Annotated in this window: 103 protein-coding genes and 1 pseudogene (1 of these 104 running past the window's edge); 53 read left to right on the top strand and 51 right to left on the bottom strand. The window is 61.6% G+C overall.

What is annotated here, in order from left to right; translation table 11 throughout:
- The first annotated feature begins 12 nt into the window (after positions 1 to 12).
- Complete coding sequence (locus IEX16_RS06660) at positions 13 to 9177, top strand: beta strand repeat-containing protein (RefSeq protein ID WP_229676226.1); 9165 nt, start codon at positions 13 to 15, stop codon at positions 9175 to 9177.
- Positions 9178 to 9413: 236 nt separating this feature from the next.
- Here IEX16_RS06660 and IEX16_RS06665 read toward each other — a convergent pair whose 3' ends face one another.
- Together IEX16_RS06665 and IEX16_RS06670 are read right to left on the bottom strand one after the other, a co-directional pair.
- On the bottom strand, positions 9414 to 11303 hold the full coding sequence (locus IEX16_RS06665; protein WP_229676227.1) for a bifunctional diguanylate cyclase/phosphodiesterase: 1890 nt from the start codon (positions 11301 to 11303) through the stop codon (positions 9414 to 9416).
- 65 nt (positions 11304 to 11368) lie between these two features.
- The gene (locus IEX16_RS06670; protein ID WP_229676228.1) at positions 11369 to 12064 is read right to left on the bottom strand and encodes a transglutaminase-like cysteine peptidase; all 696 of its coding nucleotides are present in this window, start codon (positions 12062 to 12064) and stop codon (positions 11369 to 11371) included.
- A gap of 286 nt (positions 12065 to 12350) precedes the next feature.
- Here IEX16_RS06670 and IEX16_RS06675 point away from each other — a divergent pair, with 286 nt between their 5' ends.
- Positions 12351 to 14477, top strand: coding sequence for a TolC family outer membrane protein (locus IEX16_RS06675; RefSeq protein ID WP_188707583.1), 2127 nt, complete (start codon positions 12351 to 12353; stop codon positions 14475 to 14477).
- An 84-nt stretch (positions 14478 to 14561) separates the two neighbouring features.
- Here the strand turns inward: IEX16_RS06675 and IEX16_RS06680 are convergent, their stop codons facing one another.
- The 9 genes from IEX16_RS06680 to IEX16_RS06720 all read right to left on the bottom strand — a co-directional run bounded on the left by IEX16_RS06680 (position 14562) and on the right by IEX16_RS06720 (position 24112).
- Positions 14562 to 15521, bottom strand: coding sequence for a response regulator (locus IEX16_RS06680; protein WP_188707584.1), 960 nt, complete (start codon positions 15519 to 15521; stop codon positions 14562 to 14564).
- A 254-nt stretch (positions 15522 to 15775) separates the two neighbouring features.
- Positions 15776 to 16171: a RidA family protein gene (locus tag IEX16_RS06685; protein ID WP_188707585.1), complete on the bottom strand. Its 396-nt coding sequence runs from the start codon at positions 16169 to 16171 to the stop codon at positions 15776 to 15778.
- The gene (locus tag IEX16_RS06690) at positions 16168 to 16611 is read right to left on the bottom strand and encodes an acyl-CoA thioesterase (protein ID WP_188707586.1); all 444 of its coding nucleotides are present in this window, start codon (positions 16609 to 16611) and stop codon (positions 16168 to 16170) included. The genes IEX16_RS06685 and IEX16_RS06690 overlap by 4 nt, the downstream gene beginning before the upstream one ends.
- Entirely contained in the window at positions 16608 to 18230 is a 1623-nt protein-coding gene (locus IEX16_RS06695; RefSeq protein WP_188707587.1) for an AMP-binding protein, read from the bottom strand. The genes IEX16_RS06690 and IEX16_RS06695 overlap by 4 nt, the downstream gene beginning before the upstream one ends.
- A complete protein-coding gene (locus IEX16_RS06700) occupies positions 18227 to 19396 on the bottom strand; it encodes an acyl-CoA dehydrogenase family protein (protein WP_188707588.1) in 1170 nt (389 codons plus the stop codon). The genes IEX16_RS06695 and IEX16_RS06700 overlap by 4 nt, the downstream gene beginning before the upstream one ends.
- Position 19397: 1 nt before the next feature.
- The gene (locus tag IEX16_RS06705) at positions 19398 to 20252 is read right to left on the bottom strand and encodes an enoyl-CoA hydratase family protein (RefSeq protein WP_188707589.1); all 855 of its coding nucleotides are present in this window, start codon (positions 20250 to 20252) and stop codon (positions 19398 to 19400) included.
- Positions 20249 to 20731: a MarR family winged helix-turn-helix transcriptional regulator gene (locus IEX16_RS06710; RefSeq protein ID WP_188707590.1), complete on the bottom strand. Its 483-nt coding sequence runs from the start codon at positions 20729 to 20731 to the stop codon at positions 20249 to 20251. Before IEX16_RS06710 ends, IEX16_RS06705 begins: the two co-directional genes overlap by 4 nt.
- Before the next feature lie 56 nt (positions 20732 to 20787).
- Positions 20788 to 23088 (bottom strand): bifunctional salicylyl-CoA 5-hydroxylase/oxidoreductase, encoded by a 2301-nt coding sequence (locus tag IEX16_RS06715; RefSeq protein ID WP_188707591.1) that lies wholly within the window; start codon positions 23086 to 23088, stop codon positions 20788 to 20790.
- Between the two features lie 283 nt (positions 23089 to 23371).
- Entirely contained in the window at positions 23372 to 24112 is a 741-nt protein-coding gene (locus IEX16_RS06720; protein ID WP_188707592.1) for a 2OG-Fe dioxygenase family protein, read from the bottom strand.
- Positions 24113 to 24231: 119 nt separating this feature from the next.
- On the opposite strand from IEX16_RS06720, the gene IEX16_RS06725 reads away from it, so the two are divergent.
- Positions 24232 to 24531, top strand: a complete 300-nt coding sequence (locus IEX16_RS06725; RefSeq protein ID WP_188707593.1) for a DUF1840 domain-containing protein — start codon at positions 24232 to 24234, stop codon at positions 24529 to 24531.
- Between the two features lie 132 nt (positions 24532 to 24663).
- Here IEX16_RS06725 and IEX16_RS06730 read toward each other — a convergent pair whose 3' ends face one another.
- The 9 genes from IEX16_RS06730 to IEX16_RS06770 all read right to left on the bottom strand — a co-directional run bounded on the left by IEX16_RS06730 (position 24664) and on the right by IEX16_RS06770 (position 35564).
- A complete protein-coding gene (locus IEX16_RS06730; RefSeq protein ID WP_188707594.1) occupies positions 24664 to 25674 on the bottom strand; it encodes a Bug family tripartite tricarboxylate transporter substrate binding protein in 1011 nt (336 codons plus the stop codon).
- 164 nt (positions 25675 to 25838) lie between these two features.
- Positions 25839 to 26825, bottom strand: a complete 987-nt coding sequence (locus IEX16_RS06735) for a tripartite tricarboxylate transporter substrate-binding protein (protein WP_188707595.1) — start codon at positions 26823 to 26825, stop codon at positions 25839 to 25841.
- 264 nt (positions 26826 to 27089) lie between these two features.
- A complete protein-coding gene (locus IEX16_RS06740; protein WP_188707596.1) occupies positions 27090 to 28337 on the bottom strand; it encodes a phenylacetate--CoA ligase family protein in 1248 nt (415 codons plus the stop codon).
- A gap of 9 nt (positions 28338 to 28346) precedes the next feature.
- Positions 28347 to 29168 (bottom strand): ABC transporter ATP-binding protein, encoded by an 822-nt coding sequence (locus IEX16_RS06745; RefSeq protein WP_188707597.1) that lies wholly within the window; start codon positions 29166 to 29168, stop codon positions 28347 to 28349.
- A gap of 123 nt (positions 29169 to 29291) precedes the next feature.
- A complete protein-coding gene (locus IEX16_RS06750) occupies positions 29292 to 30608 on the bottom strand; it encodes an ABC transporter substrate-binding protein (protein WP_188707598.1) in 1317 nt (438 codons plus the stop codon).
- 73 nt (positions 30609 to 30681) lie between these two features.
- Positions 30682 to 31758 (bottom strand): branched-chain amino acid ABC transporter permease, encoded by a 1077-nt coding sequence (locus tag IEX16_RS06755; protein ID WP_188707599.1) that lies wholly within the window; start codon positions 31756 to 31758, stop codon positions 30682 to 30684.
- A gap of 26 nt (positions 31759 to 31784) precedes the next feature.
- A complete protein-coding gene (locus IEX16_RS06760; RefSeq protein WP_188707600.1) occupies positions 31785 to 32714 on the bottom strand; it encodes a branched-chain amino acid ABC transporter permease in 930 nt (309 codons plus the stop codon).
- 4 nt (positions 32715 to 32718) lie between these two features.
- Entirely contained in the window at positions 32719 to 33504 is a 786-nt protein-coding gene (locus IEX16_RS06765; RefSeq protein WP_188707860.1) for an ABC transporter ATP-binding protein, read from the bottom strand.
- Between the two features lie 113 nt (positions 33505 to 33617).
- Entirely contained in the window at positions 33618 to 35564 is a 1947-nt protein-coding gene (locus IEX16_RS06770) for an AMP-dependent synthetase/ligase (protein ID WP_188707601.1), read from the bottom strand.
- A gap of 165 nt (positions 35565 to 35729) precedes the next feature.
- On the opposite strand from IEX16_RS06770, the gene IEX16_RS06775 reads away from it, so the two are divergent.
- The 8 genes from IEX16_RS06775 (at position 35730) to htpG (ending at position 43873) form a co-directional block, all read left to right on the top strand.
- Positions 35730 to 36455 (top strand): Crp/Fnr family transcriptional regulator, encoded by a 726-nt coding sequence (locus IEX16_RS06775; protein ID WP_188707602.1) that lies wholly within the window; start codon positions 35730 to 35732, stop codon positions 36453 to 36455.
- A 46-nt stretch (positions 36456 to 36501) separates the two neighbouring features.
- Positions 36502 to 37344 (top strand): pseudouridine synthase, encoded by an 843-nt coding sequence (locus IEX16_RS06780; RefSeq protein WP_188707603.1) that lies wholly within the window; start codon positions 36502 to 36504, stop codon positions 37342 to 37344.
- A 128-nt stretch (positions 37345 to 37472) separates the two neighbouring features.
- Complete coding sequence (locus IEX16_RS06785; RefSeq protein WP_188707604.1) at positions 37473 to 38786, top strand: PGAP1-like alpha/beta domain-containing protein; 1314 nt, start codon at positions 37473 to 37475, stop codon at positions 38784 to 38786.
- A 90-nt stretch (positions 38787 to 38876) separates the two neighbouring features.
- Entirely contained in the window at positions 38877 to 39257 is a 381-nt protein-coding gene (locus tag IEX16_RS06790) for a hypothetical protein (protein ID WP_188707605.1), read from the top strand.
- Complete coding sequence (locus tag IEX16_RS06795) at positions 39257 to 39958, top strand: response regulator (RefSeq protein ID WP_188707861.1); 702 nt, start codon at positions 39257 to 39259, stop codon at positions 39956 to 39958. Before IEX16_RS06790 ends, IEX16_RS06795 begins: the two co-directional genes overlap by 1 nt.
- Complete coding sequence (locus IEX16_RS06800) at positions 39955 to 41313, top strand: ATP-binding protein (protein WP_188707606.1); 1359 nt, start codon at positions 39955 to 39957, stop codon at positions 41311 to 41313. Before IEX16_RS06795 ends, IEX16_RS06800 begins: the two co-directional genes overlap by 4 nt.
- 169 nt (positions 41314 to 41482) lie before the next feature.
- On the top strand, positions 41483 to 41797 hold the full coding sequence (locus IEX16_RS06805; protein ID WP_188707607.1) for a hypothetical protein: 315 nt from the start codon (positions 41483 to 41485) through the stop codon (positions 41795 to 41797).
- Between the two features lie 195 nt (positions 41798 to 41992).
- Complete coding sequence (htpG, locus tag IEX16_RS06810) at positions 41993 to 43873, top strand: molecular chaperone HtpG (RefSeq protein ID WP_188707608.1); 1881 nt, start codon at positions 41993 to 41995, stop codon at positions 43871 to 43873.
- A 10-nt stretch (positions 43874 to 43883) separates the two neighbouring features.
- On the opposite strand, the gene IEX16_RS06815 is transcribed toward htpG, so the two are convergent.
- From IEX16_RS06815 to IEX16_RS06825, 3 genes are read right to left on the bottom strand one after another with little or no spacing between them, the layout of a single operon-like run.
- Positions 43884 to 44591: a molybdate ABC transporter substrate-binding protein gene (locus IEX16_RS06815; protein ID WP_188707609.1), complete on the bottom strand. Its 708-nt coding sequence runs from the start codon at positions 44589 to 44591 to the stop codon at positions 43884 to 43886.
- Positions 44592 to 44605: 14 nt separating this feature from the next.
- The gene (locus tag IEX16_RS06820; RefSeq protein WP_188707610.1) at positions 44606 to 45577 is read right to left on the bottom strand and encodes a tripartite tricarboxylate transporter substrate binding protein; all 972 of its coding nucleotides are present in this window, start codon (positions 45575 to 45577) and stop codon (positions 44606 to 44608) included.
- A 39-nt stretch (positions 45578 to 45616) separates the two neighbouring features.
- The gene (locus IEX16_RS06825; RefSeq protein WP_188707611.1) at positions 45617 to 46585 is read right to left on the bottom strand and encodes a tripartite tricarboxylate transporter substrate binding protein; all 969 of its coding nucleotides are present in this window, start codon (positions 46583 to 46585) and stop codon (positions 45617 to 45619) included.
- A 165-nt stretch (positions 46586 to 46750) separates the two neighbouring features.
- Here IEX16_RS06825 and IEX16_RS06830 point away from each other — a divergent pair, with 165 nt between their 5' ends.
- Positions 46751 to 47623 carry a fumarylacetoacetate hydrolase family protein gene (locus IEX16_RS06830; RefSeq protein WP_188707612.1) on the top strand — a complete coding sequence of 291 codons (873 nt, stop codon included), beginning with the start codon at positions 46751 to 46753 and terminating at the stop codon, positions 47621 to 47623.
- Positions 47624 to 47712: 89 nt separating this feature from the next.
- Here the strand turns inward: IEX16_RS06830 and IEX16_RS06835 are convergent, their stop codons facing one another.
- From IEX16_RS06835 to IEX16_RS06850, 4 genes are all read right to left on the bottom strand, one after another.
- Positions 47713 to 48777, bottom strand: a complete 1065-nt coding sequence (locus IEX16_RS06835) for a serine/threonine protein kinase (RefSeq protein ID WP_229676229.1) — start codon at positions 48775 to 48777, stop codon at positions 47713 to 47715.
- A 112-nt stretch (positions 48778 to 48889) separates the two neighbouring features.
- Positions 48890 to 49981, bottom strand: a complete 1092-nt coding sequence (locus IEX16_RS06840) for a DUF2855 family protein (RefSeq protein ID WP_188707613.1) — start codon at positions 49979 to 49981, stop codon at positions 48890 to 48892.
- A gap of 247 nt (positions 49982 to 50228) precedes the next feature.
- On the bottom strand, positions 50229 to 50648 hold the full coding sequence (locus tag IEX16_RS06845) for an organic hydroperoxide resistance protein (RefSeq protein ID WP_188707614.1): 420 nt from the start codon (positions 50646 to 50648) through the stop codon (positions 50229 to 50231).
- 61 nt (positions 50649 to 50709) lie between these two features.
- Entirely contained in the window at positions 50710 to 51150 is a 441-nt protein-coding gene (locus tag IEX16_RS06850; protein ID WP_188707615.1) for a MarR family winged helix-turn-helix transcriptional regulator, read from the bottom strand.
- Between the two features lie 94 nt (positions 51151 to 51244).
- Here IEX16_RS06850 and IEX16_RS06855 point away from each other — a divergent pair, with 94 nt between their 5' ends.
- The gene (locus tag IEX16_RS06855; protein WP_188707616.1) at positions 51245 to 52168 is read left to right on the top strand and encodes a class I SAM-dependent methyltransferase; all 924 of its coding nucleotides are present in this window, start codon (positions 51245 to 51247) and stop codon (positions 52166 to 52168) included.
- 296 nt (positions 52169 to 52464) lie between these two features.
- Here the strand turns inward: IEX16_RS06855 and ugpQ are convergent, their stop codons facing one another.
- The 5 genes from ugpQ to ugpB form a co-directional block, all read right to left on the bottom strand.
- A complete protein-coding gene (gene ugpQ / locus IEX16_RS06860; protein WP_188707617.1) occupies positions 52465 to 53205 on the bottom strand; it encodes a glycerophosphodiester phosphodiesterase in 741 nt (246 codons plus the stop codon).
- Positions 53206 to 53296: 91 nt separating this feature from the next.
- A complete protein-coding gene (locus IEX16_RS06865; protein ID WP_188707618.1) occupies positions 53297 to 54313 on the bottom strand; it encodes a sn-glycerol-3-phosphate import ATP-binding protein UgpC in 1017 nt (338 codons plus the stop codon).
- A 109-nt stretch (positions 54314 to 54422) separates the two neighbouring features.
- Positions 54423 to 55277, bottom strand: a complete 855-nt coding sequence (gene ugpE / locus IEX16_RS06870) for a sn-glycerol-3-phosphate ABC transporter permease UgpE (protein ID WP_188707619.1) — start codon at positions 55275 to 55277, stop codon at positions 54423 to 54425.
- A gap of 16 nt (positions 55278 to 55293) precedes the next feature.
- Positions 55294 to 56175, bottom strand: coding sequence for a sn-glycerol-3-phosphate ABC transporter permease UgpA (gene ugpA / locus IEX16_RS06875; RefSeq protein WP_188707620.1), 882 nt, complete (start codon positions 56173 to 56175; stop codon positions 55294 to 55296).
- Between the two features lie 64 nt (positions 56176 to 56239).
- Complete coding sequence (ugpB, locus tag IEX16_RS06880; protein WP_188707621.1) at positions 56240 to 57553, bottom strand: sn-glycerol-3-phosphate ABC transporter substrate-binding protein UgpB; 1314 nt, start codon at positions 57551 to 57553, stop codon at positions 56240 to 56242.
- A gap of 212 nt (positions 57554 to 57765) precedes the next feature.
- On the opposite strand from ugpB, the gene IEX16_RS06885 reads away from it, so the two are divergent.
- The 22 genes and pseudogenes from IEX16_RS06885 (at position 57766) to IEX16_RS06990 (ending at position 80573) form a co-directional block, all read left to right on the top strand.
- Entirely contained in the window at positions 57766 to 61710 is a 3945-nt protein-coding gene (locus IEX16_RS06885; protein ID WP_188707622.1) for a DUF3683 domain-containing protein, read from the top strand.
- 21 nt (positions 61711 to 61731) lie between these two features.
- Positions 61732 to 62145: a gamma-butyrobetaine hydroxylase family protein gene (locus IEX16_RS06890; protein WP_188707623.1), complete on the top strand. Its 414-nt coding sequence runs from the start codon at positions 61732 to 61734 to the stop codon at positions 62143 to 62145.
- A 156-nt stretch (positions 62146 to 62301) separates the two neighbouring features.
- The gene (ubiE, locus tag IEX16_RS06895) at positions 62302 to 63033 is read left to right on the top strand and encodes a bifunctional demethylmenaquinone methyltransferase/2-methoxy-6-polyprenyl-1,4-benzoquinol methylase UbiE (RefSeq protein WP_188707624.1); all 732 of its coding nucleotides are present in this window, start codon (positions 62302 to 62304) and stop codon (positions 63031 to 63033) included.
- Positions 63034 to 63057: 24 nt separating this feature from the next.
- On the top strand, positions 63058 to 63996 hold the full coding sequence (locus tag IEX16_RS06900) for a Tim44 domain-containing protein (protein ID WP_188707625.1): 939 nt from the start codon (positions 63058 to 63060) through the stop codon (positions 63994 to 63996).
- A 163-nt stretch (positions 63997 to 64159) separates the two neighbouring features.
- A complete protein-coding gene (locus IEX16_RS06905; RefSeq protein WP_229676230.1) occupies positions 64160 to 64744 on the top strand; it encodes a hypothetical protein in 585 nt (194 codons plus the stop codon).
- Entirely contained in the window at positions 64741 to 66294 is a 1554-nt protein-coding gene (gene ubiB / locus IEX16_RS06910) for a ubiquinone biosynthesis regulatory protein kinase UbiB (RefSeq protein WP_188707626.1), read from the top strand. Before IEX16_RS06905 ends, ubiB begins: the two co-directional genes overlap by 4 nt.
- An 84-nt stretch (positions 66295 to 66378) precedes the next feature.
- On the top strand, positions 66379 to 67824 hold the full coding sequence (locus tag IEX16_RS06915; protein WP_188707627.1) for a high affinity choline transporter 1: 1446 nt from the start codon (positions 66379 to 66381) through the stop codon (positions 67822 to 67824).
- Between the two features lie 135 nt (positions 67825 to 67959).
- On the top strand, positions 67960 to 68307 hold the full coding sequence (locus tag IEX16_RS06920) for an FmdB family zinc ribbon protein (RefSeq protein ID WP_188707628.1): 348 nt from the start codon (positions 67960 to 67962) through the stop codon (positions 68305 to 68307).
- Positions 68307 to 68927 (top strand): DUF502 domain-containing protein, encoded by a 621-nt coding sequence (locus tag IEX16_RS06925; protein ID WP_188707629.1) that lies wholly within the window; start codon positions 68307 to 68309, stop codon positions 68925 to 68927. Before IEX16_RS06920 ends, IEX16_RS06925 begins: the two co-directional genes overlap by 1 nt.
- A gap of 74 nt (positions 68928 to 69001) precedes the next feature.
- Complete coding sequence (gene aspS, locus IEX16_RS06930) at positions 69002 to 70789, top strand: aspartate--tRNA ligase (protein WP_229676231.1); 1788 nt, start codon at positions 69002 to 69004, stop codon at positions 70787 to 70789.
- Between the two features lie 152 nt (positions 70790 to 70941).
- Positions 70942 to 71388, top strand: coding sequence for a dihydroneopterin triphosphate diphosphatase (gene nudB / locus IEX16_RS06935; protein WP_188707631.1), 447 nt, complete (start codon positions 70942 to 70944; stop codon positions 71386 to 71388).
- A gap of 51 nt (positions 71389 to 71439) precedes the next feature.
- Positions 71440 to 72684, top strand: a complete 1245-nt coding sequence (gene clsB, locus IEX16_RS06940) for a cardiolipin synthase ClsB (RefSeq protein WP_188707632.1) — start codon at positions 71440 to 71442, stop codon at positions 72682 to 72684.
- Positions 72685 to 72711: 27 nt separating this feature from the next.
- Positions 72712 to 73866, top strand: a complete 1155-nt coding sequence (locus IEX16_RS06945) for a ligase-associated DNA damage response exonuclease (protein WP_188707633.1) — start codon at positions 72712 to 72714, stop codon at positions 73864 to 73866.
- Positions 73863 to 75584, top strand: coding sequence for an ATP-dependent DNA ligase (locus IEX16_RS06950; RefSeq protein ID WP_188707634.1), 1722 nt, complete (start codon positions 73863 to 73865; stop codon positions 75582 to 75584). The genes IEX16_RS06945 and IEX16_RS06950 overlap by 4 nt, the downstream gene beginning before the upstream one ends.
- A gap of 90 nt (positions 75585 to 75674) precedes the next feature.
- On the top strand, positions 75675 to 76409 hold the full coding sequence (gene folE, locus IEX16_RS06955) for a GTP cyclohydrolase I (RefSeq protein WP_188707635.1): 735 nt from the start codon (positions 75675 to 75677) through the stop codon (positions 76407 to 76409).
- Positions 76410 to 76421: 12 nt separating this feature from the next.
- Positions 76422 to 76847 (top strand): BLUF domain-containing protein, encoded by a 426-nt coding sequence (locus IEX16_RS06960; RefSeq protein WP_188707636.1) that lies wholly within the window; start codon positions 76422 to 76424, stop codon positions 76845 to 76847.
- A gap of 232 nt (positions 76848 to 77079) precedes the next feature.
- Positions 77080 to 77955 (top strand): annotated as a pseudogene (locus tag IEX16_RS06965) (DMT family transporter).
- Between the two features lie 14 nt (positions 77956 to 77969).
- Positions 77970 to 78791, top strand: coding sequence for a DUF429 domain-containing protein (locus IEX16_RS06970; protein ID WP_188707637.1), 822 nt, complete (start codon positions 77970 to 77972; stop codon positions 78789 to 78791).
- A 91-nt stretch (positions 78792 to 78882) separates the two neighbouring features.
- Complete coding sequence (locus tag IEX16_RS06975; protein ID WP_188707638.1) at positions 78883 to 79251, top strand: DUF2784 domain-containing protein; 369 nt, start codon at positions 78883 to 78885, stop codon at positions 79249 to 79251.
- Entirely contained in the window at positions 79248 to 79763 is a 516-nt protein-coding gene (locus IEX16_RS06980; protein ID WP_229676233.1) for a thermonuclease family protein, read from the top strand. Before IEX16_RS06975 ends, IEX16_RS06980 begins: the two co-directional genes overlap by 4 nt.
- A gap of 111 nt (positions 79764 to 79874) precedes the next feature.
- Positions 79875 to 80072 carry a CsbD family protein gene (locus tag IEX16_RS06985; RefSeq protein WP_188707639.1) on the top strand — a complete coding sequence of 66 codons (198 nt, stop codon included), beginning with the start codon at positions 79875 to 79877 and terminating at the stop codon, positions 80070 to 80072.
- 36 nt (positions 80073 to 80108) lie between these two features.
- Complete coding sequence (locus IEX16_RS06990) at positions 80109 to 80573, top strand: BON domain-containing protein (protein ID WP_188707640.1); 465 nt, start codon at positions 80109 to 80111, stop codon at positions 80571 to 80573.
- A 179-nt stretch (positions 80574 to 80752) separates the two neighbouring features.
- Here the strand turns inward: IEX16_RS06990 and IEX16_RS06995 are convergent, their stop codons facing one another.
- The 6 genes from IEX16_RS06995 to IEX16_RS07020 all read right to left on the bottom strand — a co-directional run bounded on the left by IEX16_RS06995 (position 80753) and on the right by IEX16_RS07020 (position 84322).
- A complete protein-coding gene (locus IEX16_RS06995) occupies positions 80753 to 81067 on the bottom strand; it encodes a BON domain-containing protein (RefSeq protein WP_188707641.1) in 315 nt (104 codons plus the stop codon).
- Positions 81068 to 81161: 94 nt separating this feature from the next.
- On the bottom strand, positions 81162 to 81611 hold the full coding sequence (locus tag IEX16_RS07000; RefSeq protein WP_188707642.1) for a hypothetical protein: 450 nt from the start codon (positions 81609 to 81611) through the stop codon (positions 81162 to 81164).
- 10 nt (positions 81612 to 81621) lie between these two features.
- Positions 81622 to 81987 carry a phage holin family protein gene (locus IEX16_RS07005; RefSeq protein ID WP_188707643.1) on the bottom strand — a complete coding sequence of 122 codons (366 nt, stop codon included), beginning with the start codon at positions 81985 to 81987 and terminating at the stop codon, positions 81622 to 81624.
- Between the two features lie 43 nt (positions 81988 to 82030).
- Complete coding sequence (locus IEX16_RS07010; RefSeq protein ID WP_188707644.1) at positions 82031 to 82432, bottom strand: hypothetical protein; 402 nt, start codon at positions 82430 to 82432, stop codon at positions 82031 to 82033.
- A 135-nt stretch (positions 82433 to 82567) separates the two neighbouring features.
- Positions 82568 to 82732 carry a DUF1328 domain-containing protein gene (locus IEX16_RS07015; RefSeq protein WP_188707645.1) on the bottom strand — a complete coding sequence of 55 codons (165 nt, stop codon included), beginning with the start codon at positions 82730 to 82732 and terminating at the stop codon, positions 82568 to 82570.
- A gap of 240 nt (positions 82733 to 82972) precedes the next feature.
- A complete protein-coding gene (locus IEX16_RS07020) occupies positions 82973 to 84322 on the bottom strand; it encodes a sensor histidine kinase (RefSeq protein ID WP_188707646.1) in 1350 nt (449 codons plus the stop codon).
- Positions 84323 to 84456: 134 nt separating this feature from the next.
- Between IEX16_RS07020 and IEX16_RS07025 the strand changes: the two genes are divergently transcribed.
- Entirely contained in the window at positions 84457 to 85089 is a 633-nt protein-coding gene (locus IEX16_RS07025) for a response regulator (protein WP_077593954.1), read from the top strand.
- Here the strand turns inward: IEX16_RS07025 and IEX16_RS07030 are convergent, their stop codons facing one another.
- Entirely contained in the window at positions 85090 to 85476 is a 387-nt protein-coding gene (locus IEX16_RS07030) for a response regulator transcription factor (protein ID WP_188707647.1), read from the bottom strand.
- Between the two features lie 282 nt (positions 85477 to 85758).
- Between IEX16_RS07030 and IEX16_RS07035 the strand changes: the two genes are divergently transcribed.
- The gene (locus IEX16_RS07035; RefSeq protein ID WP_188707648.1) at positions 85759 to 87801 is read left to right on the top strand and encodes an AsmA family protein; all 2043 of its coding nucleotides are present in this window, start codon (positions 85759 to 85761) and stop codon (positions 87799 to 87801) included.
- Between the two features lie 12 nt (positions 87802 to 87813).
- Here the strand turns inward: IEX16_RS07035 and IEX16_RS07040 are convergent, their stop codons facing one another.
- From IEX16_RS07040 to gpmA, 3 genes are all read right to left on the bottom strand, one after another.
- Complete coding sequence (locus IEX16_RS07040) at positions 87814 to 88569, bottom strand: HesA/MoeB/ThiF family protein (protein WP_188707649.1); 756 nt, start codon at positions 88567 to 88569, stop codon at positions 87814 to 87816.
- Positions 88570 to 88640: 71 nt separating this feature from the next.
- Complete coding sequence (locus tag IEX16_RS07045) at positions 88641 to 90077, bottom strand: S41 family peptidase (protein ID WP_188707650.1); 1437 nt, start codon at positions 90075 to 90077, stop codon at positions 88641 to 88643.
- Positions 90078 to 90244: 167 nt separating this feature from the next.
- Complete coding sequence (gpmA, locus tag IEX16_RS07050) at positions 90245 to 90988, bottom strand: 2,3-diphosphoglycerate-dependent phosphoglycerate mutase (protein WP_188707651.1); 744 nt, start codon at positions 90986 to 90988, stop codon at positions 90245 to 90247.
- 147 nt (positions 90989 to 91135) lie between these two features.
- Between gpmA and IEX16_RS07055 the strand changes: the two genes are divergently transcribed.
- The 5 genes from IEX16_RS07055 (at position 91136) to IEX16_RS07075 (ending at position 93798) form a co-directional block, all read left to right on the top strand.
- Positions 91136 to 91546 (top strand): rhodanese-like domain-containing protein, encoded by a 411-nt coding sequence (locus IEX16_RS07055; protein WP_188707652.1) that lies wholly within the window; start codon positions 91136 to 91138, stop codon positions 91544 to 91546.
- A 44-nt stretch (positions 91547 to 91590) separates the two neighbouring features.
- Positions 91591 to 91848 (top strand): glutaredoxin 3, encoded by a 258-nt coding sequence (grxC, locus tag IEX16_RS07060; RefSeq protein ID WP_188707653.1) that lies wholly within the window; start codon positions 91591 to 91593, stop codon positions 91846 to 91848.
- 134 nt (positions 91849 to 91982) lie between these two features.
- Positions 91983 to 92450 (top strand): protein-export chaperone SecB, encoded by a 468-nt coding sequence (gene secB, locus IEX16_RS07065; RefSeq protein ID WP_188707654.1) that lies wholly within the window; start codon positions 91983 to 91985, stop codon positions 92448 to 92450.
- 28 nt (positions 92451 to 92478) lie between these two features.
- Positions 92479 to 93534 carry an NAD(P)H-dependent glycerol-3-phosphate dehydrogenase gene (locus IEX16_RS07070; RefSeq protein ID WP_188707655.1) on the top strand — a complete coding sequence of 352 codons (1056 nt, stop codon included), beginning with the start codon at positions 92479 to 92481 and terminating at the stop codon, positions 93532 to 93534.
- 39 nt (positions 93535 to 93573) lie between these two features.
- Positions 93574 to 93798 carry a hypothetical protein gene (locus tag IEX16_RS07075; protein ID WP_188707656.1) on the top strand — a complete coding sequence of 75 codons (225 nt, stop codon included), beginning with the start codon at positions 93574 to 93576 and terminating at the stop codon, positions 93796 to 93798.
- A 424-nt stretch (positions 93799 to 94222) separates the two neighbouring features.
- Here the strand turns inward: IEX16_RS07075 and IEX16_RS07080 are convergent, their stop codons facing one another.
- A complete protein-coding gene (locus tag IEX16_RS07080; RefSeq protein WP_188707657.1) occupies positions 94223 to 95761 on the bottom strand; it encodes a wax ester/triacylglycerol synthase family O-acyltransferase in 1539 nt (512 codons plus the stop codon).
- A 319-nt stretch (positions 95762 to 96080) separates the two neighbouring features.
- Between IEX16_RS07080 and IEX16_RS07085 the strand changes: the two genes are divergently transcribed.
- On the top strand, positions 96081 to 96335 hold the full coding sequence (locus IEX16_RS07085; RefSeq protein WP_188707658.1) for an acyl-CoA-binding protein: 255 nt from the start codon (positions 96081 to 96083) through the stop codon (positions 96333 to 96335).
- Between the two features lie 500 nt (positions 96336 to 96835).
- On the opposite strand, the gene IEX16_RS07090 is transcribed toward IEX16_RS07085, so the two are convergent.
- From IEX16_RS07090 to IEX16_RS07105, 4 genes are read right to left on the bottom strand one after another with little or no spacing between them, the layout of a single operon-like run.
- Positions 96836 to 98041, bottom strand: coding sequence for a CaiB/BaiF CoA transferase family protein (locus tag IEX16_RS07090; RefSeq protein ID WP_188707659.1), 1206 nt, complete (start codon positions 98039 to 98041; stop codon positions 96836 to 96838).
- Positions 98038 to 98382 (bottom strand): polyhydroxyalkanoic acid system family protein, encoded by a 345-nt coding sequence (locus IEX16_RS07095; protein ID WP_188707660.1) that lies wholly within the window; start codon positions 98380 to 98382, stop codon positions 98038 to 98040. Before IEX16_RS07095 ends, IEX16_RS07090 begins: the two co-directional genes overlap by 4 nt.
- A 23-nt stretch (positions 98383 to 98405) precedes the next feature.
- Positions 98406 to 99485, bottom strand: a complete 1080-nt coding sequence (locus IEX16_RS07100; RefSeq protein ID WP_188707661.1) for an aminopeptidase — start codon at positions 99483 to 99485, stop codon at positions 98406 to 98408.
- A 5-nt stretch (positions 99486 to 99490) separates the two neighbouring features.
- A complete protein-coding gene (locus IEX16_RS07105; protein ID WP_188707662.1) occupies positions 99491 to 101593 on the bottom strand; it encodes a molybdopterin-containing oxidoreductase family protein in 2103 nt (700 codons plus the stop codon).
- Between the two features lie 63 nt (positions 101594 to 101656).
- Here IEX16_RS07105 and IEX16_RS20425 point away from each other — a divergent pair, with 63 nt between their 5' ends.
- The 9 genes from IEX16_RS20425 (at position 101657) to IEX16_RS07145 (ending at position 110622) form a co-directional block, all read left to right on the top strand.
- The gene (locus tag IEX16_RS20425; RefSeq protein ID WP_268236604.1) at positions 101657 to 102013 is read left to right on the top strand and encodes an ABC transporter substrate-binding protein; all 357 of its coding nucleotides are present in this window, start codon (positions 101657 to 101659) and stop codon (positions 102011 to 102013) included.
- Between the two features lie 14 nt (positions 102014 to 102027).
- Positions 102028 to 102756: an ABC transporter substrate-binding protein gene (locus tag IEX16_RS07110; RefSeq protein ID WP_268236605.1), complete on the top strand. Its 729-nt coding sequence runs from the start codon at positions 102028 to 102030 to the stop codon at positions 102754 to 102756.
- A 180-nt stretch (positions 102757 to 102936) separates the two neighbouring features.
- A complete protein-coding gene (locus IEX16_RS07115; RefSeq protein WP_188707663.1) occupies positions 102937 to 104070 on the top strand; it encodes an ABC transporter substrate-binding protein in 1134 nt (377 codons plus the stop codon).
- Between the two features lie 234 nt (positions 104071 to 104304).
- The gene (locus tag IEX16_RS07120) at positions 104305 to 105159 is read left to right on the top strand and encodes a decaprenyl-phosphate phosphoribosyltransferase (protein WP_188707664.1); all 855 of its coding nucleotides are present in this window, start codon (positions 104305 to 104307) and stop codon (positions 105157 to 105159) included.
- Between the two features lie 26 nt (positions 105160 to 105185).
- The gene (locus IEX16_RS07125; RefSeq protein ID WP_229676234.1) at positions 105186 to 106088 is read left to right on the top strand and encodes a lysylphosphatidylglycerol synthase transmembrane domain-containing protein; all 903 of its coding nucleotides are present in this window, start codon (positions 105186 to 105188) and stop codon (positions 106086 to 106088) included.
- Between the two features lie 18 nt (positions 106089 to 106106).
- The gene (locus IEX16_RS07130) at positions 106107 to 107645 is read left to right on the top strand and encodes an ArnT family glycosyltransferase (RefSeq protein WP_188707665.1); all 1539 of its coding nucleotides are present in this window, start codon (positions 106107 to 106109) and stop codon (positions 107643 to 107645) included.
- 29 nt (positions 107646 to 107674) lie between these two features.
- Positions 107675 to 108316: an HAD family hydrolase gene (locus IEX16_RS07135; protein ID WP_229676235.1), complete on the top strand. Its 642-nt coding sequence runs from the start codon at positions 107675 to 107677 to the stop codon at positions 108314 to 108316.
- Between the two features lie 15 nt (positions 108317 to 108331).
- Positions 108332 to 109528, top strand: a complete 1197-nt coding sequence (locus tag IEX16_RS07140; RefSeq protein WP_188707667.1) for a M20 aminoacylase family protein — start codon at positions 108332 to 108334, stop codon at positions 109526 to 109528.
- Positions 109525 to 110622, top strand: a complete 1098-nt coding sequence (locus tag IEX16_RS07145) for a M14 family metallopeptidase (RefSeq protein ID WP_188707668.1) — start codon at positions 109525 to 109527, stop codon at positions 110620 to 110622. The genes IEX16_RS07140 and IEX16_RS07145 overlap by 4 nt, the downstream gene beginning before the upstream one ends.
- Before the next feature lie 73 nt (positions 110623 to 110695).
- On the opposite strand, the gene IEX16_RS07150 is transcribed toward IEX16_RS07145, so the two are convergent.
- From IEX16_RS07150 to IEX16_RS07165, 4 genes are all read right to left on the bottom strand, one after another.
- Positions 110696 to 111469: a tetratricopeptide repeat protein gene (locus IEX16_RS07150; RefSeq protein WP_188707669.1), complete on the bottom strand. Its 774-nt coding sequence runs from the start codon at positions 111467 to 111469 to the stop codon at positions 110696 to 110698.
- A gap of 38 nt (positions 111470 to 111507) precedes the next feature.
- A complete protein-coding gene (locus IEX16_RS07155; protein ID WP_188707670.1) occupies positions 111508 to 112167 on the bottom strand; it encodes a TetR/AcrR family transcriptional regulator in 660 nt (219 codons plus the stop codon).
- Positions 112168 to 112302: 135 nt separating this feature from the next.
- Entirely contained in the window at positions 112303 to 113610 is a 1308-nt protein-coding gene (locus IEX16_RS07160; protein WP_188707671.1) for a patatin-like phospholipase family protein, read from the bottom strand.
- A 115-nt stretch (positions 113611 to 113725) separates the two neighbouring features.
- A complete protein-coding gene (locus IEX16_RS07165; RefSeq protein WP_188707672.1) occupies positions 113726 to 114232 on the bottom strand; it encodes a phasin family protein in 507 nt (168 codons plus the stop codon).
- A 197-nt stretch (positions 114233 to 114429) separates the two neighbouring features.
- On the opposite strand from IEX16_RS07165, the gene IEX16_RS07170 reads away from it, so the two are divergent.
- Positions 114430 to 115343 carry the 5' portion of an SDR family oxidoreductase gene (locus IEX16_RS07170; RefSeq protein WP_188707673.1) on the top strand. The gene runs 1084 nt beyond the window's last position, so the window shows 914 of its 1998 coding nt (coding positions 1-914); it begins with the start codon at positions 114430 to 114432; its stop codon lies beyond the right edge, outside the window.

The raw sequence follows: 115343 nt of genomic DNA on the forward strand, positions 1-115343 counted from the left end.
ACGGCCAACTTGGTGATCACGATCCAGGGAAGCAACGACGGGCCAGTGGCTGTAGCTGATACGGGCACTGTGAATGAAGACGTTACGCTGACCGTGAACGCCGCTAGTGGCGTGCTGACCAACGACACCGACGTGGATGCCACCGACACCAGGACGGTGACAACGATCACCGGCGGCACAGTGGGCAGCGCCGTAAATGGGACCTACGGCACCATCACGCTGAGTGCCGATGGCAGTTATTCGTATGTGGCCAATCGTCCGTCGGTGCAAGCGCTGGCAGCAGGGCAGACCGCTGTTGACACTTTTACCTATACCGTAAGCGACACAGCGGGTGCCACGAGCAGTACAACGCTGGCTATCACTGTGACCGGTGTCAATGACGCGCCGGTACTGACTGACACCGCAGTGGCCATGGCTGCTGTCAACGAGGATGCAGGCGCTCCAGTCGGTGCGGTGGGCACGCTGGTGTCCTCGTTGCTCGGTGGTTCAACAGACGCGGATGCCGGCGCTGCAAGCGGCATTGCTATCGCTGCAACCGACGCCACCAACGGCACCTGGTTTTATTCAACCAACGGCGGTACCAACTGGATTGCAGTTGGTGTTGTCAGCAATGCCAGCAGTCTTCTGCTGGCGTCCAATGCAAGCACGCGTGTGTACTTCCAGCCCAACGCCAATTACAACGGGTCCGTCGCCACGGGTCTCACCATTCGGGCATGGGATCAAACCACCGGTACGGCAGGTAGCAAGGTCGATACATCGGTTAATGGGACGACGACTGCGTTCTCAAGCGCTACCGATACGGTTGCCATCACCGTCAATGCGGTAAATGATGCACCGATCAACACGGTTCCGGTGGCCCAGACCAGCACCGAAGAAGCCAGCAAGGCCATCACCGGATTGAGTATTTCAGACGCCACCGACGGAAACAGTGGCTCCATGACGGTCACCTTGGCCATGACCAATGGCACGCTGACCGTCACAGGCGGGGGCGCGACCATTACCAACAGCGGAACCAGCAGCGTCACTCTGACGGGCACTGTCGCACAGATCAACGCGACCCTTGCATTCAATGTGACCTACGTGCCTACGCTCGACTTCCATGGCAATGCCACGCTCACCATGACCACCAACGACAACGGCAATGTCGGTGGTGGGGCGCTGACGGATGTTGACACGGTCACCATTTCAGTCTCGCCTGTTGTTGATATCGCCAACGATGCAGCGACGACGGTTGAAGACACGCCAGTCACCATCAGTGTCCTGGCAAATGACAGCTTTGAAAACGCTGGTCGAGCCATAACCGCGGTCAATGGCGTTGCAATCACGGCGGGCGGTGCTTCGATTGCAGTGGCCACTGGAACAGTGGCGCTCAACGCCGGCGGACAGCTGATTTTCACGCCGACGCTGAATTACGTCGGCGCTGCCTCGTTTACCTACACAGTGACTTCTGGCGGAGCCGATGAGACCGCAACTGTCAGTACAACCGTCACGGCGGTCAACGACGCGCCTGTCAATGTCTTTGGTTCCATCGCGGTTGTTGAAGATGTGCCGACCGCCATCACGGGCATCAGCGTCAGCGACGTAGACGTCGCGTCTGGCGCCATCACGGTGACCTTGAGCGTTCCGGTTGGTTCCTTCACCGCGGCCAGCGGCGTCGGCGTAACGATTTCCGGTTCCGGTAGCGCGACGCTGGTGTTGTCGGGTACTCAGGCCAACATCAACAGTTTCATTGCAGCTTCGGGAGTGATTTACACCACAGCAGGCAACGCCAACGGCACTGTGGTCCTGACCATGACCACCAATGACGGCGGAAACACAGGTACGGGCGGTGCCCTCAGCGATACGGACAACATCGTTATCAACATCACGCCGGTGAACGACTCACCTGTCAACACCGTACCGGTTGCGCAGACGACCAGCGAGGACACCAACAAGGCTATAACAGGTCTGGCGATCTCTGACGCTGCAGACGGCAATACCGGAACGATGACGGTAACTTTGACTGTTGCCAACGGCACGCTGCTGGTCAGCGGTGGGGGCGCAACCATCACCAACAGCGGTACCAACACGGTGACCCTGTCCGGTACCGTCACTCAGGTCAATGCAACGCTGGCGGCAAGCGTTATCTATGTTCCGAATGCCAACTTCAACGGCACGGATACCCTGACCATGACCACCAACGACAACGGAAACGTTGGCGGAGGTGCGTTGACCGATGTTGATACCGTGAGCATCAGCATAAGCGCAGTGAACGATGCGCCGGTGAATGCCGCCCCGGTCTCGATCGCAGTCACTGAAGATGTCGCCACCGCACTGACCGGTATCAGCGTCGCAGATGTTGATTCCGGGGTGACAAATATTTCCGTCACGCTCAGCGTGCCTGCGGGCACTCTGGTGGCCGCCGCAGGTGGCGGCGTCGGGGTTACAGGCTCCGGATCCGGCAGCCTGGTATTGACCGGCACACAAACGGCCATCAACGCCTTTATTGCGGCCAGCAGCGTCACTTACACCACAGCGGCCAATGCGAACGGTACTGTCACCCTGACGGTGACCACCAGTGACTTGGGTAATACCGGTACCGGCGGCACATTGACCGATGTGGACACGGTCACCCTGAACATCACCGCAGTCAACGATGCGCCGACCTTGAGTGCCACGGCATCCAATCCCATCTTTGCTGAAGGCGCCGGTTCCACGCAGGCCAACGCTGTTTCGGTATTCAGTGCTGCTACGGCCAATGCTAGAGACGTAGGTCAGTTGATCACTGGCCTTACATTCACAGTCAGTGGTTTGCTTGACGGTGCCAATGAACGAATCGTTATTGATGGAACTGCCATTACCCTTGGCGCAAATACATCAGGGACGACCTCGTCCAACGGTCTCGGCTACAGCATGACCATCGTTGCCGGCACGGCCACGGTTGTTTTGACCGGAGGTGCCCTGGCTGCGGCGACGGCGCAATCGCTGGTTACCGGTATTACTTACCAGAACACCAGCATCGACAACCCGTCCGACGGCAACAGGGTGTTTACGCTGACGCAGATTACCGATGACGGAGGAACTGCCAACGGCGGGGTGAATACGACGACCCTGTCTGTCGGTTCGACGATCAATGTCAACCCCGTGAACGATGCACCAACATTGGATCTCGATGGCAGCGCCACGGGTACGGGCTATGTCACTTCATACTTCAACAACAACAATGCGGCTTTGGACATAGCTGTCCGAATCACAGACACCGACGCCCTTGTTGTTGATCCCGACAGTTCCATCCAGGGCGCGGTGCTGACTCTCAATGGGCGGGCTGGCGACGTGTTGACGTTCACCAATAATGGAAATATTACTGGCAGCTGGGTCGGGGGGGCGACGCGTGTATTAACGGTTACTGGAACAGATACCGCAGCAAACTACCAGATCTTCCTCAATTCCGTGAGGTTTGCAACCACCGACAACACCATAAATCAGCGCACGCTTGATGTTGTGCTGACGGACACAACTAATTTAACCGCGACGGCGACGACTACCATCAATGTTTATAACTCTACAACACTGCCGGTAGCCATTGCAGCCACAGCAACCGGAGCCGAGGACGCCGTCGCAGGGATTCCGATAGCCTTGACCGCCAGCGATCCCGATGGAACCATTGGAGTCTTCAGGGTCACGTCGGCCATCAGCAATGGGACGCTGTTCACCGATGCCGACATGACGCAGGCTGTCGTTTTGAATCAAGACATCAACGTCACACCGCAAGCTACTGCGAGCCTGACGCTCTACTTCAAACCTGCGCCGAACTACAACGGCTCAGGCCAGATATTCACCTACTCGGCAACGGACAATAGCGCGAACGTTGCCAATTCCACCGCTACCGTTACGGTCAATGCAGTCAACGATGCACCGGTCAACGCTGTCACTGCGACATTTACTGGACCCGAAGATGCAAACCGGCTTGTCACCGGCCTGTCGATTTCCGACGTAGATGTTGGCGGCGTAAGTATCACGGTGACTCTTGCTGTGACCAACGGAACGCTGACGCTAACGGGAGGCACCGGGGGGACGGTCGGCGGAAGTGGCACGAATACTGTGACTATTACTGGAACAGTGACGCAGATTAACAGTCGGTTGGGCGCTACCCTGACCTATGTGCCGACTGCCGATTTCAATGGCGCTGCGGTACTCACCATGACAACCAATGACGGCGGCAACACCGGCTCCGGGGGCGCTCTGACCGATGTCGATATTGTGACTATCACCCTTGCCGCGGTTGCAGATATTACCAACGACACGGTCACCACAACCGAGGACACGGCAGTTGTCTTTAACGTGCTTATGGGTACCAACGGTGCGACAGCGGACAATTTTGAAAATGCCGGAAGGTTGGTGACAGCTGTCAGCCAGGGTGCCAACGGCACGGTCAGCTTCACTTCTGCAGGTGTTCTGACTTACACCCCGAACCTCAACTACAACGGCAGCGACAGCTTTACCTACACCGTTACCAGCGGGGGCGTGACAGAAACCGCTATGGTGACTGTCTCCTCCATCAGTGCGGTCAACGATGCGCCGGTCAATACCGTTCCGAGTTCGATTATTGTTACGGAAGATGTTGCATCTGTCATCACGGGCTTCAGCATCGCCGACCTGGACGCCGCCAGTAGCAATGTGAGTGTCACGCTTAGCGTCCCGGCAGGATTGTTTACGGCAACAACAGGTGGCGGGGTTATCGTGACCGGCTCCGGGACAGGCAGTCTTGTATTGTCTGGAACGCAAGCCAACATCAACAGCTTTATTGCTGCAAGTGCGGTCACCTACACAACCGCAGCCAATGCCAACGGCACCGTCACCATGACGGTCACCACAAGTGATGGAGGCAATACCGGCACCGGTGGCGCCCTGACCGATGTGGACACCGTGACATTGAACATCACCGCGGTCAACGACGCACCGGTACTTGACCTTGACGCCAGCGCCGGCGGAACCGGCTATGTGGCCGCCTACACTGAAAATGGCGTTGGCGTCCAGATCACCGACTCAGATCAGGTGTTGACGGATGACACGACCAATCTGGCCAGCGCCACCATCACCCTGACCAACTGGCAGGCTGGTGATGTGCTGGCGATCGGCTCGATTCCCGCAGGTATCAGCTACAGCTTGTCTGGACCGAACAACAATGTGCTGACACTTTCAGGTGCGGCTACAGTGGCAGACTACAAAGTGGCACTACGCGCCATCACCTACGCCAATACCTCGGACAACCCGAACACCACACCGCGCAGCATCACTGTGGTGGTGAACGACGGTCTGCTCAACAGCAATGTGGCGACCACCACCGTTAATGTGACCGCCGTGAATGACGCACCCGTGCTGGACCTGGACAGCAGCGCTGCGGGCACCGGTTTCTCGACCTACTTTGTGAGTAACGGCGTTTCGTCCACTGCCATCGCCATAGCCGACATTGACCGCGTCATCAGCGACGCGGACAGTGCCAACATGACAAGCGCCACCGTGACATTGACCAACTGGTACGCTGGCGACGTGTTGTCGGTGGGCAGCCTGCCCAGCGGTATCTCGGCGGTGATCTCCGGCGTCAACAGCAATATCGTGACCTTGTCGGGCTCTGCATCTGCGGCCGATTACCAGACCGCGCTCAGCGCCGTCCGGTTCAACAACCTTAATAGCGGGGCGAACGCGACGGCCAGGGCCTTCACCGTCACTGTCACGGACGGTGCGCTGGTCAGCAATACCGCCAATACAACGGTCACTGTAGCGACCTCGTCCAACCCGATTGCATCGGCTGCAAGTGCCACGGGTAACGAAGATACCTTGATGACCGTGACGCTTAATGCCGTGGACCCGAACGGCACCATCAACACCTTCACGGTAAGCAGCCTGCCTGCCAACGGAACGCTGTACACCGACGCAGGCATGACGCAGGCGGTGGCCATCAACACCCCTTACACCGCGACCGCGGGCAGCTTGTTGTTGTACTTCATGCCCAATGCCAACTGGGCGGGTACAACGGTGGCGAGTTCGAACATCACCACGTTCAACTTCTTTGCCACCGACAATTCCCTCGCGGCCAGCCCTGGCGCAGTGGCCACCCTGACCGTGACGCCGGTTGCCGATACACCGTCGCTGTCAGTGGGCAATTCGGTTGCACAGGTTTTCAACACCACCTGGGAATCTGTCGGCGCACTGACTGCGACTGCAAACGACACCAACAACGCCACCCATGCAAAAGGCAGCGCAGCCATCGAGGGCTGGACGTTGACCACGCCGGGTGTGGCTGATAGCGTCGCTGGGTCAGGTGGCACGCAGGTCAGCGAGTTCTATTTCAATGCCGACGGCGACAAGATTTATGACTCGAATGCAGCGACGTTCTACACGGCAGCGGGCATGCTGGGCAGTACCACCGGTGGAGATTCGCAGCGCGTTTTCCTGCATCTGGACAATGCCGCGAACGGTGTGTCGGCAATCAACCCGAACTACCAGACGCCTGCGATCACACGCACCATCAATGTGACCGACATCACCCAGGTGTACCAGTTGAGCCTGAATTACGCGCCAGACGCCGCACCAATTGCCAATACCGGCTTCCAGGTGCTGGTGGACGGGGTTGTGGTCGGCACTTACGCGGCGTCTGCTGCCAATTCAGCCCTGGTCTGGCAGGCTGTACGCACCGGCTTCAACTTTGCGACTATAGGCGACCACACCATCACGATTCGAACCACGTCTCCAGAAGGTGGCGAGGGCGTTGGCGGGTATTTTGACGACATCCGCCTGGTACAGGCTCAGGGCGCGATGCAGGACAATTACCTCAGCGCCAACTACGGCACTGTCACACGTATATCCCTGGACGGGAAAATCACGGCAGGCCTGGTCGATGCTGATGGCTCCGAAGCGTTAACACTTGTTATCACCAATATGCCGGGCGGGTCGCGGATTGTGTCTGGCGCAACCACCTACAGCCCCATCAACGGGCAGGTGACCATTCCCTACAGTGGCATTGACTGGCCCAATGCCTATCTGATGTTCCCCGAAGACTATTCGGGGCGCGTGGATCTGGGTGTGACAGTAAAGTCCACCGAAAGCCTGAACAGTGCGACCGCGACCAGTTCGCAGACGCTGACTTTCCACATCTTTCAGCCGGGCATGTCGGCCGGTGACCCGCCGTTGATGGCTGTGGTCAATAACACCACCATTGTGGAGGGCGACTACGCCATGTTCGACATCCGGCTCGGCGCGCAGACGGCCAATGATGTGACGGTTACCTTGCAAACCACCAACGGAACAGCTACCGGTGCCGACTATGGTGCGACCCTGCAGTACTCGATCAACGGCGGAACAACCTGGACCAACTACACCGGCAGCATGGTTGTATCGTCTGGTAAAACCAGTGTGCTGGTTCGTACCACAACGGCGCTGGACGGCAGCATCGAAGGCTCGGAGACATTTACCCTCACGGCCACAGTGTCTTCCGGTCCGGTGATCAACTCGGTCGCCGTCGGAACCGCCACCATCCTGGATATCGACAGTGCGCCTATTTTGCTTGTGCGTCCGGTGGGTCAATGGACATTCGACGAAGGCTTTGGCATTCCAGCGCTCAACGAGTACCGCAACATTGTGGGTACCTTGTCAGATACCAACACCACCAATGGCAATGCCACGCCGTCGTGGATTACCGGTCACGCCGGCACCTCTGGAACTGCTTTGCAATTTGATGGCAAGGGTTCGTCGCTGTCGGTCGATCCGGTCGAACTCAACCCGATCACCAATTCCGCCACAGTCACGTTCTGGATCAAAACGACGCAAAACGCTACCACTGACGCGGCGCAGTTCGGGGGCGGGGACATCGGGTGGAACCGCCCCAGCGTGTTCGGATCCGAGCAAGCTGGTGCGGTCAACGATGCGCAGTGGGGATGGCTGGACAATACCGGTCGTATTGGCATCAACGTCGGTGATACCGCAGGCGCCAAAAGCACGGCATCTGTGTCCGACGGCATCTGGCACTTTGTGGCGATCACGCGTGATTCCGCCACAGGTGCCACCCAGGTGTGGGTTGACGGCGTCGGCGGTACGGTCGTGACTGCGCCGGGTTTGCAGGGCACCATCACCAACGTGTTCGGCATCGGATTTACCAACGGCGTCAACACTGACTTCTCGCGCAACATCACCAATGACAAATACCTCAACGCGGGTATTGATGACTTGCGGATTTACAGCAATGTTCTGAGCACCGAACAGGTTCGTTCCATCTGGGAAACCGAAATCAACCACCACGATGTCGGTATAGCCAATGACGGCAGTACCTTCCAGTTTGATGTCACCGCACGCGCTTTTGATACGCTGTCGGTGTCCGGCCTGCAGACCGGCTGGGTCATCCGTGACGGGGCCGGCCAAAGCGTCACGATTACCACCGGCGTCACACAATCGGTGGATATCTCGACATGGAACTTCGACAACCCGCTCACGGTGACCGGTGTCACAGCTGCTCAATCAGCCCTGATTGACATCACCGCCACCAAAGGGGTTCATCAGGTTGACCAGCTCCTGAGCCTGGTGAGCATCAGCAATGCCTACGAAGGAACTGCCGGCGCCAACACCCCCACGTTGACCGCCAATTCGGACTTTGCGTTTGGCAATGACGGTATTGACACGTTGACCGGCGGGGCGGGAGACGACCGGCTTCACGGAGGCGCTGGCAATGACATCCTCAGCGGCGGAACGGGCCGCGACCTGATTGTGGGCGGGCAGGGCGCCGATAACATGACCGGCGGTACCGGGGCCGACATCTTTGCCTGGGAGCTCAACGACGGCGGAACAGTGGGTGTGCCGGTTACCGACACGATTACCGACTTTAGCCTGGCGACTCGCGCAAATGGCGGCGACGTTCTGGACTTGCGTGACCTTCTGGTCGGTGAGACAGCCGGCTCCCTGTTGGGACAGGACAATCTGGCGAACTTCCTGCACTTCGAAAAATCGGGTGCCGACACGATTGTCTATATCAGTACCACGGGCGGCTTCTCGGCAGACCCGCACACCGTAGGCACCCCATCCGGGGTGGTGACCGGTGCAGAAAACCAGCGGATTGTGCTTTCCGGCGTGGACATGATTGGTGCCTTCACCACCGACCAGCAGGTGATTCAGGACTTGCTGACCAGAGGCAAGCTCAATACAGATTGATCGGGCTGTGGGCAACACACTGGAACGCGCAGGCGCTTGGTGCCTGCGCGGGCTTGTCGTAGATGGTCGTCGATAAGCGGGACACCACGATTGTGTGGTTATTTCCGCCTGTAGCCTTTTCTGCCTGTGTGACAGTTGCTATTTTTCTTATAGCGAAGTGAGCTGTTTGCCAGCTTCGCCCAGCGGTTTGGTGGACCGCCCGTCTCAATCAGCGGCGCGATGTGGTTGGCTGCCGATCAAGCCGCATCTTTGACGGCCGGTCCGGCCACGCCGTCAAACCCGGCAGCGTCCAGCGCGGCGAGTTCTGCGCGGTCAATCAGTCCTTCTGCCAGTACCTGCATCCCCATTTTGTGAGCCGCCAATGCCAGGCTTTTCAGGAATATCTGGTTGTCTGCGCTGTATTGCAGCCCCCTGACGAAGCTGGAGTCCACTTTCAGGAAGTCCAGCCCTAAATCGTGCACGGCATCCGCCTGGTTGAAGTGGCGGCCGAAATGTTTCAGCCCCGCATGACTGCCGGCCTGGCGAACGCTGACGCCGAACGCCCGGAAACTGTCGATGTGCTTGACTGCTGCGGATTCAGCTACTTCCAGCCACAGGCGACCGGCCAGGCCTGGGCTTTTGCAGATCTGATCCAGCAGTTTGACGTAGTGCTGTTCAGCGCTGATGGAGAGCGCTGAAAGGCTGATGGACAAGCCGGGCAGATGGGGTTCGCTCGCCAGCTTTTCCTGCGCCAATCGGATGGCTTGCAGATCCATCCATGGCGTCAACTGACTGGCCTCGGCGGCCTGCATGAGATGCCTGGCCGGCTCCCAGTCTGTAGCGCTGCCCAGCATCAATTCCATCGTGCACTCGCGATGCAGCAGCTTGCCCTGCATATCTGTCACGGGCAGCGAGAGCAGCCGGGCGCGGTTTTGCTCCAGCGCAAGTTTGATAAGCGGTGCAGTTTCCGGTCCGCCCTGGGCCGCAGCTTCCGGGCTGGCTTCCCGAACCGCGTTGGCGCCTTGCGCTTCTGCAGCAATCAAGGCAGAGGAGACTTGAGCCATCAGGCTTGGCATATCCTGCCCGCGCGTCAATTTTCCCAAGCCGATGTAGGCCGCAGGGTCGCCCGCCGTCAGTGGCGCACTTATTTCTATCAGCGAGGCCAGCAATTTTTTGGCGACTTCGCGTGCATTGACCTGCGCCGGAAGAAGCAACGCGAAGTCGGAGTCCCCGATACGTGCCGCTACCGCTTGGCTCTGCAGCGCCTGATGCTGGAGGGTTTCCCCAACTGTCTTCAGCAGGCCATCCACAACGCTCGAGCCCAGTCGTTTGCTGAGCGCGGAAAATCTGGCAATACGCATAAGAAGCAGCGTACCGCCCTCGGCCTCTTCGCTGTCGAGCGAGTCCAGCAGTTGAACCAGGAAAAAGGTGCGGTTGGCCAGGCCGGTCAGCGTGTCGTAGTTGGCAGCCAGACGCAGAACTTCCAGGCGCTGGGCTTCTTCTGCAAACATGTTCTTGAGTCGCGTGACGGTGCCATTCATCGCCATGGCCAGCTGCCGGAGCTCGGGCACATTGGGCACGTCTATCAGTACAAACCGACGGTCGCTGATGGCATTGGCCTGATTGATCACACGCTGTAGTGGTTCACGCAAGCGGCCGAGAACAGTGGCCGCCAGCACTCCGCCTACCAGCCCGGCGAGGGCCAGTGCCGCCACCAGCTGCAGAACACTTTTCCATAAGGCTTCATAAGCAAACCGGCTGTTGCTGATCAGGGTCAACGTGCCCAACTGATTCCAGCCGCTGCTGATGCGGGCCTGGCCTGGACTGGCATACAACGGCAAGAGCTGTGTGAACCAGTCGGGCACAGATTGCGCCCGGCCAGGCGTCACCTTTTCCACGATGGTTTGACCAAGAGGGTCAACAACCCGTATCAGCTCGTAGTGCCCGCTGTCAAACAAAGCCGAAACTGTCAGCTCGATCATCACCGAATCGGCATTTTGCTGGCTCAACGCCAATGCCAAAGCGGTTGCATTGTCTGTATTTTTGGCATTGAGCTGCTCTGACAGATAACTCCGCGCATTCAGCGTGGAAGCCAGCAAGCCACCCATCAGTGCCAGCAAGGTACTGAGAATGATTGCAAGCCACATTTGGCGATACATTGACATGGAAAATTCCCCTCGGAACAGTTCTTTATAGCGTTTTCTGGATGGACTCAGTCAAAACCTTCGGCACGCGCCCGATTCAGCAATTCCTGCCATCGCGACAGCGTGCCTGGCCCTCCTGCGCCTCGCGCGCCTGATGCTCCCTGCCAAAGTCCCTGGCTGTTGAAGCTAAAAACAGGCAAAAGATCCGGTCGACGTGAAGCAGGTCGTAGATCGTTGATCAGGTTGTCGAGAATCAGGGGTTCGGCATCCGGAACGGGATAAAAGGCCAGAACCATGTGCGCCTGGGTAATGCTGCTGTTGATACCGCCAATCCGCGCCTGCACATAGACCAGCCGCAACTTTTCGTCTGGAATGCCAAGCAGCAGAAGGGTGAAATACTTGACGATGGCAAAGTCCTCACAATCGCCAGCCCCGCGACCCAGGGTCTCCATCGGGGTTGCCCAGTAGTCGCTTTTTTTCCATACCGTCAGGTCCTCATCAAACTTGATACGGCGGTTGAAAAAATCGTTGACGAGCTTGAGTTTTGCTGGCGCTGGCTGCTCTGCACCTTGCTTCAACAGCGTTTGCCAATCGACGAACGCCCCCGCCGCAGGCGCACCGAAGCGCTGGACAAGGACGTGTTGCATCCGGTCAAAGTCAAGGGCAGCGACCTTGAGTGACCCAATGATGAGCAGCAATACCAGCAGTACTGCTCTGTGGAAATTCTTGAAGTGTGTCGTTTTTGCCCCAACAGCGAAATTCACCTGGATATTAATTGCACTTCCAGAAAGCCTGCGTTAGTATGAAAATATCTATATAAAACAGTAACTAACCGTGTTTTGTTAACCTAATTTCGAATAATTATTGATCTTCGATCTACCGGGTTAACAAGGCATTGACTTGGGTCGGAGCGGTTGCTTACCGCAGGAAAGAGTGAAAGCAAGCAATGCAAGAAAAGCCAGTAAATTGCCCTACGTCGCTAATTCCGGTTACTCCTGGCCGGGCGAAATCTTCTTTTTTCGCCAGTGTAACGGCGAAGCGGTTGCTTGCATGAGCAGGGCCCAGTGCATCGTTCAACCTGACATGGTCGTGGGCAACGCGTTGCGCGCATGCCGTCCTGGCAATGACCGCTTCAAGGGGGTGGCCGCTTTTGTATGGGCCGGCATGGCGGCTGGTGCATTGGCGCTGGGTTGGCCTGGCATTGCACGCGCGCAGAACGAAAAACCGCTGACGCTCAAGGAGGCGGCGCAAAAAGCAGTTTTGAACAACCCCGAAGTGCTGGCACGCTGGCACACGCTCAAGGCGGCTGACAATGAGCGCGATGTGGGCGCAGGTGCCTTGCTGCCCCGAATCGATCTTCTTGCTGGCGCCGGTGCTGAGCGGCGGACTGATTCCACAGTGCGTTCGCGCTACGACAGGACCTCTTCGTCGCTGACCATCACCCAAGTGTTATACGACGGTTTTGCCACGCGTAATGAACTCAAGCGGCTGGACCATGCCCGTCTGGTCCGCCTGTTCGAGTTTTTTGACACCTCTGAAAGTGTGGCGCTGGAGGCAGGGCGTGCTTTCTACGATGTCTTGCGTTTTCGGGATCTGGTGGGGCTGGCGGAGGAAAATTTTGTCCAGCATCGCTCCGTATTCGAGCAGACGGAGCGCAGGGTCAAGGCCAAGATAGCGCGTGCAGTCGATCTGGAGCAGATTGGTGCGCGTCTGGCCCTGGCCGAGTCCAATCTTTTGACCGAAACCGCCAATTTGCACGATGCGTCGGTGCGCTTCCAGCGTATCGTCGGGCAAGTGCCACCCGCCGAATTGCCTTTACCTGCGCAGTTGACGCTGAATATTCCGGTTGACGCGACCAATGCCGTGCGGGAGGCGCAACGGCGCAACGGCGCTTTGCGCGCGTCGATTGAAAACGTGCGCGCCTCGGATGCTGCACTGGCTTCCCGCCAGGGCGTTTATCAGCCGCGCTTTGACCTGCGACTGCGTCGTGACCGGGGTAGCAACCTCAGTGGTATTCCAGGAACTTCGGAGACCAGCGTGGCGGAAGTGGTGATGAGCTGGAATCTCTTCAATGGCTTTAGCGACCGTGCCCGCGAGCGGCAGTTTGCCGAGCAGCTCAATATCGCGAGAGATCTGCGCGACAAGACCTGCCGCGACATCCGGCAGACCTTGTTGATCGCCTACAACGATGTTCGTAAGCTCACCGAGCAACTGATTTACATCAGTCAGAACAAAGTGTCCGTCGAGAAGGCGAGAAACGCCTACCGGCAGCAATTTGACATCGGGCAGCGGACTTTGCTGGACTTGCTCGATACCGAAAACGAGTTGTATCAAGCCAGGCGCGCCGAGGCGAGTGCCGAGCAGGATCTTAATATTGCTTACGTCAGAACCCATGCCGGGCTTGGCACACTGCTGAGTGCTCTGGAGCTGTCCAAGATAGAAACGGGCCCGGTTCCTGGACTGGAGCAGTGGGACCAGGGCGAGGACGCCGCGCAGAGTTGCCCTCCCGAGCCTGTGACCGTCTATGTGGTGGACAAGGCTGCCCTGCTTGGACGGGCCGCAGACCTGCAAAAACAGACGGCCTTGCTCAATGCGCGAGAGCGTGCCATGCAAGAGGTGTTGGCCCCCAATCCGCCCGACGCATCGGGTGCAAGGCCTGCTGGCGCTGCTACCTCGGCGACACCCGCTGCTCCGGCTTCAATGCAGGCGACGCCAAGGGCTCCAGCCGGCAGAGGGGCACCGCTGGTGACGCCAGCGCCTCTTGGAGCCGTACCGCCCCCGCCCCCGCCCGCTCCAGTTTCGTCATCGAACGACGCCAATTACAGCGAGATCAGGCAGGCGCTGCAAAACTGGCGTGCCGCATGGATCAAACGCGATGTGGACACCTACCTCGAGTTTTATGCGCCCAACTTCGTGCCTTCGACGGGTGATGGCCGGGAAGCCTGGAAAGAAAAACGCAAAGCGGCTTTGAACCGTGCGGCCGATATTTCCCTGGAGATTGCCGACTTGACCGTGACGCTGTCGGATGCCACGAACGCAACCATGGTTTTCAAGCAGACGTATGGCGCAACCAATTACCGGGATATTGTCACTAAAACTTTGCAATGGATGAAACTGGGTGAGCGCTGGCTGATTGTTCGGGAGAGCTCGGCCGCTCCCTTGGCGGCGGGGCAATAGGCACGCCTTGGTGTCTGAATAAGGGCACCACCGCGTGGTGCATAAAATCGTGATCTGGTCGCTGACCCGACCCCCGATACAGGCTCAGCGCAAAGTATTGCTGGCGGCCACCCGGTCGAGTTCGTCAAACACCTTGTCAAAATCCACCGGTTTGGTCCAGTAGCCGGTAAAACCGGCTTGCTCGGCAAGTATTTTGTGTTCGGGCAGGGTATCGGCCGAACACATGAAAGCCGGCGTTTCTTCAAGCCCGGCTATCGCACGCATGCGCTTGAGCAGATCAATGCCGTGGGTGTCCGGCAGGCGACCGTCCAGGACCAGCACATCGGGCTGCCAGGTGCTGGCGACCTCAAAGCCCTGGGCGCCGTTTTGAGCCATGCGCATCTCGACATCGTCGCGGGTTCGCATCACGTCATCGAACAGCATCAGGTTGTACATATTGTCCTCAACGTACAGCACGCGCATTTTTCGCTGGGTACCGTCTGCGGCTACTGTGGCCGGCGCCAGGAAATCGGGGTGGGTATCGGTGAAGTCGCTGGATTGTTCCCAGTAGACGTCTGTGGACACCTTGTCCAGAACCCGGCACAGCCGGGCAGACTGGATCAGCGCGTTTTCCACGCGCTTGCGCTCGGTGACGTTCAGGCTCAGTTCGACAAACACAAGTGGCCGTCCCTGGCTGTCGACTTCGGAAAACAACAGTGAGTGAATTTCCAGCAATTCACCATCGGGACGGATGACACGGTAGTCGAGCTCTATGGCGCCTGGGCTCATGCGCAGTTGCTCCCGCGCCCTGATCAACAACCCAAGGTCATCCGGATAAACCAGACCCATGGCGAAGTCCAAAGTGACCGGTGCACCGATGGGACTGACGCCAAACATCTGGTATGCACGGGTGTTCCAGTTCAACTCCTGTTTTGCCAGGTTGAACACGGACTGGGCCACCCCGGTGGAGGTCAGTAGCTGCTGCTGCATCCGGCGCTGGGCTTCTGCAAACCCGAATTCGGGCTCAGGCGCGATCTGTCTGAAGCCAGGTACCGGCTCACTCATGGAAATTTCCTGTGAAGGGGGTGGGCGCAAGGGGCGATTGGAATGAGGTCACGGCAATCTCCAGATGGTCTGGGCCGATGGCTTTCCGGATGATTGCCGGGGCCAGTGCTCAGGGAAATTTTATGGAATTTTCCGGTTGCGGAAACTATCTTATGCCAGAAAAGCGCCGCTTGTCGCGGGGTGTGTACGGGCCGCCACACGCCCCCGTCGCCGAACTGGATGGGGCGATCGGCCCTCAAGCTTTTTCAGTCTTGTCAGTCGGGCACAACGGCCGTGACTTCAATTTCGATGCGTGCCCGCTCTTCGACCAGGGCAGAAACTTCCACACAGGTCATGGCCGGAAAATTTTTGCCCATGACTTCGCGGTAGGCTGCACCCAGCTCTTTGAGGCGTGCAATGTACTCCACCCGGTCCACAACATACCAGGTCATGCGGACCATGTGTTCGGGTCCAGCACCGCCGGCCTGCAACACCGCCAGGATGTTCTGCAGCGCCTGCCGCGTCTGGGCGATGAAGTCATCGCTTTCAAACTGCTGCTGTGCGTTCCAGCCGATCTGGCCGCCCACAAAAATCATCGCCCCGCCCGCCATCACGCCGTTGGCGTAACCTTTGGGCTCGGCCCAGCCGGCAGGTTGCAGCAGTTTCATCATGGTTTGTCTTCCTTTGTTATATCGAGATATGGCTGTAAGGCCGCGCGCAGTCCGTCCGGAATAGGTCGCACCTTGCCATGCGGTATTTCCGAACACACCACCACGGTGGTTGCGATCAATTTCAGTACCTGGCCCTTGTCTGGTGGACTTGAACAGCTATGAATTTCATAGTGCATGCCGATGCTGGCGTTGCCGATGCGGCTCAGGCCCAGGCTGATATCGATCTCGTCGCCGTAGCGGCACATGCCGAGAAATTCGGTTTTGAGGTCCACGATGGGCACACCCACACCGCAGGCAATCAGCTCGTATTCCGGATGGCCAATGTGCGCCAAAAAGTCTTCCTGCGTCTCATGCAGTAGGTAGAAATACTGCGGATAAAAAACAATGCCGGCTGGGTCGCAGTGGTGGAACCGGATTTGCTTGCGGACCGAGAACTTCATGGCTGGCGCAGCTTGAAGCGCTGGAGTTTGCCGGTCTCGGTGCGCGGCAGGCTGGCCACGAAATCGAGTTGGCGCGGATATTTGAACGGCGCCAGGTAAGCCTTGACATGGTCCTGCAGCAGTTTGCGCATGGCCTGATCAGCGGCCTGGCCGGGTTTGAGCACCACAAAAGCCTTGACCACCATGCCTCGTTCGTCATCGGGCACGCCGACCACCCCGCACTCGGCGACCGCGGGGTGTTTGAGCAGCGCGTCTTCGACCTCCGGCCCGCCGACGTTGTAGCCCGAGGTGATGATCATGTCGTCGGCGCGGGCCTGGTAGAAAAAGTAACCGTCCTCGTCCTGCAGGAAGGCATCGCCCGGATAGTTCCAGCCGTCCTTGACGTAGTTCGCCTGGCGTTCGTCGTCGAGGTAGCGGCAACCGGTCGGTCCGATCACCGCCAGCCTGCCGATGGTGCCGCGCGGAACTTCCCGGCCGGCATCGTCGACGACTTTGGCTGTGTATCCGGGCACCACCTTGCCGATGGCGCCGCGGCGTACCTCGGCCGGCGCGGCCGAGATGAAGATGTGGAACATCTCGGTCGCGCCTATGCCATCGGTCATCTCGATGCCAGTGGCCTCTTTCCAGAGCTGGCGCGTCGCGTCGGGCAGGCCTTCGCCGGCGCTGACGCAAGTGCGCAGCGTGGGCACACCGTGTTGTTTGGCAAAAGCCGCCATCTGGCGGTAAAAAGTCGGTGCGGTGTAGCAGATGGTGGCGCCGACCTCGTTGATCAGCTTGATCATGGCTTCAGGCGTGTAGGCGATGCTGGGGTAATACACCGAGGCGCCCGCCCACATCGGGAAAATCAGCATGCCGCCGAGCCCAAAGGTAAATGCCAGCGGGGGCGAGCCCATCACGATGTCGCCGGGCGTCGCCTTGAGCACGTGTCGCGGCCAGGCTTCGCAGGCGGCGAGCACGTCGCGGTGGGTGTGCACCGGAGCTTTTGGGGTGCCTGTGGTGCCCGAGGTGAAGGCCATCATGGCGATGTCGTCGGCCGAGGTCGGGCACGGTGTGAATTGCCCGTCCTTCGCGGCGACCAGCATGGCCAGCGATCCAGCTTCGTTGGTGTTGAAGGGCACGAGGTGTACCAGCACCGGGTTCAGGTCCTGAGCCGCCTGCAGTTCAGCCAGCAGGCCGGCATCGCACAGCGCCACGCTGGCCTGCGACTTGGTGATGACTTCGCCAAGCTCCTTGGCGCGCAGCAGCGGCATGGTGGCCACCGCGACCAGACCGGCCTGGACGACGCCCAGCCAGGCCAGCGCCATGCCGATGGTGTTACCGCCTCGCAGCAACACGCGGTTGCCGGGCACCAGCTTCAGGTCTTCGGTCAGCACCTGGGCAATGCATTTGACACGCTCATGCGCATCGGCATAGGTAAGTGTGGCCTGGTCAGAGCGCAGGAAAGGACTGTCTGACAAACCGTTTTTTTCGATGCGCTCAAACAGCACATCGACCAGGTTGGCCTGCGCATTGACCACAAGTTCGGGCAGGTCGTAGCGCATCTGCGGCCACTGTGCGGCTGGCGGCAGGCGGTCGTGCACAAAACGGTCGGTTTGCACTGACGGGGCGGGCGTGTTCATGATCGCAGCATCGCTTTGCCAATGATCAGTTGCTGGACTTCGGTTGCCCCTTCGTAAATGCGCAAGGAGCGGATGTCACGGTACAGGCTTTCGACCTTGGTGCCGACCTTGACGCCGAGGCCGCCGTGCATCTGTAGCGCCATATCGATCACGCGCTGGGCGTTCTCGGTCGCGGTCATCTTGGCCATGGCTGCCTCCGCAGTGATGCGTTTGCCGGCGCCGCGCGCTTCGCTATCGTCCCGCAGCCAGGCGGCGCGGTAAGTGAGCAAGGCGGCGGCGTCGATCAGTGCCGCCATCTCGCCGATTTTGGCCTGCGTGAGCTGGAAGTCGGCCAGGGTCTGGCCGAACATCTTGCGTTCACGCGAAAAACGCACGGCCTCGAACAGAGCACGCCGTGCCATGCCCAGCGCAGCGGCCGCGACAGAGGCGCGGAAGATGTCCAGGGTCTGCATCGCCAACTTGAAACCGCCGTTGAGTGCGCCCAGTTGCGCATCGCCGGCGAGTTGGCAATGCGCAAACTTCAGCGTGGCCAGCGGGTGCGGTGCCATCACCGCAATGTGTTCGCTGCTGTCCAGACCGGGGTTGCCGGCGTCGACGATGAAGGCGGTGATGCCGCGGGTGCCGGCATCCGTGTCGGTTTTGGCGAAAGTCACGTAGAAGTCGGCGATGTCGCCGTTGCTGATCCAGGTCTTGCTGCCATTGAGGGCCCAGCCGCCATCCGATGGGTCGGCGCGGGTTGTCATGGCGCCGGCGTCCGAACCGGCATCCGGTTCGCTGAGCGCGAAGGCGGCAATCTTGTCGCCTCGCGCCACCGCCGGCAGATAGGCCGCCTGCTGCGTAGGCGAGCCGGCCAAGGTGATGGCGCCGCTGCCCAGACCCTGCATCGCGAAGGCGAAGTCGGCCAGCGGTGAGTGGAAGGCCAGGGTTTCGCGCAGGACCACCAGCGCGCGCGAATCGAGTTTGTCGAGCGCACCGCCGGCGCTGCCGGGCACGCAGTAGCGCAACCAGCCGCCGTCGCCGAGCAGCCGCACCCACTGCCGGCAGGCGCGCCTGTCATCGCTTTCGTCCACCTGCTGAAGCGGCGCCCAGTCGGCCAGTTCCCGTCCCAGTGTCCGGTGCGTGTCGTCAAAAAAAGGCAGCGCGAGGTGGTCGATGGAGGCTTTCACATCAGTCTCCCTGGAACACCGGTTTTTGCTTGCTCGAGAAAGCTTCGTAGGCGCGCGTGAAGTCCTGGGTCTGCATGCAGATAGCTTGCGCCTGGGCTTCGGCTTCGATCGCCTGGTCCAGCGTCATGGCCCATTCCTGGTGCAACATGGTTTTGGTCATCCCATGTGCAAAGGTCGGGCCGGCGGCCAGCTCAGCGGCCAGCGCCAGCGCCTTGTCCAGCAGTTCGGCCGGTTCGTGCAGCGTATTGAAGAATCCCCACTGCAGTCCTTCCTGAGCGCTCATGGCGCGGCCGGTGAACAGCAGCTCGGACGCGCGGCCCTGGCCGATCAGGCGCGGCAGCAGGGCGCAGGCGCCCATGTCGGCGCCTGCCAGACCCACACGCGTGAACAGGAAGGCGGTTTTGGCCTGCGCCGTGCCCAGGCGCATGTCGGCGGCCAGTGCCATCATCGCGCCGGCACCGGCGCAGATGCCGTCGATGGCAGCGACGATGGGCTGCGGACAAAGGCGCATGGCCTTGATCAGGTCGCCGGTCATGCGGGTGAACTCCAGCAGTTCGGGCATGCTCATCTTTGTCAGGGGGCCGATGATTTCATGCACGTCGCCGCCGGAGCAGAAGTTGCCGCTGGCGCCGGTCAGCACAATCACCTTGACGTCGGTGGCGCTGTTGAGTGCGCGGAACAGGTCGCGCAGTTCGGCGTAGGACTCGAAGGTCAGCGGGTTCTTGCGCTCCGGACGGTTCAGGGTCAGGGTCGCTACGCCGTCCTTGAAAGCGTAGGCGAAGTGGCACGCTTGATACGCCGCCAGTGCATTGAACTGCGCGTGCATCGGATTGTTGGGGCCAATGTAATGTTTCATGCGTTTTCCATTTCCTGGTTCAGGTCGGTCTGGTGTTGCTTGACCTTGCCCAGCAGCTTGTGCAGGGTCTCGATCTCACGCGCCGACAGGCCGCCGAATGCCTGGACAATCCAGTCCTCGTGCTGGCGCGCCATGTCGTCAAAGGTCTTGCGGCCGCGTGTGGTCAGGCGCACGCGGTAGGCGCGGCGGTCGCCTTCAACGTCCACGCGTTCGACCAGGCCTTCGGTCACCAGCTGGTCGGTGATGCCGGTGACGTTGCCGCCGGTAACCATCATGCGACGCGACAACTCATTCATCTTCAACCCGTCCGGGTTGCGTTCAAGCTGGGCCATCAGGTCAAAACGCGGCAGCGTGGTTTCGAACTGCTCTCTCAGTTGCCCGCGCACCTGTTTCTCGATCAGCTGCGTGCAGGTCAGCAGGCGCAGCCACAGGCGCAGTGCCTCGGGGTGTTCGCGGTGTCCTCGTGCTTCCATGTCCATGGTGTTCTCCCGTTTGCTATGTTGTTGATAGCTGTTTGCGCTTGCTGGATATGGGCTCAGGCCTGTTTTTGCTTGGAAAGTTCACGGTATATCTGGTCCCGGCCGCTCAGGTAAGGTTTGGGCCAGTCCACATGCCGGCTCTGCAGTTTTGCCGCTTCATGCAGGGTCCAGGCCGGGTCGGCGAGGTGCGGCCGGGCAATCGCGCACAGGTCAGCGCGGCCGGCCGCGATGATGCTGTTGACGTGATCCACTTCTGAAATCGCACCGACGGCAATCGTCTGGATGCCAACCTCGTTGCGTATGCGGTCGGAAAATGGCGTCTGATACATGCGGCCGTACACCGGTTTGGCGGCGCGTGTGGTCTGGCCGGAAGACACGTCGATGAAGTCGCAACCCGCCGCCTTGAACAGGCGCGCAATCGCCACCGCATCGTCGGCAGTGTTGCCGCCCGGCGCCCAGTCGTGCGCCGAGATACGCACGCTCATGGGCAGGCGGACCGGCCAGACCGAACGCAGGGCCTCAAAAACTTCCAGCGGGTAGCGGCAGCGGTTTTCCAGGCTGCCGCCGTAGTCATCGCTGCGCAGATTGGTCAGCGGCGTGATGAAGCTTGACAGCAGGTAGCCGTGCGCACAGTGCAGTTCCAGCCAGTCGAACCCGGCCTCGGCCGCATACCGCGCCGATTGCACAAACTGCGCCTTGATGCGGTTCATGTCGCCCCGTGTCATCGCGGCTGGCACCGCATTGGTCGGGCCGTAGGAAACGGCGCTGGCAGCCAGCAGCGGCCAGTTGCCCTGGGCCAGCGGCTCGTCGGGGGCGTCCCAGCCGACCTGCGTCGAGCCTTTGGGCCCGCTGTGGCCGAGTTGCATGCCCATGCGCACACCCTCGCCCGCGCGGTGCGCAAAATCGACGATGCGTTTCCACGCCAGCATCTGATCTTCATTCCACAGACCCGGGCAGCCCGGCGTGATCCGGCCTTCGGGGCAGGGCGCCGTCATCTCGGCAAACACCATGGCCGCGCCGCCCAGCGCGCGTGCGCCCAGGTGCACCAGGTGAAAGTCCTGGGGCAGGCCGTCGATCGCGCTGTAGGTCGCCATGGGCGAAACCACAATGCGGTTTTTCAGGGTCAGCTCACGGACCTTTAACGGCAGCAGCATGGGCGGCGGCGCCGGTTTGCCATTGCTTTTGGCCAGCCACTGCTCGTAACCCTGCAACCAGGACGCGTCGCGCACCCGCAGATTTTCATGGCTAATTCGCTGCGAGCGGGTCAGCAGCGAATAAAAGAATTGTTCTGCATCCAGCCCGCTGTAGCGGTCCACGTTTTCAAACCATTCGGTAGAGTTGCGCGCGGCGTTCTGGATCTTCAGCACTTCCACAGAGCGCAGCGCTTCATAAGTCTCCAGCGCCTTCGCCGGCTCGGGTGTCTGCGCAAAACACTGGGTCAACTCGATGGCGTCTTCCAGCGCCAGCTTGGTGCCGCTGCCGATCGAGAAATGTGCGGTGTGAGCCGCATCCCCCATCAGCACGATGGGCACGTCCTTGCCACCGATGTTTTCGTGGTGCACCCAGCGTTGGCAGACCACACGCGGAAAACGGATCCAGATCGCCGAACCGCGCACATGGGTGGCATTGTTCATCAGGGCATTGCCATCCAGGTAGCTGGCGAACAGCTTTTCGCAAAAGGCGATGCCTTCTTCTTGGCTCATGGCATCCAGTCCGTGGGCCTTCCAGACCGCCTCTGGCGTCTCGACGATGAAGGTCGAGGTGTTGTCGTCGAACTTGTAGGCATGGGCAGCAAACCAGCCGTGCTGCGTCTGCTCGAAGGCAAAGGTGAAGGCGTCGAAGGTCTTGTGTGTGCCCAGCCAGACAAAGCGGCAGGCGCGCAGGTCCACGTCGGGTTTGTAGGTGGCGGCATAGCGGTTACGGATACGGCTGTTCAGGCCGTCGCTGGCGATCACGATGTCGGCCTGGTACTTCGCGGCGATCGCCTGGTCGTCCTGCACGTCGGTTTCGAACACCAATGCCACACCGAGTTCGATACAACGTTCCTGCAGGATGTTGAGCAGGCGCTTGCGGCCTATGCCGCAAAAGCCGTGACCACCCGAGCGCACCGAGCGGCCCTTGAAGAACACCTCAACGTCATCCCAGTGATTGAAGGCATCGCCGATCAATTGCGCGCTGACCGCGTCGGCAGTGCGCAGGTTGCCCAGCGTCTGGTCCGACAACACCACGCCCCAGCCAAAGGTGTCGAAGGGGCGGTTGCGTTCCACCACGGTGATCTGGCTGACCGGGTCCTGAAGCTTCATCAGCAGCGCGAAATACAAGCCGGCGGGCCCGCCGCCCAGGCAAAGGATGTGCATAAGACCTGTTCAATTTGATGGATCGAATCTTAATTGTTTAGGTTTAAATTATTTTCGTCAAGTGCTTTTGTGGACCCGGGCCTCATGGTTAACGCTGCCCCCGGAAACCTCCTCGGGGGCGGCATCCTTCGACAAGCTCAGAACGAACGGATAGACAATAACGACCGCAGAAGTTTCTCTTTGCAAGCAGGGGCCGCGGGCCCGGCTCTGCCGGCCCGCAGGCGCAGCGCCCTCTCGGGGGGCAGAGAGCGACACGCAGTGCGCGAACGTGGGGGCCTTATTTCTAGGGGGACTGAAAGTCACCCGCCCGGTAGGTCAGGACCAGAGTGTCGCGGTGACCGTCCACCGCGCCGGATTGCATCGGCAGGATGGGTGTGGTTTCGTGGATCACGCGGGCGTCGTCCAGCAGCAGGGTGGTCAGCGGCTCGTGCATCACAAAGCGCAGGCCGTGCGGACCGTTGGCGTCGAAAACCCGTGTTTCGCCGCCCTTGACGCCGCGCCTTGCCACCAGCATCACCACCACAAAGTCCACGCCGTCCCGGTGCGCGCCTTCCGGCGTGGGCCGGCCCACGCCGCCTGCAGTGTCGATGCGGAACTGGTGGGCCTCGATGAACCAGCGCGCCACCGGTCGCACCTGAGCGAACAATCGGCCGAGCCTGGACAGCAGCGTGGTCCAGGCCACTGCGCCTGCCACGGCCGGATCGACCGCTTCAAACCAGCGTTCGAATCCGCCATGCAGCGCGTTGTAGTCGGTGGGCTGCCAGTGCGCCCGGTGCGGCGTCTGAACCAGCGCGCCGTCGGCCAGGTTCTGGATAAAGCAGCTATGCCGGCGCTTGCGGTAGCGACCGCCATCTTTCAGATGGGCATCGGGCGGCAAATCGTCCCAGGAGGGAGTCAGCTCGGTCCAGCCTTGCAGCCAGCCCGGCGGCAGAGCCGCGCCCAGGTCTGAGGGTGACAACAGCCGCAGGCCGTCCTGACTCAGTGCCTGCGCGGCGGGTTTGGGGGCGGTCGGAATATTCAGCATAGGCCGGTATTTTGCGTCAGTGCGAAGCCGGCGTGGGGTGACGGGAAAGCAGCCTACAGACTTCTTTGGATGGCCGTCTCATAATCAAAAAGCCCCATACAACACCCAGGAGCTTTCTCATGCTGTACAAATTCAAGTCCAAAGCTGCCGGTGACCTGATCATGCTGGAGGCCAACGGCCGACGTGTTCTGGAGATCATCGGAAAGGACGCTGGCCCCAAAGGCATCATCCTGCCCGAGCAGATGCCGGCCGCGATGGCCGCTCTGCACGCAGCCGTTGCCCTCGAAGAGTCGCATGACCAGCAGGCCGAAGCACCGCCGCCCGGCGAAGGTCTGGGGTTGCGCCAGCGCGTCGTGCCCTTCATCGACATGCTGGAGCGCAACCACAAGGCGGGCCATGAGGTGGTATGGGGAATATAGGGCCCCCACGGTCGCTCACTGCGTGTAGCTCCCTGCCCCCCGAGGGGGCGCTGCGCCTGCGGCCCGGCTAAGCCGGTTCCGCGGCCCCTGCTTGAAAAGAAGGTCTTTCGCCGCGCCTGTGGCCCCGGCCTCTTAATCGACCTTCGCGCCTGAGACCTTCACGACCTGGGCCCACTTGGTGATTTCCGAGTCGATCAATTTGGCAAATTCCTGTGGCGTGTTGCCGCTGGGAATGGCGCCCTGAGCCAGCATTTTTTCCTTGATGGCCGGCGTGGCCAGTGCTTTGGCCACTTCCTGCTGGATGCGGCTGACAATCTCGGGTGGTGTACCGGCGGGTGCCAGCAGGCCAAACCAGCTGCTGGCTTCAAATCCCTTGAGCTTGCCGGCTTCTGCAACGGTTGGCAATTCAGGCATGGCACCGGAACGTTCGGCGCTGGTCACGGCAAAGGCCTTGAGCTTGCCGCCCTTGATCTGCGGCATCGCCGAGGGCAGGTTGTCGAACATCACGTCCACGTTGCCCCCAATCATGTCCAACAGCGCCGGACCGGAGCCGCGATAGGGAATGTGAGTCATGAAGATGCCGTTTTGCGACTTGAACAGCTCGCCGGCCAGATGGATGGACGTGCCATTGCCGCTGGAGGCCATGCTGAGCTTGCCGGGATTGGCCTTGGCGTATTTGACAAAGTCAGCCACGTTGTTGATGCCCAGCTTTGCCGCTTTCTCGGTGTTCATGACCATCACGTTGGGCACGCCGGCCACCAGGGTAATAGGTGCGAAGTCCTTTTGCGGATCAAACGGCATCTTCGCGTAGATCGACTTGTTGATGCCATGGGTGCCGACGGTGCCCATCAACAGGGTGTAACCGTCGGCCGGTGACTTGGCGACCAGGTCAGCGCCCACGTTGCCACCGGCGCCGGCACGGTTGTCGACCACGAAGGGCTGGCCAAAGGCTTTTGTCAGCTCTGGCGCCACGGCGCGGGCCAGAATGTCGGTGGTACCACCAGGCGCAAACGGCACCACGATGCGCACCGGCTTGTTCGGCCAGCCGCTTTGGGCGGCGGCTGGGGTTGCTATAAAACCGATAGCTGCTAGCGCAATACTGGTAAGGGCCAGGCGGCGATTTGACTTGAAAATGGGGTGCATGTGGATTCCTCTGCGACGGCGGAGTGGAGATGCACTACTTTAGCGCTCGGTGCCCAGCTTGGCCATCGGTGCAATCCCGCCCACACGCCGGGGGCAGCGTCAAGCGGACGGAAAAAAGCCACCCGGCTCGCGCGGGGTGGCTTGTCGGGAAACAGAAAATTGGATCAGTCAGCGAACTGCTTGGCGGCGTCAATCACCGGCTTGAGTTTGGCAATTTCGGCTGCAACAAAAGCCTTGTGAACGTCGGGCTCCACGCGTTTGTCGGTCACAATCACCGCGCCCAGGCCGTCCTGCTTCTTCATGAAGTCAGCATCTTTCAACGCGATCTTGAGTGCCGTGTTCAACTGGGCCAGAACAGCAGGCGGCGTGCCTTTAGGGGCATACAGACCGTGCCAGATGGTCAGGTCAAAGCCCTTGAGACCCATTTCCTGCAGCGTAGGGTAGTCCTTGAGCAGCTTGTGTTTGGACAGGGGCTTGGCAGTCGTCACAGCGAAAGCCTTGACGCGGCCAGCTTCGATCTGGCCGGTGGTGTTGGTGGTCTGGTCGCACATCAGATCAACCTGGCCGCCGACCAGCGCATTCATCGCCGGACCGGTACCGCCGAAAGGAATGGTGGTCATGGCTTCCTTGGCGTTGATCGCCGATTGCCACATCAGGCCACACAGGTGCGAGGCGGAACCCAGGCCAGCATGCGCAATGTTGAGCTTGCCTGAGTTGGCCTTGATGTAGTTTTCGAAGTCGCGGTAAGTGTTGGCCGGCAACTGGGGCTTGCCGATCAGAGTCATCGGCACTTCATTGATCATGCCGAGGTATTCGAAATCTTCCAGGGGCTTGTACTGCAGCTTGCGGTACAAAGCCGGCGCAGCCGCCATGCCGATATGGTGCAGCAGCAGCGTGTGCCCGTCCGGATTGGCCTTGGCAACCTTGGTCGCGCCAATGGTGCCGCCAGCACCGTTGACGTTTTCCACCACAAAATTGGCAGTACCGCCCATGGCCTTGCGCATGGCTTCGGCCAGGTCGCGTGCCACGCGGTCGGTCGGACCGCCAGCGGCAAACGGAACAACGATGGACACCGGCTTGGAGCCGGGGTAGGTTTGCGCATGGGCAAAGAGAGATGTCGCGGCCAGGGCGAGTACGAGCAGGCGTTTCATGAAGTAGTTCCCAGTGATTTATTTACATATCCAGTCTACAAAAGTACCAGATATTGTCCAGCGCGGGAACTACGTAAGTGCTATCACTCAGTCCCCTCAGGGGCATCCTTCGACCTTTCGGCAAGCTCAGGACAGGCCAAGCTCAGGACGATCGGAGGAAGACAGATGAGCGCGGGGCTCCCCTGCCTACCAGCCAGAGCCGCAGGCGCAGCGGTCCCCTCGGGGGGGGGCAGGAAAGCTACAGGCAGCGGGAGACCGTAGAGGCTACTTGTAACTACGTGCGTCTTCAATAACCTTGCCGTCATTAGGGAGGTTCCCCGGGGGCACCAGTTCAACATCGCCGCGCAATTTGGTGACGTCCCGGATGGCATCGCTGATCCGGCTTTCGAGCTCGCGGGGAAGCGAGGCGGCTTCCACTTTCAGGGTCATGTTGTCGTTGGCCATTTCCCCGGTCACAACCAAACGGGCCTTCAGCACTTCGGGGAAACGTCTGGCGATGTCGGCCACCTGGCCGGGGTGCACAAACATGCCGCGGATCTTGGTGGTCTGGTCGGCCCGGCCCATCCAGCCCTTGATGCGCGTGTTGGTGCGCCCGGTCGGGCAGGTGCCCGCCAGCACGGCAGACAGATCGCCGGTACCGAAACGGATCAGCGGATAGCTGGGGTTCAAGGTGGTGACCACCAGTTCACCGACCTCGCCTTCGGGAACCGGGTCGCCCGTGCCGGGGCGGACGATTTCCACGATCACGCCTTCGTCCAGAACCAGGCCTTCGCGTGCTTCGGTTTCGTAGGCAATCAACCCGAGGTCGGCGGTCGCATAACTTTGGTAGATGGCCATGCCATGCTCTGAAAACCAGTCGCGCAAGCTCGGCGTAAAGGCTTCGCCGCCGACCAGGCCTTTGCGGATGCTGGAGATGTCGCTGCCGGTCTCAAGCGCCTTTTCCACCAGGATGCGCAGGAAGCTGGGCGTGCCGGTGTAGCCGTCGGGCCGGAGCTCGGCAATGGCCTGCAGTTGTTGTTCGGTTTGGCCGACGCCCGCCGGAAACACTGTGCAGCCGATCGCGTGCAAGCCCGACTCCATGATGAACGCGCCGGGCGTCATGTGGTAGCTGAAAGCGTTGTGTGCCAGGTCGCCCGCGCGAAATCCTGCGGCGTACATGGCCCGGCCGGCGCGCCAATAGTCCGGGGTGCTTCCTTCGGGCTCGTAGATGGGCCCGGGCGAAGCAAACACGCGCGGCATTCCCGGCCCGCGCAGCAAGGTGGAGAAGCCGCCAAACGGATCACCGGGCCGGCCCGCATTCTGCAAATCAAACAACGCATGCTTGCGCGTGACGGGCAGGCGCGCCAGCGCGGTGCGGCTGGAGACGGCGGCGGCATCGATGCCGGCCAGCAAGGTGGTGAAGGCCCCTGCGACCTTTTGCGCGTGCGCCACCTGGCCCGGCAGCGCCGTCATCAAGGCGGCCTCGCGCTGCGCCGGGGGCCGGGACTCCAGAACGTCGAAAAACTTTGTCATAGGGCCCCCTCAAGCCAGCCAGCGTTTGCGGCGTTTGTAACTTTTCACATCCTTGAAACTCTTGCGCTCGCCACCGCCCACGCCGAGGTAGAACTCCTTGACGTCCTCGTTGTTGGCCAGGTCCCTGGCTGCGCCGTCCATGACCACCCGGCCGCTTTCCATGATGTAGCCGTAGTCGGCGTATTTCAGGGCCATGTTGGTGTTTTGCTCAGCCAGCAAAAAAGTGACTTTTTCCTTCTGGTTGAGGTCCTTCACAATGTTGAAGACTTCCTCGACGATCTGCGGCGCCAGGCCCATGGAGGGCTCATCTAGCAGCACCATGCTGGGGCTGGCCATCAAGGCACGGCCGATGGCGCACATCTGCTGCTCGCCACCCGAGGTGTACGCGGCCTGGGAAGTGCGGCGCGTTTTCAGGCGCGGAAAATAGTTGTAAACCTTCTCCAGATTGACCGCGACCTCGGCTTTGCTTTTGAGCGTGTAGCCACCGGTCAGCAGGTTTTCTTCAATCGTCAGGTGGGCAAAGCAGTGGCGCCCTTCCATCACCTGCACCACGCCGCGTTGTACGAGATCCGCCGGCGAGAGGTTTTCGATGCGTTCGCCGCGCAGCTCAATGGAGCCTTTGGTGACGTTGCCGCGTTCGCCCTGGAGCAGGTTGGAGACCGCCCGCAAGGTGGTGGTCTTACCGGCGCCGTTGCCGCCCAGGATGGCCACAATGCGGCCTTGCGGCACCTGCAGGGACACGCCTTTGAGCACCAGGATGACGTGGTTGTAGATGACCTCGATCCCGTTGACGTTCAGGACAATATCGTTGGCAATGTCGGGTTTTTCCATAAGGTGTTTCTGCTTGATTGGAACCAAACGGCAGCGCTGCAAGGGCCTCGAAGCGCTGGCGTTTGGCGGCTCGGGTGAGCCGCTTGCCTTCCGCCCGCCGGGCGGAAGGGCGGTTCTCAAATGTCAGGACTGGCAATCCGCAGCCGAGCGCCGCGTCAGCTTCTTCTCGGCGGCGTATTTGTCGGCAGAATTTTTCACCAGGGGGCGGATGACTTGCTCGTCAGCCTGCAGCCAGTCCGAGGTCCAGATAAACTTGCTACCGTCCCACTGGTGCACACGCGCCCATGCAGAGCCCATGTGGTCCACGCAGTTGGTTGAAACCGGGCGCATCACACCCTTGAACCCGAGCGCGTCAAGTTTGGCCTGTGTCAGGTTCAGGTTTTCATAACCCCACCGCGCCTGCTCACCGGTCATGACCTTGCCCTTGCCAAAACGCTCCTGGGCTGAACGTACGCCTTCAGTGGCCAGCAGGGCGCCCAGTACGCCGCGCATGTACAGCACGCTGCCGACTTCATCCTTGGGGCCGGTTCCCTGGCCTTTGGCATGCACTTTGTCAAGAATGTCCTTGACGACTGCGGAGTTGGGCTCGGCGCCGTGTTGCATCATGACAGCGCTATAGCCCTTGGCGCCCTGACCGATGTCTTTCAGATCAGGCTCTGCGCCAGACCACCAGGTACCGAACATTTTTTCCCGCGGATAACCGACGGCCTGGGCTTCCTTGATGGCGGTGGGTGTCATCACGCCCCAGGTTTGCAGAATCACGTAATCAGGCTGGTCCCTTCGGACCTGCAGCCAGGTGGCTTTTTGTTCCACGCCAGGCGCGGCGATCGGCAGCAGTTGCAGGGTGAAGCCGTACTGCGCTGCGCGTTCCTGCAGGATCGGCAGCAGCTCTTTGCCAAATGGACTGTCGTGGTAGCCCACACCGATTTTTTTGCCTTTGAGCTTGTCCATGCCGCCGGCCTGCTTGCCGATGTGCTGGAGCACCGTGTCACCGGCGACCCAATAGTGACCGATCAAGGGAAAATTCCATTTGAAAACGCCACCGTCGGCAGAATCGCTGCGGCCATAACCGGAGGTGATCATGGGAATCTTGTCGGCCGGGACTTTTTCAGTCAACGCAAAAGTGATGCCAGTGGACAAAGGCTGGAAGACGGTCGCACCGCCGTGTTTGCCCTTGAGCCGCTCATAACACTCCACGCCGCGATCCGTGGCGTAGGCGGTTTCACATTCTTCCACCAGTGTCTTGACGCCATTGATGCCGCCGCGCGCATTGACCAGCTTCATGTAGTCGTTGTGTCCGTTGGCCCAGGGTGTGGCATTGGGTGCCACCGGGCCCGTGCGCCCTGACAAGACCGGAAAAAACTGCTCCTTGGCCTGGGCGAAGGCTCCCGTGCCGAGGGTAGCCAGCACGCTGGCCAGAACGAGGACGCTAACTTTCATGCCTGTCTCCTTGAATTTGGCATCAGAAATGCCATGGGTTACGAACGAAAAAACAAAGTGCCATGCGCGGTGATCAATGCGGAAAAGGCCATAGGCGCATCTTCTGTTTGCCCACGCTCCACAGCTTGGCCAGACCATGCGGCTCCACAATCAGGAACCAGACGATGAGCGCGCCGAAAATCATGATTTCGGCATGCGCGACGGCAGCCGTTGAAATAGCGATTCCCACCAAATTACCCAGCGCAGGCAAAAACTGGTTCAGAAAAATCGGCAAAATCACAATAAAAGCCGCTCCAAAAAAGCTACCCATGATGGAGCCCATGCCGCCAATGATCACCATGAACAGAAGCTGAAACGAGCGGTCAATTGAAAACGCTGCTGGTTCCCATGAACCCAGATGCACAAAGCCCCAGAGGCCGCCGGCAACACCCACAATGAATGAGCTGACTGCAAAAGCGCTCAGCTTGGCGTACATCGGCCGAATACCAATCACTGCAGCGGCCACGTCCATGTCGCGGATGGCCATCCATTCCCGACCGACAGCGCCGCGCACCAGGTTCTTGGCCATCAGCCCGAAGACGATCAGAAAGCCCAGACAGAAGAGGTACTTGCTTGCGGGGGAGGTGATGGGCCAGCCCATCAGGCTGAGGTCCGACACCGCCACAGAGCCGGACGAGCTGTTGTTGGTGAACCAGCTGACGCGCAGGAAGGCCCAGTCGCAAAAAAACTGCGCAGCCAGCGTGGTGACCGCCAGGTACAACCCCTTTACCCGCAAGCTGGGTATCCCGAAAAACAGGCCCAACAAGGTGGCGAAGAAGCCACCGAGTAGCAGCGCGGCAATCAGCGGCATGCCATCAATACGCACATAGCAGTTGTACGCTGCATACGCACCCACCGCCATGAAGGCGCCTGAACCCAAGGATATCTGGCCACAATAGCCGACCAGGATGTTGACCCCGAGTGCCGCCAGCGACAGGATGACAAAGGGAATAAAAATCGCCCGCAGCAGGTATTCATCGGCGAGCAGCGGGATACCCACGACGGCGATGACAAACAACGCCAGTATGCCCAGCCGGTCCTGCGTGATCGGAAAGATTTGGCTGTCTGCCCGGTAGCTGGTTTTGAACTGGCCGTTTTCTCTGTAAAACATGGTATTTTTCTTGACGAGTGAATGAGTCAAACGCGATCAATAATTTTTTCGCCAAACAGTCCCTGCGGACGAAACATCAAGAACACCAAAGCCAGTACGTAGGCGAACCAAATTTCTATACCGCCTCCCACGTAAGGACCGAGGAAAACTTCAGACAACTTTTCGCCCACTCCGATGATCAGTCCGCCGATGATGGCGCCGGGCACGGAGGTGAGGCCTCCAAGAATCACGACTGGCAGTGCGCGTAACGCGACGGTGGTCAGGGAAAACTGAACACCTAGCTTGCTGCCCCAAATCATTCCGGCAACCAGCGCCACGACGCCAGCCACGCACCATACGATGACCCAGATGCGGTTCAGCGGTATGCCTATGCTCTGCGCCGCCTGATGGTCGTCGGCGACTGCGCGCAAGGCCCGGCCGGTGGAGGTCTTCTGGAAAAACACGCTGAGAAGCGCTACCAGCACGGCGGCGATCAGCGCGGCATAAAGGTCTTCCTTGTTGATCAGCAGGCCGCCTGGAAACACCGAACCAAAGGCAAAAACGGGTTCTTTGGGCATGCCGATGTCGATCTTGTAGATCGCGCTGCCAAACAGCGTTTGCCCGAGGCCGTCGAGAAAGTAACCAATGCCCAGCGTAGCCATTAATAAGGTAGTGCCCTCCTGGTTGACCAGGTGCCGCAACACCAGCCATTCAATCAGCCAGGCCACCGCAAACATGACAAAAGCCGCCAGCACAAAAGCGATCAGATTCGCCAGCAACAGACTTTGGAAGCCCAGCCACTGGGGAATCCACTCGGCAAAGCGCGCCATGGCCAACGCGGCAAACAGCACCATCGCACCCTGCGCGAAATTGAACACGCCCGAGGCCTTGAAGATCAGTACAAAGCCTAGCGCGACCAGGGAATACAGCATCCCGGCCATCAGGCCACCTAAAAGGGTTTCCAGAAAAAATGCCATCAGCTTAATGCTCCACGCCGAGATAGGCTTTGATCACTTCGGGGTTGTTGCGCACTTCGTCAGGTGTGCCATCGCCGATTTTTTTGCCGTAGTCGAGAACCACGACGCGATCGGAAATGTCCATCACCACCCCCATGTCGTGCTCGATCAGAACCACGGTGGTGCCGAACTCATCGTTGACGTCGAGCACGAAGCGGCACATGTCCTGCTTTTCCTCGACATTCATGCCAGCCATTGGTTCGTCGAGCAGCAACACTTGTGGCTCCATGGCCAGGGCGCGGCCCAGGTCCACACGTTTTTGCAGGCCGTAGGGCAATTGCCCGACCGGTGTTTTCCGGTAGGCCTGGATTTCCAGAAAGTCGATGATTTTTTCAACCGCCTCCCGGTGCTGGAATTCTTCTTTTTGCGCTGGTCCGATGCGCAGCGCCTGCAGCAGCAGGTTGCTTTTGATCTTCAGGTTGCGGCCCGACATGATGTTGTCGAGAACGCTCATGCCCTTGAACAGCGCCAGGTTCTGGAAAGTGCGGGCCACACCCATGACCGCCACCTGGTGGCTGTTCATGTGTTTGAAGGTCTGACCGCGAAAGGTGATGCTGCCCTGCTGCGGCTGGTAGACCCCGTTGATGCAGTTGAGCATGGAGCTTTTGCCGGCACCGTTGGGGCCGATAATGGCGCGGATTTCATGCTCTTTCACATTGAAGGAAATGTCGGCCAGTGCCTTGACGCCGCCAAAACTCAGACTGATGTTGTGCACGTCGAGGATGACGTCGCCGATATTCTTGACCCCCACGCTTTTCACTTCGTGTAATTCGCTGCCCCCCGAGGGGGCCGCCCGCCTGTGGCCCGGCGAAGCCGGTTCCACGGCTTGAACTGGCATGGGAGGGATGTTTTTCAGTGGGGCGTTCATGCTGCTGCCTTCACCGGTGCAAAGGTCTGTGCATCGCTGATCTTCAGCGTGGCGCTGACGCTGCCGCTGCGACCGTCTTCAAACTTCACGACTGTCTCAATGAACTGTTCTGTCTTGCCGCTGTACAGCGCATCAACCAGCGGCTGGTATTTGTCGGCGATAAATCCGCGGCGCACCTTGTTGGTCCGGGTCAGCTCGCCATCGTCGGCGTCAAGTTCCTTGTGCAGCACCAGAAAGCGGCTGATCTGTGAGCCGGCCAGCAGCGTATCGACGCTCAGGTCGGCGTTGACTTTCTCCACGCACTCCTTGATGAGCTGGTAGATCTCGGGTTTTTGCGCCAGGTCGGTGTAGCCTGCGTAGGGCAGATTGCGCCGTTCAGCCCAGTTGCCGACGGCGTCGAAGTCGATGTTGAGCATCACGCAGACTTTCTCGCGGCCGTCGCCGTAGGCCACCACTTCCTTGATGTGCGGGAAGAACTTGAGTTTGTTTTCGACATACTTGGGCGCGAACATGGCGCCGTCATTGGCGCCACCCTTGATGCGGCCGACATCCTTGACGCGGTCGATGATCTTCAGGTGGCCACTGGCGTCCAGAAAACCCGCGTCGCTGGTGTGGTACCAGCCGTCGGCGGTCAGCACTTCGGCGGTGGCTTGCGGATTTTTGTAATAAGCCTTGAGCAGGCCGGCGGATTTGACCAGGATTTCTCCGTTGGCGTCCACTTTTATCTCGACCCCGCGGATCGGCACACCCACGGTGTCGGCGCGCGCCTGGTTGTCTGGCTGCAGGCAGACAAACACGGCGGTCTCGGTCGAACCGTAGAGCTGCTTGAGATTGACGCCAATCGAGCGGTAAAAGGTGAACAGGTCAGGGCCGATGGCCTCACCCGCTGTGTAGGCTACGCGTACGCGCGAAAACCCAAGGTTGTTGCGCAGCGGCCCGTAAGCCATGACCTGTCCCAGTGCGTACAGCAGCCGGTCGCCCGCGCCCACAGGCTGGCCGTCCATCAGGGCGGGGCCCACGCGTTTGGCAAGATTCATGAAGAAATGAAACATCCTGCGCTTGAGCAAGCCCGCGTCCTCCATGCGGATCGTCACGCTCGTCAGCAGGCCTTCAAAGACGCGCGGTGGCGCAAAATAATAGGTGGGGCCGACTTCCTTGAGGTCGATGGTGACGGTGCTGGCGTTTTCGGGGCAGTTCACCACGTAGCCGCAGGCAAGCCACTGGGCGTAGCTGAAGATGTTTTGGCCAATCCATGCGGGCGGCAGGTAAGCCAGCACTTCCTCGCTGCTGGTCAGCTTGTCGAACTCGGCGCCGGCCTGGGCACGGTCGAGCAGCGTGTTGTGCGTGTGCACCACGCCCTTGGGGTTGCCGGTGGTGCCGGAGGTAAAAAACATGGCGGCCACGTCGTCAGGCTGGGTTTTTTCGACCTCTGCCTTGAAAAACCCGGTCTGCGCATTTGAGAAGGTTTGTCCAGCGGCAATCAGCGCATCCAGCGCGACCAGCCCCGGTTCCTGGTAATTGCGCAGGCCGCGCGGGTCGTCAAAAATGATGTTTGCAAGCTGCGGGCACTGCTCTCGGATCTCCAGCAGCTTGTCGACTTGCTCCTGGTCCTCGACCATGGCAAACCGCACCTCGGCATTGGTGATCGGGAACACACATTCGGCGCCCACCGCGTCCTGATACAGCGGCACGGCAATTGCGCCCAGCGACTGCGCCGCCAGCATGGTGGCGTACAGGCGGGGCCGGTTGGCGCCTATCACCACCATGTGTTCGCCGCGCTGCAGCCCGGCCTGGTGCAGGCCGCAGGCAATGTGCTCCACCAGCGTGGCCATGGCCGCCCAGCTGTGCGCTTGCCAGATGCCATATTCCTTCTCGCGCATGGCGGGTGCGCCGGGGCACTCGGCAGCGTGCTTCAGGAGCAGTCGGGGAAAGGTGGTCAACATTCGGTAACTTGTCTCCAGCGTGATGCAGCGTCCGTGAGGGAAGCTGCTTCGAGTGATGAGGGCATCCTATGCCTGGGTTTGACGTTGAGTTGTCATTTGGACGACAATTTAGGGGACTCTCCTCCCCGGACTTTCCCGCATCCGGTTTTTCCTCAGCCATGGGCCATGAGCACTGAACTTCCCCTGCACAAACGCCGTCGCGTCCCCGATGCAGCCGAACAGGCGGGTATCCCCTGGCTCGGCTTGCTGCTGCCGTCCGAGCGCGCGCAGGCGGTCGCCGGGCTGATCGTTGGTGACGCGTTGCCAGGTGACTACGTCTGTCGCGTCGGCAAGCCGGTGACCTACTGGTTCGGCGTGGTCGAAGGCCTGCTCAAGATGAGCAGTGACAACGCGCAGGGCATGACCATGACCTTCACCGGCGTGCCGCCCGGCGGCTGGTTCGGCGAGGGCACGGCGCTCAAACGCGAGCCCTACCGCTACAACATCCAGGCGCTGCGTAAAAGTGTGGTGGCCGGCCTGCCGGTCGATACCTTCCACTGGCTGCTGGACCACTCGATCGGTTTCAACCGCTTTGTGATGAACCAGCTCAATGAACGCCTGGGCCAGTTCATCGCCGCGCGCGAGATCGACCGCATGAACAACCCCGACCTGCGCGTGGCGCGCAGCCTGGCGGCATTGTTCAACCCGGTGCTGTATCCGGGTGTGGGTGAAATTCTGCGTATCACGCAGCAGGAAATGGCCTATCTGGTCGGGCTGTCGCGCCAGCGCGTGAACGAAGCGCTGGCCAGCCTGCAGGCGCAGGGCACGATACGTATTGAATACGGCGGCTTGCGTGTGCTGGACCTGGCGGCGCTGCGCTCCAGCGCATTTGTTGGTAAAAATAGCGTCTAGCCCATGCCTGGCGCTACAAAGCCGCTATAAAATAGATAGTAAATCCATGCCAGACCAGCCTCCACATCCCCGTCCAAAACCGGCCGCCACACGCATCCGCGCCGCCGATTCGGCAGACGCCGCACCGTCCACCGGGAGCACCGTGCGCCTGAACAAACGCATGGCCGAACTTGGCCTGTGTTCGCGCCGCGAGGCCGACGACTGGATTGCGCGCGGCTGGGTCCGCGTCAACGGCGAGCCCGCCGTGATGGGCCAGCCGGTCGCGCTCAATGCGCGCATCGAGGTGGCGCGCGAGGCCGAGCAGCAGCAGCGCCAGCAGGTCACCATCCTGATCAACAAGCCGGTCGGTTATGTCAGCGGTCAGGCCGAAGACGGCCATGAGCCGGCCGTGGTGCTGGTACAGCCGCAAAACCGCTGGCGCGAGTGCAACAGCCGCATGCGCTGGGGCCACGAGCAGTTGCGCGGGCTGGCGCCGGCGGGCCGGCTGGACATCGACTCGATTGGCCTGCTGGTGCTGACGCAGGACGGCCGCGTGGCGCGCCACCTGATCGGCGCGGACTCCGAGGTGGAAAAGGAATACCTGGTGCGTGTCAGTTACGGCGCCGAGGCCGCCAATGTGCAGGGCGTGTTTCCGCCCGAGAAGCTGGCCCTGCTGTGCCATGGCCTGAGCCTGGACGGCGAGCCGCTGCGGCCAGCGCGTGTCGAGTGGCAAAACTCGGAGCAGCTGCGTTTTGTGCTGAAAGAAGGCAAAAAGCGCCAGATCCGCCGCATGTGCGAACAGGTCGGTCTGTTCGTGACCGGGCTCAAACGCGTGCGCATCGGCATGGTCAACCTCGGCCACCTGCCGGTGGGCCAGTGGCGCTACCTCGCACCGCACGAGCGTTTCTGAATCGGATTTGCTCCTGTTTCAGGAGCTGCTTGCGCCCGTCCCGTATGGGCTGGAGCCCGATTTGAACCTTAAACAATGGCCTCCGAGGCGCGCTGGACGTCCAGCATGCCTGCCCCGACAATGGCGGTATGCCCACTTCTGAACCGCCGCGTCTCCGGCTTCCTCCCCTGGCTGACTTGCGCCACCACTTGCACCTGTCCGACATCCAGGGCCTGACGCAGTTGGCCACGCGCGGCACGCTGGGCGTCACCGGGCTGGCCGAAAAAGTGCAGGGCAATGTCTACAAGGCGGTGGCCGCTCCTTTTGGCGCAGCCGGTCAGAAGTTTGTGGATAGCGCAGTCGGTGCTTCAGGAGTCAGGCCGACGGGTATCACCGGCCTGGTTTACGGCAGCATCCGGGGCGTGACGCGGCTGGCCGGTGGTACGGTGGATGCGGTGTTGTCGCGCGTGGCGTCGCGTGTCGCGCCGCAGGCCTCGTCACCGCAGCGCGAAGCCATGCTGTCGGCGCTCAATGGTGTGTTGGGAGACCAGTTGCGGGACACCGCCAACCCGCTGGCTATCGCCATGAGTTTGCGCCACGACGGCCTGTCCTTGCCGCTGGACCGGGCCGCGCTGGCACAGCGCTTGCCGGGCGCGACTGGCAAGATCTTGGTGCTGGTTCATGGCCTGTGCATGAACGATCTGCAGTGGCGCGCCGACAACTCCGCCGCAGCGCACGAGCACGGCGAGCAACTGGCACGGGCGTTGGGTTACACCCCGGTCTACCTGCACTACAACACCGGCCTGCATATCAGCGGCAACGGAGGGCATTTCGCCGCGCTGCTGGAGCAGTTGCTGCAGGCCTGGCCGCAGCCGGTGGAAGAGCTGAGCTTGCTGACCCACAGCATGGGCGGGCTGGTGGCGCGCGCGGCTTGCCACAGCGCGGCTGCCACGGGCCTGTTGTGGCGGGCGCGGCTCAAAAACCTGGTGTTTCTGGGGACGCCGCACCACGGCGCGCCGCTGGAAAAACTCGGCAACTGGGTGGACACCGCACTTGCCAGCAACCCGGTCACACGTCCTTTTGCGGCAATTGGTCAAGTGCGCAGCGCAGGCATCACCGACCTGCGTTACGGCCATGTGTTGCCCGGTGATACCCAGGATACGGACCGGTTTACTGCAGCGCCCGACCGGCGCCAGCCCTTGCCGCTGCCGGACGGGGTGGCCTGTTTTGCGGTGGCAGCCACGCTGGGCGGGGTTTCCCCAAAAGCAGGCGACAGTGCGCTGCTGGGTGAATGGCTGGGCGACGGCCTGGTGCCGCTGCCCAGCGCGCTGGGCCAGCATGCCGAGCCGGTACGTAGCTTGAGCTTCGGTCCCGGCCGGCAATGGGTCGCGCTGAAAACCGGTCACATCGCCCTGATGCACAGCCCACAGGTGTGCGCCCAGTTGTTGCGCTGGCTGGCCTGAGTGCTGGGGCGGTGAGTCTGCGTCAACCCTAATCCGGGGCTAATTCAGGCCGGTGAAGATACCGTTTCAACTCTTTTATTGCGTCAAGCCATGGACACCTTTTCTGAACATGTGGCACGAGCCATTCTTTTTGCCGCCGCTGTGATCGCGCTGTTTGTGCTGCAGGTGCTTCCGTCAGCCGATGGCGTGCTGCTGCTTCACCATCAGGTCCTGATTGCCTTGCTGGGTGTGGCCTTGCTGGGTGCGGCGCTGTTTCGGCCGATTCGGCCGGCCGTGGTTGCGGTCGGTTTGCTCAGCCAAGCGGGTTTTGTTGCCAGTGCGCTGGCCATGCCTGGTTTCAGCGCCACGACCGTCCTGTATTTGAACCTGGCCGGGCTGGCTGCCTTGCTGCTGGTCGGATTTTTGCTGCTGCGCTCGGCCAGGCAACAGGCGCGTTGGGAAGGTCTGTCGGCGCCGCAAAGGGGGACATGATGCGGGTGCTGCTGGTGGAAGACGACGACATGATAGGCCGCAGCCTGCAGCAGGCGCTGGAGACCAACGGATGGTCGGTGGACTGGGTGCGCGACGGCCTGCTGGCCCAGAGCGCACTGGCCGACGGCAACTATGCCTGCATGCTGCTGGATCTGGGTTTGCCCAAGCGCGACGGCGTCGAGGTGTTGCGCCAGGCCCGTGCGCGCGGTGACGCCACGCCGGTGTTGATGCTCACCGCGCGTGACGGCGTTGAAGACCGCATCGGCGGACTGGACGTGGGGGCCGATGACTACCTGGTCAAGCCCTATGAATTCCGCGAGCTGCTGGCGCGCATGCGCGCGGTGATCCGGCGCCGCGACGGCAGCGCCCATTCGGTGATTGGCAACGACGTGGTCAAACTGGACCTGACCACGCGCGAGGTGCTGGTCAACGGCGAGCCTTCGGCGCTGTCCGCGCGCGAATATGCGCTGCTTCACGCTTTGCTTGAGCGGCCGGGCGCCATCCTGTCGCGCGACCAGCTTGAAAACCGCATTTACGGCTGGGGCGAAGAAGTCATGAGCAATGCCGTGGACGTGCTGATCCACGGCATGCGCAAGAAGCTCGGCGCCGACGTGATCCGCAATGTGCGCGGCCTGGGTTGGCGCATCACCGCCACGGCGCCTGTAGGCACACCTGCATCTTCCACCGGAGACGGCACATGATGATTCACGTTTTTCCTGCGGGCCGCCTGTGCTCGCTGCGCCGCGCGCTGCTGCTGTGGCTGCTGCCGGTTTTCCTGGGAGTAGGCGCAGCATCGGCAGGTTTTGCCTACTGGAGCTACAACCGGATGGTCAGCACCTTCATGGACAACCAGATGGAACTGCTCGCCGAGTCCATGGTTGTGCAGAAGCAGGACCTGGCCCTGGCGCCGCTGACACGGGAGGGCGTGCACAAATGGGGCAGCTATGTGGTGCAGGTCTTTGATGCGGACGGCAGCCCGCGCTCGAATTCATGGGCCGAGTTGCCCGCGCGCCTGCAGGAAGGCAGCGGCTTGCAGGATGTCAGCGCGGGCGGCACGCCCTGGCGCGTGTACACCACCGCAGCCAGCGAGGCCTCGGGTGCGCGCCGCGTTCAGGTGCTGCAAAGCGGGGATTTTCGCCGCCATCTGGCCGCCGAGCGCGCAGGGCTTGCCATCGCCCCCGTGATCATCCTGCTGCCGCTGTCGGTTTTTATCCTCTGGTGTGTGGCCGCCATGATGTCACGCGCCATCGGCGACATTGCGCGGCAGGCCGCAGCGCAGGACGAACACAGCATTGCCGAGCTGCCGCTGGACCGTGTGCCCAAAGAAATTGCGCCGCTGGTCATCTCATTTAACAGCCTGCTGACGCGGCTGCGCGATGCTTTTGCCACGCAGCGCCGTTTTGTTCAGGATGCCGCGCATGAACTGCGCACACCGATCACGGCGGTGAGCCTGCAACTTGAGAACCTGCGCGGTGACTTCGCGCCCGGCGCACCAGCGCAGCGCTTTGCCCAGCTTGAAGCCGGCGTTCAGCGCGCCCAGCGGCTGGTGGACCAGTTGCTGCGGCTGTCGCGCCAAGAGGCGGTGGGTGCTGAAGCTGCGCCGCGCCCGGTCAATGTGAACGAGGTTCTGCGTGAAAGCATCAATGCACTGATCACGCTGGCCGACCAGCGGGGCATTGATCTGGGCCTGGAAGCATCGGGCGGACCCATAGATGCCGCAATGTTGACCTGCGTCAGTGGGGACTTGCGCAGTGTGGTCGACAACATGATTGAAAACGCCTTGCGTTATTCGCCCGAAGGTGGGGTGGTTGATGTGCGCGTGATGCGCACCCAGGGCAAACTCGCCATCGAAGTCGCCGACACTGGCGCAGGCATCCCCCAGGAGCTGCTCGGCCGCGTTTTCGACCGCTTTTTCCGCGTGCCTGGAACGGATGTGCGCGGCAGCGGGCTGGGGCTGGCAATTGCGCAATCGGCGGCGCAGCGTTGCGGCATGCGCATCACGCTGCGCAACCGCGACGATCGCAGCGGGCTGATTGCGCGCGTCGAAACGCTGTGAGCGTCATGCTCATTGTCAGCTAAGACTTCGCTCATGATCGGCTAATTTGAGCCACTTAAAGTTGAGTCATCGGTGAGCCGCGACACATAAACGACTCAGCGAGGCTGGACAGACGGGATGCCCGCCCTGCCCGGAAATGTTTATCAACTTTAGAAAAGGATTCTCAATCATGAACACGAAATTTATCGCCTCCGCCCTGTTCGCTGCCGCCAGCTTCGCTTCTGTCAGTGCCTTTGCAGCCGGCGCCGATGGTGGCGTTGACACGCCCTCCTTCAATACCGTCAGCGCCACTTCGCGTGCCGCTGTTCATGCTGACGCGCTGGCCACACGTGTCGGCCCCGTCACTGCCAGCTCCCAGGTCGATGGTGGACGCGTCCTGGCTGCCACACCCGCAGCCAGCGAGCGTAACCGAGCTGATGTGCGTGCCGAGGCTGTGCAAGCACGTATGCAGAGCGCCTTCAGTTTCGCCCCCGGCCGCGCTTAAATGGCTTAAGCGCCTGCGCTGCCCGGCAGCGTGACGCGAAAACCCGCCCAGGGCAGCCTGGGCGGGTTTTTTCATGGCGGGGCGGAGTCGGGGCCACGCCGCTGACCCGCGATAATCGGTGCTTGAAATATCCGCCCCCGCCCTCAGTTCCTAAAGCGGCCGTTTTTTCCTTTCTTCATTTCAAGAACAATCACCATGAGCAAGCAAACCCTTTCCTTTCAGGCGGAAGTCGCCCAGCTATTGAAGCTGGTCACCCACTCCCTGTATTCCAACCCCGATATCTTCCTGCGCGAACTGGTCTCCAACGCTTCCGACGCCTGCGACAAGCTGCGTTTTGAGGGCCTGAACAGTCCGGAACTGTACGAAGATACGCCTGACCTCGATGTGCGCGTGAGCTTTGACAAGGCCGCCAAAACCATCACCATCACCGACAAGGGAATCGGCCTGACGCAGCAGGACGCGGTGGAGCATCTGGGCACGATTGCCAAAAGCGGCACACGTGACTTCATGTCCAAACTCTCGGGCGACCAGAAAAACGATGCGCAGCTGATCGGCCAGTTCGGCGTCGGTTTTTATTCGGGCTTCATTGTTGCCGACAAGATCACCGTCGAAAGCCGCCGCGCGGGGCTGACGCTTGCCGAAGGCGTGCGCTGGAGCAGCGCCGGCACCGGCGACTTCGAGGTCGAGACGATGGAGCGCGCCGAGCGCGGCACCAGCGTCATCCTGCACCTCAAGGACGATGCCGCCGAGTACCTGAACACCTGGAAGCTCAAAAGCATCATCAGCAAATACTCCGACCACATCTCCCTGCCCATCCTGATGAAGAAGGAGGCGTGGAAAGAAGGTGAGAATGATCAGCCCGGCGAGATGGCCACCACCGACGAGTGGGAAACCGTGAACCAGGCCGCTGCACTGTGGACACGCGCCAAGAAGGACATCACGCCCGAACAGTACGATGAGTTCTACAAGCAGATCAGCTACGACAGCCAGCCACCCCTGGCCAGCACCCACAACCGTGTCGAAGGATCGACCGAATACACGCAGCTGCTCTATATCCCGGCCAAGGCGCCCATGGACTTGTTCAATCGCGACAAGGCCGCTGGTATCAAGCTCTACGTCAAGCGCGTTTTCATCATGGACGACGCCCAGGCCTTGCTGCCCACCTACCTGCGTTTTGTCAAAGGTGTGGTCGATTCGTCGGACCTGCCGCTCAATGTGTCGCGCGAGTTGCTGCAGGAAAGCCGCGCGGTCAAGGCGATTCGTGAAGGTTGCACCAAGCGCATCTTGTCCATGATCGAGGACCTGGCCGCCAACGAGCCGGAAAAATTTTCGGCCTTCTATGCCGAGTTCGGCGCGGTGCTGAAAGAAGGCCTGGGCGAAGATTTTGCCAACCGCGAGCGTCTAGCCAAACTGCTGCGTTTTGCCAGTTCGACCACCGACACCACCAGCGTGGGTTTTGCCGACTACAAGGCGCGCATGAAAGAAGGGCAGGACGCGATTTATTACATCACTGCCGACACCCAGGCGGCCGGCAAGAACAGCCCGCAGCTCGAGATCTTCCGCAAAAAGGGCATCGAAGTGCTGCTCATGACCGACCGGGTTGATGAATGGGCGCTGAACTACCTGCACGAGTTTGACGGCACGCCGCTGCAGTCGGTGGCCAAGGGCGCTGTGGACCTCGGCAAGCTGCAGGACGAGGACGAAAAGAAGGCCGCCGAAGAAGCGCAAACCCAGTTCAAGCCCATGTTGGACCGGCTGAAGGAAACACTCAAGGACAAGGCGACCGACGTGCGCGCCACCACGCGTCTGGTCGATTCACCGGCCTGTCTGGTGGTGCAGGACGGCGACATGTCCACGCAGCTGGCGCGCATGCTCAAGCAGGCCGGCCAGGCCGCACCCGAGGTCAAGCCGATTCTGGAGATCAATGCCCAGCACCCGTTGGTGAAAAAGCTCGAAGGCAGCGAACATTTCGACGACCTGGCCCACATCCTGTTTGACCAGGCCCTGCTGGCCGAGGGCGGTTTGCCGGACGACCCGGCTGCTTATGTGAAGCGGGTCAACGCCTTGCTGCTGTAAGGCCCGAGCCTCACTCCGGAAGCGGCTCGAAGCCGCCGGCGCTGCGAAGCCCGGCGGCTTCTTCGCTGGTGAGCAGTGCTATCAGTGCGGCAGCGGCACGCGGCTGCTCTGCGCGGCTGCTGACCGCAGCGGTGTAAACCGTCGCCAGCTCAAACTCCGTCGGCAGGCTGGCGGCCAGTTGCACCCCCGGTGCAAAGATGATTTCGGTGGCCTGGGTGCAGCCGATGGCCTTGGGCTCGCTGGATTGCGCCAACGCATGCATCGCAGCCGCGCCGTTGGGGTGCGGGTGCAGCCGCCCGGCCATTTCGGTATCGACGCCGAGCAGGTGCATCACCTTCATGAAATGAATGCCGGCCGTGGCTTTTTCCGGGTCGGGAAAATAAATGGCGCCGGCCGCCAGCAGGGCCTGCCTGAGCTCTGCCACCGTTGCCAGCGGCGGGATGGGCGCGCCGTCTTTCAGGGCGATGCCGGTCTTGACCAGGCCCAGCGGGCGCGCGCTGCCCGATGCCACATCGCAGCTTTCAGTCAGTTGCGTGATCAGCGCGCTGGTCAGGATGACGACGTCGCACGGTGCGCCGGCGAGCAACTGGTCCTTCATTTTGCCGACGGCGTCGAACTGGCCTTCAATGGCCATGCCGGTCTGTTCAGCAAAACGGTCCTGCACGGCGGTGACCAGGCCTTTGGCGGCGCCGCCGCTGAGCAAATGAAGAGATGTCATGGGTTTTGGAACTTTCAGTCGGCCTTGATGCCAGCGGTCTTGATGACGCGTGACCATTTGGCGATGTCATCACGTGCGTATTTGTCAAAGGCTTCAGGCGTCATCACCATCGGCGTGGCGCCCTGTTTGGACCAAAGTTGTTTCACCTCGGGCTGGCTGGCTATTTTTGACACGGCTTCATTGAGCTTGTCGACCACGGCCTTTGGCGTGCCGCGCGGTGCCATCAGGCCCAGCCAGATGGTCGCTTCGTAGCCGGGCACGCCGGCTTCGTTCACTGTGGGTACGTCGGGCAGCACGTCGGAGCGGGCGCGGCCCGTGGTCGCCAGCGCCTTGACCTTGCCGGCCTTGATCTGTTCAGCCATGGTAGTGACGGCGTCGAACATCACATCGACCTGCCCGCCGATGACGTCGGTGCGCGCGCCCGAGCTGCCGCGGTAGGGAATGTGCACCAGGTAGACGCCGGCCATGCTCTTGAACAGCTCGCCGGCCATGTGATAGGGCGTGCCCGGGCCAGACGAGGCGTAGTTGAATTTGCCGGGTTTGGCCTTGGCCTGCTGCAGCAGCTCCTTGAGGTTGTTGGCCGGCAGCCCCGGATGCGCCACCAGCACCAGGTCTGAATAGTTGACGGGCGCCACGGCCACAAAGTCGCGCATCAGCTGGAAGGGCTTGGTCGGAATCAGTGTTTCGTTGACGGTGTGCGTGTTCGACATCATCAAAAGGGTGTAGCCGTCGGGCGCCGATTTGGCCGCCATGTCGGTGCCTATGATGGAACCGCCCCCCGGCCGGTTGTCCACCACAAAGGACTGGCCCAGCGTATCCTGCAGGCGTTGCGCGATGAAACGTGCGTAATTGTCGGCCGGGCCGCCTGCGGCAAAAGGCACGATGATTTTGACCGGCTTGGCCGGATACACCTGCGCAACGGCAGGCACGCTCAACGCCGAGGCGGCCATCACCAGCCCCAGCGCGATCACATGTTTGAAACCCATGACTGTCTCCAATGAACCGGGCCCGCAGGCTCCGATTTTTTATTCTACTTTTCCGATGCGTTTGACGACCTCTATCATGCGCCGCGAATCGGCCTGCACGTATTTTTCAAAATCAGGCGAGTCCTGGTACAGCACCGGACTGCCCGCGTTGAGGATGACTTCCCTGACCTTGGCGTCCTGGGCAGCGGCTTTGGCGGCGGCGCGCAGCCGTTGCGCCACCGGCTCGGGCGTGTCGCGCGGAATGAACAGACCCGACCACTGGGCGTATTCGGCGATGTAGCCGGCGTCTTTCAGGCTCGGAGCATCGGGCAGGGCGCCGAGTTGGGTGGTGCCCCAATGGCCCAGCACCCGGATCTTGCCGGCCTTGACATGCTGCAGCACGGTGGCGGGGCCCGAGGACACTGCATCAATCTGCCCGCCCAGCAGCGCCACCACGGCCGGACCTGCGCCGGTGAAGGGCACATGCGTCATCTTGATGCCGGCGTTTTGCGACAGGATTTCCATAGGCACGTGCATGGTGCCGTAGTTGCCCGAGGAGCCGTAGTTGATGGCGCCGGGGCGCTTCTTCGCGTCCTCGACAAAATCCTTCACGGTTTTCCATGGCGAATCGGCGCGCACGGCCAGCACGGTCGGATCGGCGGTGAAACGCGCAATCGGACGCAGGTCGTTCAGCGCAAACATGGGCGCGCGCCCCAATACGGCATCAGCCTCGGGAATCACTGTCAGTGAGGAAAGCGCCAGCACCACGGTGTAGCCATCGGGCTTGGCCTTGGCGGTCAGGCCCATGCCGATACCGCCGCCGGCGCCAGCCTTGTTCTCGATCACCACGGGCTGGCCCAGCTCGCGCGACATGGCCTCGGCCACCGGGCGCGCCACCAGGTCGGCCAGGCCGCCCGGCGGAAAGGGCACGATCATGGTGATGGCTCGGGTCGGCCAGGCGTTTTGCGCGGCTACCAGAGTGGCACTGGACAGCAGCAAACTGGCGAGCAGGACGGATCTGCGTTTCATGGTTGTGTCTCCTTGTCGTTGGTGGGGTGTAGGGGGGGGCAAGTCAATGTGTTTGCCTATGGTTTGCATGCTAACATCGACTTGAATTTTCGGGGTCATCGCAATCCCTAATCCATCACTGCTGCCCATGCGACCAGCCGGGCATCGAGACATGAAAGCCGACGCATGAAAATTGTTGCCTTCCGCCAAAACAGCCAGCCCGGAGTGGGCCTGGTGTCCCCTGATCTCCAGAGTGTGCAACCTTTCGATCTATCCCAAGCGCAGCGCGAACTGGGTGCCTTGCCGGTGATCGAGATGCTGGCGCGCGGCGAGGCTTTGCCGGCCCTGCTGGCGACGGTCGCTCTCGGCGACGTGCAAATCATCGCGCCCATTCCCAAACCACGTCGCAACATTTTCTGCGTCGGCAAGAATTACTTCGCACATGCGCGCGAGTTCGCCGGCAGCGGTTTTGACAGTAGCGCCAAGGCCGGTGAAGACATTCCCGCAGACCCGATTTATTTCACCAAGGTGCCCGAGTCGGTGGTCGGCCCCGGCGCCGCCATCGAGATGCCCGTAGCATCGGACGCCATCGACTACGAAGCCGAGCTGACGGTCATCATCGGACGCGGCGGCAAAGGCATCGCGGCCAAAGACGCGATGGCCCATGTCTGGGGTTACACCATCATCAACGACGTTACCGCGCGCGACTGGCAGAGCCGCCACAAGCAGTGGCTGCTGGGCAAGTCCTTTGATACTTTCTGTCCGATGGGCCCGTGGCTGGTCAGCGCCGACGAATGTGACGGCACCAAAACAAGCGTGCGTTGTTACGTCAACGGCGAAGAGCGCCAGAACGCCTCCACCACCGACCTGATCTTCGACATCCCGAAATTGATAGAAACCCTGTCGGCCGGCATCACCCTTTACCCCGGCGACATCATCGCCACTGGCACACCGGTTGGTGTCGGCATCGGCTTCAAGCCGCCCAAATACCTGAAGTCCGGCGATGTGGTGCGGGTCGAGATCGATGGCATCGGCACGCTGGAAAATCCGGTTAAGTAGCCTGCTCCCACGTTCGTGCACCCTGCGGAACTTGCTCTCCCGTAGTGCCTGATTTTCCTTGAGGCGGCCCGGCGGAAAATTTGCGAAGCTCAGGCGACCAGCGGCGCTTCCTGCATGGCTTCGGTTTGCTCTTCCAGCATGTCGACCTGGCCTTTCCAGTAGTCGCTGGAACCGAACCACGGAAAGTTGATCGGGAAGATCGGGTCGTGCCAGCGCTGAGCCAGCCAGGCGCTGTAATGCACCAGCCGCAGGGTGCGCAGAGGCTCTATCAGGGCCAGCTCGCTTCTGGGGAATTCGCGGAACTCCTCGTAACCGTCCACCAGCGCGCCCAGTTGTTGCAGGCACTGCGCGCGTTCGCCCGACAGCAGCATCCACAAATCCTGCACCGCCGGGCCGCTGCGCGCGTCGTCAAGATCGACAAAATGCGGACCCGCACCTTCGACGCCTTCCGGGGTCCACAGGATGTTGCCCGGATGACAGTCGCCGTGCAGGCGCAAGGTGCGGATGTCGCCGACGCTTTCAAACACCGCTTGTGCCACATCCATGGCTTTCTCGAAAGCCTTGAGCCAGCGCGACGCCATGTCCAGTGGGAGATAGTTGCCGGCCAGCAGCAGTTCCCGGCTGGCGTGGCCGAAGGTTTGCAGGTCAAGTGCCGGCCGGTGCTGGAAGGGCTGTGCGCCACCGACGGTGTGAATGCGCGCGAGAAAGCGGCCTATCCATTCGAGCACGCTGAAATCCTCGAGTTCGGGCCGGCGGCCGCCGCGGCGTGGCGAGACACTGAAGCTGAAACCGTTAAAGTGGTGCAAGGTGCGACCGTTGATGACCAGCGCGCCGACCACCGGAATTTCGGCGGCCATCAGTTCGGCCGCAAAGCGATGTTCTTCAACAATCTGCAGGTCGCTCCAGCGTCCCGGCCGGTAAAACTTGACGACCACGATGTCGCTGGCGGTTGCGCCAACCCCTGCCGGCGTTTCGAGGTGAACCTGGTAGACCCGGTTTTCATAACTCGACAGCGCCATCAGGCGGCCGTCGCCGAGTAGGCCCACGCTGGCCAACGCATCGAGCACCACGTCAGGTGTGAGCTTTTCGTAGGCGTGTAGCGCCTGGGGCGGCATGGCGGTCGGGGGCAGGTCGGTCAGAGGCTCGTCAATCATGCCCTGATTGTCGTTGTTTCCGCCTACGGCCTTGTTGATAAAAAGAATATGCCTCCTGCCCATATCTGGCAAGCGCAAGCAGCTATAAAAATCATAGCTGCTCCGGTTGCTGTCAGAACGCCAGGATGTGCCCGGTTCGCGGGTCGCCCTGGCCGCCTAGCACCTGCTGGTAAGCAGCAGCCACGGCGGGCTCGCCCTGGTGTTGCTGCAAAAGCAGCCAGGGCCTTGGCCCTTGGCTGACGCGCGAACTGAAGGCCTGCCAGGCCTGCACCAAACGCTGGCCCAGCCCCTCTTTGCCCCAGTCCGTGCTGCGCTTCTTGATTTGAGCAGGCGCAAAAAACAGGGTGGCGCGCGGGCCGGGCAGGTCCTTGCCACCGCCGAGTTCTGTGACGTGGGTTCCGCCAATTGCGCAGCTGTATTTCAGGTTGGCAAAGCGGCTGTGGATGGCGTGGCGAAGTTTTGCGTTGCCGGCGAAGTCGATATAGATGCAGGCGCGCTCAAAGGCGATTTTCTCAAGCTGGTTGTAGGTCAGCACCCGGCTGTAGCAACCCAGGCTTTCGCAGAAGGCCACATTGCCCGGCGAGGTCAGGCCGATGACTTCTATGCCAGGCCGCTGCGCCAGCTGGAAGGCGGTGCCATACGCGGTCTTGCTCGACGCGCTGGACAGCAGCATGGCGCCACCGGACGCGCCGAAAAAATCGTTGTCCGCCAGGAAGTCGTCGATCAGGAAGGAGGTGATGAACAGCGGCCGCAGCAGCGCCTGGATCGCTTCGGTCGATGCCGTGTAGAAGGGATCGGTGTTGCAGCGCAGGTACTGGTTGTACACCGGGTGCAATTCGCGCCGGTGCGCTGCGCCGTCGTAAAAGCCGCTGCTGTCCAGGCGCGCCGGGCTCAGCACGGCTTCGGACGCCATCGGGAAGTAGCCGTAGATTTTTTCACCGGTGGCGACGCCTGGGTGCAGCGACTGCAGCACCGTGCCGAAGCCCCAGACCGGGATGCTGCCCCAGCCCTCTTCCCCGGTGGGGAAAAATTGCCAATAGTTCATCGTGTCGCCAAAGGCGGCGTAGGTGATGTTGTTGGACGTCAGCGCGAAGGAATCGACGTGAATACGAACCTGGCCGTCGGCCAGCCCGGTGGTTTCGGCGGTGTGCAGACGGGTTTCGGCAAGCTGGTTTTTGCGGACGAGGAGGGTGGTGGTGCTCATTAAATAACCTTCGCCTTGCAGGCTGCGGTGGTTGCCTTGGGAACGGCCCGGCGGCTCAAGCCTGCAACATAAGCGAAAAAGCCCGCCGGCTCAACACCGGCGGGCCGCTTTGGCGACAGCTTTCACAAGAAGGGCGCTTTACACGAAGTGAAAGCGTGTGAGCGATGCGCGCCGTGAAGGGCCACCCCGAGCAAGCACGGCCCCCTCGGGGGGCAGCTCAGTACGCGAAGCGACAAGCGTGGGGGCTTTACTTCAGCGTAATGGTCACGTCGATGTTGCCGCGGGTCGCGTTGGAATAAGGGCAGACCTGGTGCGCAGCGTCCACCAGTTCCTGCGCAGCCGCGCGGTCCATGCCCGGCAGCGACACGTCGAGGCGGGCAGCGATGCCGTAGCCGGCGGGGATCTTGCCGAGGTCGACGCTGGCGTCGATGCTCAGGCCTTCAGGCAGGGTGATTTTTTTCATGCCGGCAACGGCTTTAATCGCGCCGATGAAACAGGCCGAGTAACCGGCGGCAAACAGTTGTTCGGGGTTGGTGCCGGTGCCGGCGGTGCCGGGCGAGCTCAGTGTGACGTCCAGCTTGCCATCGTCGCTTTTGGACTTGCCGTCGCGGCCGCCAGTGGTGTGGGCTTTGGCGGTGTACAGAACTTTGTCGAGTTGGGTGGTCATGGTGATTTCCTTTGAGAAGTGCTTCGAGATGAAGCGGGTTGAAAAGCGGGGGAGAAAATTGTCAGGCGACCAGCCGCTGACGCAGGGCCTGCACTTGCTGGGTCAGCGCCATCAGTTCGGGCACGGGGCACTGCGCAGCAGTCAGGATGCAATCGGGGATTTTTGCAGCTTTGGTCTTGAGCTTGCGGCCGGCGGCGGTCAGGGTGATGTGGACACGGCGCTCGTCTTCGACAGCGCGTATGCGCGAGATCAGGCCCGAAGCCTCCAGGCGTTTGAGCAGCGGCGTCAGCGTGCCGGAATCGAGGTAAAGGCGCTCGCCGATCTCGGACACCATTGGGCCGTCCTGCTCCCACAGCACCAGCATGGCCAGGTACTGCGGATAGGTCAGGCCCAGTTCGTCAAGCAGCGGCTTGTACAGCTTGGTCATGGCCAGTGAGGTGGAGTACAGCGCAAAACAGAGCTGGTTGTCCAGCTTCAGCATGGCATCGGTTTTATTTGGCATGACCTAATTGTAACTCACACAATTAAATTGTGTGCAATGTAAATAATTGCCCTTCGCCGTTGCGTGAATGGCGCCGGCGCTAGACTTCAGGCTCATGCCCAAAAACAGCACCCCTCGCGGCGGCCAGCCTGCGCGCCCCACATTCTCCCCGGGCCAGCCCCCGCAAGTGATCGAGGAGCTCCGACCGGGCCAGTCGATAGCCCTGCTCAAGGAGCTGCACATCCTGACGCGCGAGGGCAAACTCAACCAGGACACGCGGCGCAAGCTCAAGCAGGTCTACCATCTGTACCAGTTCATCGCGCCCTTGCTGGAGGAAGTCTCCGAGGGCGGAAAGACCTTCACGCTGGCCGACCATGGCGCCGGCAAGTCTTACCTCGGCTTCATCCTGTACGACCTGTTTTTCAACGTGGCGCATGCAGGCGACAAGCCGGCAGGAATTATTTACGGCATCGAAACCCGTGCCGAGCTTGTGGACAAGTCGCGCGAGTTGGCGCAGCGCTTGGGCTTTGCCCACATGGCGTTCCTGAATCTGTCGGTGCAACAGGCCACAGCCTCGGCGGAGTTGCCGGCGCAGGTGGACATCGTCACCGCGCTGCATGCCTGCGACACCGCCACTGACGACGCAATAAGCTTTGGCTTGGCCAAGCAGGCGCGCCACATGGTGCTGGTACCTTGCTGCCAGGCCGAGGTGGCGGGCGTGCTGCGCAAAAACAAGGCGCTGAGCCTGTCGAAAACCCCGCTGGCCGAACTCTGGCGGCACCCGCTGCACACGCGCGAGTTCGGCAGCCAGATCACCAATGTGCTGCGCTGCCTGCAGCTCGAAGCCAACGGCTACCAGGTGACGGTGACCGAGCTGGTGGGCTGGGAGCATTCGATGAAAAACGAACTCATCATTGCCAGCCGGCCGGCCACGTCCAGCGCCGCAAAGACGCGGCAGGCACAGGTGCGGCTGGGGGAGGTGCTCGGCGAGTTGAACCTGGGAGAATTGAGGTCGCGGTTTGAAGTGGCGGAGTCTTAGCCGGACTTCAAGCCGCAACGGTTTGCAGCTTAGGGCCTGTTCACACTATTTATGCAAGATGCGTTGCGAGTCAAAAAGGTCATGCGCGAGGCGCAAAACGCAGCCGAGCTGGCGCCCGGCAAGGCTCTGCAACACTGCGCATGGCCTTTTTGGCCGCAACCCGAAGGGAACGGGGTGAAAACAGCGCCACTCGGCGTTGCACTCCTAACCCATACACCCGGTCTGGGTGTCGTCGCGCGCCTTGATTGGCGCTGTTTTCACCACGTTCGCACTTGTATAAATAGTGTGAACAGGCCCTAGTCGGCAACCGGCGAAAAAAGGTCAATCCGGTCTGTGATGATGCCGTCCGTACCCAGGTTCAGCAGGCGCCGGACCGCCCAGTCGTCATTGACCGTGTAGCTCAAGGTCCGAAACCCCGCGCTTTTGGCCTGCAGCACAGTGGAGCTGTCCCAGAGCGCGTGATTGCATACCAGCGCTGTGCAATCGAGGGTCAGCGCTGTTTCCAGCCAACCCATCCACAGGCTGTCGAGCAGCAGCCCACGCGGTAGCTGCGGCTGCGCCGCCCTGGCAGCTTCCAGTGCCTCGGGTTGAAACGAAGTCAACAGCGGGGGCACAGCGTTGGCCTCCCAGAGCCGCGCGGCAGCGTCGGCCACGGCGGTGCCGGTTTGGGCTTCCAGGCCCGGGGTGGGTTTGATCTCGATGTTCAGGAAATAGCCGTTGTGCCGGCAGTAACGCGCGACATTTTCCAGGCTGGCCAGCGGTTCACCGGCATAGCCGCGTGAATGCCAGCTTCCGGCATCCAGCTGCGACAGCAGGCTCCATGGCTGCTCGCCACCCGTGCCATAGCCGCTGGTCGTCCGGTCGAGGGTGGCGTCGTGCATCAAAAAGGGCACGCCGTCTGCGCTGAGCTTCACATCACACTCGAACATGCAAAAGCCGTGGGCGGCGCCCACGCGAAAAGCCGCCAGCGTGTTCTCCGGGGCGAGCTTGCCGGCACCGCGGTGGGCGATCCAGCGCGGGTAGGGCCATTCCTTCATTTGAAAAGAGCCGTGCGCCGCGCAGGGCCGCCCCAAGCAAGCACAGCCCCCTCGGGGGGCAGCGCAGTACGCGAAGCGACAAGCGTGGGGGCTAACATCTCCTTCCGCTTTCGGCGTCAAACCAATGCAAGCGGTCCGCCCGCGGCGCAACGTGGATGGTTGCGCCGATCCCGGGTGTGGCCTGGCTTTCATCGGTTCGGACAATCAGGAATTCGTCGCCGAAACGGCAATACACCAGGCGCTCGGCGCCCAGCATTTCCAGCGTTTCCACCTGAACGGCCCAGCCGCTGGCGCCGATCTGCAGGTGTTCGGGGCGGATGCCGAGAATGGTGCCGGGCTTTCCGCCGAAGTCGGCATTGGGCGCATGGTTGAGCAGGTTCATCGGTGGCGAACCCATGAAACTGGCGACAAAGGTCGTGGCAGGGCGGTTGTACACCTCTTCCGGCGTGCCGAACTGCTCCATGCGGCCGGCATTCATGACGATCATGCGCTGCGCCAGCGTCATGGCCTCGACCTGGTCGTGCGTGACGAACAGCGAGGTGATGCCAAGCTCGCGGTGCAGCTTCTGGATTTCGAGGCGGGTCTGCACGCGCAGCTTGGCGTCTAGGTTGGACAGCGGCTCGTCGAACAAAAAAACCTGCGGCTGGCGCACGATGGCGCGGCCCATAGCGACGCGCTGGCGCTGGCCGCCAGAGAGCTGGCGCGGCTTGCGGTCCAGCAGGTGGCCGAGCTCCAGGATCCCGGCGGCCTTGTCAACGCGCTGCTTGATCTCGGCGATCGGCATCTTCCTGATCTTCAGGCCGTAGGCCATGTTGTCAAACACGCTCATGTGCGGGTACAGCGCATAGTTCTGAAACACCATCGCGATGTCGCGTTCGGCCGGTTCCAGCTCGTTAACCACACGCCCGCCGATGGAGATCTCGCCGCCGGAAATTTCTTCCAGACCAGCGACCATCCGCAGCAGGGTGGACTTGCCGCAGCCTGAGGGCCCGACGATGACGACAAACTCGCGGTCGGCGATGTCGGCGCTCACGCCGTGGATCACCTGCAGCTCCTGCTTGCCCTTGCCGTACTTCTTGACGACGTTGTTGAGTTGGATTGAAGCCATTGAGACAACCTACGTTGGATTTAATTCAAGCGGACGCCGCGGAACCGGCTTTGCCGGGCCGCTGGCGGCGCCCCCTGGGAGGAGGCGCCGAAGGCGCTTCGGGGGAGGGTCATTTCTCGGTATCCACAAGACCCTTGACGAACCATTTCTGCATCAGGATGACAACAATCGCCGGCGGCAGCATGGCCAGGATGGCCGTGGCCATGACGACGTTCCACTCGACGTAGACCTCGCCGAAGATCAGGCGTTTGATACCCATCACGATGGGGTACATGCGTTCGTCGGTGGTCACCAGCAATGGCCACAGGTATTGGTTCCAGCCATAAATGAACTGGATCACGAACAGCGCCGCCATCGAAGTTTTGGACAGGGGCAGCAGCACGTCCTTGAAAAATCGCATCGGGCCGGCACCGTCCATGCGCGCAGCCTCGACGAGTTCGTCAGGCACCGTGAGGAAAAACTGGCGGAACAGGAAGGTGGCCGTCGCTGAAGCGATCAGCGGAACCGTCAGACCCTGCATGGTGTTGAGCATGCCGAGGCTGGCCACCACTTCGTAGGTTGGCCCGATACGCACCTCCACCGGCAGCATCAACGTGACAAATACCATCCAGAACACCAGGTTCTTGGCGGGAAAGCGGAAGTAGACAATCGCAAAGGCCGACAGCAGCGAAATGGCGATCTTGCCGATGGCGATGATCAGTGCGCTGGCCAGGCTGATCAGCATCATCGGCCCGGCCGCGCCTATGCTCGCGCCGGCTTCTGTCTTGCCGCCGAACAGGGCTAGCCGATAGCTCTCGATGAAGTTGTTGCCCGGCATCAGCGAGATCGGGTTGCTGGTCATGATCTGCGTGGCGGTCTGCGTCGAACCGATGAAAGTGACGTAGATCGGAAAGAACACCACGATCACACCGATGATGAGGATGAGGTGCGAGAAGAAATCGAGGATGGGATTGCGCTGGATCATGGCGGGACTCGGGACATCAGTAGTTCACCTTCTTCTCGACGAACTTGAACTGCACCACGGTCAGCGCGATCACGATCACCATCAGCACCACCGACTGGGCGGCCGAGCCGTTGATGTCCATGGCCTTGAAGCCGTCGTAGTAGACCTTGTAGACGAGGATCGATGTGTCCTTGCCCGGACCGCCGTTGGTGGCTGCGTCCACGATGGCAAAGGTCTCGAAGAAGGCATATACGACGTTGATTACCAGTAGGAAGAAGGTGGTCGGCGACAGCAGCGGCCACACGATGGTCCAGAAGCGCCGCCAAGGGCTGGCGCCGTCAATGGTGGCGGCTTCGATCAGCGATTGCGGAATTGATTGCAGCCCTGCCAGGAAGAACAGGAAGTTGTACGAGATGTGTTTCCAGATGGCCGCCATGACGATCAGCGCCATGGCATGGTTGCCGTTGAGCACGTGGTCCCAGTTGAAACCCATCTCGATCAGCGCGTAACGGATCACGCCGTAGGGGGAGGCGAACATCATCAACCACAACACACCGGCAACCACCGGGGCCACCGCATAAGGCCAGATCAGCAGCGTTTTATAGATGCCGGCGGCACGCACCACGCGGTTGGCCATCACGGCCAGCAGCAGCGAAATGGCCAGGCCGCCCACGGCGACCAGCGCGGAGAAGACCGCTGTGATCTTGAACGATTCCAGGTAGCCGGGGTCGGCGAAAAGGCGGCGGAAGTTGTCCAGGCCGACGAATTCCCGGGTCGATCCGAAGGCGTCTTCCTGCAGCACACTCTGGTACAGCGCCTGGCCGGCCGGCCAGAAAAAGAAAACCAGAATGATCGCCATTTGCGGCGCAATAAGCACCCACGGCAGCCAGGTCGACTTGAAAAGAACTCGTTTTTCCATGGAGGCTCATTGACGAACAAGGCCCGCTAGGGGCCTTGTTTCTTTTTTGGAGGATCGCAGAAGTTTACGACTTATTCGCCTTCTGGAAGCGTTCCAGTTGCTCGTTGCCGCGCTTGACTGCGTTGTCCAGCGCTTCCTTCGGCTGCTTGCTGCCTTGCCACACGCCTTCGAGTTCCTCGTCGATGATGGTGCGAATTTGCACGAAGTTGCCCAGGCGCACGCCGCGCGATTTGTCGGTGGTCTTGCGGATCATCTGGTTGACGGATACATCGGCACCGGGGTTTTGCTTGTAGAAGCCGGATTTTTCGGTCAGATCGAACGAGGCCTTGGTCACCGGCAGATAGCCTGTGCGCTGGTGGCTGGCGGCTGCAACTTCAGGCTTGGACAGGTGGTTCAGGAACGCGGCCACAGCCTTGTATTCCTCGGGCTTCTTGCCTGACATCACCCAGATGCTGGCGCCACCGATCACGGTGTTCTGCGGTGCGCCCTCGACGTCGGGGTAGTAGGGCAGGGTGCCGGTGCCGTAGCCGAACTTGCCATTGCGCTTGACACTGCCAGCCAAGGCCGACGAGCCGGTGGCCATGGCGCACTCGCCTGAAACAAAGGTGGCATCCGCCTTGTTCTCACGGCCCTTGTAGACGAACAGACCGGTCTTGGCCATGTTGGCCAGATTTTCGATGTGGCGCACGTGCAGCGGGCTGTTGAAGGTCAGGCGTGTATCTGTGCCGCCGAAGCCGTTGTTCTTGGTCGCGTACAGCACGTTGTGCCAAGCCGAGAAGCTTTCCAGCTGGGTCCAGCTGATCCAGGCGGTGGTGAACGGGCACTTGTGGCCGGAAGCCTTGAGCTTGGCGGCCACCAGCGCAACTTCGGGCCAGGTGGTCGGCGGTTTCTCGGGGTCCAGACCGGCGGCCTTGAAGGCGTCCTTGTTGTAATGAAAGACTGGCGTGGAGCTGTTGAAGGGGTAGCTCAGCATCTGGCCATTGGGGGCCGTGTAGTAGCCAGCGACCGCCGGCACATAAACGCTGGGGTCGAATTTCAGGCCGGCGTCGGTCATCACCTTGGCCACAGGCACGGTGGCACCCTTGGCGGCCATCATGGTTGCGGTGCCCACCTCGAACACCTGGATCATGTGCGGCGCGTTGCCGGCGCGGTAGGCGGCAACACCAGCGGTCATCGACTCGGCGTAGCTGCCCTTGAAGGTCGGCGTGACCTTGTAATCCTTCTGGCTGGCGTTGAAGTCCTTGGCCAGGTCATTGACCCATTCGCCGAGGGCCCCGCCCATGGAGTGCCACCACTGGACTTCGGTTTGGGCATGGCTGGCGACGGGCGCAACAAGTGCGCAGGCCGCCAGAGTGATAGCGGTCAAGCTTTTTTTCATTACAACTCCTGGATGGAACGATGGTTCGAACAATAAACCACCTAGTCTAAAAACGATTTATGACAGTTCAATTTAAGCGAGTCGCCGCCGCGCCCACAAGCGGGTTTCCACGAAGAGGTGCGGGCGGACTTCGGTAAATGTTGCGCTGCGGTAACATAGGAACAACGCGCCGGACCGGGCCTCACAGGTCCTTTCGCACCCGGCCTCCCACGATGAACGCTCCTGAATCCCTTCAAAAATTAAGCGCCCTGGCCGGTGAGGCCGGCCCCGGCACAGCCCGCATCCGCGAGATTCCCTATAACTACACCTCGTTTTCAGACCGCGAGGTCGTGATCCGCCTGCTGGGCGCTCGCGCCTGGGACCTGCTGAACCTGCTGCGCGACGAACGCCGCACCGGCCGCTCGGCCCGCATGTTGTATGAGGTGCTGGGCGACATCTGGGTGGTGCAGCGCAACCCCTACCTGCAGGACGATCTGCTGGACAACCCGAAACGTCGCCGCCTGCTGGTCGAAGCCCTGCAGCACCGTCTCGGCGAGGTCGAAAAACGCCGAACCCCTGAGCAGGACAGCCAGCGTGACGCCATCGTGGTTGAGCTGCTGGACGCGGCCCGGGGAGCGGTGGCACAGTTTGCGACCTCGTTTGAAAACATGTGCGACCTGCGCCGCCTGACCGCGCGCAAGCTCGGCAAGCTGACCCAGAAGGACAACATCAAGTTCGACGGCCTGTCGCGTGTTTCGCATGTGACCGACGCGACCGACTGGCGCGTTGAATACCCGTTTGTTGTGCTGACGCCGGACACCGAAGCCGAAATGGCCGGCCTGGTCAAGGGTTGCATCGAGCTGGGCCTCACCATCATTCCACGTGGCGGCGGTACCGGCTACACCGGCGGCGCGATCCCGTTGTGCTGGAAGTCGGTGGTCATCAACACCGAAAAACTCGAGGCCATGACCGAGGTCCAGATGGTGGCGCTGCCCGGCATCGCCCAGCCGGTGGCCACGGTCTGGACCGAGGCCGGCGTAGTGACGCAGCGCGTGGCCGATGCGGCCGAACGCGGCGGGTTTGTCTTTGCGGTGGACCCGACTTCGGCGGAAGCGTCCTGCATAGGCGGCAATATCGCGATGAACGCTGGCGGCAAAAAAGCCGTGCTCTGGGGCACAGCGCTGGACAACCTGGCGTCCTGGCGCATGGTGACGCCGGAGGCACAGTGGCTGGAAGTCACGCGCTTGGACCACAACTTCGGCAAGATCCACGATGCCGAGATGGCCAGTTTTGAGCTTAAGTATTTCGAAGCCGACGGCAAGACGCATCTGCGCACCGAACGCCTGGACATCGCCGGCAAAACTTTCCGCAAGGAAGGCCTGGGCAAGGACGTGACCGACAAGTTCCTCAGTGGCTTGCCCGGCATCCAGAAGGAAGGCTGCGACGGCCTGATCACCAGCGCGCGCTGGATCGTGCACCGCATGCCGGCGCACACCCGCACGGTTTGCCTGGAGTTTTTCGGCAATGCCAAGGACGCGGTACCCAGCATCGTCGAGATCAAGGACTTCATGTTCGCCGAACAGGCGCGCGGTGGGGCCATCCTGGCCGGCCTCGAGCATCTGGATGATCGCTACCTGAAAGCGGTCGGTTATGCCACCAAGTCCAAGACCCACGGCGGTCTGCCCAAGATGGTTCTGTTTGGCGACATAGCCGGCGACGATGCTGATGCGGTGGCGCGGGCCACCTCGGAAGTGGTGCGCATCGCCAACTCGCGCCGCGGCGAAGGGTTTATTGCCATCAGCCCGGATGCGCGCAAAAAATTCTGGCTGGACCGCAAGCGCACAGCGGCCATCTCGCGCCACACCAACGCTTTCAAGATCAACGAGGACGTGGTGATCCCGTTGCCGCGCATGGCCGAATATACCGACGGCATCGAACGCATCAACATCGAGCTGAGCCTGGCCAACAAGGTCAAGCTGTGCAATGCGCTTGAAGCCTTTTTCCTCAAGGGCAAGTTGCCGCTGGGCAAATCGGACGATGCTGGCGAAATTCCCTCGGCCGAGCTGCTGGAAGACCGCGTCAGTCAGGCCCTGGCGCTGATAAGCGATGTGCGCGAGTTGTGGTCGGGCTGGCTGCAGGGTGTGGACAGGCTGTTTCCGCAGTTGCAGGACCACTCGCTGCGCGCTAGCTGGAAAACCCAGCTGCGCGCGCCGCTGCAAACGATTTTTTCGGGCGCCGCCTTTGTGCCCATCCTGGCCGAATGCAGCGCCATCCACAAACAGGTGCTCAAGGGCCGAGTCTGGGCCGCGCTGCACATGCATGCCGGCGACGGCAATGTGCACACCAACCTGCCGGTCAACAGCGATGACTACGAGATGCTGCAGACCGCGCACGAGGCGGTCGCGCGCATCATGGTGCTGGCGCGGTCGCTCGACGGCGTGATCTCCGGTGAACACGGCATTGGCATCACCAAGCTGGAATTCCTGACCGATGCCGAGCTTCAACCGTTTGCCGACTACAAGCTCCGGGTGGACCCGGAAGGGCGCTTCAACAAAGGCAAACTGCTACGAAATCGGGAGCTATCTACGCCCACTGGATATGGGCTGGAGGCCAAAAAGGCTTATACGAACGGCGTGAATGAAGCATTGTTCGCCGATTTGACCAACGCCTACACACCCAGCTTCGGCCTGATGGGCCACGAATCGCTGATCATGCAGCAGTCCGACATCGGCGCGATTGCCGACAGCGTCAAGGACTGCCTGCGCTGCGGCAAGTGCAAACCGGTGTGCGCCACCCATGTGCCACGCGCCAACCTTTTGTACAGCCCGCGCAACAAGATTCTGGCGACCTCGCTGCTGGTCGAAGCCTTTCTTTATGAAGAGCAGACGCGCCGCGGCATCAGCATCAAACACTGGGAAGAATTCGAGGATGTGGCCGATCACTGCACGGTCTGCCATAAGTGCCTCTCTCCCTGCCCGGTGGACATCGACTTCGGTGAGGTGTCGATGAACATGCGCAACCTGCTGCGCAAGATGGGCCAGAAGACCTTCCGCCCCGGCAACGCCGCCGCCATGTTTTTCCTCAACGCTACCAGCCCGCAGACCATCAAGTTCATGCGCGGCGCCATGGTGGATGTCGGCTTCAAGGCGCAGCGCCTGGCCAACGACCTGCTGCGGCGGGTGGCCCGCAAGCAGACCGCCCTGCCGCCGGCCACGGTCGGCGCCGCGCCGGTCAAGGAGCAGGTGATCCATTTCATCAACAAGAAGATGCCGGGCGGTCTGCCGAAAAAAACTGCGCGCGCCTTGCTGGACATCGAGGACAAGGACTACGTTCCCATCATCCGCGACCCGAAAACCACCACCGCTGAGACCGAAGCGGTGTTTTATTTCCCTGGTTGCGGCTCGGAGCGCCTGTTTTCGCAAGTGGGCCTAGCAACGCAAGCCATGCTCTGGCATGCCGGCGTGCAAACCGTGCTGCCGCCGGGTTACCTGTGCTGCGGCTACCCGCAGCGCGGCAGCGGCCAGTTCGACAAAGCCGAAAAAATCATTACCGACAACCGGGTGCTGTTTCACCGCGTGGCCAACACGCTGAACTACCTGGACATCAAGACCGTGGTGGTGAGTTGCGGTACCTGTTACGACCAGCTGCAAGGTTACGAGTTCGAGAAAATTTTCCCGGGTTGCCGCATCATCGACATCCATGAATACCTGCTGGAAAAAGGCATCACATTGCGCACCGACCAGCCCGGCGCGGGTTACCTGTACCACGACCCCTGCCACAGCCCGATGAAGCTGCAGGAGCCGATGAAAACCGTCAAAGCGCTGCTCGGCGACCAGGTGCTCAAGTCTGACCGCTGCTGTGGCGAATCCGGCACGCTGGGCGTCACGCGACCGGACATCTCGACGCAGATCCGCTTCCGCAAGGAAGAAGAACTGCGTAAGGATGAGGCCACGCTGCGCGCCAGCGGCGCCGTCGCTGCAAGTGGCAACGTCAAGATCCTCACGAGCTGCCCGAGCTGCCTGCAGGGCCTGAGTCGCTACGGCAACGACCTGAACAACGGCTTGCTGGAGGCCGACTACATCGTGGTCGAAATGGCCAACCAGATTCTGGGCAAGGAATGGCTGCCGGCTTATGTAGCTGCCGCCAACAACGGCGGCATTGAACGCGTGCTGGTCTGACGCAAGCAAGGAACATTCATCATGGCAGGCCTGACACCAGATACCCCCACCCCCACGGCATTGACGGTGCACAAGCAGTCCCGCGTGCTGGAGATTGCTTTTTCGGATGGCACCGAATTCAAAATTCCCTTCGAACTGATGCGGGTCTATTCGCCGTCGGCCGAAGTTCAGGGGCACGGGCCGGGACAGGAGGTGCTGCAGACCGGCAAGCGCGAGGTCGCCGTGCTGGAGCTGGAGCCCATCGGCAACTACGCCGTCAAGCCGGTGTTTTCCGATGGCCACGAAAGCGGCATTTTTTCCTGGGATTACCTGTACTTTCTCGGTGCTGAACAGGCCCGCCTGTGGGCCGAGTACACGCAGCGCCTGGAAGCCGCCGGGGCTCAACGCGACGCGCCCATGCTTGCTGCCGGCGGCCACGGCTGCAGCAGCCATTGATGCACGCTGGCCGTTTCTCTTCCACTATCAATTTCATAGCTGCTCGCGTCCGACAGACGAGGGCGAGTGTTGTTTTTCAACATAAATACCGCGAATGCCCCACGCGATGACAGGGTTGTCGCTTGAATTGTCGGGTTTCGCCCCTAGCATTAGCTTATGAGCAGCACCCACTTCGGATTCCAGTCTGTCGACGAGAATGACAAGGCCAGCCGTGTACGCAGCGTGTTCGATTCGGTCGCGCCCAAGTACGATGTGATGAACGACCTCATGTCCATGGGCCTGCACCGCGTCTGGAAGGCCTACACGGTGATGGTGGCCGATGTGAAAGAGGGCCAGAGCGTACTTGATATCGCTGGCGGCACCGGTGACCTGGCACTGGCCTTTGCGCCCAAGGTGGGCAGCACCGGCTGCGTGGTGCACACCGACATCAACGAAGCCATGCTGCGCGAAGGCCGCAACCGCATGCTGGACGCCGGCAAGGTCTTGCCGACCACGGTGTGCGACGCCGAAAAGCTGCCGTTTGCCGATGCCAGTTTCGACCTCGTGTCCGTGGCTTTTGGCCTGCGCAACATGACCCACAAGGACCTGGCGCTGACCGAGATGAACCGAGTGCTCAAGCCCGGCGGCAAGCTGCTGGTGCTGGAATTTTCAAAAATCGCCAAACCGCTGGCGAAGGTCTACGACTGGTATTCCTTCAATGTGCTGCCCAAACTGGGCAAGCTGGTGGCCAATGACGACTCGAGTTACCGCTACCTGGCGGAGTCCATTCGCATGCATCCCGGCCAGGACGAGCTAAAGGCCCTTATGCATAAAGGTGGTTTTGGTCATGTGGACTATCACAACCTCACCGGCGGGGTGGTGGCATTACATGTTGGAATCAAGTGTTGAAGCAATTTAAATAGAGGAGACATCATGAAATTCTGGTCTGCAATTCTCTCGGCCGTACTGGCCGTCACCATGCTTCTGGCGTATGCGCCTGTCGCGGAAGCCAAACGCATGGGCAGTGGCGGTTCGGTCGGGCGCCAATCGTCGAACGTGACGCAGCGCCAGGCCACCCCGCCGGCCGCGCCTGCCAACACTGCGGCTGCTGCAGCAGCGCCCAAGAAACCTTGGGGCGCCATGCTCGGCGGCCTCGCTGCGGGTCTGGGCTTGGCCTGGCTGGCTTCCTCGCTTGGCCTGGGCGGCGCTTTCGGACAAATCATCATGTTTGCCCTGCTCGCGCTGGTGATCATGGTGGTGGTTGGCTTCGTGGTGCGCAGGCTCAAGGCTGGCAACGGCCAGGGTGCGTCGCCTTTCGCCATGCAGGGCGCAGGCAACGCCAGCACGCCGCGCAACTACAGCCCGGAGAATGTTGGCAACGATGCCTCGGCCCGGCCCTGGGAGCGCAACAGCATGGCCTTCGATGCCAGCAAGGCAAGCGGCGGTTCCATGATTGGCTCCGGCCTGGCTGGTTCGCAGACGTGGGGCGTGCCCGATGGCTTTGATGCCGAAGGTTTCCTAAACGCCTGCAAGACCAACTTCGTGACCCTGCAGGACGCTTGGGATCGCTCGGATGTGGGCAGCTTGCGCGCCATGATGACCGACGAAATGCTGGCGCAGATCAAGACCCAACTGGCCGACCGCGAGTCGCACACCGGCGGCGTGACCAACAAAACCGACGTGGTGATGCTTGACGCCAAACTGCTCGGCATTGAGGAACTCAGCGATGTTTACATGGCCAGCGTGGAGTTCTCCGGCATGATTCGTGAAGACGCTTCAGCCGGTGCCAGCCCGTTCCGCGAGGTCTGGAACATGACCAAGCCGCGCAACGGCGGCGGCTGGCTTGTTGCCGGCGTCCAAGCACTTCAGTAAGCCCCCACGCTCCGCCGCTGCGCGGGTCGCTGCCCCCCCCCCCCGCAGGCGCTGCGCCTGCGGACCGGCGAAGCCGGATCCGCGGCCCTTGCTGGTCTTTAAAGCCCCTTCATCGCTCACGCGGCGAAGGGGCTTTTTCAATCTGCTGCAAAATCGGGGGCGTATGCGCACCAACACCACGTCCCCTTTTTCTTTTTTGCAATCCCTGGCCACCCGTTTTCAGCCGCCCGCCTGGGTGGTTGATGAGGGGCAGCAGAAAATCGTGCTGTTTCTCAACCATGTGCTGATGCAGGAAAAGGAGGCGCAAAACCGCCTGCTGCGCAAAAAAGGCAGCGTGGTTCATGTGCGCTGGGGCGTGTTTGCGCTGGACCTTGTCATCACGCCGGCCGGGCTGCTGGACCGTGCCGCGCCGGGCGTAAAACCTGACCTGCTGCTGGCTGTGACCGCCGAATCACCGGCGGTCGTCATGCAGTCGGTGATGGCAGGCAAGGCGCCCCCGGTCAAAATCGAAGGCGACGTGCAGCTTGCTGCTGAACTCGGCTGGCTGGCCGACAACTTGCGCTGGGATTTGGAAGAAGACCTGTCCCGCATCATCGGCGACGTGCCGGCCCACACGCTGGCCGGTTTCGCCCGCCAGGCGCTGGCCGGCCTGCGCCAGTTTTTGGCCCAGGCGCTTGTGCCGGCTGCTTCCCCCGCCGGAGCCGTGGCGGTACCGCCCGTCCCCGAGCCGCCGAAAGCCACCTCATGAGCAGACTGTTCCGGGGCGTTTTTATCGTCTGGACAGTGCTGCGCTTCGGGCTCGATGAGCTGGTGCTGTCGAGTTTCAGCAAGCCCTGGATACGCACGCTGACGCGTGTTGTCTCGGTCGGGCGCGATCTGAGGTCGCCGCGAGGAGCGCGGCTGCGCGAAGCGCTGGAAAGCCTGGGGCCGATTTTTGTCAAGTTCGGCCAGGTCATGTCAACCCGGCGCGACCTGCTGCCGCTGGACATTGCCAATGAGCTGGCGCGGCTGCAGGACCGGGTGCCGCCGTTTGACTCGGACGTGGCCATCGCCATCATTGAAAAAGCCTTTGGCCGTCCGATCACCCAGATTTTTGGAAGCTTCGAGCGCCAGCCGGTGGCCAGCGCCTCGATTGCCCAGGTGCATTTCGCGACGCTGCCCGGAGGCCGCGAGGTCGCGGTCAAGGTGCTGCGCCCCAACATGCTTGCGGCGATTGAAAAAGACCTGGCGCTGATGCACATGATGGCCGGCTGGGTTGAAGGCCTGTCGGCCGACGGCAAGCGGCTAAAGCCGCGCGAGGTGATCGGCGAGTTCGACAAGTACCTGCATGATGAACTGGATCTGCTGCGCGAGGCCGCCAATGCGGCGCAACTGCGCCGCAACATGCAAAACCTGAACCTGGTGCTGATTCCGGAGATAGTCTGGGATTTCTGCATGCCCGACGTGATGGTGATGCAGCGCATGAAGGGTGTGCCCATCAGCCAGGTCGAGCGCCTGCGCGATGCCGGCGTGGACATGAAAAAGCTGGCGCGCGACGGCGTCACCCTCTTTTTCACCCAGGTGTTTCGCGACGGGTTTTTTCATGCCGATATGCACCCTGGCAACATCCAGGTCAGCCTGGAGCCGGCCACCTTCGGCCGCTACATTTCGCTGGACTTCGGCATCGTCGGCACGCTGACCGAGGTCGACAAGGAGTACTTGGCGCAGAACTTCAGCGCGTTTTTCCAGCGTGACTACAAACGGGTGGCCGAGCTGCACATCGAGTCCGGCTGGGTGCCGGCCGACACGCGGGTCGATGAACTCGAAGCCGCGATACGCGCCTGTTGCGAGCCCTATTTCGACCGGCCGCTCAAGGAAATATCGCTGGGCATGGTGCTGATGCGGCTGTTTCAGACCTCGCGGCGTTTCCATGTGGAAATCCAGCCGCAACTGGTGCTGCTGCAGAAAACCCTCCTCAACATCGAAGGTCTGGGCCGCGAGCTGGACCCCGAACTGGACCTGTGGAGCACGGCCAAGCCATTTCTGGAAACCTGGATGCTGGAACAAGTCGGCCCTGAAAAGCTGCTGGAGCAGCTCAAGGCCGAGGCCCCGACCTATGCCAAACTGCTGCCCGGCCTGCCGCGGCTGCTGCAGCAATACCTGAAAAACCAGTCCGGCGGCAACCGCCGGGAGCTCCAGGAACTGCTGCAGGAGCAAAAGCGCACCAACCGGCTGTTGCAAAGCCTGATCTACGGTGGCCTGGGTTTTGCATTGGGCCTGCTTGCCATGCAGCTGGTGCTGCGCATTCGCGTTTTCTAGGACTTCTTGGCCGCTTGCCCGGTCAGGCAGCAGATTACCGGGCGGAAAATCTGGTAATAATCACGCATTCTAGAGGAGGCCGCTGTGCTCTTGACCCTGGTTTTCATCTACCTTCTGATCACCATCATCATCGGTCTGTACGCCGCCAGGCGCGTCAAAAACACCGCCGACTATGCGATCGCCGGGCGCAAGCTGCCGCTGATCATGATCGTGACCACAACCTTTGCCACCTGGTTTGGCTCGGAGACGGTGCTGGGCATCCCGGCCAAGTTTGTCCAGAGCGGGCTGAACGGCGTGGTGGAAGACCCTTTTGGCGCGGGCACCTGCCTGATCCTGGTGGGCCTGTTTTTCGCCGGCAAGCTCTACAAGATGTCTTTGCTGACGATCAGCGACTACTACCGGGAGCGTTATGGCCGGACCATCGAGGTGGTGTGCTCCATCGTCATCATGATCAGCTATCTCGGCTGGGGCGCGGCCCAGGTGACGGCCCTGGGGCTGGTGTTCAACATACTGTCAGGGGGCGCCATCAGCACCACCGCGGGCATGCTGATCGGCACGGCCTCGGTGCTGGCCTATACGCTGTTCGGCGGCATGTGGTCGGTGGCGGTGACCGACTTCATCCAGGTGATCGTGTTGGTCGTCGGTCTGGCGGTGCTGGCCGTGTTTGCCGGCAACCTGGCCGGTGGCGCGGACAAAGTGATTGCCCTGGCCACCAGTCAGGACCTGTTCAAATTCTGGCCGGAGCCCAATTTGCGCGACATGGTGTTTTTCTTTGCGGCCGCCATCACCATGATGTTCGGCTCCATCCCGCAGCAGGATGTCTTCCAGCGTGTGATGTCGGCCAACACCCAGGGCGCAGCCACCAAAGGGCCGGTGATAGGTGGCGTCTGCTACATCCTGTTTGCCTTTGTGCCCATGTTTCTGGTGGTCAGCGCACTGATCATCATGCCGGAGCAAACCGCCGTTTTGCTCAAGGAAGACCCGCAAAAGATACTGCCTACGCTGGTGCTTGAAAAAATGCCCTTCATCATGCAGGTGCTGTTTTTTGGTGCGCTGTTGTCGGCCATCAAGTCGACTGCCTCGGCCACCTTGCTGGCGCCCAGTGTGACTTTTGTCGAGAATATCTGGCGCCAGTTCAAGCCGCGCATGAGCGACCAACATGAGCTCAAGCTGATGCGCACCAGCGTGTTGGTATTCAGCAGCCTGGTGCTGGCCTATGCCATTTTCATGCAGGGCACCTCGATTTATGAGATGGTCTCCGGCGCTTACCAGGTGCCCCTGGTCGGCGCCTTTGTGCCGCTGGTATTTGGTCTGTACTGGAAAAAAGCCAGTACCCAGGGCGCGGTGTTCTCGGTGGTGTGCGGCATCGGCACCTGGCTGCTGTTTACCTTCAGTGCCCTGGGCGAGCAGTTTCCGGCCCAGCTGGCCGGGGTGCTTGCGGCCGCGCTGGGCATGCTGGTGGGTTCGCTGACGCCGCAAACCATTGAGAACAGCCGGGGCAGCCACCACCGCCTGAGCACCGAAGCCTGATCAGCCCGGGCAAGCGGTTGGCGAGCAGCCAAATGCACTTTGGGGCGCCGGGCAGATGCCCGCGCCTATAATTGAAGGTTTTGCATCCTGTGGTCCCCGCAGGAGCAGGCAGCCCCGACAAAATCTTCCAGAACCATGCCAATCTACGCCTATAAATGCGAGTCCTGCGGGCATAGCAAAGACGTTTTGCAAAAAATGTCTGATGCGCCGCTGACCGACTGTCCCCAGTGCGGCGCCCCCGCGTTCAAAAAGCAGCTGACTGCTGCCGGTTTCCAGCTCAAGGGTTCGGGTTGGTATGTGACTGATTTCCGCGGCGGTGGCGGTGCAGCAGCCGTACCGCCGGCAGGCGGCTCGGAAGCGCCTGCCGCAACGGGCGCCGATGCCAAGTCGGCAGAGCCTGCCGCGAAAGCGGCGGCGGCCCCTGCTGCCGCGCCTGCCGCTGCGCCAGCGAGCAGCGGCAGCCCCACCCCCAAGGCGAGTTGATGGCCGCTATACGCCGATGGCTGCTGGCGGGCTTGCTGGTGCTGGTGCCGCTTGCGGTTACCGTCTGGCTGCTGAACTGGATCATCGGCACGCTGGACCAGACGCTGGAAATTCTCCCGGGTAACTGGCACCCTGACAAATTGCTCGGTGTTCATATTCCTGGCTTTGGTGTGTTGCTGGCGCTGGCCATCGTGCTGTCGATAGGCGCTATTACCAGCAATTTTCTGGGCAAAAAGCTGGTGCGCTGGTGGGATGCCCTGCTCAGCCGCATTCCCATCGTCCGGTCGATTTATTCCAGCGTCAAGCAAGTATCCGACACGCTGTTTTCAGAGAACGGAAATGCGTTTCGCAAGGCACTGCTGGTGCAATGGCCGCGCGAGGGTGTCTGGACCATAGGGTTTCAAACCGGCATGCCGGGCGGCGATGTGGTCAACCACCTGCAGGGCGAGTACCTCAGCGTCTACGTTCCGACCACGCCCAACCCCACCGGCGGTTATTTCGTCATGCTCCCCAAGGCGGACTGCATCGAACTCAAAATGAGTGTGGATGAGGCCCTGACCTATGTGATTTCCATGGGAGTGGTGGTGCCCGGCAGTGCCGCCAACTACAAACCGAAATAGTTTTTCTTCCGTAGCGCGCAAGCCCTCACCTCCGACGTATCAGCGAAACAAGCGACTTATCTATGACTTCCCAAATGCGTTCCCACTATTGCGGTCTGGTGACCGAGAGCCTCATGGGGCAAAGCGTCAGCCTGTGTGGCTGGGTCAATCGCCGGCGTGACCACGGCGGCGTGATTTTCATCGACCTGCGCGACCGCGAGGGTTATGTGCAGGTGGTGTGCGACCCCGACCGCGCCGACATGTTCACCACTGCGGAAGGTGTGCGCAACGAGTTCTGTGTGCAGATCAAGGGCCTGGTGCGGGCACGCCCGGAGGGGACTGTCAACGAGGCGCTCAAAAGCGGCAAGATCGAGGTGTTGTGCCACGAGCTGATTGTGCTCAACCCCAGCGTGACCCCGCCGTTCCAGCTGGACGACGACAACCTGTCGGAGACCACACGCCTGACACACCGCGTGCTGGACCTGCGCCGTCCCTACATGCAGAACAACCTGATGCTGCGTTACCGCGTGGCGATGGAAACCCGCAAGTTCCTTGACGCCAACGGCTTCATCGACATCGAAACGCCGATGCTGACCAAAAGCACGCCCGAAGGCGCGCGAGATTACCTGGTGCCCAGCCGCGTCAACGAAGGCATGTTTTTTGCGCTGCCGCAAAGCCCGCAGCTGTTCAAGCAGTTGCTGATGGTGGCCGGTTTTGACCGTTACTACCAGATCACCAAATGTTTTCGTGATGAAGACCTGCGTGCCGACCGCCAGCCGGAGTTCACGCAGATCGATATCGAGACGTCCTTCATGGGCGAGCAGGACATCCGCGACATGTTCCAGGGCATGATCAGCAACATCTTCAAGACTGTGCTGGCCACAGACCTCGGCGAGTTCCCGGTCATGACTTATGCCGACGCCATGCACCGCTTCGGCTCCGACAAGCCGGACCTGCGCGTGAACCTTGAGTTCACCGAACTGACCGACGTGATGGGCGATGTGGACTTCAAGGTCTTCAGCGCACCGGCCACCACGCCGGGTGGCCGGGTGGTCGCGCTTCGAGTGCCGGGCGGCTCCGAGATGAGCCGCGGCGAGATTGACGGCTACACCGAGTTCGTCAAGATCTACGGCGCCAAGGGCCTGGCCTGGATCAAGGTCAACGACGTCAGCAAGGGTCGCGACGGGCTGCAAAGTCCTATCGTCAAGAATATCCACGACGCCGCCGTGGCCGAGATTCTCAAGCGCACCGGCGCGCAGAACGGCGACATCATTTTCTTCGGCGCCGACAAGGCCAAGATCGTCAACGACAGCATAGGCGCGCTGCGCCTGAAGGTTGGTCTGAGCGCCTTCGGCAAGAAGTCCGGTGTGTTCACCGCCGGCTGGAAACCGCTGTGGGTGGTGGACTTCCCGATGTTCGAATACGACGAAGGCGGCCAGCGCTGGAGCGCGGTGCACCACCCGTTCACGGCACCCAAGGACGGCCATGAAGACTGGATGGACACCGACCCGGGAAAATGTATTTCCAAGGCCTACGACATGGTGCTCAACGGCTGGGAACTGGGCGGCGGCTCGGTGCGTATCCATCGCGCCGACGTGCAAAGCAAGGTGTTCGACGCGCTGAAGATCGGGCCGGAAGAGGCGCAGGAAAAGTTTGGTTTCCTGCTCGACGCGCTGCAGTACGGCGCGCCACCGCACGGCGGCCTGGCGTTCGGCCTGGACCGCATCGTCACCATGATGACCGGTGCCGAGTCCATCCGCGACGTGATCGCCTTCCCCAAGACCCAGCGCGCGCAGTGCCTGCTGACCCACGCGCCCAGCCCGGTCGACGAGAAGCAGCTCAAGGAATTGCACATCCGTCTGCGGACTACGCAGCCGGCTTGAGCCGGCTTGCAGCCCGAGCGTGCTGCTGATTTGCTACGGTATTGATAGCTGCTTGCGCTTTCCCGGTATGGGCTGGAGGCTATTTTTATCGTGAATGGTGATGGGCCAGGCGGCGTGTATGGCGCTGGCGGCCTGCAACAAAGGACCGCGACGTGAAGCCATTCAAGATCCCGGAGTCCGTTCTTGTGGTGATCTACACGCAGGAGCAAGAGGTGCTGCTGCTTGAGCGCGCCGACTATCCAGGCTTCTGGCAAAGCGTGACCGGCTCGCGGGACACGCCGGACGAGGCGCTGGTGCAAACCGCAGTGAGGGAGGTTTTCGAGGAAACCGGCATGACCGCTTGTGCGGCGGATTTTCGCGACTGGGGTGTCTCCAATAGCTACGAGATCTATCCGGCCTGGCGCGCACGATATGCGCCCGGCGTCACGCGCAATACCGAACATGTCTTCAGCCTGTGTGTGCCCCATGCAAGCGCCGTCACCCTGAGCCCGCGCGAACACACGGCCTGCCAGTGGCTGCCCTGGCTGGAAGCGGCTGACCAGTGTTTCTCGCCCTCCAACGCAGAGGCTATTCTGATGCTTCCGCAATTCATGGACTAGGGCTTGGTCACACTTGTATAAATAGTGTGAACAGGCCCTGAACCGCCGCGTATGAACAACCTGCACAGATCTGAAACTTTGCAACTGCTCCAGAGCGGGCAGCAGTACTTCCCCGCCCTGATCCGCGCGATTGATGGCGCGGCGGCCTGGGTGCAAATGGAAACCTATATTTTTGACCTGCACCTGGCCGGCGGGCAGGTGGCCGAGGCGCTGGTACGTGCCGCGCTGCGCGGGGTGCGCGTCGAGGTGCTGGTCGATGGCATCGGCTCGGACCCTTTGCCGCCCGCCTGGCAGCAGAAGATGAAAGACGCCGGCGTGGGATGGCTGGTCTATTCGCCGCTGGCCTCCGGCCTGGGCGGGCTCGGCCTGCTGGTGCCCGACCGCTGGCGCCGCCTGCACCGCAAGCTGTGCGTGGTGGACCAACGCACGGTTTTTTGCGGGGGCATCAATGTGCTGGACGACTTCTACGACCCCAACCACGGCGAGTTGACATCCCCGCGTTTTGACTTTGCGGTGGCCGTGACCGGGCCGCTGGCGGCCGAGGCGGCCGAAGCCATGGCCTTGCTGTGGTGGCGTGTGCAGGCTGGCTACAGTGCCCGGCAGAACCACCTGGCTGCTGCGTGGGAAAAATTCAAGGCAGCCGGGTATGGCCGGCGCACCGATGCCGCGGGTCTCTCTGTCAAAACCTCGCCAGCAGAGCCGGGCGCTGCACCGCTGCCCGGCGCCAAGGCGGTCCTGGTGCTGCGTGACAACCTTCGCAACCGCAGCAGCATCGAGAAAGTGTACCGTCAGGCCATAGGCAAGGCGCATCATGAAATATTGATAGCCAATGCCTATTTCGTGCCGGGCGGCAAGCTCAGGCGCGCGCTGGTCAAGGCGGCCAGGCGCGGCGTCAGGGTAACCCTGCTGCTCCAGGGTCGGTATGAGTATTTCATGCAGTACCACGCCGCGCGACCCGTCTATGGCGCCTTGCTGGAGGCGGGGGTTGAAATCCACGAATACGAGGCCAGCTTTCTGCATGCCAAGGTCGCGGTGATTGACGGGCATTGGGCCACGGTCGGTTCGTCCAACCTCGACCCGCTGAGCCTGCTGCTGGCGCATGAGGCCAACGTGGTGATTGAGGACAAGGTATTTGCCGGTGAGCTGCGGGATAGCCTGTGCGCCGCGATAGCGGGACACGGACGCCTGCTCGATCCTGTCGCCTACAGCCAGCGGCCCTGGGGTCAGCGTATTCTGGATCATGTCGCCCATGCGCTGATGCGCCTGGCCATTTTTATCACCGGCCAGCGCTACTGATCTTTCTTCTTCCGCTCAGCTCATCCCATGCAGGACCTGATTGTCCAACGGCCCGAAGGCCTGTATTGCCCGCCCGGTGATTTCTACATCGACCCCTGGCGGCCAGTGGAACGCGCCGTCATCACCCATGCGCATGCCGACCATGCGCGCATGGGCCACAACCACTATCTCGCCGCCACACCCGCCGAGGGCGTGCTGCGTTCGCGCCTGGGGCAAAACATCACGTTGCAAAGTCTGGACTACGGCCAGCAGATCGTCCACAACGGCGTCGCGCTGTCGCTGCATCCGGCCGGCCATGTGCTGGGCTCGGCCCAGGTGCGCCTCGACTATCGCGGGGCAGGGGGCGGCCAGACCTGGGTCGCCAGCGGCGACTACAAGGTCGCGCCCGATGCGACCTGCACACCCTTCGAGCCGGTGCGCTGCGATGTATTCATCACCGAGTCCACCTTCGGCTTGCCGATTTATCGCTGGCGGCCCGATGCAGAGCTGTTTGCCGAGATCAACAACTGGTGGGCGGCCAATGCCGCGTTGGGCCGTGCCAGTGTGCTCATGTGTTACAGCTTCGGCAAGGCCCAGCGCATCCTGAGCGGGGTAGATGCCTCGATTGCGCCCATCATCGTCCACGGTGCGGTGCAGACCCTCAACACCGCTTACCGCGCGGCCGGGGTCGAGTTGCCAGCCACGCTGACGGTCGATGAGGTCAGCGATCCGGCCGACTTCAAACGCGCGCTGGTGTTGTGCCCGCCGAGTGCGGCCGGCGTGCGCCGCGCCGGGCCGCCCCAAGCAAGCACAGCCCCCTCGGGGGGCAGCGACGCACACGCAGTGGCGAGCGTGGGGGCCTATTCAAGCCCCTGGGCCAAACGTTTCGGTGATTTCAGCGATGCCTTTGCCAGCGGCTGGATGCAACTGCGCGGCGCGCGCCGGCGCGGCGGTTATGACAAGGGTTTTGTGCTTAGCGACCACGCCGACTGGCCGGGCCTGATGGGCGCGATAGGCGCGACCGGTGCGAACCGCGTCATCGTGACCCATGGCAGCGTGCCGGTGCTGGTGCGTTATCTAACGGAGCAGGGGTTGCAGGCCGAAGCTTTCCACACCGAGTACGGCGACGACCCGGTGGAAGAACAGGTCCCGCCCCAGCCACCCGACGCGGCGGTGGTCCCTGCGAAGCAGAGCGAGGCATGAAACATTTTGCACGGCTGTTTGCCGAGCTCGACAGCACCACATCGACCAAGGCCAAGGTCGAGGCGCTGCAGCGCTATTTCTCGCGCACACCGCCGCAGGACGCGGCCTGGGCCGTTTATTTCCTGGCTGGCGGCAAGCCGCGCCAGGTGGTCAAGACCGCGACGCTGCGCCAACTCGCCTGCGAAGCGGCCGGCATCGCCGACTGGCTGTTTGAGGAGTGTTACCAGGCGGTCGGCGACCTGGCCGAAACCATTGCCTACATCCTGCCGCTGCAGGCCACAGAGTCGGACCTGGGCCTGGCTGACTGGGTGGAAAACCGGCTGCTTCCGCTGCGCGGCCTGCCCGAAAGCGATGTGGCCCAGCGTGTGCGGGGCTACTGGCAGGAACTCGACGCCCAGGGCCGCTTCCTGCTGGTCAAGCTGGTTGGCGGGGGTTTTCGCGTCGGCGTCAGCAAGCTGCTGGTGCAGCGCGCGCTGGCGGCACATTCTGGCGTTGATGCCAAACGCATCGCGCAGCGCATGATGGGTTACATGGACGCGAAGGTCATGCCGTCCGCGGTGAAATATGAAGCGCTGCTGGGGGACACGGCGGGGGCTGGCGCTGATGTGATGGATGCGGGCCAGCCGTATCCGTTTTTTCTGGCGCACCAGCTCGACACGCCGCTCGAAGGCCTGGACGCCCGTCTGGGTCCGGTCGGTGACTGGCAGGTCGAGTGGAAATACGACGGCATCCGCGGCCAGATCGTCAAACGCGCCGGCCAGGTCTGGCTCTGGTCGCGCGGCGAGGAACTGGTCACCGAGCGTTTCCCCGAGATCGTGGCACTGGCGCAGCCCTTGCCCGATGGCACGGTGCTCGACGGTGAGATTCTGGTCTGGGCGGCGGACGCCGAGACGGCTGAAACTTCAAGCGGACGGCCGGCGAGCTTCGCGCTGCTGCAGCAACGCATAGGCCGCAAGACACTGGGCAAAAAAATCCTGGCCGATGCGCCCGTGACCTTCATGGCCTATGACCTGCTCGAACGGACTGGCGAGGACCTGCGGGCTCAGCCGCAGCGCGTCCGGCGGGAACAACTGGCGCAAGTGCTGGCCGGCACACTGATCAAAATCTCGCCGGTCGAGCAACTGGCGTCGTGGGACGCCTTTGCGGCCCTGCGCAGCGAATCGCGCCAGCGCGGCGTCGAAGGTTTCATGCTCAAGCGGCTGGACGCAGCCTACGGTACCGGCCGCACCAAGGCCGACGGTCTGTGGTGGAAATGGAAAATTGAGCCCATGACTGCCGACTGTGTGCTGATCTACGCGCAGGCCGGCCACGGGCGCCGTGCCTCGCTTTACACCGACTACACCTTTGCAGTGTGGAACCGGCTGCCGCGGGATGCCGAAGAAGCTGCGGCTGTGGTCCAGGCGATAGCGAAACGGCAGCCGGCCCAGCCGGAAGGTCTGCAACTGGTGGCCTTTGCCAAAGCCTATTCCGGCCTCACCGACGAGGAGTTCAAGCGCATCGACAGCGTGATCCGCAAGACCACACTGGAAAAATTTGGCCCGGTGCGCAGTGTCCGCCCGACCCTGGTGTTTGAACTCGGTTTCGAGGGCATCAATCGCAGCCCGCGCCACAAAAGCGGCATCGCCGTGCGTTTCCCGCGCATGCTGCGCATCCGGGACGACAAGCCGATACACGAGGCCAACACCCTCGATGACCTGAAAGCGCTCCTGAATTTATAGCTGCTTGTGGCCGACCAGCATGGGCTAGAGGTCTAAAACCCTTGCAAAAAACAGGCATGACCTGTGCTGGGCGGGCTGGTAACATCGGTCATGCTTATGAAATCCGACATGCCTGCAGGTCAAGCGGCCCCTGACGAAGAGGGAACACCGGTCTCCGTCAAGATCCGCGAGCGCCTGACCGCTGCCAAAAAGCGCTTCAACGCCAACGACAACATTGCCGCCTTCATCGAACCGGGTGAACTTGAAAAGCTGCTAGATGAGGTCGAAAGCAAGATGCAGGGCGTGCTCGACAGCCTGGTGATCGACACCGTGGGCGATCACAACACCCAGAACACCGCGCGCCGGGTTGCGAAGATGTACCTCAACGAGGTGTTCAAAGGCCGTTATGTGCCCGGCCCGAGCATCACCGAGTTCCCGAACGCCGAACACCTCAACGAGCTGATCATTGTCGGGCCCATCACCGTGCGCAGCGCCTGCTCGCACCACTTCTGCCCGGTGATCGGCCAGCTCTGGATAGGCGTGATGCCCAACGAGCACACCAACGTGATCGGCCTTTCCAAGTACGCGCGTCTGGCCGAGTGGATCATGGGCCGGCCGCAAATCCAGGAAGAAGCGGTGGTGCAACTGGCCGACCTGATCCAGCAAAAAACCCGGCCCGACGGCCTGGCCATCGTCATGGAAGCCAGTCATTTCTGCATGGGCTGGCGCGGCGTGAAGGACATGGACAGCAAAATGATCAATTCCGTGATGCGTGGCGTCTTCCTCAAGGACCCCAATTTGCGCCGCGAGTTTTTGTCTCTTATTCCCAAGAAGAGCAGTAGTTAAGGATCCTTACATATGTTGGTACGCCTTCTTTACGCCAGCCGTTCCGCCGATTCCGGCTCCAGCGAAATCACCGAGTCCATCCTGGCCCAGTCGCGCAGCCACAACCCGGCCATGGGCATCACCGGCATCCTGTGTTATGGCGGCGGCATCTTCCTGCAGGCGCTGGAGGGCGGGCGCGACCAGGTCAGCGACCTCTACAGCCACATCCAGAAAGACCCGCGCCACACCGACGTGGTGCTGCTGCACTACGAGGAAATCAGCGAGCGCCGTTTCGGCGGCTGGACCATGGGCCAGGTCAATGTGGCCAAGGTCAACACCTCCATCCTGCTGAAGTACTCCGAAAAACCCGAGCTCGATCCGTATTCGGTGTCGGGCAAGGTCTCACTGGCGCTGCTGGAAGATCTGATGGCCACCGCGGCCATCTGCGGCAGGGCGTGAAGATATGGCCCCCACGCTCCACCGCTGCGCGGGTCGCTGCACCTTGCAGGCCGCCGCTCGCCGGAGGCTTCGCTTCTGGCGTCTGTCCAAACCTGCGCAGGCAGGTTTGGAGCCGCAGCCGCCAGCCCCGAGGGGGCCGCTGCGCCTTGCGGCCGGCGGAGCCGGACCGCGGCCCCGGCTGGTAAAGAGAGACGACCTTCCCGCGAGGCCTCTTCGTTCGTCGGCTTGACCGGTGCCGCTTTCCGCCCTGGGCGCTGGTTGTCCTTGCCGGCCTGATCCACGCCAGCTGGAATATCGCTGCCAAGAAGGCCGGCGGCGACGCGCGTTTCGCTTTTTTCACCAGCGTGGTGCTGATGGGGGTTTGGGCGCCGGTCGGGCTGTGGGCCGCCTGGGGCGTGTTGCCTGGCTGGGGCTGGCGCGAGTGGACGGTGATCGCCCTCAGCGGTGTGTTGCATGTGCTGTATTACGTGGTGCTGCTGCGCGGCTACCGCAAGGCCGACCTGACGGTGGTCTACCCGCTGGCCCGCGGCTCCGGGCCGCTGCTGTCGTCGATGGTGGCCATCATGCTGCTGGGCGAACAGATCTCGGCGCTCGGGCTGGCCGGCATCGCCGGTGTGGTGGGCGGTGTGTTTCTGATCGCCGGCGGGCCTGGCCTGCTGCGTGCCGCGCACGACCCGGCGCAGCGCCGCCGCGTCCACAAGGGCATGGTCTATGGCCTGCTGACCGGTGCCTTCATCGCCAGCTACACCGTGGTCGATGGTTATGCGGTCAAGTTCATGCTGATGTCGCCCATCCTGCTGGACTACCTCGGCAATTTTGTGCGGCTGGTGTTGCTGGCGCCCGCGGTGTTGCGGGATCGGCCGGCGGCGTGGCTGCTGTGGGGCCAGCAGTGGAAGTACGCCCTGCTGGTCGGAGCCATCAGCCCGGTTTCCTATGTGCTGGTGCTGTACGCGATGCAGGTGGCACCGCTGTCGCATGTGGCGCCGGCGCGCGAAGTCTCCATGCTGTTTGCCGCGCTGATTGGCGGGCACTTGCTGGGCGAGGTGACCGTCTGCAGCGAGCCTTGGGCGCCGCGTTGATCGCCCTGGGCGTGATGGCGCTGGGCTGACCGACAATCCATCCATGAATCTGCTGATCGGATGCGATTTTTCCAGCGCGCCCACGCGCCGCAAACCCATCGTGCTGGCGCTGGGTTCCAGTGCGGGCGGGCGCGTGCAACTGGCCCGGCTGGTTCATCTGAACTCGCTCGACGATTTTGAAGCCTCGTTGCGGCAACCCGCTGGCTGGCTGGGCGCGTTTGATTTTCCGTTCGGGCTGCCGCGCGAGCTGGTCGAGCAGCTCGGCTGGCCGCTCGCCTGGCCCGCGCTGATGACGCATTACGCCGGCCTGAGCCGCGCCGACATCCGCCAGACCTTTGCGGCCTTTTGCAACGCACGACCGGCCGGCGGCAAGTTCGCGCACCGCGCCACCGACCGGCTGGCCGGCTCCAGCCCGTCAATGAAGTGGGTCAATCCGCCGGTCGCCTACATGCTGCATGCGGGTGTGCCGCGGCTGCTGGCGGCCGGTGTGCATCTGCCCGGTCTGCATGACGGTGACCGAAACCGGGTCGCGCTGGAAGCCTACCCGGGTCTGCTGGCGCGCGAGGTGCTTGGCCACCGCTCCTACAAAAGCGATGACCGTCTGAAGCAGACACCGGAGCGGCTGATTGCCCGCAAGGACCTGGTTACCGCGCTGGAGATGGGTCAGACACGCCTTGGCCTGCGCTTGAAGCTGACCCACGCCCAGCGCGACACGCTGGTTGACGACGGCAGTGGCGACGGGCTCGATGCCGTGCTCTGCCTGATGCAGGCCGCCTGGGCGCAGACGCAGCACGCGCAGGGCGCGCCGTGTTACGGCTTGCCGGCGCCAATCGATCCGCTCGAGGGCTGGATCGTCACCGCCTGAGCGCCAGCCAGTTTCCTCTGCATCAATATATGAAAAAATCGGCCTCTGGCCCATACCCAGCATGTACAAGCAGCTATAAAATGAATAGCAAATGACATCCTCCTGGCTGGCTGACCTGGTGTTGCTGGTTCACCTCCTGTTCATTGTGTTTGCGGTGGGCGGCGGGGTGCTGGCCTTGCACTGGCGCTGGATGCCCTGGCTGCATCTGCCGGCGCTGGCCTGGGGCGCGACGGTGGAGTTCACCGGCTGGATCTGCCCACTGACGCCGCTGGAAAACGCCTTGCGCCGGGCCGCCGGTGCGGCCACCTACAGCGAGACCTTCATCGGACGTTATCTGATGCCCGTGATCTACCCCGGCGAGCTGACGCGCGAGTTGCAGTGGGCGTTGGGCGTGTTGCTGCTGGTGATCAATGGCGTGATTTACGCCGTGGTCTGGCGTCGACGGACGCGTCCGAAGTGACCGGGCTTCGAGTCTGCGCCGCATTGCTGGCGCTGTGGGGTGGCGCGAACGCCCAGGCGTCCGGCGAGTGGACCGGTACGGCCACGCGTATCGCTGATGGCGATACCCTGTGGGTGCGGCCCGCTTTTGGTGGGCGGCCGGTCAAGATACGGGTTCATGGCATCGACGCGCCCGAGATCTGCCAGGCCGGTGGCCAGGCGTCACGCTTAGCGCTGGCGCAGCGCGTGGCGGGACGGCGGCTTGAGGTCAGCCCCCACCGCAAGGACGACTACGGCCGCACCCTCGCGCTCATTCATCTGGAGGGTGAAGATATTGCCAGCTGGATGGTCGACCAGGGCCACGCCTGGTCATACCGTTTTGGCCGGGATGGCGGCCCGTACACGGCGCAGCAAGCTCGCGCTCAAGCCGCTGCGCGGGGTTTGTTTGCTGACCCCCTGGCCGTGGAGCCGCGCCTGTTTCGCAAGCGTCATGGTTCCTGCGATCCGACAGGCTCCTGGCGCCCTGAAAAGTGAGGGGCCGCGTCCTACATGGAATTGCGTCGCTGCTGACGAGATGCGCCCGGCCTCAAACCTACAGTCAATCAACTCCTGCCATACCGGCGGGTTTCACTCAAAGGAAGCACCATGAACAAGCACCAGGTTGAAGGCCGGGTTGACGAAGCCAAAGGCAAGGTCAAGGAAGTGGCCGGGCGTGTTGTCGGCAACGAAGACCTGGAAGCCAAAGGTCTGGCCGATCAGGTCAAGGGCAAAGCCCAGTCGGGCTACGGCGATGCCAAGGAAGGCGCCAAGGATGCAGCCAGGAAAGCCATCAACAAACTTTAAGCCGTGTATCAGGGCTTTTTCTGAAGGAGATACACCATGATTACCCACTCCAGTTCGTCTGGCGCAGTGCGCCGCCCACTCTTGGCCGTTGTTTGCTCGGTGGCTGTTCTTTTGGCAATGGCCGCTTGCGGGAAAACCGACGACGGGAAAACGGTTGGCCAGTCGATTGACTCGGGCATTGCGAAAATTGGGGAGGCATCCAAGGATGCAGGCAAGGCCATGAAAGACGCGACCAAAGACGCGCAGGCTTCAGGCAGCCAGGCCAGCACTACCATGGGAGAGAAAATTGACGATGCCATCATCACGACCTCGGTCAATGCCAGCTTTGCCAAGGATGCAGATCTGAGCGCGATCAAGATCAATGTGGATACCAAGGACGGTGTCGTCACGCTCAACGGCCCGGCTCCGACGGCTGTTGCCAAGGACAAGGCGACTGTCCTTGCCAAGCAAGTCAAGGGCGTCGCTTCGGTGAACAACCAGCTGGTGATCAAGGCCAGCTGACCCTTCGTCTGAGCTGCCAGCCAAGCGCCTTGAGGGGCGCTTTTTTCTTGTCGTCTTCGACCACTGTGCTTGTCGGGGGGGAAGGTCGTGACCTCACGGTTCACGCGCCACGAAAAAAGCCCGGCGAATGACGGCCGGGCTTATGTCGATCTGGCGCGAACGCCAGATCTGTCGCTAACTTAAGGACGAACGACGATGTCGTTGCGCACGGCACGGACGTTTTTGGTGTCGCGGGCAATGGTTTCAGCCTGGGCCTTTTCAGTGGCCGACTTGGCGAAGCCGGACAGTTGGACTGTGCCGTTCAGGGTCTCGACATTGAGTGCCGTGGCGGAAACGGTTTTGTCCGATGCGAATTTGGCTTTGACAGAGGTGGTGATGGCCGCGTCGTCCACATAGGCGCCGGCTGTCTGCTGACCACGCCCCACGGCGCAACCGGTGCTGATGATGGTGATGCCGGCGAGGGCGGCGAAAGCAATGGCGCGAGCGTATTTCATGGTTTTTTCCTTGAGGTTTATTGATCTGTTTGGTGCGGTGAGTTGAAAAGCTGGCCGACTGACGGCACCACGCCAGTCGGTTTGCGTAAGAGGTTTATCGAGGGCGGCGTTGGCGGCGCTCGGGTTCATGCGAGCCGAGAATCAAGGACTGCACCACGCCCGTCAGTTGTGTCGACTTGAGCAACGCAATGGCCACACCGGTCAATGAAATCAAGCGCCAGGGCCGCAGTACCACCAAGGCGATGCCGGTTCCGGCAGCGATCCCCAGCAGCTTCAGCGGCTGCTCTTTGGCATAGGTTTGCATCATGGGTTTTGCCACATCCAGCGCCAGTTGCGCAGGATGAGACCGCCACCAGGATTGGCCGACCTGCTTGATCAGTTCCCAGGAGCCAGACGAAGCGTCAACGCCGGTTTCACTGATATCAGATTCGTCATTAGCTTCCGACGGGTGACCCATCTGGGGGTCGTCGCGATGCATGTCTTGCATGATGGCCTGGCGGCTTGCTGCCAAGCGTTGCTGAGCGGTGATTGCGGTACTTGTCATGCGGGTCTTCTCATGTGGCTGAACGCAAGGCCTGCGCGTCGCGATCGACCTGGGCCCTGACTTCGGCAAAATGGCTGGATATCGATGGCTTGCGGGCTCTGAGTAAGGCCACGATCATCAAGACCAGAACCGTCAACGGGACCGCGACCAAGGCCCAGTGAAACGGGGAGGTCACCATCGCAAGCATCAAGGCTACGCCAGATAGTATCAAAAACACAACCGCGCAGACAGCAACCATCACCCAGGCAATGACCCGTCCAAAAAAATCAGCGCCCGCTTCAGAGGCTTCATCACGAATCAACTCTGCATATCCCGCCAAATGGTCCACCAAAAGATGGGGCTGGCGGATCAGGGTGGAGAAAAACGGGTGCAGCATGGCGGATGGTTACGACGCGGTTTTGTTAAGGGCAGGTGGCAGATCAACGTGAGTCGCGATGGCGGGCGGAGGCAACCAGCAAGGCTACCGCAGCTCCAACGGCTGCGGCAATCAGCACGGCCTTGACCGGCTCATTGGCCACATAACGGGTCGTGACATTGGCATAGCGGTGCAGGGAGCGCTGCGCCCGGTCGCTGGCTTCAGCGGCCATGTCCAGGCTTTGGCGTGCAAGTTTTTGGGCCTGAGTGGCCAGCTTGTCGATCACGGGGTCAATGCTCCCGCGCAACTGGCGAACCTTGCTTTCGGCCTTGTCCAGCGTCTCGTTGGCGAGGCTGCGGCTGCTCTCCACGGCATGCTCAGCGCTGCTGATTATCTGGTCGGACAAATGGTGCGCACCGGTCAACGCTTCCTGGGAGGACGGGGTGTTGGCGCTTGGGTTTTTCATGTTGAGTTCCTTGAAGTTAAAAAAGGCCCGATAAACAGGTCCGGATGGGGCAAATGAGAAGGGGGCGGCGAGGGCGCTGCGGTCAACCAGCAGTGATGCCATGGACCGTCGCTCATGTCGGGTAAATGAAAAGAGTCAGTTTCTTTTCATCAGGCCAACCACGAAGCTGATTACCGCGAATATTGCGAAGATGAAAAACAAAATTTTGGCAATTTCGACCGCACCAGCGGCGATACCGCCGAAGCCAAACACGGCTGCAATCAAAGCGATCACCAGAAAGACAACGGAATAGTGCAGCATGTCGATCTCCTTGCAGGGCGGTGCCCATCGGTTGCGGCGCTCGCAATTGAAACACCTGTAGCAAGGTTAACGGGGTCGCACAAAAGCGTTCATCGGTGAGGGCCGGTTGGCCCTGTCGGGAAGCGCGATGACGCTGTGTAGGACGGCGCCGCCCCCGCTTTTGAGCAGCAAAGCCGTCCTGCAGCGACTCGTCCTCAGTCAACAGCGGGCAGCTTCGCGGCGCCTGGCCGCTGAAAATGTTCAGGAGGCCTGCGTTATTTTGGGCAACACGGCAAAAATGCGCGTACCCTGGCCGGGGCTGGACGCCACGGTCAGTCGGCCACCCGCAGCTTCCACCCGGTGCCGCATGCCGGCCAGGCCATGGCTGGCGCTGCCGACCTTCATGCTGTCAAAACCCTTGCCATCGTCCTTGACCTCGACGGTGAGGTAGCTGTCGAAGCTGTGCAGGCTGATCTCTGCGTGTTTGGCCTCGGCATATTTACCCATGTTGGTCAGCGACTCCTGCACCAGACGATAGATCGTGAGCTGCGCCGACCCGCCGATCTCCACCATTTCCAGGTCGGTGGTGATGTCCAGCCCGGACCGGTCTTCGAACTCGCGCGCCAGGATTTCCAGTGAGGCGACCAGGCCCAGGTGGGAAAGTGACGAGGGCCGCAAATCTTCAACAATGCGGCGTTTGAGCGCGATGCCACTGTTAAGCGTCTCAATCAAATGCTGAATGCGCTCGGTGGCTTCCGGCGTGTTGACACCCAGCCTGGATTTGATGCGGGCCACATCAAGTTTGGCCGCCGTCAGCAAAGCCCCCAGTTCGTCGTGCAGCTCCCGCGCCAAGTGGCCGCGTTCGTCTTCGCGCACCTGCTGCAGGTGGGTGGCCAGTTCCGCCAGCGTGGCGGTGCGCTCCCGCACCTCTTTGTCGAGCTGATCACGCTCGCGCTGCAGGGACTCTTGCTCGCGCCTGCCGGAGTTCAGCAGCGCCTGGGTCTGGCGCAGATACATGTAAAACGCCAGCAAGCCGGCCAGCGCCATCAGTGCAATGCCCAGGCGCGATAACTGCAGTGAGCGGGTAATCTGGGTTTGCGCTGCCTGCATTTTTAAATTGCTCGACTGATCCAGTTTGTTGATCTGGCTGCGGATGGCGTTCATCTGTTCCATGCCGACATCGGTGGTCAGCACAAACTTCCAGGCTTCCTCGTTGCCCTGCTTGCGCATGCGCACGCTCAGGTCCATCTCGGCGAGCTTGCGCGACACGTTGTGCGACAACATGCCAAATTCGGCCAACTCTGCAGGGTAAGGTGCGTAGAGTCGGCGCAAAGTATCCGATGTCTGATGAATGTCGGTGGATGCCGCGTCGTAAGGCTCGAGGTATTTTGGATCACCCGTCAGCAAATAACCCCGTTGCCCGGTTTCAGCGTCAAGCATCTGTTGCAACAGCTTGTTGACGGAGCCCCGCGTTTCCTGGGCCTCCTCAATGCTGGTAGCCGCTTGGGTAGACAGGCGAAAACCGGCTTCGTTGATGGAGATCAAAATGGCGGCCGCAAGCACTGCCAAAGGCAGGCTGATCGCCATTTTGGGTATTGCAAACCATCTCATCGTGATCTCCGGTCCGTATTTCAATCGATAATTCGTGAATAATCGCTCTAGAGGCAAAAAAGCCGTCGTAATTGCGCGACGCTGTGTTGAAGCATTGTGCCGCGTGGAAACGCCGGCCTAAAAAAGGAAAAGAAATGATCAAAATCGGAATTGTTGATGACCATGCCATCGTGCGTTCGGGGCTGAAACAGTTCTTTTCCGACCAGGTCGATTTGCGGGTGGTTGGCGAAGCGGCCAGCGGCCGTGAAGCGATTGACCTGGTGCGCAACGTCGAACTCGACATCCTGGTGATGGACCTGTCCATGCCCGGTCAAAGCGGCATTGACGCGCTGGCCATGATCCGCGCCAAGGCGCCCGATGTGGGCATCCTGATCCTCAGTGGCTACCCGGAAGAGCATTACGCGGTGAACCTGATTCGTCAGGGTGCCAGCGGCTACCTGAACAAGGAGTGCGACCCGATGGAGATCGTCAACGCGATTCGCGTGATCTCGCTGGGCAAGCGCTACATCACGCCGGCCGTGGCAGAGTTGCTCGCGCAACAGCTCAATCGCAAAAATGACGCTACGCCCCATGAGCAACTTTCTGAGCGCGAATTCCAGGTGTTCCTGAAACTGGCCAAGGGTGAAACTGCGGGTGACATCGCCAAGGCGCTGTCGCTGAGCGTGAAGACGGTCAGCACCTACCGGACCCGCGTGATGGAAAAAATGAGTCTTGCTTCCAACAGCGACTTGACTTACTACGCGCTGAAAAATAAGCTGATTGACTGATCACGGGCCAGCAGCGGCCGGCAGTTGCGCCAGGCAGTAGTCAACCAGCGCGTCAATCTCGTTGGATTTGTCGAACACGGCATCCACACCGAGCTGCGCGCAGCGCTTGCGGATGTCCGTTGTCGCGTAATTGCTTAAAACTATCACCTTTTTTCGCGGCTCGCGATTGCGGCAGGCCTCCAGTACGCCCAGACCACTGCCCTGCTTCAGGAAAAGGTCAACAATCGCCAGGTCCCATGAGTGGTCCTGTTTCCTGAGCCAGTCCTTGGCCTCGTTTTCGGTTTCCGCCATGCCTACGGCATCAATGCCGACAAGTTCTTCAAGCGTGGCGATGAGGTTGTCGCGGATCGTGGCGTTGTCTTCGACGATATAAGTTTTAAGTCCCACGGATCTTCAATCGGTCTGTTGGTAGATATGTTAACTAATGTATCTATGCCTGCCACGAGATTTTGACAGGGCGGCGGCACCCCGACTGTAGGATGGTGCCTACAGTCTCGACTGTAGGCAATCACTGACAGCGGTTCATGGCTGTAGCCGATGGTTGAGGGGCTGCTCGCGGCCGATACTCTGCCCACTAATGACTGTCCCTTGGCAGACCCATTGCAGGCGAACCGGATGGTCCGGTGCCGGTTGTAAGCAACCTTACCCCAAGAATCGTATGTACCTCTTATGAGCAACCCTCACCATGCCGCGCCCCGGCTTCACCATGCTTTGTGGGCCAGAATCGCGGTAGTGGGTGCGGTGTTGCTGTTTGCGCTGGTTCTCCTGGCGGTTTTTTTTCCGTGGGACTGGCTACGAGGGCCCTTGAACCGTTACGTCAGCGAACAAAGCGGGCGAAAGTTTGAAATCACCCGCAAGCTCGATGTCAAGCTGGGCCTAACAACGCGGGTTTTTGCCGATGGTATCGAGTTTGCCAATCCCGACTGGGCGCGCGACCCGTATCTTGTCAAAGCCGAATCTGCGGAGTTCGAGATCAAATTGTGGCCGCTGTTGCGGGGGCAGGTCGCGTTACCGCTGATCAGCCTGCAACAGCCGGTGTTTGGGCTGCAAATCCAGCCGGACGGGCGGCGCACCTGGGCTTTGGGCAGGGATACGGCCGATGCCGGCACGGTGCCTGTGATAGACGCCCTGGTGGTGGACCGGGGAACGCTCAACTACTTGGCTGAGGCCCAGGGCGCCGACATCAAGACCGAATTTGCGATTGCGGGGGCCAACCCCGGCACAAATGCTGCTTCCGGACAGGGCGATATGCCGCTGAACTACAAGGCGCGGGGTACCTGGAAGAAAGAAGCATTTGCGGCCGAAGGACGCACCGGCAGCGTGCTGCAGCTCAGCGACACTCAATCCCAGCCTTTTCCGATCGAGGTCAAGGCCAGCGCCGGACGCACTACGCTGCAGGCCAAGGGCAGCATCGGCAACCTCGCCGCACTGGACAATCTGGACGCCAGCTTCGACCTGAAGGGCCAGACGCTGGCGGACCTGTACAAAATTCTGGGCGTGGTGCTGCCCGACACCCGCGTCTATGCGGTGCGTGGACACCTCAGCAAGCAGGGGCGTGTGTGGAATGTGTCAGGCATCCAGGGCCGCCTGGGTCAGTCCGACCTGGCGGGCCAACTGGTGTATGACAAATCCGCCCCGGTGGCCTTGCTGTCGGGCAAGCTAGCCTCCAAATCGCTCGACTTTGAAGATCTGGGCCCGCTCGTGGGCGTGCCAACCGACGCCTCGGGCAAAACCACCAAAACCGTCGCCACGAGCGCAAGCTCTTCGGCGCCCAAACAGGTTCAGGTGGCGGGCAAGGTGTTGCCTACGGCCGAGCTGGATTTTGAACGCCTGAAAACCATGAATGCCGACGTCTGGTTCAAAGCGGCCGAAGTCAAGAATGCCAAGGGCCTGCCGCTTGAGCGCATCGATAGCCATATCAAGCTCAACGACGGTGTGCTGCAGCTGGATCCGCTGGACTTGGGCGTCGCGGGCGGCAAGCTGACTGGCTTGATTCGCATCGACGCGAATGCCAGGCCAGTGAAAATGCAAGCGCGACTGGACGCGCGCACGCTTCAACTGGCCCGGCTTTTCCCCCGTATCGAGGCCACCAAGGGCAGTCTGGGCAGGCTGAATGGACGCATCGATCTGGCAGGCAGCGGCAATTCGATTTCCAAGGTGCTGGGATCGTCGTCCGGAACCATGGCATTGCTGATGGGCAAGGGCGAAATTAGCGCCGTGCTCATGGAGTTCATGGGCCTGGACGGTGGCGAGATCATCCAGTTCTTCATGGCCGGAGACAAAAACATCACCCTTCGATGCGCTGCAGCGGCTTTTGATGTGAAGCAGGGCCTGATGAGCAGCCGCGCGATTTTGCTGGACACGGCAGACACCGTGATCAACGGCAATGGCCAGATCAGCCTGGTCGATGAAACCCTGAACCTGGTGCTTTACCCCGAGCCCAAGGACAAAAGCATTCTGAGCCTCCGCTCCCCGCTCAGGGTCACGGGCACGTTTGCGCGCCCCTCTGCAACGCCCGACAAGGCCGCGCTGGTAAAGCGCGGCGGTTTTGCGCTGCTGCTGGGTGCACTCAATCCGCTGCTGGCTCTCGCGGCCACGGTGGAAACCGGGCCCGGCAAGGATGCTGATTGCGAAGGTGTGCTGGCGACCGCCAGCCCGGTCAAGCCGCCGGAAAAACCGGCGGCTGCCACGCCCACGCCCGGCAAAAAATAGCTTGAGTGCAGGTCATTGCGGCCGCTGGCTGCAGACCGGGCAGGCCGGATCGCGCACGGTGCGCACCTCCTGCCAGTCCATGCTGAGGCCGTCCAGCATCAGCAAACGGCCGGTCAGTGGCTGACCTATGCGACACAGCAACTTGAGCGCCTCGGCGGCCTGAAGCGTGCCGACGATGCCCACCAGGGGCGCAAACACGCCCATGGTCGCGCAGTTGGCTTCTTCCACCGTATCGGAGGGGGGGAACACACAGGCATAACAGGCAGATGCGGCCTGCCGCGGGTCGTACACCGTGATCTGCCCGTCAAAGCGTATCGCGGCGCCGGAAACCAGGGGTTTGCCGTGCTTCACGCAGGCGCTGTTGATCGCCTGGCGGGTCGCAAAGTTGTCGCTGCAGTCCAGCACCACATCGACCTGGGGCACCAGGTGGTCCAGTAGGGTCGCGTCGGCGCGCTGGGTGATGGGCGAGACCTGCGCGTCGGGATTGATCGCGGCGACCGCCTGCTGCACGGAATGCGCCTTGAACTCGCCGACCCTGGCCAGTGTGTGCGCTACCTGCCGCTGCAGGTTAGTGGCATCGACACGGTCGTCGTCCACCATGGTGATGTGGCCTACTCCGGCGCTGCCCAAATAAAGCGCCACCGGTGAACCCAGGCCACCGGCGCCTATGACCAGCGCGTGCGACGCCAGCAGTTGGTCTTGACCCTCCACCCCGATTTCGTCGAGCAGGATATGGCGGGAATAGCGCAGCAGCTGGGTGTCGTTCATGGAGGCAGGCGGCAGGCACGGACCTGCCGGAGCGGCAGGGCGCCGCTGGCGGCCCTGCCAGGTTCGCTCTGTCAGTTTTCCTTTTTCTCTTCCTTGCGCTCGACGATGGTTTTGCTGACCAGCACCGGGCGGCCCTTGAGCTGGTTCAGCGCCTGCGTGAGCTGGAAGTCCTTGTCGCTGCCGAACTCGGGTGGGCGGCGCTGCTCAGGGCTCTTTCTGGATTCTTCTTCCAGTCGCTTGAGCGCTTCCTCGCGGGCTTTTTCACGGCCCGGATCCTTCACTTCGGCGCCCTGGCCGCTGGCAAGATGTTTTTCGAGGTCGGCTTCGCGCGTGCGCAAGGCTGCAAACGGGCTGCCTTCAGCGGTGTCATCAATCATCACATCCGGAACGATGCCTTTGGCCTGGATCGACTTGCCGCTGGGCGTGAAATAACGCGCCGTGGTGAGTTTCAGGCCGGTGTCGGGACCGAGCGGACGCACTGTCTGCACCGAACCCTTGCCGAAGGTCTGGTTGCCCATGATGGTGGCGCGTTTGTAATCCTGCAGCGCGCCGGCCACGATTTCGCTGGCCGATGCCGAGCCTTCATTGACCAGTACCACCAGCGGCACGGTTTTGATGGCCGCAGGCAGGCGTTTCAGCGGATCGGCAGCATTGCGGCGCTGGTAAAACTCGGGTGAAGCTTTGTAGGTGAACTTGCTTTCGGGCAACTGGCCGTTGGTGGACACCACCGTGACGTTTTCCGGCAGGAAAGCGGCCGACACAGCCACAGCGGCGTCCAGCAGGCCCCCCGGATCATTGCGCAGATCCAGCACCAGCCCTTTCAGGTTGGGGTCCTGCTTGTAGATCTGCTCAAGTTTGGTGACGAAGTCTTCGACCGTGCGTTCCTGGAACTGGCTCAGGCGAATCCAGGCGTAACCTGGCTCAAGCACCTTGCTGCGTACCGACTGGGTGCGAATTTCCTCGCGCGTGATCGTCACCGGGAAGGTGCGATTTTCGTCCTTGCGGAAGATCATCAGCATGACTTTGGTTTTCGGCTCGCCGCGCATTTTTTTGACGGCCTCATTTAGGCTGAGGCCTTTCACCGCAGTGTCGTCGATTTTGGTGATCAGGTCGTTGGGCTTGAGGCCGGCGCGGTCGGCGGGCGAACCTTCAATCGGCGACACCACCTTGACCAGGCCATCTTCCTGCGAAATCTCGATGCCGACGCCTACAAATCGGCCGCTGGTGCCTTCGCGGAATTCCTTGAAGGATTTTTTGTCGAAATAGACCGAATGCGGGTCCAGGCTGGCGACCATGCCGGAGATGGCGTCGGAGATCAGCTTTTTCTCATCCACCGGCTCGACATAATCTGTCTTGACCATGCCAAACACGGCGGCCAGTTGTTGCAATTCTTCCAGGGGGAGGGGGCTCAGTCCGCCGCGTGCGACGGCCTGCAACTGCACAGTGGTCAGTGCCCCGGCCACAGCGCCAATAGAGATCCAGCCTGCTATCTTGAGTTTCTGACCCATAAATGCCTTCGTTAGCCTAGATTAAAGGCAGTTGCCACAGAATGTAAACCAATATACACCTTGGAGAAGGGTCCCGGCCGGCAGTTCCCGTGCTGTGGCTCCGTGGGATGGGCAATGTGTCAAATACTGCATGGCTTTACACCTGCTTCACATTGCGCGGGCGGTGATCAGGACTTGCCCTGGGCCGCAACCGCTGCTGCCGCTTTGGCGATGGCTGCGCTGTCGCCCAGGTAATAGTGGCGCAGCGGCTTCAGATCGGCGTCGAGCTCATACACCAGCGGAATGCCGTTGGGAATGTTCAGCCCGACGATCTCCTGGTCGGAGATGTTGTCGAGGTACTTGACCAGCGCGCGGATGGAGTTGCCGTGGGCCGCCACCACAATGCGCTTGCCGGCGCGGATGGCGGGCGCCATGGCCTCGTTCCAGAACGGCAGCACGCGGTCCACCGTGTCTTTCAGACACTCGGTCAGCGGCGCTTCGCCCGGCTTCAATCTGGCGTAACGCGGGTCCTTGCCCTCCCAGCGCTCATCGCTGGCTGCCAGCGCCGGCGGTGGCGTGTCGTAACTGCGGCGCCAGACCAGCACCTGCGCGTCGCCGTATTTTTTGGCGGTCTCCAGCTTGTTCAGGCCCTGCAACGCGCCGTAATGCCGCTCGTTGAGGCGCCAGCTGTGCACCACTGGCAGCCAGGTGCGGTCCATCTCGTCTAGCGTGTGCCATAACGTGCGGGTCGCGCGTTTGAGCACGCTGGTGTAGGCCACGTCGAAGTCGTAACCTTCGCTTTTGAGCAGCTTGCCCGCGGCGATGGCTTGCGTGACGCCAGTGGGCGTGAGGTCCACATCGGCCCAGCCGGTGAAGCGGTTTTCAAGGTTCCAGGTGGATTCGCCGTGGCGGATGAGCACAAGTTTATACATGAGTGATGCAATTGAAAAAGTGTGTTGGACAGGTGAAAGCTGAGGCCGAAACCATGGAAAACCAGAGCCGCCGCGGAGCGCGTGCAGCCGTATTCACCCCTGCATTCTAAAATCACTGATTAACTGCAAAACCCTGAAGGACTCAAAGTGAAATTTCTCATCGATAACTGGATGCTAATCAGCATTGCGCTGGCATCCGGCGGCATGCTGGTGTGGCCCCTGATTTCCAGCGGCATGGCAGCCGGCTCGCTCAGCGCCAGCGGGGCGGTGCAACTGATCAACCGCGACAAGGCGGTGGTCGTTGATGTCAGTGAAGTCGAGGAGTTTGCCGCAGGCCACGTGGTCGGTGCCAAAAACATTCCGCTGAGCCAGTTGGAGGAAAAACTTCCCACCGCCGTGAAAAACAAGGAGTTGCCGCTGATCCTGGTGTGCCCCAGTGGCGCACGCGCGAACCGGGCGCTGGCCACGGCCAAAAAACTCGGCTACCAGCAGGCTCAATGCCTGGCCGGCGGGCTGAAATCCTGGAAAGAGGCTAACCTGCCTCTTGAAAAGGCCTGATTCGTGGGCTGCGCCGCTTGAACCTGACCGGAAAAGATTGATTGATGCAAACCGTCACCATATACCTGACCGCCAGTTGTCCATATTGCAATCATGCCAAACAACTGCTCAAGCAGCGCGGTGTGGCGGTCATTGAGGAAATCCGCGTGGACATGCAGCCGGCTGAGCGCCAGAAAATGATGGAAATCACCGGCCGCCGCACCGTGCCGCAGATTTTCATCGGCGACACCCATGTCGGCGGCTGCGACGACCTGGTGGCACTGGATGGCCGGGGTGGCCTGCTGCCGCTGCTCAATAGCTAGGGCCTGTTCACACTATTGATGCAAGTGCGAACGGGCCCTAGGCCTTGCCTCCCGGAGACACCTGAGATAATGTCCCGTGCCTGCTGCCCGCCCAGCAGGCGTTATTTTTTCAAAAGCAATCCGAAAGATTCACCATGGCCGAAGCCAACCTTGATCCCGTGTTCCAGATCCAGCGCGTTTACCTGAAGGACATCTCGCTGGAGCAGCCCAATTCGCCGGAAATTCTGCTGAACCAGGAGCAACCCGCAGTGGACATCCAGCTCGGCGTGGACGCCCTGCCGATCACCGACGGCCTGTACGAGGTCAGCGTGACCGCCACCGTGCACACCAAGATCGAGGACAAAACCGTGTTTTTGGTCGAGGCCAAGCAGGCCGGTATTTTTGAAATCCGCAACATGCCACCCGAGCAGCTCAACGCTGTGCTGGGCATCGCCTGCCCGCAAATTGTTTACCCCTACCTGCGCGGCAATGTGGCCGACGTGATCCAGCGCGGTGGTTTTCCGCCCGTCACTCTGGCTGAAATCAACTTCCAGGCGATGTTTGAGCAGCAACAGGCTGCCGCCGCTTCGGCCGCGCAGGAAGCACCGCAAATCATCGTCTGATTTCAGCCGCTGCCGTTTCCTGCCCGCCATGAAAATTGCCGTTCTCGGCGCCGGTGCCTGGGGCACCGCCCTGGCCATTAGCGCCGTGCGGGCGACGGCTTCTCTTTCCCCGGCTGCAGCGCCGCGGCACTTGGTCAGCCTGTGGGCGCGTGATGCGGCGCAACTGGCCGACATGCAAGCGCAGCGCGTCAATGCGCGCTACCTGCCGGGCATGGAGCTGCCCCCTTCCCTGCTGCTGACAGGCGGCTCAGGGACCTCCTTCGATGCGTTGCTGGCCGACCAGGACCTGATCGTCATCGCCACACCGATTGCCGGGCTGCGCGGCATGTTGCAGCGCCTCCAGGGCCTCAGTGCGCCGGTGGCCTGGCTGTGCAAGGGGTTTGAAGCACCGCTCGCCGATACTCCCCAGAGTTCCAAGCCTTTTGGGCTGCTGGCCCATGAAATACGTGTGCACGCAGCTATCAATTTAAGAGCAGGCGCACTCAGCGGCCCGAGTTTTGCGCAGGAAGTGGCGCGCGGCCAGCCGACCGCGCTGGTAGCCGCCAGCGAACACGCCGAAGTGCGCGACGCGCTGGTGGCCGCTTTCCACGGACCGACGCTGCGTGTCTATGCCAATGACGACATCGTTGGTGTCGAGGTCGGCGGTGCGGTCAAGAACGTGCTGGCGATCGCGACCGGCCTGTGCGACGGCCTGAACCTGGGCCTCAACGCCCGCGCCGCGCTGATCACGCGCGGCCTGACCGAGATGACGCGGCTGGGCCTGGCGCTCGGTGCGCGCGCCGAGACCTTCACCGGACTGTCGGGCCTGGGCGACCTGGTGCTGACGGCCACCGGCGATCTCAGCCGCAACCGCCAGGTCGGCCTGTTGCTAGCGCAGGGCCAGTCGCTGGCGCAGGCGGTGGCTTCGCTGGGCCACGTGGCCGAAGGTGTGTATTGCGCCCGCACCGTGGTGCAGCGCGCCCAGGGCCTGGGCGTGGAGATGCCGATCTCCGAAGCTGTCGTGGCCTTGCTGGACGGACAGATCCAGCCGGCCGAGGCGGTGGCGGCGTTGATGGGACGGGATCCGGCGGCTGAGTTACGGTAGAGCTCCCCCGCTTGTCATCCCGGACTTGATCCGGGATCCATGTGGACGATTAACAACGCCGTTCGGGCTGAGCCTGTCGAAGCCTGTGCTTCAGTGAGTCTTCCAACAAGCCGGGGGTTGCCCGGCGGCAACTCACTTTCTTTTTGCGTCGCCAAAAAGAAAGTAAGCAAAGAAAAAGGCGACCCGATGGTCTGGGTCCTTTCGCTTCGCTACGGGCAACCTGCGGTGCTCGCCGAAAACGGGGTCAAGCTCGAACTCGGCTAGCGCCTCAGACAATCGCTCGCCCTGATCCGTTTTCGGCTGCGCTCCTCGGCCCAGCCCGACGGGTTGGGGGATGAATGCGGATACGGATACGGATTCGGATTCGGGGAGACGATGACGCGCAAAGCGCGTCATCGCCGGACTACGGGACCGCCATGTATGCACGGGGGAGCAGCACACGCGGCCTAATGAAGTCCCCCTCCATCGCCCAGCGGGGGAGGGAGGGGCTAGGGGTGGGAGTGGGGAGTTAGACCCTACTGCCCAAGGCAACCGGGAACGGAGCGTGACGCTTACGATGACTCCAGACACGCCCACCAGCGCGAGACCCGGCTTGCTGGCGCACCATTCCGTTCAAGGCGCCCCAATATTTGCTATGAATTCAATAGCCTCTCACGCCCATACGTAAAGGGCCAGGCCCCTGAAAGACTCAGGAGGTCGGCCCCTGATCCCCCCACGGCAGCATCAAGGTAACGATAGACAGCTTGGCAAATTCCGGCACAAACTCGTCGATGATGCGCTGCGGCTCCGGGCAAAGCGTGCTGTCGGTGATCACGCCGAACTGCACGCCGCCGCCGTAACTCAGGATGGACACGCCCAGGCCGACGTCACCCGACTGCGGCACCCAGAACATGCTTTGCTCCAGCGTTGCGCCGCAGAATTTGAGTTTTTCGCGCGGGCCCGGCACGTTGGTCATCACGGCCGTGGTTTTTTTGGAGAACAGGTTCAGCATCGCGTCCTGCGCCGGCTTGATCAGCAGGCCGGCAATTGCCAGCAGGCTGAAGGCCAGCAGCGGCTGGTAGCTGCCCTTGAGCGCAGCCATGCGGCGGCGCACTTCGTACACGCGCTCGATCGGGTTGTCGACGCCGATGGGCAGCACCAGCGGCACCAGACCGAAGCGGTTGCCCAGCTTGTAGGCTTGTTCCATGGGCCGCAGGTTGACCGGCACCATGGCGCGTATCTCCTGGCCCTTCACATCGTCCCCATGCGACTTGAGGTACTCGCCGATGGCGCCGGCCACGCAACTGAGCAGCACATCGTTGATCGAGCAGTTCAGAGCCTTGCCGACGGCCTTGACTTCGTCCAGCGGAATCGGCTGGCACCAAGCGACTTTTTTGGTTTTGCCGGGCTTGCCCTTGAGGCGTGTTTTCGAATCGTCGGGCATCAGGGCCAGTGCGGCGCCGTCTTTCAGCACCTGCAGCATGACCTTGGCCATGTCCAGCGAGCCGGCCATGCCTTTTTGCGGGTCGCTGAGCAGGTTCAGCGAACGTGCCGCGCCTTCGCCGGCAGCGCCCAGCGCCTTGACCGTCAGGTCGGTAAAAGGTCTGAGCAGCGTGTCGGCAATCCAGTCCTCGGCGCCGCCGCCGGACTCTTTTTTGCGCCGCTCGGGCGGCGCTGCGCCGCCATCCACCAGCGACATCGTCACTGAGATCAGCGCGATGCCGTCGGCGATGCAGTGATGGATGCGCACAATCATGGCGCTGCCCTTGACGCCATCGGGGCCGGTGTAGTCCTCGACCAGGTGGATTTGCCAGAGCGGGCGTTTGCGGTCCAGCGGCTGCATCGCGAGTTCGGCCACGCGGCCCTGCAGCACCTCCTGTTCCTTGCCTTTGGCGGCTTTGGGCAGCTTTTCGGCGATGACATGATTCTTCAGGTCGAAGTAGCGGTCCTCGACCCAGGTCGCGCCGGCGGCGTCTTCCATCACACGCTGGCGAAATCGCGCGTACTTGAGCAGGCTGCTCTCGATGCGTTCGCACACCGCCGCGTGGCTGACGCCGGGCGTGAGCTGCCACACGCCGACAATCATCATCAGGTTGGACGGGGTATCCATGCGCAGCCAGGCGGTGTCGACCTTGCTCATGCGTTCGCCTGTCAGGCCCAGCGTGCCCGAGACCGCACGCGTCACGTTTTTTTGTACATTCTTCGCGACTTTTTTGCCCACTGCCTGGGCCGAAACGCGTGTGACCATGGAAAACTCCAAACAAAAAAATAGCGCCAGTCTGCCATCGCGGGTCTCCCCGATGCGGCGGTTTATCTCCCGCCCCCTGGTCTGTCATCCCGGAGCTGATCCGGGATCCATGCGGGCACAACGCGGGTAGATGAGGTCAGCGCAGCATGGATTGCGGGTCAGGCCCGCAATGACAAGCCAAAGTTGTCGCCCGGCTTGCCGCCAAGGCATAAAACGACCGTATTGGGAGCAGGGCCCTATTCTGCTGGCAACGGTGTGGCTAAGATACCGGGCAGTTACCCCAATTCATGGGGACTTCCCAACCCTCACGGAGCACTTCATGTCAGACCTCAAAGCCGCTTTCGACAAGGCCATGGCCGATTCCAAAAACCTGAGCGAGCGTCCCGACAACGCCACCCTGCTGCAGATTTACGCGCTCTACAAGCAAGGCAGCGGCGGCGACAACAACGACAAAAAGCCCGGCTTCAGCGACATGGTGGCGCGCGCCAAGTGGGATGCCTGGAACAAGCTCAAGGGCACGTCGCAAGACGACGCGATGCAGCAGTATGTGGATTTGATTGAATCGTTGAGTTAAGTTTTTCTGTGGCGCCGCGGGCCGAGCCTTTGCAAGTCGGTGCGGTGTGACTGCTTCGAACAAGCCGGGTCTCGCCCCGGCGGGCGACTCATTTTCTCTTGCTTCGCCAAGAGAAAGTAAGCAAAGAGAAGGCGACCCGATGGTCTGGGTCCTTCCGCTTCGCTCCAGGCAACCTGTGGTGCTCGTCAAAAGCGGGGTCTCGCTCGAACTCGGCTTCGCCTCAGACAATCGCGAGCCCTGATCCGCTTTTGCCTGCGCTCCTCGGCCCAGCCCGACGGGTGGCAGATAAGACAAATATCAGAGACCAAAATCCGGAGTCCTTGAAGCGCGAAGCGCTTCAAGGACGGGAATCCCAACAGACTGCCATGTTTGCACGCGAGCGCAGCGCACGCGGCCAAATGAAGTCCCCCGCCATCGCCCAGCGGGGCGAGGGAGGGGTTAGGGGAGGGAGTGGGGAGTCGAAACTACTGCCAACGGCAAGTCGCAAAGGTTTTGCGCCCTCAAGCCACGATGCCCCTTTTCCGTAATCCACGGATCTGCTCGGAGCTCAGCCCGAGTTCTTTCAGAACGACATCGGTGTCCTGCCCCAACACCGGTGCGTTGCGGCGATGGCTGCCGGGGGTGGCCGACAGTTTGGGCACAAAACCCGGCACAGCCAGTTCTGAGCCGTCGTCCATCGCTACTTTCTTTAGCATGCCGCGCGCTGCGTAGTGCGGGTCGGCGGCGATGTCGGCGACGGTGTAGATTTTCCCCGCGGGCACCTCGGCACGTTCCAGTGCGGACAGCACCTCTTCTACCGTCAGGCTGGTGGCCCATTGGCCAATCGCTTCGTCCAGCTCTTGCACGCGCAGCACGCGGCCGGCGTTGTCGGCCAGTGCCGGGTCGGCGGCCAGGTCGGGCCGGTGAATGCACAGCATGAGCCGTTTGAAGATGCTGTCGCCGTTGCCGGCGATCAGCGCATACGTCCCGTCGCTGCAGCGGTAGGCGTTGGTCGGTGCAATGCCGGGCATGGCACTGCCGGCCGGGCCACGAACTGCGCTGAACGCGCTGTACTCAGGCAGCAGGCTTTCCATGCAGTTGAAGACCGCTTCATACAGCGCCACGTCAATCACTTGCCCTTTGCCTGAAGCGTGGCGGTGCTGCAGCGCCATCAGGATGCCGATCACGCCGTGTAATGCGGCGAGCGTGTCGCCGATGCTGACGCCGACGCGCACTGGCACCCGGCCCGGTTCGCCGGTCAGGTGCCGCAGGCCGCTCATGGCTTCTGCGACCACGCCAAAGCCCGGGCGGTCGCGGTAAGGGCCGGTCTGGCCGTAGCCGCTGATGCGCAGCATGATCAACCGCGGGTTCAGCGCCTGTAGCGTGTCGGGGCCCAGGCCCCAGCCTTCCATCGCGCCGGGGCGGAAGTTTTCAATCAGCACGTCGGCGTCCAGCGCGAGCTTGCGCACGATCTCCTGCGCCTCAAGCTGTCGCAGGTCCAGCGCCACGGAGCGTTTGTTGCGCGACTGCACCTGCCACCAGACCGAGGTGCCGTCTTTGAGCAAGCGCCATTTGCGCAGCGGGTCGCCCGTGCGAGGCGCTTCGATCTTGATGACGTCGGCACCGAAGTCGGCCAGCGTCTTGGCGGCAAAGGGACCGGCGATGAGCTGACCCAGCTCCACCACCTTCAGGCCCGCCAACGGGCCGGTGGGGGCCGCGGCCGTCATTTGGCGGCGGGTTTCTTTTTGACCGCAGGCTCTTTTTTGGCAGTGGCCGATTTTTTGGCCAGCAAGATGTCGAGGTTCTTGACGATCTCGCCCTCGATCTTGTCCTTGAAGGCGCCGAGCAGAAAGCCCAGCTTGGCGTCGAGCTCCAGCAGGTCGGGCGTGACCCGCAGCTCGCCGCTGACGCCGGAGCGCGTAAAACTCACCAAGTCTTCGGTCTGGCCTTCTTCGTAGGTGCATTCCATGTCGAACTTTTCCTCCGCCATCTCGGCCCACTTGAAAGCGACCTTGCGCGCCTCGAGCAGGCCCAGGCTGTGTTTGCGTTCGATGTGGATGTCTGCCATGTATTTGTCTCCGTGAGTTGCTTTTAGCGCGCCGCCAGCTGTTTCAGCCGCTCGTCTTTGGACAGGCTTGCCAGTTGCCGGACCTCATCATAAAACGCCTGCCAGTTGCCGCCGCTGCGCGCGAACAGGGTTTCGAAGCCGGGCACCAGGTCGTCATAGGCCGCTTGCGCGCCGAAGGAGGCGTTGTTGGCCTGTGCCACAAAGCGGTCGTAGCCGCCGATGCTGCCGGCCGGCACCGCCCATGATTTTCTAAGTTCGGCATACCTTTCCCTGAAGTCTTCAAGCGCTATGTTTTTCATAGCTATTTGCGCTTGTCGGGAAAGGGCGGGAGACGTTTTTGACTCATAAATGGCGGTCAAGGAACGGCGCGTGTCCTGGGACAGCGTACGAAACTGCAGCCGCTGTTGCTCCAGCGCGGCGTAGTCGGCTCTGGCCTTGTCCGAGCCCGAGGCCGCCAGCCAGCGCGCGACGCCCAGGCGCTCGACGGCGGTGGCGAAAGATTCGTTGAAAGGCGTGTCGTCCTGGACATAAACCACCTGGTGCGCGAGTTCGTGAAAAATCAGCCGTGCCAGGTCGCCCTCGGGGTAGACGACAAAGGTGCTGAGCAAGGGGTCGCCGCCGGCCCAGTTCATCCAGCCCAGGGTTGAATAGGCCGGAACGCCGTACACATGCACGTCCAGGCCCCTGGCCTGCAGGCGGGCGGCTTCGGCTCGGGCCTCTTTTTCGTCGAAGTAACCGCGGTAACCAACACAACCGGCCACCGGGAAACACCAGGTCTCGGGTTTCAGCGACAGCGCCGGCGAGGCGGTGACGTTCCAGACAACGGCCTTGCGCTGCAGGTCAACATAACGCTGGTAACTCGCGTTGTCGGGCAGGTGCAACTCACTGACTGCAAAGCTGCGTATGCGCTGGGCCAGTTCGAGCTTGGCCTTGAGTTTTTCAGGCGTCTGGCTGTCGCCCAGCCACTCGGGCAGCGGCCGCGCCGCATTCATCAGTTCCAAGTGGCCGCTGACCGATTGCCAGTAGTAGCCCAGGGTGCTGCAGCCGGACACGCCCAGCACCGCGAAGGCGAGGACGGCGATGGCAGGTTTTTGGAGGCGCACAGGCTTTAGAGCGCAGCCGCCTCGTCAAGTTGCACTTCGACCAGGCAGTCGTAGAACACCGGGCCGCGCCCGAGGTCGGTCAGGCGCTGGCTGGTGAGCTGGTTGACGTTGGTGCCGTCCAGCCCGAGCTTGCGCCACCAGACGCCCAGGCCGTTGACCACGCCGGGCCGGGCACGTTTGGAGACCTCGGCCTTGCAGCGGTAACTTCCGCGCTGGTTGAAGACGCGCACCACGGCGCCGTCCGGAATGCCGCGCGCGGCGGCGTCGTCGGCATGGATTTCGAGCAGCGGCTCGCCTTCGATGTCGCGCAGGCTTTTGACATTGACAAAGGTCGAATTGAGAAAATTGCGCGCCGGCGGCGAAATCATGGCCAGTGGAAATTCGCCGGAGCTGCCTGCGGTCTCGTGGTTGTCCAGTTGGTCGGGCAGGCCATCCAGGCCTTGCGCAGCCAGCCGTGCGCTGAAAAATTCGCACTTGCCCGACGGCGTGGGAAACACCCCCTCGGCAAACGGGGCATCCGGAATCGGCAGGGTGGCAAAACCCTTGTCCAGCAGCTCGCTGAAATCAACCTTGTCACCGTCCGGGTGGCTGAAGGCCGCGCGGCACAGGGTTTCGTCGTCTTCCAGAAAGCAGGGCTCGGTGAAACCCATGCGCGCCGCCAGCGCGCGGAAGATGGCGCTGTTGGGCCGCGCCTCGCCGACTGGTTTGATCGCCGGCCGGTTCAGCAACACGTCGGTGTGGCCGTAAGACGCGTGGATGTCCCAGTGTTCGAGCTGGGTAGTCGCCGGCAGGATGAAGTCGGCGTAGTCGGCCGTGTCGGTCTGGAAATGCTCCAGCACCACGGTGAACAAATCCTCGCGCTCAAAACCCTGCACCACCTTGCCGGATTCGGGCGCGACGGCCACCGGGTTGCTGTTGTAGACAATCAGCGCCTCAATCTTCGGCCCGAAGCCCGGCGAACTGTCCCGCAGCAGGTCGTCGCCGATGGTGATCATGTTGAGGGTGCGCGGCCAGCGCCCGGCCAGCAGGTCGGGCCGCTGCACCGCCGCCTTGTTGATCGGGAACATGCCCGAGCTCGACAGCAGCAGGCCGCCGGCGCGTTGCCGCCAGGCACCGGTCAGCGCCGGCAGGCAGGCAATCGCGCGCGAGGCATTGCCGCCGCCGCGCACGCGCTGCATCCCGTAGTTCAGGCGTATCGCCGCCGGTTTTGTCGTGCCGTAGTCGCGCGCCAGGCCGGTGATCTGCGCCACCGGCACATCGCAGACTTCAGCGGCGCGCGCTGGCGGCCACAATAACGCACGCGCTTTCAACTGGTCCCACCCGACGGTGTGTTGTGCGATGTAGTCGTGGTCCAGCCAGTCGTTGACGATCAATTCATGCATCAGCGCCAACGCCAGCGCGGCGTCGGTGCCGGGCCGCAGCGCGATGTGTTCATGGCATTTGTCGGCGGTTTCGGTCTTGCGCGGGTCGATGCAGACGATACGTGCGCCCTGGCGCTTGGCTTCCTGCACATGGCGCCAGAAATGCAGGTTGCTGCCAATCGAGTTGCTGCCCCAGATGATGATGAGTTGGGACCCGGCAAAAAACTCGACCTTCATGCCGACCTTGCCGCCCAGGGTCTGCACCAAGGCTTCGCCGCCTGCCGCCGAGCAGATGGTGCGCTCCAGCAGTGAGGCACCCAGCTTGTTGAAAAAGCGCGCTGCCATGCCTTCGGCCTGCACCAGGCCCATAGTGCCGGCATAACTGTAGGGCGCGATGGCCTCGGGGTTACGCGCGGCGATGCCTTTCAGGTGTGTCGCGATCTCGTCCAGCGCGCTGTCCCAGCTCACAGGCTCGAAGCGCCCCGCGCCTTTGGGTCCCACCCGTTTGAGCGGTTGCAGGATGCGCTCCGGGTGATAGCTGCGCTCGGTGTAGCGCGAGACCTTGGTGCAAAGCACGCCGCCGGTCTGGGGGTGGTCCGGGTTGCCCTGGACCTTGACCGCCACGCCGTTTTCCAAAGTGGTCAGCAGGGCGCAGGTGTCCGGGCAGTCGTGGGGGCAGGCGCCGCGCACCTGGCTGGAGGTTTTCACCAGACTGACGTCTGGGGTGATTCCGATTGCTGTCGTCATAAATAGAACTAGATTTTCTTACAAGGAGATCGCCCGGCATGCGCTTCGTGCAGGGCACGCACTATGAAAACATTCCACACTTTGGGGCGAACCCTCATCGTAGCTGTCCTGGCGCTTGTTGGTGAGGCGGTGCACAGCCAGGACGGGGCCGGCAAGACCTCCATTGTGCTGGGTCAAACCCTTGCCCTGACCGGCCCAGGTTCCTCGCTGGTCCGGTATTTCCATCAGGGCGCCAAGCTTTACTTTGACAATATCAACGCGGCTGGCGGCATCAGCGGCCGCAAGATCGAACTGGTGACGCTGGACGACCAGGGCAACCCTGCCAACACCGTCGCCAACACCAGGAAGCTGCTCGACCAGGGCGTGCTATCGCTGTTTGGCTTTTACGGTTCACCGCAAGTGACGGCCGCCTACCCCTGATCAAGGACAGCGATGTGCTGCTGTTTGCGCCCATGGCGGCGGCGGACGAATTTCGCGGTGCGTTGTATCCCAATGTCTACTCCTTGCGACCGGGCAACTCGGAAGAAGCTGCGGCCATCACCAAACACGCTGCTGCCCTGGGCGCCCGCAAGCTGGCCATCCTGCATGCCAATGATGGCGAGTCGTTGGCTGCGCTGGACTCGGCCCATCGGACCATGACCAGCATGGGGGCCAATCTGCTCGCTAGCGCTGCCTTTTCCAGCGGCGCGCTGGCTGGCGGTGTGGACAAGGCGCTGGCGCCTGGAGCCGAGTCCATTCTGGTGATCGGCGACTTCCAGAGTGCCGCGTCGGTGGTGCGGGAGATGCGGGCCAAGGGGTTTCGCGGGCCGATTTACGGTTTCTCCAACACCGGTGAAAGCCTGCTGGCCGAGCAGCTTGGAAAGTCAGGCGCTGGCGTGGTGGTGGCACGCGTGGTGCCGAAAGTGACGGCACCAAGATTGCGCTGGTGCGTGAACTTCAGGCCGATGCCGATGCCGCCGAGCTGGACAAACCCAATGTCTACATGGTGGAAGGTTACATCGCCGCGCGCCTGTTCACCGAGGCTTTGCGCCGCATCAGCAGGGACCCGACGCGGGCCAGGCTCAGAAAGGCCATCGAGGGCCTGGACGACCTCAACATTGGCGGATTTCGCGTTCACTTTGTTGAAGACCGGGTCGCTTCGCGGCTTGTCGAATGGGGCCTGATCGATTCGCAGGGAAGAGTGCGGGAATAGTTGGGGCGCCGCGACAAAAATCTAACTTAAATCAACGGCTTTACCTTTCCGTCCTGTTTTCTCAAATCTAAAAGTGATAATTTTGCGAAAAATGCGTCAAATGACACAGTCGCTTTTACGCACCGGTGGAGCACCTTGCGACAATGTATGCATGCTAATTAATCGCCGAAAATTTTCTTTCACCGCCGGTGCCGCCATGCTGGCCGGTTTCAATATTGCCAAGGCCCAGAGCGAGTCCAGGATCGTCCTGGGGCAGTCAGCGCCCTTTACCGGCCCTGCCGCGCAGCTTGGCATCCAGTTTTATCAGGGCGCCAAAGTCTACTTTGACCAAGTCAACGCCCAAGGCGGCGTCGGCAAGCGGCTGATCGAAATCCGCAACCTCGATGACGGCTACGAGCCGGACCGTTGCGCTGAAAACACCCGCAAGCTGCTGGCCGATGATGTGTTTGCGTTGTTCGGTTATGTCGGTACCCCCACCAGTTTGGCGGCCCTTCCGCTGGCCACCAGGGACAAGGCTCCGTTCATTGCGCCTTTCACCGGCGCCATGGCGCTGCGTGAGCCCTTCAACAAATACGCGTTCCACGTCCGCGCGTCGTACAACGACGAGACCGGGCTGATCGTCAAACAGCTCACCAGCCTGGGGCTGAAAAAAATCGCGGTGTTCTACCAGAACGACGCCTACGGCAAGGCTGGCCTCGACGGGGTGACGCTGGCGCTGGGCGCGCAGAACCTCAAGACGGTGGCACAGGCCACCGTCGAACGCAATTCGGTGGATGTGGCCGGGGCCGTCAAGACCCTGGTGGCGGCCGGCCCCGACGCGGTCGTGCAAATTGGTGCGTATAAGGCCTGCGCGGCTTTCATCCGCGAGGCGCGCAAGGCCGGTTACGGCGGCACTTTCTACAACGTGTCTTTTGTCGGTACGCAGGCGCTGGCCGACGAACTTGGCAAAGACGGTGCCGGTGTGGTGGTGTCGCAAGTCATGCCCTCGCCTTACAATGCCGCCCGGCCGATCGCGCGCGAATTTGTCGACGCGGTCAAGGCCGCCGGCAAGGACGCCCAAGCCAACTTCTCCAGTATGGAAGGGTATATTGCCGCCAGGCTGCTTGTTGACGGCCTCAAGCGCGCCGGTGCCAAACCGACGCGCGAGTCGCTGATCACTGGTCTGGAAGGCTTGGGCAGCCAGTCGCTGGGTGGTTTTGCAGTGAGCTTTTCGCCGACCGACCACGTGGCGTCAAGTTTTGTCGAGCTGTCCATGCTGACCGGCGACGGGCGCGTGCGCACCTGAACGAGCTGCACGCGCGCGAGGTGGTGCCAACAACGCTATTGTTTTAATAGCTGTTGATGCAGGTCGAATATGGGGTTGGAAGCCTTTTTGCTCAGAAAACAAGGCAATCCATGGTTCTGCTGCCTGTCTCTGGAATGATCCGCTGGCTGCGTCGCCGTGGCCACCGTGTCAGTTATGCTTGAAGCCGACCGGCCGTGCCCCATGCGCCGGCATTCACCCGCCCCTCCTATTGCCATGCGCCTGCTGCTCAGCCTCGTCACTCTGATGCGCCCCCACCAATGGCTCAAGAACACCTTTGTGTTCGCCGGGCTGATGTTCAGCGAGGCCTGGAACAACGGGCCCTTGGCGCTGACGGTACTGAACGCCTTTGCGGCCTTCTGCTGTTTCTCCAGCCTGGTCTACATCCTCAATGATTGGCACGACCGTGCCGCCGATGCCCGCCACCCGGTCAAGCGCCTGCGTCCGCTGGCCAGCGGCGCGGTGCAGCCGGGCGCGGCGCTGGGCCTGGCGGCTGTGCTGCTGGGGGTGGGCTTGGCGCTGGCGGCTGGCAATATCAAGCTGCTGGTGCTGCTGGGCATGTATGTCGCGCTGAACCTGGCCTACTCCCTGCATCTCAAGCATGTGCCGGTGGTCGACGTGACCATCATCGCCTCGGGCTTCATGCTCAGGCTGCTGGCTGGCACGCTGGCGGTCGGCATCCCGCCTTCGCGCTGGTTGCTGCTGGCGGGCCTTTTTGTGGCGCTGTTCCTCGGTTTTTCGAAACGCAAGGCAGAAAGTTTTCATGACGAGGCCGACCAGCGCGCCGTGCTCGAGCACTACCCGCCGGCCCTGCTGGACGTCTTCATGGCGGTGACCATGACGGCCTCGTTGATGACCTACGGCCTGTTTGCCGCGAGTGCCGAGGCCCAGCGCCAGCATGGCGACCGCCTGCTTTACACGGTGCCGATTGTGGTTTTTGCCATGCTGCGTTATGCCTTCCAGGTGCACCGCGGTCGCGGTGAGGATGTCTCGCGCGACCTGCTGCGTGACCGCTGGATTCTGATCGCTCTGGCTGGCTGGCTGATGGTGTTTCTGGGGCACCGCTTTTGAGCCTGCCCGGTCGGCTAGCCAGCCGCTTGCCGATCAAACCTTTGTTGCTGGTGATGGGTGCGGCCGCCTCGGTGTATGCCGCGGTTCTGGCCGTGTTCGCGGACCACAGCCCGCTGGTTACGCTGCAAGCCCTGGGTTCGCTGGCGGGTGTGCAGGCCATCGCGCTATGCCTGCTCAACTACCTGCTGCGCGGCCTGCGCTGGCGTCTCTGGATGGCGCATTACGGCCGGCCTTTGCAAATCACCGAGGCGCTCCGGTTCTATCTCGCGGGGTACACGTTCACGCCGACGCCCGGCAATGTCGGCGAGGCGGCGCGGGGCCTGCTGCTGGCGCGCAATCCACTGAGCGCCACGCAAAGCCTGGCGATTTTCGGTGCGGAACGGCTGGCTGACCTGCTGAGCCTGTTGCTGCTGTGCCTGCCCGTGGCCTGGTGGCTGACCGGCCTGGCCGGGCCGCAACGCGTTCTGGGTCTGGCGGGCCTGGCTGTGCTGGCGGCCTTCACCGTTTTTGCGCTGCTGTTCCGGTTCCGCCACAAACTCTTGCTGCGCTTTGCCTGGTTGAACGAGGCCTGGGCATGTCTGGCGTCCCGGCCTCTGCTGTGGCTGGGCTTGAGCCTGATCGCTTGGATGGCGCAGGGCGTGGCGGTCTGGCTGCTGTGCCGCGAGGCCGGCCTGTCGGTGAGTACGCTGGAGGCCACGGGTTTTTATGCGCTGGCCATGGTGGGCGGGGCGCTGTCGCTGTTGCCGGCCGGACTCGGCGGCATGGAGGCGATTTTGACGGCATTGCTGGTGGCCCACGGCGCCAGTGCAGGCCTAGCGCTGGGCATCACGGTGCAGGTGCGGCTGGTCACACTCTGGCTCGCGGTCGCCATCGGTGCGCTGGCACTCGTCTATAGTGCCGCCATTCGCAAAGACATCAATTTCAGATAGCCCGATAGAACCTTTTTCATGTTTTCACGCCTCCAGGCTGCGGCCGCTTCTGTTTCCGTCACCGGCTGGCTGATCGCCGCCGGCCTGCTGTCGCTGGCACTGCGCCTCTGGATCGCCGCCACCTTCCCGATCACCGGCGATGAAGCCTTTTTTTACTGGTGGGGGGTGTACCCGGACTGGGGCTATTACGACCACCCGCCCATGGTCGGCTGGCTGATTGCGCTGATGCGCGCCACCCTGGGCGACACGGTCTGGTCTATCCGCCTTCCGGTGGTGCTGTTGCCGCTGGCGCTCGGCGGCCTGGTCGGCTGGGCGTTGGCACCACTGGACCGGTCCCGCGCCGCCTGGGCCGTGCTGTTTTTCTGGCTCGCGCCGCTGAACTGGCTCAACACCCTGATCACCACCGACACGCCGCTGATCTTCTGGTCGGTGCTTTCGGTTGCTCTGGTCGTACGCGCTGAGCGGCGTGAGCACATGGACCGCAGCGCCTGGATGCAGTACGCGCTCGCCGGGCTGGCGCTGGGTTGCGCGTTTTTGTCCAAGTATTTCTCGGTGGTGTTGGGTCTGAGCTACCTGGTGTATTTCTCGCTGTACCGGCGCGAGCGCTGGCCGGCTTTTGTACTGCTGGTGTTGTGCGCGCTGCCGGGGCCGGCCATCAACATCGCCTACAACATGTCGCATGGCTGGTCGAACATCATGTTCAACGTCTACAACCGCAACCAGGGCGAGGCCTTCGCCTGGAACAAGCCGCTGCTCTACCTGGCGATGATGCTGTATCTGGTCACGCCGGCTGCTGCCTGGCTGGCCTGGCGGCAACGCAGCGCGCTGGCCGCCACCTCGCGCCAGCAGCGTCTGCTGGCCTGCCTGGTGCTGGTGCCGCTGCTGTTTTTTGCGCTGTTGTCCCTCAAGAAGGTGGTCGGTCTGCACTGGGTGCTGTCCTTTTACCCATTCGGTTTTGCCTTGCTGGCCTTCGCCCTGCCCAAAGACAAGCTAAAAGCCTGCGCGCTGGGCATGGCGCTGTTTGCCGGCCTGCATGTGATTGCTGTGGTCGGGCTGTACGCGACTTCGCTGAACGACTGGAAAGGAACCAGCCTTTACCCTCGGATCATCCGCAGCTACAAGACCAGCGAGATGCTGGCGCAGGTCGCCGCGCCCGGCGTGGTGCTGATGGCCAGTGCCTACACCCCGGCCTCGATTTATGGGCACGCGCTCAGGCAGTACGTGCCGGTGTTCGGCCCGGGCAACTTCCATGCGCGGCAGGACGACATGCTGGTGGATTTTTCGCTGTACCGGGGCAAAACTGTGCGCATCGTCCGCATGGATATGCCGCAGCTTGATGATTACAAGCCCTATTTCGACAGCGTGCAGGTGTTGAGCTACGTGCAGGACGGTGTGCCGTTTTATGCGGTCGAGGGCCGGGGCTTCAACTACGCCGCTTACCGTGACGGTGTGCTGGCAACGATTTACAAACGCTTTTACAACATTCCGCAATGGCTGCCCATGACCGGTTGCCCGTTCTGCGAGCGACTGTGCGGGCAGGTGCGATGCCGGCCGTAGGCGCGTCGCCTGACTGCAGCGTAGCGCTTGTGGAAGTCGCCGCTTTTGACTTCGATGGCACGCTGACCCGCCGCGACACCCTGCTGCCTTACTTGTGGCGCGGACTCGGCTGGCCGCGTTTTTTGGTCGGGCTGCTGCTCAGTGGCCCCTGGCTGGCCGCCTTTGCGCTGCGTTTGATGAGCAACCACCGGGCCAAGGCGCGGCTGTTGCGGGTCAGCTTCGGAGGGCGCACTGACGTGGAAATTGCGCAATGGACGGCTGATTTTGTGCGCGACTACCTGCCTGCACAGTGGCAGCCGGACATGCTGGCGCGCTTGCGCCAGCACCAGCAGCTCGGCCATTGTTGTGTCATTGTGAGTGCATCGCCAGGTATTTATTTACACGAAGTGGGCCGTATGTTCGGTATGAACGGTGTCATCTGCACTGAGCTGGCGACCCAGGATGGCGCGCTCACCGGGCGCATGGCCACACCGAATTGCCACGGCGAAGAGAAAGTGCGACGGCTGCAGGCTTGGCTGGCGCAGCGGGGCCTGAAAAAAGCCGTTGTCCTGCATGCCTACGGCGACTCCAGTGGCGACGTACCCCTGTTAAATCTGGCAGACTATGCGCACTACCAGGGCCAACCTTGGGTCCGCAAGCCGTCCGCACACGCGGATGCGCAGCAGGCCTGACCAACAGAGGATTGCATGAAAGTCATTGATTCCATCGTCACGCAGGCCGCGGGCATTGCCGCTGTGCGCCGTGACATCCACGCCCACCCCGAGCTGTGTTTTGAAGAAGTACGCACCGCCGACGTGGTGGCGCAAAAACTCAGCGAGTGGGGCATCCCCATCCACCGCGGCATGGGCACGACCGGCGTGGTCGGCATCATCAAGAACGGCACGTCCAGCCGCGCCATCGGCCTGCGCGCCGACATGGACGCGCTGCCTATGCAGGAGTTCAACACCTTTGACCATGCCAGCAAGACCGCTGGCAAGATGCACGCCTGCGGCCACGACGGCCACACGGCTATGCTGCTGGCGGCCGGCCAGCACTTTGCAAAAAACCGCAACTTCGACGGCACGGTCTACCTGATTTTTCAGCCGGCCGAGGAGGGCGGTGGCGGCGCGCGCGAGATGATCAAGGACGGCCTGTTCGACAAATTCCCAATGGACGCGGTGTTCGGTATGCACAACTGGCCGGGCACCCAGGTCGGCAAGTTTGCTGCCAGCGCCGGTCCGGTGATGGCTTCGACCAACGAGTTCAAAATCACGATTCGCGGCAAGGGCGGCCATGCGGCGCTGCCGCACAACGGCATCGACCCGGTTCCGGTGGCTTGCCAGATGGTGCAGGCCTTCCAGACCATCATCAGCCGCAACAAGAAGCCGGTGGATGCAGGCGTGATTTCGGTCACCATGATCCATGCGGGCGAAGCTACCAATGTGATCCCTGACAGCTGCGAGTTGCAGGGTACGGTGCGCACCTTCACGTTGGAAGTGCTGGACATGATCGAAAAACGCATGAAGCAGGTGGCCGAGAACATCTGCGCCGCGCATGAGGCCGACTGCGAATTCGAGTTTGTGCGCAACTACCCGCCTACCATCAACCACGCGAAGGAAACCGAGTTCGCGCGCAAGGTGATGGCCGAGATCGTTGGTGAGGTTAACGTGATTGCCCAGGAGCCGACCATGGGCGGGGAAGACTTTTCCTACATGTTGCAGGCCCGGCCCGGCTGTTATGCCTTTATTGCCAACGGTGACGGCGCGCATCGCGAGATCGGCCACGGCGGCGGTCCCTGCATGCTGCACAACCCGAGTTACGACTTCAACGATGACCTGATCCCGCTGGGAGCGACCTTCTGGGTGCGGCTGGCCGAGAGTTGGCTGACCAAGGACGCCGCGTGAAGGGTGTGAGCGACGCATTTTCGACAAGCTACGCCGAAGCCCGCACCAAATTCCTTGAAGCTGCAGCAGCCGCCGAGTTGACGGTGGATACGCATTTGCACCCCGAGGCGGGGCGCGATGGCGAAGTGCTGGCCATGGACGTGGTGCGGGACGGTCCGGCCGATGCGCGCGCGCTGCTACTTGTCAGCAGCGCCTGCCACGGTGTCGAGGGTTACTGCGGCTCGGGTGTGCAGGTGGCTGCCCTGCACGACCCCGAATGGCGGGCCAAAGCCAGTGAGCAAGGCGTGGCAGTGCTGTATATCCATGCGCTCAATCCCTATGGTTTTTCGCATATTCGACGCACCACGCACGAAAACGTGGACCTGAACCGCAACTTCCATGATTTCACCCAGGCGCTGCCAGTCAATGAAGCCTACCGCGAGATCCAGCCCTTGCTGCTGCCCGAGATGTGGCCACCGACCGAAGCGAACGCCGCGGCCACAGACCGTTATATCCAGGACCGCGGCATGGACGCTTACCAGGCCGCCATCACACGCGGCCAACATGAGTTCGACAAGGGCCTGTTTTTCGGCGGCACTGCGCCGACCTGGAGCAACCAGACCCTGCGCCAAGTGCTGCAGACTCACGCGCGTTTCGCGCGCCGCGTGGCCTGGATAGACATCCACACCGGCCTGGGCCCCAGTGGTATTGGCGAGCGCATCTGTGCCTGCCGTGACGACAAGGAAGCGTTGGCCCGCGCCCGCGCCTGGTGGGACAACGGCGGCAAGACGCCGGTGACCTCGATCTACGATGGCTCGTCGAGCTCGGCCTTTTTGACCGGCCTGATGTGGAATTCGATTTACGAAGAGTGCCCGGACGCCGAATACACCGGCATTGCGATGGAATACGGCACCCTGCCGCCTTTCGAGATGATGCAGGCGCTGCGCGCCGAGCAGTGGCTCAATGTGCACCCCGAAGCGCCTGCCGCGCTGGCCGCGCAGATCAGGCAGCAGATGATGGATGCGTTTTACGTCAACACCGACGACTGGAAGCAGCAGGTCATCACGCAGGCGCGGCAGTCGCTGTTCCAGGCGGTGGATGGCCTTGGTTCCTAGCCTTTCTGGGCTCTAGCCCCCGTTCAATGTGCGCCAATAGCTATAAAAATCATAGCGAAAGCGCTTTTTTAGCCTAATCTTCCAGTTCGGCTTTCGCCATCTCCACGTCCAGCCGCTCCATCGCGTCCTGCGGCTGACTGGCGGCGGCCTGCTCGTACAGCTTGGTCGCTTCCTTCATTTTCTTGTCGCCTTCGAGCATGACCATGCCGTTGGCGTATTCGATCATGGCAATCGCAGAGCTCGGGTTGAGCTTGAGGGCTTCCCTGAACAGCGACAGGCCCTGGTCTTTTTTGGCGCCATAGGTCATGCCGCCTATCAGCGAGCCGACCTTGTCGATCACTTCGGCGTGGAACGCCGCCAGCGCGATGTGGGCGTCGGCATGTTTGGGTGAGAGTTTGATGGCGTGTTCCAGCGCGTTCTTGACTTTGGTGCCCAGCCCTTGGGCCAGCGCCTTGGCGACGCTGATGCCCTGCCCGTAGCGGCCCAATGCGTAGGCTTGCCAGTAGTAGCTGTTGGCATTTTTGGGTTCGGCTGCCTGCTGGGCTTCAGCCCGATCGGCCACTTCCGTGAACAGGTCCAGCTTGGCCTTTTCCCTGGTCTCCAGGTAGTTGGCGTAAATGCTGGTGGCCTTGTTGGCAACCGTGATGCCTGTGCCTCCGGCCTTCAGGCCGGCTTCAGCCGCATTCTGGAACTCACCGTTATGAAACAGTACCCAGGCCTGCAGCACGGCTGCTTCCTTGGGCAGCGGTTCGCAGTCGCCCTGGTGCAGGCGGGCCCAGCTCTTTTTGAGACTGGTGGCATCAAAGGCGTAATCGCCGGGATGGGGGAATGCGGTCCATTTGGCCATGTTTGTCTCCTTGAATGTTATTGATTGCTGACTATTGATCAGGCGGGGTTGGTGTAGGCGCCGACCAGGGCTTGAAGGTGCATGCGCTGGCCCTGTTCGAGGTAAGGGATCAGCAAATTGAGCACATGGTGGGCGCCACGCAGCAGCGCCGACTGGGCGTTTTCAGGCTCCAGCGCCTTGCGCGGGTCGCGCACGTATTCAAAACTCAGCCAGTAGGTCAGCACCACCACCATGCTGGTGGCGGTGGCTTCGACCTCGCGGGAATCGATGCTGACCGCATTGGCCCGGCTCATGCTGTCGAGCATGGTCTTGACGGAGCGGGCCTTGTTCTTGAGCACCCACTGGAAATGGGTTTCAAGCCGGCGATTTTTGCTGAGCAGGTCGTTGAGGTCGCGGTACAGGAAGCGGTACTGCCAGATCAGCTCGAACAGCGAATGCATGAAGAACCAGGCATCCTCGACGTCCCGCACGCTGTCGCTGGCGTTGAGCAAATCGCTCAGGGCGCGCTCATAGCGATCAAACAGCGAGTTGATCAGCTCGTCCTTGGCCGGGTAGTGGTAGTAAAGGTTGCCGGGGCTGATACCCAGTTCGGCCGAGATCAGCGTGGTCGAGACATTGGGTTCGCCGAAACGGTTGAACAGATCAAGCGTCACTTCCAGGATGCGTTCAGCGGTTCGGCGCGGCGCTTTTTTCGCCATGGTGTCTACCTCGTATTTTTTTCTACTCTAACGCACGGATGCATGGCCGGGAACTAGGGAAGTCGAGCGGGCCGGCTCATTGGACAAGCTCCGCCTTACCGGCGTCGGTATTCACCTTGGTAACGGCCCCGCGGCTCATGCCGGGTGGCTCGCCGCCGGCCCCAGAGCGTGGCTTACATCTTCCATTACTTCCTCCAGTGAGCGGATGGCCCGGCCCAAACGGGTCGGCGCGGGCGCCGGGCTGATCAGGTGGCGGCGGGTGTCTTCCAGTACCGCCAGGTTGAGCGACACCCCGTGCCGCGCCAGTTTGGCAGAAAGGCTGGTTTTGCGCGAGCGCAACATCTCGCGGGTCTTCTGATAGGCGTGTTCGGCGAGTTGGCGGCGCTGGCCGTAGCTGAAGGTGTTGGCCAGAAACATGTCCGCGTCGCGATGATCGGGCTCAATCAGCACGATGTCGGTGTCGGGATAGGCGTGTTCGTAATGCTTCATGCCCAGCTCCAGGCGCGAATGGATCATGGAGCGGAAGGTCTGGCTCAGCACCGCAGGAAGGCCGCCGTCCACGATGCGGGGGATGGTCTGCCTCTCCCTGGGCAGGCCGCGCCGCATCACGCGCTGCGCCATCGACAACGCCGGCACCTGGGTCGCGTCAAACGGCACCAGTGGGTTCAGGCACAGCATCAGGTCGATGCCGCCGTCCATCGCCACGCCGGCGTGCAGGGTTTTCTTCAGAGCGCCATCAACGTAGTAGCTGTTGTCGATTTCGACCGGTGGAAACAGCCCCGGCAGCGCCGAACTGGCCTGCACCGCTTTCGAGATCGGCACGTGGTCCCAGCCGGGCTGGCCGAAGGGCGCGGCCTCGCCACTGTCGAGGTTGGTCGCGACCAGCGTGAGCCGCGTACCCAGCTCGCGGAAGTCGTTGGTGCGGCCGTTTCTGGAGAACAGCGCGCTCAGGCGCCGGTCCACTTCTTCATTGGAGAACATTCCCGTCGGCAAGGCCGGGCCCAATGTTTCCAGCGCATGAAGCAGCGACTTTCGTCCGAAGGTCGCGCGCCACAGGGCTGAAGCGGCGAGGCCCGGCAGCATGATGCCGCGGCGCAGGAATTCGCCATACGCAGGCATCAGCAGCCACGCCGGATCGAAGACTTCAGAGGCGCGGTGGTCGTTTTCGATGAATGCGGCGCACAACTCGCGCGGAGTCATGCCATTGGCCAGGCCCGCCGCGATAAACCCGCCGGCCGAGACGCCGACGTAGTGATGCAGTTTTGTGAAAAACAGGCCTTGTAGCGATTCGTCCAAAGCGCAGAGCGCGCCGATTTCGTAGATGGCGCCCAAGGGACCGCCGCCCGCCAAGGCCAGTGCGATGCGCGGCCCTGACTCTGGGCGGTTTACCTTTTTTGCCTCGCTGCTGGGGCGGTTTTTTCCTGAACGCTGGGCAGAAGTCATGAATCGGAAGTGTAGGCGCGAGCCATGGGGAGATTTGCTGCTTTGCAGCAATGTGCCCATAGCAGGCAGGCATAAAAAAAGGACGTCAAGCGTCCTTTTTATCGTGAGAAAACGCTCAGGCGGACTTGCGCGCCGGCGCACGTTTTTTGGCAGCAGGCTTGGAGGAAACGGGTTTTGCCGTGGGGCGAGGCGCTGTTTTGGCGGCCGGTTTGCTGGACATCTTCTGCACGTTTTTATTCAACTCGTCGATGCGCGCGATCAGTGCATCCACATCCTTGGCGGAAGGCACGCCCAGCTTGTTCAGGGCCTTGGCGACCCGTTCTTCAAAAATGGTCTCAAGCTTATCCCACTGGTGACCGGCCTTGGAGGTGATGTCCGTCGCCATGGTGGCCATCTTGTTGGTGGCGGTGGAGATTTTTTCTTCGGCGACGGCCTGGGTCTTGCGCTGGATGGACAGGCCTTCCTTGACCAGGGTTTCAAACACTTTTCCGCCTTCTTCCTGGGCCTTGGAGAAGGCGCCCAGGCCAGCGAGCCATATCTGCTGGGCAGACTCCTTGACGGCGCCGGACAGTTGTGGCCCGGATTTTTTGTCAGCGCTCATTTTTTGCAGTTTTTTGACCATGGTGGGCTCCTGATGATGGGATGTTGATTGACGCCGCGTTGTGAAGCGACACGTGGTCAAAATATAAGCCCAGTTGGGTGACCAGGTTTAGGTGGGGGCTCCTAGAAGCCGGGGGTGCGCGGGTTTCTGCTGACCGGTGCGCAGCGGGGCTTGCGCAAGAATCAGCCTTGGTTCAGAGTTGTCTAGCGGAGAACACAATGCAGTATTTCGTCACGGGAGCCACGGGCTTCATCGGCAAGCGCCTGGTCAAGAAGCTTCTTGAGCGCAAGGGGGCCGTTGTGCACTTCCTGATTCGCAAGGAAAGTGCGGGCAAGGTGGAGGCCTTGCGTGAGTACTGGGGTGTGAGTGCGGCCAGAGCCATTCCCGTGCACGGCGATCTGACGGCCAAAAAACTTGGCGTATCGGCAGAGGACATCAAAAAACTCAAGGGCCAGATTGATCACTTGTATCACCTCGCCGCCGTGTACGACCTGAGTGCCGACGAGGAAAGCCAGATTGCGGTCAATGTCGAAGGCACGCGTTATACCGTCGAATTTTCGAAAACGATTGACGCCGGACACTTTCACCACGTCAGCTCGATTGCGGCGGCCGGGTTGTATGAAGGTGTGTTCCGCGAGGATATGTTCGAGGAGGCCGAGAACTACGAACATCCCTACTTCATGACCAAACATGAGAGTGAAAAAATCGTTCGCAAGGAATGCAAGGTCCCTTGGACGGTGTTCAGGCCCGCGATGGTGGTGGGCGACAGCACGACCGGCGAGATGGACAAGATCGACGGGCCTTACTATTTTTTCAAGCTGATCCAGCGCATGCGCCAGTTGTTGCCGCCCTGGATGCCGGCGGTGGGCCTGGAGGGTGGCCGCATCAACATTGTGCCGGTCGATTTTGTGGTTGATGCGCTGGATGTCATCAGCCACAAGACCAGCATCGCGAAAAAGTGCTTTCACTTGGTGGACCCGGTGGGCTACCGTGTCGGCGATGTGCTGGACATCTTCAGCCGCGCGGCCCACGCGCCCAAGATGAACCTTTTCGTGAACGCCGCTTTGCTGGGCTTCATCCCGCGAGGTGTGAAGAAAAGCCTGATGGCCCTGGCGCCAGTCCGGCGTGTGCG

The sequence above is a fragment of the Polaromonas eurypsychrophila genome (genome assembly GCF_014641715.1).
Classification (GTDB): domain Bacteria; phylum Pseudomonadota; class Gammaproteobacteria; order Burkholderiales; family Burkholderiaceae_C; genus Polaromonas; species Polaromonas eurypsychrophila.

Excerpts from the sequence above, each read along its gene's own strand:
- IEX16_RS06725 (WP_188707593.1), top strand. The coding sequence starts at position 24,232 with ATGCTGTACAAATTCAAGTCCAAAGCTGCCGGTGACCTGATCATGCTG.
- IEX16_RS06865 (WP_188707618.1), bottom strand. The coding sequence starts at position 54,313 with ATGGCTTCAATCCAACTCAACAACGTCGTCAAGAAGTACGGCAAGGGC.
- IEX16_RS07120 (WP_188707664.1), top strand. The coding sequence starts at position 104,305 with ATGCGCCTGCTGCTCAGCCTCGTCACTCTGATGCGCCCCCACCAATGG.
- IEX16_RS06735 (WP_188707595.1), bottom strand. The coding sequence starts at position 26,825 with ATGAAACGCCTGCTCGTACTCGCCCTGGCCGCGACATCTCTCTTTGCC.
- IEX16_RS06740 (WP_188707596.1), bottom strand. The coding sequence starts at position 28,337 with ATGACAAAGTTTTTCGACGTTCTGGAGTCCCGGCCCCCGGCGCAGCGC.
- IEX16_RS06795 (WP_188707861.1), top strand. The coding sequence starts at position 39,257 with ATGCGGGTGCTGCTGGTGGAAGACGACGACATGATAGGCCGCAGCCTG.
- IEX16_RS06675 (WP_188707583.1), top strand. The coding sequence starts at position 12,351 with ATGAGCAGGGCCCAGTGCATCGTTCAACCTGACATGGTCGTGGGCAAC.
- IEX16_RS06820 (WP_188707610.1), bottom strand. The coding sequence starts at position 45,577 with ATGGGTTTCAAACATGTGATCGCGCTGGGGCTGGTGATGGCCGCCTCG.
- ugpB (WP_188707621.1), bottom strand. The coding sequence starts at position 57,553 with ATGAAAAAAAGCTTGACCGCTATCACTCTGGCGGCCTGCGCACTTGTT.
- IEX16_RS06680 (WP_188707584.1), bottom strand. The coding sequence starts at position 15,521 with ATGAGTGAGCCGGTACCTGGCTTCAGACAGATCGCGCCTGAGCCCGAA.
- IEX16_RS06970 (WP_188707637.1), top strand. The coding sequence starts at position 77,970 with ATGAATCTGCTGATCGGATGCGATTTTTCCAGCGCGCCCACGCGCCGC.
- ubiE (WP_188707624.1), top strand. The coding sequence starts at position 62,302 with ATGAGCAGCACCCACTTCGGATTCCAGTCTGTCGACGAGAATGACAAG.
- ugpA (WP_188707620.1), bottom strand. The coding sequence starts at position 56,175 with ATGGAAAAACGAGTTCTTTTCAAGTCGACCTGGCTGCCGTGGGTGCTT.
- IEX16_RS06730 (WP_188707594.1), bottom strand. The coding sequence starts at position 25,674 with ATGCACCCCATTTTCAAGTCAAATCGCCGCCTGGCCCTTACCAGTATT.
- IEX16_RS07165 (WP_188707672.1), bottom strand. The coding sequence starts at position 114,232 with ATGGTCAAAAAACTGCAAAAAATGAGCGCTGACAAAAAATCCGGGCCA.
- IEX16_RS06665 (WP_229676227.1), bottom strand. The coding sequence starts at position 11,303 with ATGTGGCTTGCAATCATTCTCAGTACCTTGCTGGCACTGATGGGTGGC.
- IEX16_RS06750 (WP_188707598.1), bottom strand. The coding sequence starts at position 30,608 with ATGAAAGTTAGCGTCCTCGTTCTGGCCAGCGTGCTGGCTACCCTCGGC.
- IEX16_RS07040 (WP_188707649.1), bottom strand. The coding sequence starts at position 88,569 with ATGAACGACACCCAGCTGCTGCGCTATTCCCGCCATATCCTGCTCGAC.
- IEX16_RS06905 (WP_229676230.1), top strand. The coding sequence starts at position 64,160 with ATGCGCACCAACACCACGTCCCCTTTTTCTTTTTTGCAATCCCTGGCC.
- IEX16_RS07045 (WP_188707650.1), bottom strand. The coding sequence starts at position 90,077 with ATGGGTCAGAAACTCAAGATAGCAGGCTGGATCTCTATTGGCGCTGTG.
- IEX16_RS07140 (WP_188707667.1), top strand. The coding sequence starts at position 108,332 with ATGAAAGTCATTGATTCCATCGTCACGCAGGCCGCGGGCATTGCCGCT.
- IEX16_RS06960 (WP_188707636.1), top strand. The coding sequence starts at position 76,422 with ATGTTGGTACGCCTTCTTTACGCCAGCCGTTCCGCCGATTCCGGCTCC.
- IEX16_RS06790 (WP_188707605.1), top strand. The coding sequence starts at position 38,877 with ATGGACACCTTTTCTGAACATGTGGCACGAGCCATTCTTTTTGCCGCC.
- IEX16_RS06885 (WP_188707622.1), top strand. The coding sequence starts at position 57,766 with ATGAACGCTCCTGAATCCCTTCAAAAATTAAGCGCCCTGGCCGGTGAG.
- IEX16_RS20425 (WP_268236604.1), top strand. The coding sequence starts at position 101,657 with ATGAAAACATTCCACACTTTGGGGCGAACCCTCATCGTAGCTGTCCTG.
- IEX16_RS06920 (WP_188707628.1), top strand. The coding sequence starts at position 67,960 with ATGCCAATCTACGCCTATAAATGCGAGTCCTGCGGGCATAGCAAAGAC.
- IEX16_RS06710 (WP_188707590.1), bottom strand. The coding sequence starts at position 20,731 with ATGGACATGGAAGCACGAGGACACCGCGAACACCCCGAGGCACTGCGC.
- IEX16_RS06855 (WP_188707616.1), top strand. The coding sequence starts at position 51,245 with ATGCCCAAAAACAGCACCCCTCGCGGCGGCCAGCCTGCGCGCCCCACA.
- folE (WP_188707635.1), top strand. The coding sequence starts at position 75,675 with ATGCTTATGAAATCCGACATGCCTGCAGGTCAAGCGGCCCCTGACGAA.
- IEX16_RS06945 (WP_188707633.1), top strand. The coding sequence starts at position 72,712 with ATGCAGGACCTGATTGTCCAACGGCCCGAAGGCCTGTATTGCCCGCCC.
- IEX16_RS07130 (WP_188707665.1), top strand. The coding sequence starts at position 106,107 with ATGTTTTCACGCCTCCAGGCTGCGGCCGCTTCTGTTTCCGTCACCGGC.
- IEX16_RS06900 (WP_188707625.1), top strand. The coding sequence starts at position 63,058 with ATGAAATTCTGGTCTGCAATTCTCTCGGCCGTACTGGCCGTCACCATG.
- ugpE (WP_188707619.1), bottom strand. The coding sequence starts at position 55,277 with ATGATCCAGCGCAATCCCATCCTCGATTTCTTCTCGCACCTCATCCTC.
- IEX16_RS07025 (WP_077593954.1), top strand. The coding sequence starts at position 84,457 with ATGATCAAAATCGGAATTGTTGATGACCATGCCATCGTGCGTTCGGGG.
- IEX16_RS06850 (WP_188707615.1), bottom strand. The coding sequence starts at position 51,150 with ATGCCAAATAAAACCGATGCCATGCTGAAGCTGGACAACCAGCTCTGT.
- ugpQ (WP_188707617.1), bottom strand. The coding sequence starts at position 53,205 with ATGAAGGAATGGCCCTACCCGCGCTGGATCGCCCACCGCGGTGCCGGC.
- IEX16_RS06825 (WP_188707611.1), bottom strand. The coding sequence starts at position 46,585 with ATGAAACGCAGATCCGTCCTGCTCGCCAGTTTGCTGCTGTCCAGTGCC.
- IEX16_RS06805 (WP_188707607.1), top strand. The coding sequence starts at position 41,483 with ATGAACACGAAATTTATCGCCTCCGCCCTGTTCGCTGCCGCCAGCTTC.
- IEX16_RS06950 (WP_188707634.1), top strand. The coding sequence starts at position 73,863 with ATGAAACATTTTGCACGGCTGTTTGCCGAGCTCGACAGCACCACATCG.
- clsB (WP_188707632.1), top strand. The coding sequence starts at position 71,440 with ATGAACAACCTGCACAGATCTGAAACTTTGCAACTGCTCCAGAGCGGG.
- IEX16_RS07015 (WP_188707645.1), bottom strand. The coding sequence starts at position 82,732 with ATGCTGCACTATTCCGTTGTCTTTCTGGTGATCGCTTTGATTGCAGCC.
- IEX16_RS06780 (WP_188707603.1), top strand. The coding sequence starts at position 36,502 with ATGCCAGACCAGCCTCCACATCCCCGTCCAAAACCGGCCGCCACACGC.
- aspS (WP_229676231.1), top strand. The coding sequence starts at position 69,002 with ATGCGTTCCCACTATTGCGGTCTGGTGACCGAGAGCCTCATGGGGCAA.
- IEX16_RS06695 (WP_188707587.1), bottom strand. The coding sequence starts at position 18,230 with ATGAACACGCCCGCCCCGTCAGTGCAAACCGACCGTTTTGTGCACGAC.
- IEX16_RS06995 (WP_188707641.1), bottom strand. The coding sequence starts at position 81,067 with ATGAAATACGCTCGCGCCATTGCTTTCGCCGCCCTCGCCGGCATCACC.
- IEX16_RS07115 (WP_188707663.1), top strand. The coding sequence starts at position 102,937 with ATGCTAATTAATCGCCGAAAATTTTCTTTCACCGCCGGTGCCGCCATG.
- IEX16_RS06845 (WP_188707614.1), bottom strand. The coding sequence starts at position 50,648 with ATGACCACCCAACTCGACAAAGTTCTGTACACCGCCAAAGCCCACACC.
- IEX16_RS06745 (WP_188707597.1), bottom strand. The coding sequence starts at position 29,168 with ATGGAAAAACCCGACATTGCCAACGATATTGTCCTGAACGTCAACGGG.
- IEX16_RS06760 (WP_188707600.1), bottom strand. The coding sequence starts at position 32,714 with ATGGCATTTTTTCTGGAAACCCTTTTAGGTGGCCTGATGGCCGGGATG.
- IEX16_RS06925 (WP_188707629.1), top strand. The coding sequence starts at position 68,307 with ATGGCCGCTATACGCCGATGGCTGCTGGCGGGCTTGCTGGTGCTGGTG.
- htpG (WP_188707608.1), top strand. The coding sequence starts at position 41,993 with ATGAGCAAGCAAACCCTTTCCTTTCAGGCGGAAGTCGCCCAGCTATTG.
- IEX16_RS06990 (WP_188707640.1), top strand. The coding sequence starts at position 80,109 with ATGATTACCCACTCCAGTTCGTCTGGCGCAGTGCGCCGCCCACTCTTG.
- IEX16_RS07095 (WP_188707660.1), bottom strand. The coding sequence starts at position 98,382 with ATGGCAGACATCCACATCGAACGCAAACACAGCCTGGGCCTGCTCGAG.
- IEX16_RS06775 (WP_188707602.1), top strand. The coding sequence starts at position 35,730 with ATGAGCACTGAACTTCCCCTGCACAAACGCCGTCGCGTCCCCGATGCA.
- IEX16_RS06770 (WP_188707601.1), bottom strand. The coding sequence starts at position 35,564 with ATGTTGACCACCTTTCCCCGACTGCTCCTGAAGCACGCTGCCGAGTGC.
- IEX16_RS06705 (WP_188707589.1), bottom strand. The coding sequence starts at position 20,252 with ATGAAACATTACATTGGCCCCAACAATCCGATGCACGCGCAGTTCAAT.
- IEX16_RS06720 (WP_188707592.1), bottom strand. The coding sequence starts at position 24,112 with ATGCTGAATATTCCGACCGCCCCCAAACCCGCCGCGCAGGCACTGAGT.
- IEX16_RS06840 (WP_188707613.1), bottom strand. The coding sequence starts at position 49,981 with ATGAGCACCACCACCCTCCTCGTCCGCAAAAACCAGCTTGCCGAAACC.
- IEX16_RS07035 (WP_188707648.1), top strand. The coding sequence starts at position 85,759 with ATGAGCAACCCTCACCATGCCGCGCCCCGGCTTCACCATGCTTTGTGG.
- IEX16_RS06785 (WP_188707604.1), top strand. The coding sequence starts at position 37,473 with ATGCCCACTTCTGAACCGCCGCGTCTCCGGCTTCCTCCCCTGGCTGAC.
- IEX16_RS06755 (WP_188707599.1), bottom strand. The coding sequence starts at position 31,758 with ATGTTTTACAGAGAAAACGGCCAGTTCAAAACCAGCTACCGGGCAGAC.
- IEX16_RS06815 (WP_188707609.1), bottom strand. The coding sequence starts at position 44,591 with ATGACATCTCTTCATTTGCTCAGCGGCGGCGCCGCCAAAGGCCTGGTC.
- IEX16_RS06715 (WP_188707591.1), bottom strand. The coding sequence starts at position 23,088 with ATGCACATCCTTTGCCTGGGCGGCGGGCCCGCCGGCTTGTATTTCGCG.
- grxC (WP_188707653.1), top strand. The coding sequence starts at position 91,591 with ATGCAAACCGTCACCATATACCTGACCGCCAGTTGTCCATATTGCAAT.
- IEX16_RS07160 (WP_188707671.1), bottom strand. The coding sequence starts at position 113,610 with ATGACTTCTGCCCAGCGTTCAGGAAAAAACCGCCCCAGCAGCGAGGCA.
- IEX16_RS07085 (WP_188707658.1), top strand. The coding sequence starts at position 96,081 with ATGTCAGACCTCAAAGCCGCTTTCGACAAGGCCATGGCCGATTCCAAA.
- IEX16_RS06890 (WP_188707623.1), top strand. The coding sequence starts at position 61,732 with ATGGCAGGCCTGACACCAGATACCCCCACCCCCACGGCATTGACGGTG.
- IEX16_RS07080 (WP_188707657.1), bottom strand. The coding sequence starts at position 95,761 with ATGGTCACACGCGTTTCGGCCCAGGCAGTGGGCAAAAAAGTCGCGAAG.
- secB (WP_188707654.1), top strand. The coding sequence starts at position 91,983 with ATGGCCGAAGCCAACCTTGATCCCGTGTTCCAGATCCAGCGCGTTTAC.
- IEX16_RS07150 (WP_188707669.1), bottom strand. The coding sequence starts at position 111,469 with ATGGCCAAATGGACCGCATTCCCCCATCCCGGCGATTACGCCTTTGAT.
- IEX16_RS07000 (WP_188707642.1), bottom strand. The coding sequence starts at position 81,611 with ATGACAAGTACCGCAATCACCGCTCAGCAACGCTTGGCAGCAAGCCGC.
- IEX16_RS07155 (WP_188707670.1), bottom strand. The coding sequence starts at position 112,167 with ATGGCGAAAAAAGCGCCGCGCCGAACCGCTGAACGCATCCTGGAAGTG.
- IEX16_RS06975 (WP_188707638.1), top strand. The coding sequence starts at position 78,883 with ATGACATCCTCCTGGCTGGCTGACCTGGTGTTGCTGGTTCACCTCCTG.
- IEX16_RS07005 (WP_188707643.1), bottom strand. The coding sequence starts at position 81,987 with ATGCTGCACCCGTTTTTCTCCACCCTGATCCGCCAGCCCCATCTTTTG.
- IEX16_RS06685 (WP_188707585.1), bottom strand. The coding sequence starts at position 16,171 with ATGATGAAACTGCTGCAACCTGCCGGCTGGGCCGAGCCCAAAGGTTAC.
- IEX16_RS07090 (WP_188707659.1), bottom strand. The coding sequence starts at position 98,041 with ATGACGGCCGCGGCCCCCACCGGCCCGTTGGCGGGCCTGAAGGTGGTG.
- IEX16_RS06690 (WP_188707586.1), bottom strand. The coding sequence starts at position 16,611 with ATGAAGTTCTCGGTCCGCAAGCAAATCCGGTTCCACCACTGCGACCCA.
- IEX16_RS07075 (WP_188707656.1), top strand. The coding sequence starts at position 93,574 with ATGTGGACGATTAACAACGCCGTTCGGGCTGAGCCTGTCGAAGCCTGT.
- gpmA (WP_188707651.1), bottom strand. The coding sequence starts at position 90,988 with ATGTATAAACTTGTGCTCATCCGCCACGGCGAATCCACCTGGAACCTT.
- IEX16_RS06835 (WP_229676229.1), bottom strand. The coding sequence starts at position 48,777 with ATGATTGACGAGCCTCTGACCGACCTGCCCCCGACCGCCATGCCGCCC.
- IEX16_RS06830 (WP_188707612.1), top strand. The coding sequence starts at position 46,751 with ATGAAAATTGTTGCCTTCCGCCAAAACAGCCAGCCCGGAGTGGGCCTG.
- IEX16_RS07105 (WP_188707662.1), bottom strand. The coding sequence starts at position 101,593 with ATGACGACAGCAATCGGAATCACCCCAGACGTCAGTCTGGTGAAAACC.
- IEX16_RS06985 (WP_188707639.1), top strand. The coding sequence starts at position 79,875 with ATGAACAAGCACCAGGTTGAAGGCCGGGTTGACGAAGCCAAAGGCAAG.
- IEX16_RS07070 (WP_188707655.1), top strand. The coding sequence starts at position 92,479 with ATGAAAATTGCCGTTCTCGGCGCCGGTGCCTGGGGCACCGCCCTGGCC.
- IEX16_RS07020 (WP_188707646.1), bottom strand. The coding sequence starts at position 84,322 with ATGAGATGGTTTGCAATACCCAAAATGGCGATCAGCCTGCCTTTGGCA.
- ubiB (WP_188707626.1), top strand. The coding sequence starts at position 64,741 with ATGAGCAGACTGTTCCGGGGCGTTTTTATCGTCTGGACAGTGCTGCGC.
- IEX16_RS06800 (WP_188707606.1), top strand. The coding sequence starts at position 39,955 with ATGATGATTCACGTTTTTCCTGCGGGCCGCCTGTGCTCGCTGCGCCGC.
- IEX16_RS07010 (WP_188707644.1), bottom strand. The coding sequence starts at position 82,432 with ATGAAAAACCCAAGCGCCAACACCCCGTCCTCCCAGGAAGCGTTGACC.